Annotated in this window: 74 protein-coding genes, 1 tRNA gene and 1 pseudogene (1 of these 76 only partly in view); 33 read left to right on the top strand and 43 right to left on the bottom strand. The window is 55.4% G+C overall.

What is annotated here, in order from left to right; genetic code table 11:
• Positions 1 to 467: pseudogene (locus BQ7483_RS14610) on the top strand (hypothetical protein); the annotation flags it as partial.
• 75 nt (positions 468 to 542) lie between these two features.
• Here the strand turns inward: BQ7483_RS14610 and ybeY are convergent.
• The 3 genes from ybeY to BQ7483_RS14595 are packed head-to-tail and all read right to left on the bottom strand — an operon-like array spanning position 543 to position 3,212.
• Positions 543 to 971 carry an rRNA maturation RNase YbeY gene (gene ybeY / locus BQ7483_RS14605; RefSeq protein ID WP_072546389.1) on the bottom strand — a complete coding sequence of 143 codons (429 nt, stop codon included), beginning with the start codon at positions 969 to 971 and terminating at the stop codon, positions 543 to 545.
• A 9-nt stretch (positions 972 to 980) separates the two neighbouring features.
• The gene (locus tag BQ7483_RS14600; protein ID WP_022021562.1) at positions 981 to 2,210 is read right to left on the bottom strand and encodes a nucleoside recognition domain-containing protein; all 1,230 of its coding nucleotides are present in this window, start codon (positions 2,208 to 2,210) and stop codon (positions 981 to 983) included.
• Between the two features lie 9 nt (positions 2,211 to 2,219).
• Entirely contained in the window at positions 2,220 to 3,212 is a 993-nt protein-coding gene (locus tag BQ7483_RS14595) for a M28 family metallopeptidase (RefSeq protein ID WP_407657232.1), read from the bottom strand.
• Positions 3,213 to 3,339: 127 nt separating this feature from the next.
• Here BQ7483_RS14595 and BQ7483_RS14590 point away from each other — a divergent pair, with 127 nt between their 5' ends.
• From BQ7483_RS14590 to BQ7483_RS14570, 5 genes are all read left to right on the top strand, one after another.
• Positions 3,340 to 4,044, top strand: coding sequence for a DNA alkylation repair protein (locus BQ7483_RS14590; RefSeq protein ID WP_072546387.1), 705 nt, complete (start codon positions 3,340 to 3,342; stop codon positions 4,042 to 4,044).
• 89 nt (positions 4,045 to 4,133) lie between these two features.
• Entirely contained in the window at positions 4,134 to 5,168 is a 1,035-nt protein-coding gene (gene ruvB, locus BQ7483_RS14585) for a Holliday junction branch migration DNA helicase RuvB (protein ID WP_072546386.1), read from the top strand.
• 11 nt (positions 5,169 to 5,179) lie between these two features.
• Entirely contained in the window at positions 5,180 to 5,557 is a 378-nt protein-coding gene (locus tag BQ7483_RS14580; RefSeq protein ID WP_072546385.1) for an endonuclease domain-containing protein, read from the top strand.
• 207 nt (positions 5,558 to 5,764) lie between these two features.
• Positions 5,765 to 7,213 (top strand): lipopolysaccharide biosynthesis protein, encoded by a 1,449-nt coding sequence (locus BQ7483_RS14575; protein WP_072546384.1) that lies wholly within the window; start codon positions 5,765 to 5,767, stop codon positions 7,211 to 7,213.
• 27 nt (positions 7,214 to 7,240) lie between these two features.
• A complete protein-coding gene (locus BQ7483_RS14570; RefSeq protein ID WP_072546751.1) occupies positions 7,241 to 9,382 on the top strand; it encodes a S46 family peptidase in 2,142 nt (713 codons plus the stop codon).
• A 130-nt stretch (positions 9,383 to 9,512) separates the two neighbouring features.
• Here the strand turns inward: BQ7483_RS14570 and BQ7483_RS14565 are convergent, their stop codons facing one another.
• The 5 genes from BQ7483_RS14565 to BQ7483_RS14545 form a co-directional block, all read right to left on the bottom strand.
• Positions 9,513 to 10,439: a hydrogen peroxide-inducible genes activator gene (locus BQ7483_RS14565; protein WP_022021568.1), complete on the bottom strand. Its 927-nt coding sequence runs from the start codon at positions 10,437 to 10,439 to the stop codon at positions 9,513 to 9,515.
• Positions 10,440 to 10,466: 27 nt separating this feature from the next.
• Positions 10,467 to 12,368: a DEAD/DEAH box helicase gene (locus BQ7483_RS14560; RefSeq protein ID WP_022021569.1), complete on the bottom strand. Its 1,902-nt coding sequence runs from the start codon at positions 12,366 to 12,368 to the stop codon at positions 10,467 to 10,469.
• A 186-nt stretch (positions 12,369 to 12,554) separates the two neighbouring features.
• On the bottom strand, positions 12,555 to 13,619 hold the full coding sequence (locus BQ7483_RS14555) for a tyrosine-protein phosphatase (RefSeq protein WP_072546383.1): 1,065 nt from the start codon (positions 13,617 to 13,619) through the stop codon (positions 12,555 to 12,557).
• Positions 13,620 to 13,745: 126 nt separating this feature from the next.
• Positions 13,746 to 14,681: a carbohydrate kinase family protein gene (locus BQ7483_RS14550; RefSeq protein ID WP_022021571.1), complete on the bottom strand. Its 936-nt coding sequence runs from the start codon at positions 14,679 to 14,681 to the stop codon at positions 13,746 to 13,748.
• Positions 14,669 to 15,274 (bottom strand): SIS domain-containing protein, encoded by a 606-nt coding sequence (locus BQ7483_RS14545; RefSeq protein ID WP_022021572.1) that lies wholly within the window; start codon positions 15,272 to 15,274, stop codon positions 14,669 to 14,671. The genes BQ7483_RS14550 and BQ7483_RS14545 overlap by 13 nt, the downstream gene beginning before the upstream one ends.
• Positions 15,275 to 15,409: 135 nt before the next feature.
• Between BQ7483_RS14545 and BQ7483_RS14540 the strand changes: the two genes are divergently transcribed.
• Both BQ7483_RS14540 and BQ7483_RS14535 read left to right on the top strand, forming a co-directional pair.
• Complete coding sequence (locus BQ7483_RS14540; protein ID WP_072546382.1) at positions 15,410 to 16,657, top strand: M16 family metallopeptidase; 1,248 nt, start codon at positions 15,410 to 15,412, stop codon at positions 16,655 to 16,657.
• A 90-nt stretch (positions 16,658 to 16,747) separates the two neighbouring features.
• The gene (locus tag BQ7483_RS14535) at positions 16,748 to 17,233 is read left to right on the top strand and encodes a porin family protein (RefSeq protein ID WP_022021574.1); all 486 of its coding nucleotides are present in this window, start codon (positions 16,748 to 16,750) and stop codon (positions 17,231 to 17,233) included.
• Between the two features lie 95 nt (positions 17,234 to 17,328).
• On the opposite strand, the gene BQ7483_RS14530 is transcribed toward BQ7483_RS14535, so the two are convergent.
• On the bottom strand, positions 17,329 to 17,916 hold the full coding sequence (locus tag BQ7483_RS14530; RefSeq protein WP_022021575.1) for an epoxyqueuosine reductase QueH: 588 nt from the start codon (positions 17,914 to 17,916) through the stop codon (positions 17,329 to 17,331).
• 160 nt (positions 17,917 to 18,076) lie between these two features.
• Between BQ7483_RS14530 and BQ7483_RS14525 the strand changes: the two genes are divergently transcribed.
• The 3 genes from BQ7483_RS14525 to BQ7483_RS14515 all read left to right on the top strand — a co-directional run bounded on the left by BQ7483_RS14525 (position 18,077) and on the right by BQ7483_RS14515 (position 23,372).
• Positions 18,077 to 19,657, top strand: coding sequence for a DUF6377 domain-containing protein (locus BQ7483_RS14525; RefSeq protein WP_072546381.1), 1,581 nt, complete (start codon positions 18,077 to 18,079; stop codon positions 19,655 to 19,657).
• A gap of 182 nt (positions 19,658 to 19,839) precedes the next feature.
• A complete protein-coding gene (locus BQ7483_RS14520; RefSeq protein ID WP_022021577.1) occupies positions 19,840 to 21,099 on the top strand; it encodes a glycoside hydrolase family 5 protein in 1,260 nt (419 codons plus the stop codon).
• A 47-nt stretch (positions 21,100 to 21,146) separates the two neighbouring features.
• Positions 21,147 to 23,372 (top strand): glycoside hydrolase family 3 C-terminal domain-containing protein, encoded by a 2,226-nt coding sequence (locus BQ7483_RS14515; RefSeq protein ID WP_072546380.1) that lies wholly within the window; start codon positions 21,147 to 21,149, stop codon positions 23,370 to 23,372.
• A 117-nt stretch (positions 23,373 to 23,489) separates the two neighbouring features.
• Here BQ7483_RS14515 and uxuA read toward each other — a convergent pair whose 3' ends face one another.
• Together uxuA and BQ7483_RS14505 are read right to left on the bottom strand one after the other, a co-directional pair.
• Positions 23,490 to 24,662 carry a mannonate dehydratase gene (gene uxuA / locus BQ7483_RS14510; protein ID WP_072546379.1) on the bottom strand — a complete coding sequence of 391 codons (1,173 nt, stop codon included), beginning with the start codon at positions 24,660 to 24,662 and terminating at the stop codon, positions 23,490 to 23,492.
• A 24-nt stretch (positions 24,663 to 24,686) separates the two neighbouring features.
• Complete coding sequence (locus BQ7483_RS14505; RefSeq protein WP_072546378.1) at positions 24,687 to 25,496, bottom strand: SDR family oxidoreductase; 810 nt, start codon at positions 25,494 to 25,496, stop codon at positions 24,687 to 24,689.
• Between the two features lie 128 nt (positions 25,497 to 25,624).
• On the opposite strand from BQ7483_RS14505, the gene BQ7483_RS14500 reads away from it, so the two are divergent.
• Positions 25,625 to 26,521 (top strand): helix-turn-helix domain-containing protein, encoded by an 897-nt coding sequence (locus BQ7483_RS14500; RefSeq protein WP_072546377.1) that lies wholly within the window; start codon positions 25,625 to 25,627, stop codon positions 26,519 to 26,521.
• Here BQ7483_RS14500 and BQ7483_RS14495 read toward each other — a convergent pair.
• The 6 genes from BQ7483_RS14495 to BQ7483_RS17770 all read right to left on the bottom strand — a co-directional run bounded on the left by BQ7483_RS14495 (position 26,513) and on the right by BQ7483_RS17770 (position 31,684).
• Positions 26,513 to 27,178 (bottom strand): WbqC family protein, encoded by a 666-nt coding sequence (locus BQ7483_RS14495; protein WP_072546376.1) that lies wholly within the window; start codon positions 27,176 to 27,178, stop codon positions 26,513 to 26,515. The two genes, BQ7483_RS14500 and BQ7483_RS14495, sit on opposite strands and share 9 nt — an antisense overlap.
• 13 nt (positions 27,179 to 27,191) lie before the next feature.
• On the bottom strand, positions 27,192 to 28,112 hold the full coding sequence (lepB, locus tag BQ7483_RS14490) for a signal peptidase I (protein ID WP_072546375.1): 921 nt from the start codon (positions 28,110 to 28,112) through the stop codon (positions 27,192 to 27,194).
• 21 nt (positions 28,113 to 28,133) lie between these two features.
• Positions 28,134 to 29,618: a S26 family signal peptidase gene (locus tag BQ7483_RS14485; RefSeq protein ID WP_072546374.1), complete on the bottom strand. Its 1,485-nt coding sequence runs from the start codon at positions 29,616 to 29,618 to the stop codon at positions 28,134 to 28,136.
• A 16-nt stretch (positions 29,619 to 29,634) separates the two neighbouring features.
• The gene (gene dapB / locus BQ7483_RS14480; RefSeq protein ID WP_072546373.1) at positions 29,635 to 30,396 is read right to left on the bottom strand and encodes a 4-hydroxy-tetrahydrodipicolinate reductase; all 762 of its coding nucleotides are present in this window, start codon (positions 30,394 to 30,396) and stop codon (positions 29,635 to 29,637) included.
• Between the two features lie 498 nt (positions 30,397 to 30,894).
• A complete protein-coding gene (locus BQ7483_RS14475) occupies positions 30,895 to 31,488 on the bottom strand; it encodes a hypothetical protein (RefSeq protein ID WP_072546372.1) in 594 nt (197 codons plus the stop codon).
• Positions 31,489 to 31,507: 19 nt separating this feature from the next.
• Complete coding sequence (locus tag BQ7483_RS17770) at positions 31,508 to 31,684, bottom strand: hypothetical protein (RefSeq protein WP_022021587.1); 177 nt, start codon at positions 31,682 to 31,684, stop codon at positions 31,508 to 31,510.
• 463 nt (positions 31,685 to 32,147) lie between these two features.
• Here BQ7483_RS17770 and BQ7483_RS14470 point away from each other — a divergent pair, with 463 nt between their 5' ends.
• From BQ7483_RS14470 to BQ7483_RS14450, 5 genes are all read left to right on the top strand, one after another.
• Positions 32,148 to 32,855, top strand: coding sequence for a sensor histidine kinase (locus BQ7483_RS14470; RefSeq protein ID WP_456085464.1), 708 nt, complete (start codon positions 32,148 to 32,150; stop codon positions 32,853 to 32,855).
• Between the two features lie 18 nt (positions 32,856 to 32,873).
• The gene (locus BQ7483_RS14465; RefSeq protein WP_072546370.1) at positions 32,874 to 34,091 is read left to right on the top strand and encodes a DUF2851 family protein; all 1,218 of its coding nucleotides are present in this window, start codon (positions 32,874 to 32,876) and stop codon (positions 34,089 to 34,091) included.
• A gap of 179 nt (positions 34,092 to 34,270) precedes the next feature.
• Positions 34,271 to 37,357, top strand: coding sequence for a chondroitinase family polysaccharide lyase (locus BQ7483_RS14460; protein ID WP_072546369.1), 3,087 nt, complete (start codon positions 34,271 to 34,273; stop codon positions 37,355 to 37,357).
• A gap of 202 nt (positions 37,358 to 37,559) precedes the next feature.
• The gene (locus BQ7483_RS14455; protein WP_072546368.1) at positions 37,560 to 39,380 is read left to right on the top strand and encodes an alpha-L-fucosidase; all 1,821 of its coding nucleotides are present in this window, start codon (positions 37,560 to 37,562) and stop codon (positions 39,378 to 39,380) included.
• Positions 39,381 to 39,405: 25 nt separating this feature from the next.
• The gene (locus BQ7483_RS14450) at positions 39,406 to 43,005 is read left to right on the top strand and encodes a glycoside hydrolase family 2 TIM barrel-domain containing protein (protein ID WP_083535754.1); all 3,600 of its coding nucleotides are present in this window, start codon (positions 39,406 to 39,408) and stop codon (positions 43,003 to 43,005) included.
• Positions 43,006 to 43,088: 83 nt separating this feature from the next.
• Here the strand turns inward: BQ7483_RS14450 and BQ7483_RS14445 are convergent, their stop codons facing one another.
• From BQ7483_RS14445 to BQ7483_RS14420, 6 genes are all read right to left on the bottom strand, one after another.
• Positions 43,089 to 44,033: a tRNA-dihydrouridine synthase family protein gene (locus tag BQ7483_RS14445; protein WP_072546367.1), complete on the bottom strand. Its 945-nt coding sequence runs from the start codon at positions 44,031 to 44,033 to the stop codon at positions 43,089 to 43,091.
• Between the two features lie 436 nt (positions 44,034 to 44,469).
• Positions 44,470 to 45,480 carry a DUF5017 domain-containing protein gene (locus BQ7483_RS14440; protein ID WP_072546366.1) on the bottom strand — a complete coding sequence of 337 codons (1,011 nt, stop codon included), beginning with the start codon at positions 45,478 to 45,480 and terminating at the stop codon, positions 44,470 to 44,472.
• Between the two features lie 38 nt (positions 45,481 to 45,518).
• Positions 45,519 to 47,267: a RagB/SusD family nutrient uptake outer membrane protein gene (locus BQ7483_RS14435; protein ID WP_072546365.1), complete on the bottom strand. Its 1,749-nt coding sequence runs from the start codon at positions 47,265 to 47,267 to the stop codon at positions 45,519 to 45,521.
• A 20-nt stretch (positions 47,268 to 47,287) separates the two neighbouring features.
• Positions 47,288 to 50,434, bottom strand: coding sequence for a SusC/RagA family TonB-linked outer membrane protein (locus BQ7483_RS14430; RefSeq protein WP_072546364.1), 3,147 nt, complete (start codon positions 50,432 to 50,434; stop codon positions 47,288 to 47,290).
• 194 nt (positions 50,435 to 50,628) lie between these two features.
• On the bottom strand, positions 50,629 to 52,176 hold the full coding sequence (locus BQ7483_RS14425) for a sulfatase family protein (protein ID WP_072546363.1): 1,548 nt from the start codon (positions 52,174 to 52,176) through the stop codon (positions 50,629 to 50,631).
• Between the two features lie 118 nt (positions 52,177 to 52,294).
• Positions 52,295 to 56,377 carry a hybrid sensor histidine kinase/response regulator transcription factor gene (locus tag BQ7483_RS14420; protein ID WP_072546362.1) on the bottom strand — a complete coding sequence of 1,361 codons (4,083 nt, stop codon included), beginning with the start codon at positions 56,375 to 56,377 and terminating at the stop codon, positions 52,295 to 52,297.
• A 160-nt stretch (positions 56,378 to 56,537) separates the two neighbouring features.
• Between BQ7483_RS14420 and BQ7483_RS14415 the strand changes: the two genes are divergently transcribed.
• Positions 56,538 to 57,617, top strand: a complete 1,080-nt coding sequence (locus BQ7483_RS14415; RefSeq protein WP_022021599.1) for a phosphotransferase enzyme family protein — start codon at positions 56,538 to 56,540, stop codon at positions 57,615 to 57,617.
• Positions 57,618 to 57,629: 12 nt separating this feature from the next.
• Positions 57,630 to 58,289, top strand: coding sequence for a carbohydrate-binding family 9-like protein (locus tag BQ7483_RS14410; RefSeq protein ID WP_072546361.1), 660 nt, complete (start codon positions 57,630 to 57,632; stop codon positions 58,287 to 58,289).
• A gap of 78 nt (positions 58,290 to 58,367) precedes the next feature.
• Here BQ7483_RS14410 and lpxA read toward each other — a convergent pair whose 3' ends face one another.
• The 4 genes from lpxA to BQ7483_RS14390 all read right to left on the bottom strand — a co-directional run bounded on the left by lpxA (position 58,368) and on the right by BQ7483_RS14390 (position 65,310).
• The gene (gene lpxA / locus BQ7483_RS14405) at positions 58,368 to 59,135 is read right to left on the bottom strand and encodes an acyl-ACP--UDP-N-acetylglucosamine O-acyltransferase (protein WP_022021601.1); all 768 of its coding nucleotides are present in this window, start codon (positions 59,133 to 59,135) and stop codon (positions 58,368 to 58,370) included.
• 17 nt (positions 59,136 to 59,152) lie between these two features.
• The gene (locus BQ7483_RS14400) at positions 59,153 to 60,541 is read right to left on the bottom strand and encodes a TolC family protein (protein ID WP_072546360.1); all 1,389 of its coding nucleotides are present in this window, start codon (positions 60,539 to 60,541) and stop codon (positions 59,153 to 59,155) included.
• A 77-nt stretch (positions 60,542 to 60,618) separates the two neighbouring features.
• Positions 60,619 to 64,035 carry an efflux RND transporter permease subunit gene (locus tag BQ7483_RS14395; protein WP_022021603.1) on the bottom strand — a complete coding sequence of 1,139 codons (3,417 nt, stop codon included), beginning with the start codon at positions 64,033 to 64,035 and terminating at the stop codon, positions 60,619 to 60,621.
• A gap of 99 nt (positions 64,036 to 64,134) precedes the next feature.
• Positions 64,135 to 65,310, bottom strand: coding sequence for an efflux RND transporter periplasmic adaptor subunit (locus tag BQ7483_RS14390; RefSeq protein WP_022021604.1), 1,176 nt, complete (start codon positions 65,308 to 65,310; stop codon positions 64,135 to 64,137).
• 316 nt (positions 65,311 to 65,626) lie between these two features.
• Here BQ7483_RS14390 and BQ7483_RS14385 point away from each other — a divergent pair, with 316 nt between their 5' ends.
• Together BQ7483_RS14385 and BQ7483_RS14380 are read left to right on the top strand one after the other, a co-directional pair.
• The gene (locus BQ7483_RS14385; RefSeq protein WP_072546359.1) at positions 65,627 to 67,600 is read left to right on the top strand and encodes an Ig-like domain-containing protein; all 1,974 of its coding nucleotides are present in this window, start codon (positions 65,627 to 65,629) and stop codon (positions 67,598 to 67,600) included.
• 49 nt (positions 67,601 to 67,649) lie between these two features.
• Complete coding sequence (locus BQ7483_RS14380; protein ID WP_139247687.1) at positions 67,650 to 68,471, top strand: DUF3108 domain-containing protein; 822 nt, start codon at positions 67,650 to 67,652, stop codon at positions 68,469 to 68,471.
• Between the two features lie 37 nt (positions 68,472 to 68,508).
• Here BQ7483_RS14380 and BQ7483_RS14375 read toward each other — a convergent pair whose 3' ends face one another.
• Positions 68,509 to 68,913 (bottom strand): PaaI family thioesterase, encoded by a 405-nt coding sequence (locus BQ7483_RS14375; protein ID WP_072546358.1) that lies wholly within the window; start codon positions 68,911 to 68,913, stop codon positions 68,509 to 68,511.
• Positions 68,914 to 69,130: 217 nt separating this feature from the next.
• Here BQ7483_RS14375 and BQ7483_RS14370 point away from each other — a divergent pair, with 217 nt between their 5' ends.
• Together BQ7483_RS14370 and BQ7483_RS14365 are read left to right on the top strand one after the other, a co-directional pair.
• Positions 69,131 to 70,333 (top strand): glycoside hydrolase family 88 protein, encoded by a 1,203-nt coding sequence (locus BQ7483_RS14370; RefSeq protein ID WP_072546357.1) that lies wholly within the window; start codon positions 69,131 to 69,133, stop codon positions 70,331 to 70,333.
• A 112-nt stretch (positions 70,334 to 70,445) separates the two neighbouring features.
• Positions 70,446 to 71,990 (top strand): sulfatase family protein, encoded by a 1,545-nt coding sequence (locus tag BQ7483_RS14365; RefSeq protein WP_072546356.1) that lies wholly within the window; start codon positions 70,446 to 70,448, stop codon positions 71,988 to 71,990.
• Between the two features lie 256 nt (positions 71,991 to 72,246).
• Here BQ7483_RS14365 and cysS read toward each other — a convergent pair whose 3' ends face one another.
• Positions 72,247 to 73,722 carry a cysteine--tRNA ligase gene (gene cysS / locus BQ7483_RS14360; protein WP_022021610.1) on the bottom strand — a complete coding sequence of 492 codons (1,476 nt, stop codon included), beginning with the start codon at positions 73,720 to 73,722 and terminating at the stop codon, positions 72,247 to 72,249.
• Positions 73,723 to 73,899: 177 nt separating this feature from the next.
• Here cysS and mnmA point away from each other — a divergent pair, with 177 nt between their 5' ends.
• Positions 73,900 to 74,940 (top strand): tRNA 2-thiouridine(34) synthase MnmA, encoded by a 1,041-nt coding sequence (mnmA, locus tag BQ7483_RS14355; RefSeq protein WP_022021611.1) that lies wholly within the window; start codon positions 73,900 to 73,902, stop codon positions 74,938 to 74,940.
• A gap of 106 nt (positions 74,941 to 75,046) precedes the next feature.
• Here mnmA and BQ7483_RS14350 read toward each other — a convergent pair whose 3' ends face one another.
• Together BQ7483_RS14350 and BQ7483_RS14345 are read right to left on the bottom strand one after the other, a co-directional pair.
• Positions 75,047 to 75,991: an outer membrane beta-barrel protein gene (locus tag BQ7483_RS14350; RefSeq protein WP_072546355.1), complete on the bottom strand. Its 945-nt coding sequence runs from the start codon at positions 75,989 to 75,991 to the stop codon at positions 75,047 to 75,049.
• 56 nt (positions 75,992 to 76,047) lie between these two features.
• Positions 76,048 to 77,559, bottom strand: a complete 1,512-nt coding sequence (locus BQ7483_RS14345; RefSeq protein WP_022021613.1) for a GH3 auxin-responsive promoter family protein — start codon at positions 77,557 to 77,559, stop codon at positions 76,048 to 76,050.
• Between the two features lie 187 nt (positions 77,560 to 77,746).
• On the opposite strand from BQ7483_RS14345, the gene BQ7483_RS14340 reads away from it, so the two are divergent.
• Positions 77,747 to 78,757 carry an ATP-dependent 6-phosphofructokinase gene (locus BQ7483_RS14340; protein ID WP_072546354.1) on the top strand — a complete coding sequence of 337 codons (1,011 nt, stop codon included), beginning with the start codon at positions 77,747 to 77,749 and terminating at the stop codon, positions 78,755 to 78,757.
• Here the strand turns inward: BQ7483_RS14340 and rnc are convergent.
• From rnc to BQ7483_RS14325, 3 genes are read right to left on the bottom strand one after another with little or no spacing between them, the layout of a single operon-like run.
• On the bottom strand, positions 78,733 to 79,719 hold the full coding sequence (gene rnc / locus BQ7483_RS14335; RefSeq protein WP_072546353.1) for a ribonuclease III: 987 nt from the start codon (positions 79,717 to 79,719) through the stop codon (positions 78,733 to 78,735). The genes BQ7483_RS14340 and rnc overlap by 25 nt on opposite strands.
• Before the next feature lie 4 nt (positions 79,720 to 79,723).
• Complete coding sequence (fabF, locus tag BQ7483_RS14330; protein ID WP_072546352.1) at positions 79,724 to 80,989, bottom strand: beta-ketoacyl-ACP synthase II; 1,266 nt, start codon at positions 80,987 to 80,989, stop codon at positions 79,724 to 79,726.
• Between the two features lie 24 nt (positions 80,990 to 81,013).
• Positions 81,014 to 81,250 carry an acyl carrier protein gene (locus BQ7483_RS14325; protein WP_021846803.1) on the bottom strand — a complete coding sequence of 79 codons (237 nt, stop codon included), beginning with the start codon at positions 81,248 to 81,250 and terminating at the stop codon, positions 81,014 to 81,016.
• Positions 81,251 to 81,349: 99 nt separating this feature from the next.
• On the opposite strand from BQ7483_RS14325, the gene purN reads away from it, so the two are divergent.
• Positions 81,350 to 81,979 (top strand): phosphoribosylglycinamide formyltransferase, encoded by a 630-nt coding sequence (gene purN / locus BQ7483_RS14320; protein ID WP_072546351.1) that lies wholly within the window; start codon positions 81,350 to 81,352, stop codon positions 81,977 to 81,979.
• Positions 81,980 to 82,247: 268 nt separating this feature from the next.
• Here purN and BQ7483_RS14315 read toward each other — a convergent pair whose 3' ends face one another.
• The gene (locus BQ7483_RS14315; protein WP_072544455.1) at positions 82,248 to 83,465 is read right to left on the bottom strand and encodes a transposase; all 1,218 of its coding nucleotides are present in this window, start codon (positions 83,463 to 83,465) and stop codon (positions 82,248 to 82,250) included.
• A gap of 355 nt (positions 83,466 to 83,820) precedes the next feature.
• On the opposite strand from BQ7483_RS14315, the gene BQ7483_RS18070 reads away from it, so the two are divergent.
• The 4 genes from BQ7483_RS18070 to BQ7483_RS14300 all read left to right on the top strand — a co-directional run bounded on the left by BQ7483_RS18070 (position 83,821) and on the right by BQ7483_RS14300 (position 90,680).
• Entirely contained in the window at positions 83,821 to 83,976 is a 156-nt protein-coding gene (locus BQ7483_RS18070) for a hypothetical protein (RefSeq protein WP_235847373.1), read from the top strand.
• Positions 83,977 to 83,985: 9 nt separating this feature from the next.
• Complete coding sequence (locus BQ7483_RS14310) at positions 83,986 to 87,051, top strand: SusC/RagA family TonB-linked outer membrane protein (RefSeq protein WP_235847397.1); 3,066 nt, start codon at positions 83,986 to 83,988, stop codon at positions 87,049 to 87,051.
• Between the two features lie 24 nt (positions 87,052 to 87,075).
• A complete protein-coding gene (locus tag BQ7483_RS14305; protein WP_072546350.1) occupies positions 87,076 to 89,025 on the top strand; it encodes a RagB/SusD family nutrient uptake outer membrane protein in 1,950 nt (649 codons plus the stop codon).
• A gap of 110 nt (positions 89,026 to 89,135) precedes the next feature.
• A complete protein-coding gene (locus tag BQ7483_RS14300; RefSeq protein WP_022020234.1) occupies positions 89,136 to 90,680 on the top strand; it encodes an arylsulfatase in 1,545 nt (514 codons plus the stop codon).
• A gap of 82 nt (positions 90,681 to 90,762) precedes the next feature.
• Here the strand turns inward: BQ7483_RS14300 and BQ7483_RS14295 are convergent, their stop codons facing one another.
• Both BQ7483_RS14295 and BQ7483_RS14290 read right to left on the bottom strand, forming a co-directional pair.
• Entirely contained in the window at positions 90,763 to 91,767 is a 1,005-nt protein-coding gene (locus BQ7483_RS14295) for a 2-oxoacid:ferredoxin oxidoreductase subunit beta (protein ID WP_072546349.1), read from the bottom strand.
• A 19-nt stretch (positions 91,768 to 91,786) separates the two neighbouring features.
• Complete coding sequence (locus BQ7483_RS14290; RefSeq protein WP_072546348.1) at positions 91,787 to 93,637, bottom strand: 2-oxoacid:acceptor oxidoreductase subunit alpha; 1,851 nt, start codon at positions 93,635 to 93,637, stop codon at positions 91,787 to 91,789.
• A gap of 160 nt (positions 93,638 to 93,797) precedes the next feature.
• Here BQ7483_RS14290 and BQ7483_RS14285 point away from each other — a divergent pair.
• Positions 93,798 to 93,869 (top strand) — tRNA-Arg (locus BQ7483_RS14285).
• 307 nt (positions 93,870 to 94,176) lie between these two features.
• On the opposite strand, the gene secDF is transcribed toward BQ7483_RS14285, so the two are convergent.
• The 4 genes from secDF to BQ7483_RS14265 form a co-directional block, all read right to left on the bottom strand.
• Positions 94,177 to 97,155: a protein translocase subunit SecDF gene (secDF, locus tag BQ7483_RS14280; RefSeq protein WP_022020237.1), complete on the bottom strand. Its 2,979-nt coding sequence runs from the start codon at positions 97,153 to 97,155 to the stop codon at positions 94,177 to 94,179.
• Between the two features lie 132 nt (positions 97,156 to 97,287).
• A complete protein-coding gene (locus BQ7483_RS14275; protein WP_022020238.1) occupies positions 97,288 to 98,385 on the bottom strand; it encodes an endonuclease/exonuclease/phosphatase family protein in 1,098 nt (365 codons plus the stop codon).
• Between the two features lie 10 nt (positions 98,386 to 98,395).
• Complete coding sequence (locus BQ7483_RS14270) at positions 98,396 to 99,286, bottom strand: rhomboid family intramembrane serine protease (protein ID WP_072546347.1); 891 nt, start codon at positions 99,284 to 99,286, stop codon at positions 98,396 to 98,398.
• On the bottom strand, positions 99,267 to 99,800 hold the full coding sequence (locus BQ7483_RS14265; RefSeq protein WP_407657231.1) for a rhomboid family intramembrane serine protease: 534 nt from the start codon (positions 99,798 to 99,800) through the stop codon (positions 99,267 to 99,269). Before BQ7483_RS14265 ends, BQ7483_RS14270 begins: the two co-directional genes overlap by 20 nt.
• Positions 99,801 to 100,320: 520 nt before the next feature.
• Between BQ7483_RS14265 and BQ7483_RS14260 the strand changes: the two genes are divergently transcribed.
• Positions 100,321 to 100,587, top strand: coding sequence for an HU family DNA-binding protein (locus tag BQ7483_RS14260; protein WP_022020241.1), 267 nt, complete (start codon positions 100,321 to 100,323; stop codon positions 100,585 to 100,587).
• A 207-nt stretch (positions 100,588 to 100,794) separates the two neighbouring features.
• Positions 100,795 to 102,615 carry an arginine--tRNA ligase gene (gene argS / locus BQ7483_RS14255; RefSeq protein ID WP_072546345.1) on the top strand — a complete coding sequence of 607 codons (1,821 nt, stop codon included), beginning with the start codon at positions 100,795 to 100,797 and terminating at the stop codon, positions 102,613 to 102,615.
• Positions 102,616 to 102,690: 75 nt separating this feature from the next.
• Here argS and BQ7483_RS14250 read toward each other — a convergent pair whose 3' ends face one another.
• Together BQ7483_RS14250 and topA are read right to left on the bottom strand one after the other, a co-directional pair.
• Positions 102,691 to 103,629 (bottom strand): hypothetical protein, encoded by a 939-nt coding sequence (locus BQ7483_RS14250; protein WP_072546344.1) that lies wholly within the window; start codon positions 103,627 to 103,629, stop codon positions 102,691 to 102,693.
• Positions 103,630 to 104,061: 432 nt separating this feature from the next.
• Positions 104,062 to 105,101, bottom strand: the final stretch of a protein-coding gene (gene topA, locus BQ7483_RS14245; protein WP_072546343.1) for a type I DNA topoisomerase. Its footprint extends 1,312 nt past the window's final position; 1,040 of the gene's 2,352 nt are visible here — the last part of the coding sequence; its start codon lies off the right edge, out of view — the gene reads right to left on this strand; its stop codon occupies positions 104,062 to 104,064.

Below are 105,101 nucleotides of genomic sequence, written 5' to 3'. Positions count from 1 at the left end.
CCGCCTTCAGCCTTGAGCAGCGGCTGAACGCCCGCCTCAGTCTGCAGGCCACGGTGGACGCCATGCGGATGAACATGGCCTACTTCAACCGCCGTTTCTCGGTGGGACTGTCGGGGGCTTTGGTCTACCGGGCGCAGGACCACCTGTGGTTCACGGCCTTCGGCTCCGCCTACAAGGGCGACTTCCTCAACATGAAATCCTATTCCTATGGCGGCACGATAGGGTTCGACATCACCGACCGCTTCAGCCTGGAGCTGGGCGTGCAGCGCTTCTACAACGACCTGACGGGCCGCTGGGAAACGATGCCCGTGGTGATGCCCGGCTACCGCTTCAGCGACAAGTTCAAGCTCCAGTTCGATGTGGGGCCATTGATTTACGAGCTCATCCGCAGCATCATCATCGACCACCGCGGCGGCAGTTCGGACGGCGGACCCACGATACGGCCGCCGGTGCCGGGGTTCAGGTAGCGGTTAGTGGCGTATATAGCGGTGAGCGGTTAGTGGTTAACGGTTAGCATCCTACCCGCATGGTATACTAACCGCTCACCGCTCACCGTTAACCGCTAATTCCAGCGCCCTGTTCTCCGCCTCCTCCATGATTTCCCGTTCGCCGGGACCCTTGTCGTTGATGCCGCAGAGGTGGAGGATGCCGTGGATGATGACGCGGTTCAGTTCGCGGCGGTAGTCGCCCCCGGCAAACTGGTCGGCGTTGGTGCGGACGGTGTCGAGGCTGATGAAGAGGTCGCCGCTCAGGCGGTTGCCCTCGCAGTAGTCGAAGGTGATGATGTCCGTATAGTAATCGTGCTGCAGGTACTGGCGGTTCACCTCCAGTATCTTCTCGTCCGAGCAGAAGATGTAGGCTATCTCGCCGATTTTCTTCCCGTAGGAAGCCGCCACGGCCTTGATCCACGCCGTGGTTTCGCGTTTCTGGATGTCGGGCATTTCCACGCCCTCAGTCTGGTAAGTTATCATATCCGATGTTTAAAAGAACCAATAGCTGACGATGATGCCCGCCACGATGCCCGAAAGGTCGGCCAGCAGGCCGCAGACGACGGCGTTGCGCGTGCGGGTGACACCCACGCTGCCGAAGTAGACGGCCAGGATGTAGAACGTCGTGTCCGACGCGCCGCGCACCACGCAGCTCATGCGGCCCACGAACGAGTCGGCGCCATACTGGTTCATCGCGTCGATCATCAGTCCGTTGGCCCCGCTGCCGCTGAGCGACTTCATCAGGGCCGTGGGCAGTGCGCCCACGAAGCTCGTGTCGATGCCGAACCAGCCTACCACTGCGCCGATGCCCTCGACCAGCAGGTCCATCGCTCCCGACGTGCGGAAGACGGCGATGCCCACCAGGAAGGCCACCAGGTAGGGAATGATGCGTACGGCCGTGGTGAAGCCCTCCTTGGCCCCCTCGATGAAGGCGTCGTAGACGTTCGTCCGCTTCCACACGCCCCACAGGATGAAGAACAGGATGATGCAGAACAGGATGACGTTGGCCGTCAGGGTGGAGTAGGCGCCCATCTGGTCACGTCCCAGGCGGACGAAGAGCCAGATGAGGGCGGTGAAGAACAGCGCGATGCCTCCCACGAGCATCAGGATGGGCTTGCACAGCAGGTTGATGCGCTGGCTGGCGGCCACCACGGCCACGCCCACGAAGGTCGACACGGTGGTGGTGAGCAGCGTCGGGATGAAGATGTCCGTGGGCTGGGCGGCCCCCATCTGCGCGCGGTACATCATGATGCTGACGGGTATCAGGATGAGCCCCGAGGTGTTGATGACCAGGAACATGATCATCGGGTTGGTGGCCGTGTCCTTGCGCGGGTTCAGCTCCTGCAGCTCCTTCATCGCCTTCAGGCCCATGGGTGTGGCGGCGTTGTCCAGCCCCAGCATGTTGGCCGAGAGGTTCATGAAGATGCTTCCCATGGCCGGATGCCCCTTGGGAATGTCGGGGAACAGGCGGCAGAATACGGGGCTGAGCCAGCGCGACAGGGCGCCTATCAGTCCGCTCTGCTCGCCTATCTTCATGAGGCCCAGCCAGAGGGCCAGGATGCCGGTCAGTCCCAGCGAAATTTCGAAGGCGTTCTTCGACGAGTCGAACGTGGCGTTCACCAGTTCCGTGAAGATTTCCATGTCGCCCAGGAAGACGAGCTTGCCCAGCGCGACGATGAAGGCGATGACGAAGAAGGCCACCCAGATGTAGTTCAGTACCATGTTATCGTGTTAATAGTTGTCTTCATTGGCCAGGTTCCACGCGTTGAGGAACGAGGCTTTGGTTATATCGACGACCTTGTCCCAGTTCAGGCGGTCGGCGTGGTCCGAGGGTTGGTGATAGTCGGGGTGCCCGTCCGTGTGGTACCAGATGACGGGGATGTCGCGCACGGCGAACGAGGCGTTGTCGCTGCCTCCCACGGGGCGGTCCCACGCGCGGTAGTCGGGCTCCAGGGCGAGGCCGTAGCGGTCGATGTCGTCCTTGAGCCACTGTCCGAAGGCCGGATGGGCGGCGGTGTAGAAGTAGACCACGTGGCGCGGACGGTCGGGCAGGTGGTTGCGCCCGATCATGTCGAAGTTCAGATACCCCTTGACTTTTCCGATGAAATCGCAGCTTTGGACGAAATGCCTGGAGCCCAGCAGCCCTTTCTCCTCACCGTCCCAGAAGGCGATGATGACGTTGCGCAGCGGTTTCTGTCCGCTGGCCTGGAAGGCGCGGGCTATCTGCAGCACGGCCGATACGCCCGAGGCGTTGTCGTCCGCTCCGTTGTAGATGGAATCGTCGGCCAGTGTTGCGTCCGTGCCCAGGTGGTCGAAGTGGGCACCCACGATGACATATTCGTCCGTCCGCTCCCCGGGGATGATGCCCAGCACGTTGGCCATGTGCAGCACGCGGTGCGTGCCCTGCTTGAGGAGGGCGATGGAGTCGGGGTGTACCTGCCAGCGCGCCCCTTTCTGCTGCCTCTCCTTGGCGCAGGCCTCGAAGGGTTGGTAGTAGCTGTCGCCATAGAGCGGACGGATGCCCGCCTCCCGCAGGTTGGCGGCCAGGTAGCGGGCGGCGATGCGCGAGCCGTGCAGGCCTGCTTCGCGCCCTTGCAGTTCGTCGTCGGCCAGGAAGCCCACGATGGCCTCGGCCGAAGCGCGGTTGATGCTGTTCAGACCCCGCTGGACGGCGGTCTGTGCGTGGATGGGAGAAAGGCTGCCGAAGCAGGCAGCCCCCATCATCAGGAGGGAAATGACTGTTCTTTTCATACGTAGCGGCAAAATTACGGATTACTTTCCACAAATTGTCGAATTTTGCCGTATTTTTGCCCTCTATACTAACCGCTAACCCTTATTCACTGACCGCTAAATGACCAAGCCCGAAGAAATACAGGCCGAACTCGAGGCCTACATCGACCCCGTGAAGCGCGAATACCTGCCCAAGTTCTTCAAGACGGGGCGGGGAGAGTATGGCGAAGGCGACCGCTTCCTGGGCGTCGTCGTGCCCAACGTACGCCTCGGGGCCCGCCGCCATAAGGACGAACCCGCCGAAGTGGCTGCCGCGCTGCTCCGGAGCCCCTGGCACGAGTGCCGCCTCTGCGCCCTGCTGATGCTGGTGGAGCGCTTCAGGAAGAGCGATGAAACGGGGCGGAAAGCCATCTTCGACTTCTACCTGACGCAGACGGCCCGCATCAACAACTGGGACCTGGTGGACCTCTCGGCCCCCTACATCGTGGGCGAATACCTGAAGGACAAGCCCCGCGACGTGCTCCGCCGCCTGGCCGCCGACCCGCTGCTGTGGAACCAGCGCATCGCCGTCGTGGCCACGATGCCGCTCATCAAAAACGGCGATTTCACCGACATCCTGACCCTCGTTCCACACTTTTTCCACACGCCCCATGACCTGATGCGGAAGGCCTGCGGATGGATGTTGCGCGAGGTGGGCAAGAAGGACAAGGCCGTGCTCGTCCGCTTCCTTGAGGAGCACTGTCAGGTGATGCCCCGCACCATGTTGCGCTACGCCATCGAGAAGTTCGCCGACGACGAGCGCCGCCGCTTCATGCAACGCCGCTGAGGGGCGGAGAGGAAAAAACTGAAAACAATGTTTTCATCTTTTGTACTTCCCTTGGTTTGCACTATCTTTGTCTCGTATAAACACACACTATGGAACAAGAAAACTTTGACATACGCAACCAGCAGCCGATGAACAGCCGCGAGCGCGACTTCGAGAACGTGCTCCGCCCGCTGGCCTTCGAGGACTTCAGCGGTCAGGACAAGGTGGTGGACAACCTCCGCATCTTCGTCAAGGCGGCTCGTCTGCGCGGCGAGGCGTTGGACCATACGCTGCTCCACGGCCCTCCCGGCCTGGGCAAGACCACGCTGAGCAACATCATCGCCAACGAGCTGGGCGTGGGCTTCAAGATTACCTCCGGCCCCGTGCTCGACAAGCCGGGCGACCTGGCGGGCATCCTGACCAGCCTCGAGCCCAATGACGTCCTTTTCATCGACGAAATCCACCGCCTCAGCCCCGTGGTGGAGGAGTATCTCTACTCGGCCATGGAGGACTACCGCATCGACATCATGATCGATAAGGGGCCCTCGGCTCGCAGCATCCAGATAGATCTGAACCCCTTCACGCTGGTGGGCGCCACCACGCGCAGCGGCCTGCTGACGGCTCCGCTCCGTGCGCGCTTCGGCATCAACCTCCATCTGGAGTACTACGACAACGACGTGCTGAGCGCCATCATCCAGCGTTCGGCGCGTATCCTCGACGTGCCCTGCTCGTCGAAGGCGGCGGCCGAGATTGCCAGCCGCAGCCGTGGTACGCCCCGTATCGCCAACGCCTTGCTGCGTCGCGTGCGCGACTTTGCGCAGGTCAAGGGTTCGGGCAGCATCGATACCGAGATAGCCCGCTACGCCCTCGAAGCGCTGAACATCGACCGCTACGGGCTCGACCAGATCGACAACAAGATCCTGACGACCATCATCGACAAGTTTAAGGGCGGTCCTGTGGGCCTCACGACCATCGCCACCGCCTTGGGCGAGGATCCCGGCACCATCGAGGAAGTCTACGAACCGTTCCTCATCAAGGAAGGCTTCATCAAGCGTACCCCCCGCGGCCGCGAAGTGACGGAGCTGGCCTACAGGCACCTGGGGCGGAACTTGTATAACGGAGGGCAACCGTCGTTGTTTGACTGAGCAGAGGAGGTATGACTGATCGGATGAATCGGGCAGAGTGGTTGGAACGGCGTCGGGAACTTCGGCAGGCATTGACTCCGGCAGAAGCCGTCCTTTGGCGGTTGCTGAAAGGGCGTCAGCTGGAAGGGTTGAAATTCAGACGGCAGCATAGTGTGGGACCTTATATTCTGGATTTCTATTGTCCGGCCTTGAAGCTGGCGATAGAGCTGGATGGAGCGTCGCACGCCTGTCGGGAAGAGTATGACGGACAGCGTACAAGCTATCTGTCGGAAAAGGCAGGCATCACGGTATTGCGTTTTGAGAACCGTGTGGTGTTCGAAAACCCCGAACAGATATTTCGGGAGGTAAAGGAACTGATGGATGCCTGTAAAGGCAGACAAGAAAAATGAATGCAAAAGTATCTTGAACTCTCCTCCTTCTGGAAGGAGGAGTACCCGTAAGGGGGAGGTGGTAGGTGGATACATATATTGTGCCATAAGGTGTCGGATTAACCTACCACCCCGCCCGTTGGGCACCCCTCCTTCTAGAAGGAGGGGAGTTGTGACGGTATTATAAACGTTGATTATAACGAACAAGTAAGAAAGAACTACAATAGAATGGCAAATCTGAAATCGCTTGCTAAAGACACCGCCATCTACGGCCTGAGCAGCATCGTAGGGCGATTCTTGAATTATCTGCTGGTGCCCGTCTATACGATGGCCATGTCGGCCGAGTCGGGAGGCTATGGCGTGGTGACGAACGTCTACGCCTGGGTGGCACTGGTGCTGGTGCTGCTCACCTTCGGCATGGAGACGGGCTTCTTCCGCTTCGCCAACAACGGCAAGGACGACCCCATGCGTGTCTACTCCACCACGCTGATGGGGGTGGGCGGCGTGTCGCTCACGTTCCTCGTTCTGGGACTGGTGTTCCTGCAGCCCATCGCCGGCCTGCTGGGCTACGCAGCCCATCCCGAATACGTGGGCATGATGATGGCCGTGGTGGCCATGGACGCCATCCAGAGCATCCCCTTTGCTTACCTGCGCTACAAGAAGCGCCCCATCAAGTTCGCCGCGCTGAAGCTCTTGTTCATCTTCCTGAACATCGCGCTGAACCTCGTCTACTACGTGGCGATGAAGGGCAGCGACGTGGGCTATGCCTTCCTGTTCAACCTGGTCTGCACCTTCACCGTCATGCTCTGCATGATACCCGAGCTGCGCGGCTTCCGCTACGTGCTCGACCGCGCCCTGCTGCGCCGCATGCTGTCCTACAGCCTGCCCCTGCTGGTGCTTGGCCTGGCAGGCATCCTGAACCAGGTAGCCGACAAGATTATCTTCCCCTACGTCTATCCCGATGCTGCCGAGGCCAAGGTGCAGCTGGGCATCTACGGTGCGGCCAGCAAGATAGCCATGATCATGGCCATGCTGACGCAGGCCTTCCGCTATGCCTACGAACCTTTTGTCTTTGGCAAGAGTCGCGACAAGGATAATCGTGAGGTCTATGCCGCCGCCATGAAGTATTTCATCATCTTCACCCTGCTGGCCTTCTTGGCCGTGATGTTCTACCTCGACCTGCTGAAGTTCATCATCGGACGCGACTACTGGGCCGGCCTGCGTGTGGTGCCCATCGTGATGGCGGCCGAAATCTTCATGGGCGTGTACTTCAACCTGTCGTTCTGGTACAAGCTGATCGACGAGACGCGCTGGGGCGCCTACTTCTCGCTGACGGGCTGCGCCGTGCTGGTGCTCATCAATGTGCTGTTTATCCCGCGCTACAGCTACATGGCCTGCGCCTGGGCGGGCTTTGCGGGCTACGGAACGGCCATGCTTCTGTCCTACTTCGTGGGACAGAAGAAGTACCCCATCCGCTACGATCTGAAGGCCATCGGACGCTACGTGCTGCTGGCCGCCGTGCTCTACCTGGCTGCCGAGTACGTGCCCATCGACAACCTGTGGCTGCGCCTGGCTTGGCGCACGGTGCTGCTGCTGGTGTTTGTTGCCTATATCTTGAAACATGACCTGCCTCTGAGTCGCATCCCCTTGCTGAACCGGCTGGTGGCGAAGAAATAATCTGTGAACAAAACGAAGAAAACGATGATGAGAGACCTGAAATACCTGCTGCTGGCTGCCGTCTGCCTGCTGGCAAGCGTGGCCGCCCTGGCCGACGAAGGCATGTGGATGCCGGGCAACCTGGACAAACCGACCGCCCGCACCCTGAAGAAAATGGGACTGGAACTGAAGCCCAGCGAACTGTACAGCCCCCGCAAGGCTTCGCTGAAGGACGCCGTAGTGAGCTTCGGCGGCTTCTGCTCGGGCGTGGTGGTGTCCGAGGACGGACTGGTGCTCACCAACCACCATTGCGGCTTCGGCAGCGTGCAGGAGCACTCCAGCCTGGAGCACGACTACCTGAAGGACGGTTTCGTGGCCCGCACGCGTGAGGAGGAGCTGCCCAACCCCGCGCTCTACGTCCGCTTCCTCCTGCGGCAGGAGAATGTGACGAAGCGCGTGCTCTCCGCCGTGCGTCCCGGGATGGACGAGTCGGACCGCGCCAATGCCGTCGACTCGGTGATGCTGGTCGTCGGGGCCGAAGTGTCGCAGAAGGACTCCACGCTGACGGGCGTGGTCGATGCCTACTACGGCGGCAATGAATTCTGGCTCTCCGTCTACCAGGACTTCAACGACGTCCGGCTGGTGTTTGCCCCGCCCTCGTCCGTGGGCAAGTTCGGCTGGGACCAGGACAACTGGATGTGGCCGCGCCACACGGGCGACTTCTGCGTCTTCCGCATCTACGCCGACCGCAAGAACCGCCCCGCCGACTACTCGCCCGACAACGTGCCCTACCATCCCCGCTACGCAGCCCCCATCTCCCTGGAAGGCTACCGCGAGGGCGACTTCTGCATGACGATGGGCTATCCCGGCACGACGGAACGCTACCTCTCGTCGTTCGGCATCGAGGAGGCCATGAACGGCATCAACCAGGCCCAGGCCGACATCCGCGGCGTGAAGCAGGCCATCTGGAAGCGGGCCATGGATGCCAGTGACGACATCCGCATCAAGTATGCCTCCAAGTACGACGAAAGCTCCAACTACTGGAAGAACAGCATTGGCACGAACCGCTCCATCCGCCGCCTGCACGTGCTCGAGAAGAAGCGGGCCCTGGAGCGTGACCTGCAGGACTGGATACGCCGCACCCCTGCCGAACGCGACAGCCTGCTCCACCTGCTCACCGACCTCGAGCTGGCCTATAAGGATCGGCGGGCGGCCAACCGGGCGCAGGCCTACCTGCTGGAGAGCTTCCTCAACGGTCCCGAGCTGGTGCAGCTGGCCCTCAGCATCCTGAACTTCGACTTCGGCGCCGACCCGAAGGTGGTCGAGGCCAATCTGCAGGACATCGTGGACAAGTATGCCAACCTCGACTTGAACATCGACAAGGACGTCTTTACGGCCCTTCTGAAGGAATATCCCCGCCACGTGGAGGCCGAGTACCTGCCGCCCCTTTACGATTCCATCGCCACCGTCTATGGCGGCAATGAGCGGGCCTACGTGGACAGCCTCTATGCCCGTACGGCCATCGCTACGCCCCGCGGGCTGCAACGCTTCCTGGAGAACGACACCACGCTGAACCTCTTCAACGACCCGGCCATCAGCCTGGGCATCGACCTCATCACCCAGCTTTTCGACATGAACCTGCAGATGCAGGCCTCCAATGTGGCCGTGGACCGCGGCGAGCGGCTGTTCAACGCCGCCGTGCGCCGGTATTACCACGACCGCCGCTTCTATCCCGATGCCAACTCGACCATGCGCCTCAGCTTCGGCACGGTGCGGGGCTACGACCCGGCCGACGGGACGCATTACCGCTACTTCACCACCGTACGCGGCATTCTGGAAAAGGCCCGCGAACATCGTGGCGAGCCCGACTTCGCCCTACAGCCCGAGCTGGTGAGCCTGCTGGAGGGCGGTGACTACGGCCGCTATGCCGACCGCAGCAGCGGGGAGATGAAGGTGTGCTTCATCTCGGACAACGACATTACGGGTGGCAACTCGGGCAGCGCCATGTTCAACGCGCGCGGCCAGCTGCTTGGCCTGGCCTTCGACGGCAACTGGGAGGCCATGAGCAGCGACTACCTCTACGAGCCCCGCCTGCAGCGCTGCATCGGGGTGGACATCCGCTACGTGCTGTTCATCATCGAGAAATATGGCAAGGCGGGCCGGCTGATAGAAGAATTGAAAATCGGATAAAGGGCGTATTCATCGAAAAAGAAAAGCAATGTTTCCTGGTGGAATATTGCTTTTTTTATGCGGAAACATTGCTTCCTGCCGTGGCAAACATTGCCGCCTCCTGCCGGAGGGAAGCGGCCTGACTCTTGGCTTATATCAGCTGCTGGGTGGGCTGGGGAGAAAGCATGTCGGACGGGACGGCTTCCTGTATGGCCTGCCGGAGGGTGTCGAGCAGGGTGTGGCGGATGAAGTGGCGCGATGTGAGCATCACGATCTGCCGCGTGGGGCGGGGCACGGCGAAGGAACGTACCAGCTGGCGCTGCGCCTCGCCCAGCTGGAGCACGGCCAGGCCCGGGATGAAGGTCACGCCCTTGCCTCCCTCCACCATGCGCATGAAGGTTTCCATGCTGCCCAGGTGGTAGGTGAGCTGGCTGGCGCGGGCGTTCTTCAGCTGGCAGAAGCGGACGAGCTGGTCGCGGAAGCAGTGGCCTTCGTCCAGCAGCCAGAGCTGTGTGCCGGCGAGGTCGGACGTGCGGATGGTGTCGCGGGCGAAGAGCTCGTCCTCGCGGGCCACGTAGGCGTAGAACGATTCGTAGAAGAGCGGGGTCTGCACGAAGTTGTCCATGCCGTCGAGGGCGGCCACGATGCCTGCGTCAATCTCTCCCTCGGCCAGCGCCTGGCTGATGGCGGCCGTCTTCATCTCCGTGACGCGGATGTCGAGCTGCGGATGCCGCTTCACGAGCTGGGGGAAGAAGCGGGGCAGCAGGTAGGGGGCGATGGTGGGCAGGATACCCAGGTTGAAGGTGCCCGTCAGCGTCTGCTTCTCTTCGGCCACGATGTCCTTGAGGCGGGCGGCTTCGGCCAGTACGTGCCGGGCCTGCTCCAGGATGAGCCGTCCGGCGGGCGTAGGCTCCACCGACTGGCGGGTGCGGTCGAAGAGGCGGGTGTCTAGCTCCTCTTCCAGCTTCTGGATGAGGGCGCTCAGGGTGGGCTGCGTCACGCCGCATTGTTCGGCGGCCTTGCCGAAGTGGCGGTGCTGCTCCAGCGCGAGGATGTATTCCAGTTGTTGCAGGGTCATGGTATCGGTTGTTCAGGGTTCTGCGGTTTATTCCTTTTTCTTCTTCGACGGCTTGGCCCATCCTTCTTCGCTGAAGTCGGGTTCGGCTCCCTTGAGGTCGTTGTTGTGCTGGAAGAACTGCTTCCAGTCGTCCTTGCGGCCGCGGGGCTTGGTGTAGCCCCGTTCTTCTCGGCTGGGCTTGGTGCGCTTGGGTTCCTTGGCCGGCTTCTCGGCACGGGGCTTTGCGGCCTTCTTCGTTTCGGGCTTGCCGCCTTCGCTGCGTCCGTCCTTCTTTTTCTTCTTTCCGTCCTTTTCATCGGCTTCGCCGGCCCGTTCGACGGATACTTTCCGTCCGTTCCAGCGGGTGCGGTTCAGGGCCTTGATGACCGTGTCGGCTTCGGTTTCGTCCACCTCGAAGAACGAGAAGTTGCGCATCAGGTCGATGCGTCCCAGGTCTACGCGTCCTTTCGTGTTGCTGTTGATGAGTCCGATGAGGTCGTTGGGGAAGAAGTTGTCCGTCTTGCCGATGTTGATGAAGAGGCGTGTGAAGCCCTCTTCGGCCTTGCGGCTGCCGCTCTTCTTGCCTTTGCCGTCCTTGGCCGCCTTCTTCTCTTCCTTGAGGCTGACGGTCTCGATCTCTTCGCGGTCGCGGTAGTACTCGGCGAAGCGGTTGAACTCGTGCGACACCATGCGCTTGATAAGGTCTTCCTTGGACAGCCAGTCCAGCTTACGGCAGACGTCGGGCATGAAGTCGGCGATTTCTTCCTCGTTCACCTTGACCTTCTCCAGGTCGTCGATGACCTTAAGGAGCTGTTTCTCGCAGATCTGCTTGGCGGTGGGCATGACGCCGGGTTCGAACTTCTTGCCGATGATGCGTTCTATCTCGCGCATCCTGCCCTTCTCGCGCAGGTTGATGATGGCGATGGAGGTACCCGTCTTGCCGGCGCGACCGGTACGTCCGCTGCGGTGGGTGTAGCTTTCGGTGTCGTCGGGCAGGCCGTAGTTGATGACGTGTGTCAGGTCGTCCACGTCCAGTCCGCGGGCGGCCACGTCGGTGGCCACGAGCAGTTGCAGGTTGCGGATGCGGAACTTCTGCATCACGGCGTCGCGCTGTGCCTGCGACAGTTCGCCGTGCAGGGCGTCGGCGTTGTAGCCCTCCTGCATCAGCTTGTCGGCTATCTCCTGTGTCTCCTTGCGGGTGCGGCAGAAGATGATGCCGTATATCTGCGGATAGTAGTCAACGATGCGTTTCAGCGTCTCGTACTTGTCTTTGGCGTGTACGGCATAGACGATGTGCTTCACGTTGGCCGTCCCTTCGTTCTTGCGTCCGATGGTGATTTCCTTGGCGTCGTGCAGGTAGTTCTTGGCGATGCGGGCTATTTCGGGGCTCATGGTGGCCGAGAAGAGCAGGGTGTTGCGTTCCTTGGGCACGTCGGCCAGGATGGCGTTGATGCTGTCGGTGAAGCCCATGTTGAGCATTTCGTCGGCCTCGTCCATCACCACGTTCTGGATGGTGGCCAGGGAGACGGTCTTGCGCTCCATGAGGTCGAGCAGGCGGCCGGGCGTGGCCACGATGATGTGTACGCCGCGTTTCAGGGCCTTGATCTGGCTCTCGATGGACGAACCGCCGTAGACAGGCAGTACGCGCAGGCCGTCGATGTATTTGCTGTAGTCGTTCAGGTCGCCCGCTATCTGGAGGCAGAGCTCCCTCGTGGGGCAGAGCACGAGCGACTGGGGAATGTTTTCCTTTACGTTGATTTTCTGTATGAGCGGCAGGCCGAAGGCCGCCGTCTTTCCGGTGCCTGTCTGTGCCAGGGCCACCACGTCGTTGTTTTCACCCAGGAGGTAGGGGATTACTTCTTCTTGTACCGGCATGGGCTGCTCGTAGCCCATCTCTTCGATGGCGCGGCGTATCTCCGGCGACACACCGAGCTCTTCAAATGTCTTCATTAAATCTTTGTATTTCTTTGATTTCGGGTGCAAAGATAGTGCAAACCGAGTGAAGTACAAAAGCGGAAACGTAGTTTTCGGCTTTTTACTTCCGAGGTGCCGCCTGTCTTATGGAAAGATAGTGCAAACCGAGTGAAGTACAAAAGCGGAAACGCAGTTTTCGGCTTTTTGCTTCCTGCTTTGCGGTTACTTGGTCAGCAGGATGCTTCTCAGCTGCTTCAGTTCCTGCTTGCTGAGGCCGATGCCGTCGCGCAGGTACGTCGGGATGTCCCCGTAGAGTCGTTCAGCCTCTTCCTTGGCTGCGTTCAGGAAGTCCTCGCGGGCGGAGAAGATGGTGGTGATGGCCTCCTGCGAGCGGGCAGGCAGGTTGTAGGCATAACGGGTGGCCTTGGGGATGTTGAAGTAGTCGTTGCTCAGGCGGTAGTCTTCCATGATTTTCTCTTCGTTGACGTCGAGGGCCGAAAGGACGAGGGCCGACACGACTCCCGTGCGTCCCTTGCCCGAGGAACAGTGGATGACGATGGGATAGTTCTCCTTGTCGAGCAGCAGGTCGAACACCTGGCGGTACTGGGATGTGTATTTCGTGATGAGTTCGCGGTTCATGCGTTCCACGATGCGGTAGACCGTGTCGCTCCGGATGCTGCGGTCCTGTACGCCGTCCACGATGCCCTTCATGTTGCCGGTGGCGATGGGGATGGATACGAGGTGGAAGTTCTTGCGCAGGCAGGGGTCGGTGGCCGTGCCTTCTTCGGGCGAGCGGAGGTCGATGATGGTGCGGATGCCCAGGTTCTTCAGCTCCTTCAGCGAGCCGCATCCCAGGCTGTCTATCTCGCCGGAGCGGTAGAGCATGCCCCAGCGTACCGATTTGCGCTGCGGATAGGACGGATAGCCGCCCAGGTCGCGGAAATTCTGTACACCGGGAATGTTGACGTTGCGCGTGGCTACCTTTATCTTGTACTTGTCGCCGAACACCAGCTGGTAGTAGTAGCGGCGGGTGGGGTCGGAGGTGATGATGGTCAGGTGCTGGTCGGAGATGGGGGCGCTGGCTACCAGTTTGCCTTCCGTCTGCTGGTCGGGGTCGGTCGAGGCATAGACCTTGACGTCGCCGGGGATTTCGGGGATGATTTCCCACTTGACGATGCTGTTGCCCACGTTGTTTTCCTCGCACACGACGGAGATACGGGGACGCGTGTTGCTGCACGAAGGCAGCAGCAGGGTCAGCACAAACAGGAAGTACAAGTCTTTACACATAGCTGCAAACTCTCTTTAGGGGGTGAACAATCGCCCGCCTCTGCCGGCAGGGAGCTCCTCCCTGCGGAAGCGGTTATCACAAATATATGCAATTTGCATTCAAGAGAGTCGTTGCCGCCAAGGCTTTTATACTTCTTTTTCTATCTTTAAAGTTTCTGCAAACTCTCGGGAGACGCTGTTGTTGAGGCTGCGGCACGACTCGGCGGCAAAGGCGATGCCATAGTTCACCACGCGGTCCCAGCGCGCTTCGTCCAGTTCGTAGAGCGTGTCGTAGCGGATGTCCTCCTTCAGCAGGCCGTAGATGACGCCGGCGTTGAAGTTGTCGCCCGCACCGACGGTGCTCACCGTCTCGACGGTGGGGATGGGGTAACTTTTGCAGACATGGTTCGTGCGCAGGGCAATCTCCTTGTGTCCGGCCGTGCAGATGAAGTTGGGGCAGTAGAACTTGATCTTGTCCTTGTAAATCTTGTCTACATCCTGCAGGTTGTACATGTACAGGAAGTCGTCGGCCGAGCCGCGTACGATGTCGGCATATTCCAGGTTTTCGATGATGGTCGGTGCCAGCTTGATGGCTTCCTCCTTGTGCGAGGAGCGGAAGTTGGGGTCGTAGTACACGATGGCTTTCCTGGAACGGGCCATGTCCAGCAGCTCCAGTATCTTGTCGCGCAGCACGGGGTTCAGGGCGTAGTAGGAGCCGAGGACAACGATGTCGTCTTCCTCCACGTCGGGCCATACCACGTCGAGTCGCTGGCGGGGATAGTCTTTGTAGAAGATGTATTCGGCGTCGTTCTGCTCGTTGAGGAAGGCGAGCGAAACGGGCGACTTGCCGTCGGGGAAGACGTTGACGTGTTCCGTGGGCATGCCGTTGTCGCGCATGAACTGAAGGATGATGTTGCCTACCCGGTCGTTGCCCGTCTCGCTGATGAAGCGGATGGGGACGCCGGCGCGGCTCAACGACACAAGGCCGTTGAATACCGATCCGCCCGGTACGGCCGCCGTGGGCTGTCCGTCACGGAAGAGAATGTCGAGAATGGTTTCTCCGATACCGATTACTTTTCGCATAGTGAACGTGATTTTTCACCCAAGTAGCCGCCGTGGTGGCGCTTGGAATATTCTTCGATGGTGAAATGTGTTTGCTTCATGGTCTGCACCACGAGTATGTCGCCGATGACGGTCATGACGGTGGTCGAAGTCGTGGGAGTCATGCCCAGCACGCAGACTTCCTTGGGGCTTCCGGTGTGGAGGCAGACGGTGGCTTCCTGCGCCAGCGGACTGTCGGGGTTGCCGGTGATGACGATGAATTTCAGTGCGGGGTTCAGGTTATGGGCCAGCCGGGTGAGTTCCACAATCTCACGCGTCTTGCCCGAGTTGGAGATGAGCAGGAGCAGGTCGTTCTCCTGCAGGATGCCCAGGTCGCCGTGCTGTGCTTCGCTGGGGTGCAGGAAGACGGAAGGAATGCCCGTCGAGCAGAAGGTGGTGGCGATGTTCATGGCTATCTGTCCGGCCTTTCCCATGCCCGAGGTCACCAGTTTCCCCTTGCGGCGGTGTACGTGTTCTACGATGAGGCCGACAGCCTTTTCATATGCGTCCGTCACGGGGATGTTGAGCACAGCCTGTGCTTCTTTCTGCAAAAGCTCTTTAATGGAGTCTATCATGATTTTCTTCGTTTTTTGTTCTTCCGGCGTCCTGAGGGGACTCGGAACATACCGAATGCAAATATCTGCAATTTTCCATAAACGGCAATAGGTTTTATTGTATTTTTGCGGGCAGAAAACGTTAGAAAGCCGATAATGAAGAAGTTTGAAACCAGAGAACCGGAATATCACGTGCACACGCTGTCCAACGGCCTGCGCATCATCCACGAACCCCTGCGCTCGCGGGTGGCTTATTGTGGCTTTGCCGTCGACGCCGGCACGCGCGACGAGGGCGAGGACGAGCAGGGCATGGCCCACTTTGTGGAACACCTCCTCTTCAAGGGCACGCAGAAGCGGCGGGCCTGGCACATCCTGAACCGCATGGAGAACGTGGGCGGCGACCTCAATGCCTATACCAACAAGGAGGAGACGGTGGTTTACTCGGCCTTCCTGGCGGAGCACTTTGCCCGTGCCTTCGAGCTGCTGGCCGATATCGTGTTCCATTCCACCTTTCCGCAGCGCGAGATCGAGAAGGAGACGGAGGTCATCATCGACGAAATACAGTCGTACGAGGACAATCCGGCCGAGCTGATATTCGATGACTTCGAGGACCTGATTTTCCGCGGCCATCCGCTGGGGCGCAACATCCTGGGCTGTCCCGAGCGGCTGCGCACGTTCCGCACGGAGGATGCCGCGGCCTTCACCCGCCGTTACTACCGGCCGGATAACATGGTCTTCTTCGTGCTGGGCGACGTGGATTTCCGGCGGGTGGTTCGCCTGGCCGAGAAACTGGTGGGCGACCTGCCCGGCGGTCCTCCGTCCGCCGGACGGAGGACACCTCCTCCGCTCTACGTGCCCGACCGTGTGACGCTGGACAAGGGCACCAACCAGGCACACGTCATGTTGGGCGGCCGCGGCTACAACGCCTACGACTCCCGTCGCACGGCCCTCTACCTGCTGAACAACCTCCTGGGCGGGCCGGGCATGAACAGTCGCCTGAACGTGTCGTTGCGCGAGCGCCGCGGACTGGTCTATACCGTCGAGTCCAACCTGACGGCCTATACCGACACGGGTACGTTCTGCATCTACTTCGGCTGCGACCCCGACGACGTGGACCTCTGCCTCCGCCTGGTCCGCAAGGAGCTGAAGCGTCTGCGCGACCATCGGCTGACCGCCTCGCAGCTGGCCGCCGCCCAGAAGCAGCTGATCGGTCAGATAGGCGTGGCCTCGGACAACAACGAGAACAACGCCCTGGGCATGGCGAAGACCTTCCTCCACTACAACCGCTACGAGTCGCAGGAAGCCGTCTGCCGCCGCGTCAGCGCACTGACGGCCGACGAACTGCTGGCCGTGGCGAACGAGATGCTGGCCGAGGAGTATTTGTCCGAATTGGTGTATCTTTAGTCAGCGGCTTTTCCACTTTGTGGAAGATTCATTTGTTTCTTTAAATTTGTTTTCTTAAATTTGAGCCATTAACCCATAAATTGATGGCTTATGAAAAAGATTTTAGTATTCTTGGTTGCCGTGATTGCATGCTGCACGGTTTCGCAGGCACAGCAGGGACAGTCTGCTGTCGGTGTTTATCTGAACTATGGCAATGAAACAAATGTGGGTCTGGGGTTGAAGTACCGTTACAGCTTCAATGACAATTGGCGTATCGAGCCGGCCTTCGACTATTATTTCAAGCACGATTATGTTTCTTTTTGGGATTTGGGTGCCAATGTGCATTATGTTTTCCACCCGACGGAGGTTGTTCATATTTATCCCTTGGCCGGTTTGCACTATGCGAATGCGACGGCTCATATGAAGGATGTAGGGCTGGGTGATAATGTGTCTGACGGTAAGTTTGGCATTAATTTGGGTGCTGGTGTCGATTTCAAGGTAGCCGCTGCTTTGACGGTGGGCATTGAAGCGAAATATCAGATTGTGAATGATTTCAATCAGCTGGTAGTCAGTGCGGGCATCACTTATTGCTTCTGACGGATACTTGTGGGGCTACGGCTTCCAATGATTGGATATAAATTACCCGCTGTCAAAATGCTCGGTTGGCTTTGGCAGCGGGTATTCTTTTGCTGTTATTTATCGGTAGGAGGCGATAACCGCCGCATGCTGAACTCGCAGCCGCAGTACAGCTGGTTGTAGAAGTTGTATTCGCGGAGCAGCTGGTTGCGCCGTTCCTGCAGTCCGCCCTTCCGCCAGTTCTGTTCCCAGAACAGGGTGCCGGGGTAGCGGGCGGCGGCGCGTCGTCCTGCCTCGTTGATTTGCTCCAGGCTTTTCCAGCGCGACGAGGCCAGGGTGGTGGTGAACAGCGTGAAGCCGTGTTCCGAGGCATAGCGGGCAGTTTCTGTCAGCCGCAGGGTGAAGCAGCGCAGGCAGCGGGGACCGCGTTCGGGCTCGTCTTCCAGTCCCGTCATCTGAGCTTTCCAGTGGGCATAGTCGTAGTCGGCATCGATGAAATCGAGGTTTTTCGACGTGACGAAGCGGATGGCTTCGTTCTTCCGTATCTCGTATTCCTCCTGCGGATAGATGTTGGGATTGCAGTAGAACACGGTGGGGCGTATGCCGTTGGCCAGCATACATTCGATGATGGCCGACGAGCAGGGAGCGCAGCACGAGTGGAGCAGCACGCGGTTGTCGCCGTTGGGAGTTTGGAGTTGGAGCATGATTTTTCGTCGGGAAGCAGGGAATGGTCCGGATGTCTGCTTCCTCCGCCGGCAAAGGTACGGAGAAAAGTCTTTGCTTTGTCTTTCTTTGGAAGAAAAACTGTCATCTTTGGGCAAATGCTTTTTTCTTATTTCAGGATGAATCATTACTTTTGCTGTCATGAAACGCTGTCTGTTGTTATTTCTGTGGTGTGCCTGGGGCATCAGTCTGCTTGCCTCTGCATGGTCCGGCCGGTTTCCTTCCCTGGAGCCTTTGCTGCGTTCTATCGATGCGGCGATGGAGGAGCATACCCGATATGTGGATATACGCGAACAGCGCATCCGGGGACTGAAACTCCGGGAGCAGGTGCGTCCGGTTTCTTCCCGAAGCTATTTTTCCGGACTGGACAGCATCTACCTGGAATACAGGGCTTATAACTGTGACTCGGCTCTGTTGTACCTTCGTCGGGGCCTGCAGTGGGCGGAGGAATATGGTACGGCCGGAGATTGCCTGTCAGTTCGGCTGAAGCAAGTCTATCACATGGCGTCTGCCGGCATGTATCGGGAATCTTCGGATGTTTTGAGGGAGAAGGTGCCGCGTGAGGCAGTTCCTGCTGCCCTGTTGCCGGACTTTTATTACAGTTGCTACAAGCTTTACGATGAAATGGTGCGCTATACGCAGGATGAAGATTTTCGCCGACTGTATGCAGCTCGGGCGGTCTGCTATTCCGATTCTCTGCAGCGAGTGCTGGATGCCTCGTCTCCTTTGGGGCTGGAGCGGAAGGAACATGCGTTGCGCTTGGCGGGCAGATGGGGTGAGGCACTGGCGGTGAACGACCGTCGGCTGGTCGGCCTGACTTCCGGAATGCCTGAGTATGCTTTGGTCGCTTACCAGCGGGCGTTGATCTACGGAAGCATGGGCAACCGGGCAGAAGAAAAACGCTTTCTGGCACTTTCTGCCCTGACGGATATCCGGCTGGCCATTGCCGACCATGCTTCATTGTGGGACTTGGCTCATCGGCTATATGAAGAGGGCGATGTGGAGCGGGCTTATCGATACATCCGTTTTTCGTGGCAGGAGACCAGCCGTTACAATGCACGCTCCCGTTACTTGCAGACGTCGGGAATCCTGTCTTTGATAGACCAGGCCTACCAGACGATACAGGACCGTCAGGCTCTCCGCCTGAAGTGGTCGTTGGTTTCGATTAGCGTGCTGGTTGTCCTGCTAGGTGTAGCCCTCTCCTTCATTTACCGTCAGATGCGTCGGCTGTCGGCAGCTCGCAGCAGTTTGGAGTATGCCAATGGACAATTGCGGTTGTCCAATCGGATAAAGGAAGAATATATCGGCCGTTTTCTGAATCTCTGTTCCACGTATATCGACCGCTTGAACACCTGTCGCCGGAGCGCTGTCCGCAGTGGCGGGCGGCAGGACATCTGGGTGGCAGACCACACCCGGGAAGAGGAACTGAAGGAACTGTACGCCAACTTTGATGAGGCTTTTCTGAAGATTTTTCCCGATTTCATCGAACAATTCAATGACTTGCTCACTCCTGAAGAACGCATTGTCCCTAAGTCTGGCGAACTGCTGAATACGGAGTTGCGTATCTTTGCATTGATCCGTTTGGGCATTGACGACAGTGCGACCATTGCCAAATTTTTGGACTATTCGGTGAACACCATCTATAATTACCGGGCCAAGGTAAAGAACAAAGCCTGTTGTCCGCGCGAGTCTTTTGAGGCTTATGTCAAAGCCATACAGTAGGATTGAATCCACTTTTTTATTTTGTCAAAAGAACACAACTATTTGTGTTTCAGCTATCTGTTTGTAATCAGAGTGATATGTAGTCCACTTGTTGCCCAGCGCTGGTTGCGAAGTTGTTTTTTCTCGTCTAATTTTACCATCAAACCGTTTGCAGAAATCCTTGTCAAATGAAAAACAATATCATGAAAAATTTATTATGTGTCAGTTTGCCGCTCATGTTGTTTATGGCGGCTTTGGTGGGCTGCTCGGGCCGTCAGGCAGAAAAGAGCGTACCGGAAGTATCAGAAAACAAGTTTGTAACCATCCAAGGCGAGAATCTGTTGGAGCCGAACGGTTCGGTGCTGTTCATCCAAGGTACGAATTTGGGGAATTGGCTGAATCCGGAAGGGTACATGTTCGGATTCGGAAAGACCAATTCGGCCCATTTCATCAACGAAATGTTCTGTCAGTTGGTCGGTCCCGATTTTACGGCCGATTTCTGGAAAAAGTTCAAGGACGTCTATGTCACTCGCGAAGACATCCGCTTCATCAAGAGTACGGGAGCCAATACCATCCGCCTGCCCTTTCATTACAAGATTTTCACGGATGAAGATTACATGGGGCTGACGGCTGCCCAAGACGGCTTTGCCCGGGTGGACAGCCTGGTGGAGTGGTGCCGCGAGTCGGGCCTCTACCTTATATTGGACATGCACGATGCTCCCGGCGGGCAGACAGGCGACAACATTGACGACAGCTACGGCTATCCGTGGCTGTTCGAAAGCGAAGCCAGCCAGCAACTGTATGCCGACATTTGGAAACGCATAGCCGACCGTTACAAGGACGAGCCGGTCATCCTGGGATATGAACTGCTGAACGAACCGATAGCCCCTTATTTCGACAATATGGACGGATTGAATGCCACGCTGGAAGCCGTTTACAAACGGGGTGTAGCTGCCATTCGTGAGGTAGACCGCAACCATATCATTCTGCTGGGCGGCGCACAGTGGAACGGCAATTTCAAACCCTTCAAGGACAGCCGCTTCGACGACAAGCTGATGTACACCTGCCACCGCTATGGCGGCAAACCCACACGCGAAGCCATCCGTTCCATCATTGCCTTCAGAGACAGTGTGGGGCTTCCGATGTACATGGGTGAGATCGGGCATAATACCTATGAATGGCAGGCTGCCTTCTGCCGGGTGATGAAAGACGCCAATATCGGCTATACGTTCTGGCCCTACAAGAAGATAGACGGGTCGTCGTTTGTCGGAATCACTCCTCCGGACGGCTGGGAGGAAGTGGTCCGTTTCTCGGAAGCGCCCCGGACGACGTACAAGGAAATCAGGGAAGCCCGTTCCGACCAGGCTGTGGCGCGGAAGGCGATGACGGATTTCCTGGAAGCTGCCAAATGGAAAAATTGTAAGATTCAGGAAGACTATATCCGTTCGCTGGATATGCAGTAGTCCGGAGAGCTCGGAATCGGAAGTTTTACTAAATAAATCATCGTATCATGAAAAAAATGTTGTCTGTTTGTTTGCTGGCTCTGGTCTTGCCCTTGGGGGCACAGCAGAAGCCGGTGTATTTGGACGAAACGAAAGGGTTGGAAGAAAGGGTGGAAGATGCCCTCGGTCGTCTCACGTTGGAAGAGAAGGTGGCGTTGCTGCATGCCCAGTCCAAATTCAGCAGCGCAGGGGTTGCCCGTCTCGGCATTCCTGAAATATGGACCACCGACGGGCCTCATGGCATCCGTCCCGAAGTGTTGTGGGACAAATGGGAGCAGGCGGGCTGGACCAATGATTCCTGTGTCGCTTTCCCGGCGCTGACCTGCCTGGCGGCCACGTGGAATCCTGACATGGCGCAACTCTATGGCCGGAGCATCGGCGAGGAGGCCCGCTATCGCAACAAGGCCGTGCTGCTGGGGCCCGGAGTGAACATTTATCGTACTCCCCTGAATGGGCGCAACTTCGAATATATGGGCGAGGATCCTTATCTGGCTTCACGGATGGTTGTTCCCTATGTACAAGGCGTGCAGCAGAACGGCGTGGCGGCCTGCGTCAAGCACTTTGCGCTGAACAATCAGGAAATCAATCGCTCTACATTGGATGTCGTGGTGGACGACCGTGCCCTGTATGAAATCTATTTGCCGGCCTTCAAGGCCGCTGTGCAGGAGGGCAAGGCATGGGCCATCATGGGCTCGTACAACCTGTACAAGGGCCAGCACTGCTGCCACAACAAATATCTCCTGAAGGACATCCTGAAAGGAGAGTGGGGCTTCGACGGTGTGGTCATTTCGGACTGGGGCGGCACGCACGACACGGAGCAGGCCATTGCCAACGGGCTCGACTTGGAGTTCGGTACGTGGACCAACGGGCTTTCCTCGGGTGCACGCAATGCGTACGACAATTATTACTTGGCCCAGCCCTATCTGCAGCGTCTGAAAGACGGACGGGCAAGCATGGATGAACTCGACGACAAGGTGAGACGTGTGTTGCGTCTGGCCTTCCGAACTGTGATGAATACCGGCAGACCCTGGGGCTCGATGCGTTCGCCCGAACACTATGCGGCTGCCCGCCAGATTGGTGAAGAGGGCATTGTGCTGTTGCAGAACAAGCACAGCGTGCTGCCCGTTGACCTTACTCGGATTCGGAAGATTGCCGTTATCGGCGAGAATGCCCTGAAGATGATGACCGTGGGCGGAGGCAGCTCTTCGCTGAAAGCCCAGCATGAGATTTCTCCTTTGGAAGGCATCCGCAGGCGGGTAGGCGACAAGGCCGAGGTAATCTATGCCCGTGGCTATGTGGGTGACGAAACCGGCGAATATAACGGTGTGGTGACGGGGCAGAACCTGAAGGAAACCCGTTCGGCTGCCGAACTGAAGGCAGAAGCCGTGAAGGTTGCTTCCGAAGCCGATTGCGTCATCTTTATCGGCGGACTGAACAAGAGTGATGGACAGGACTGCGAAAACACCGACCGCAAGGACCTGTCGCTTCCTTATGGTCAGGATGAACTGATTGAAGCCTTGGCCGGGGCAAACGCCAACCTGATTGTCGTAAACATCTCGGGCAACGCCGTGGCAATGCCCTGGGCCGGAAAGGTGGCTGCCATCGTGCAGGGCTGGTATCTGGGTTCGGAAGCGGGCACATCGTTGGCAGCTGTGCTGATGGGCGACGTGAATCCCAGCGGCAAACTGCCTTTCACGTTTCCGGCACGGCTGGAGGACGTACCAGCCCACAGCCTGGGCCAGTACAGCGCTGTCCGCAGCAAGGATGTGACGACAGTACAATATAACGAAGGCATCTTCGTAGGTTACCGTTGGACCGACAGACAGAAAAAAGTCCAACCGCTCTTCTCCTTCGGGCATGGCCTGAGCTATACGACGTTCGAGTATGGGAAGCCGGTAGTTGACAAACGGGAAATGAAGGCCGATGAGCAGCTTACGGTCACGGTTCCCGTAAAGAATACGGGCAGCCGCGAGGGCAAGGAAGTTGTGCAGCTCTACATCCGCGACAAGAAGTCGTCCGTAGAGCGTCCGGTCAAGGAACTGAAAGGGTTCTGCAAAGTCAGCCTGAAGCCGGGTGAGGAGAAGGAAGTATCCTTTACGATAGACCGTTCTGCATTGAGTTATTTCGATGCCGGTAGCCATCAGTGGATGGCCGAGCCGGGTGCATTCGAGGCCATTGTCGCCGCATCGGCCACCGACATCCGGGGACGGGTGGAGTTCAAGCTGACGGAGTAAGTTTGCAAGAAATATTGGAATAAAGAGATTCCCCCTGTTCCCGGATCTTCCTTCCGATGGGGAAGGAAGCGGGGACAGGGGGAATTTTTCTATGATTCAGGTTTCACTCAGTGTGCATCACTTGTACAGCGACTTCGCGATACCCATCTCCAGTCCGCGCAGTTCGGCCAGTCCGCGCAGGCGGCCGATGCACGAGTAACCGGGGTTGGTCTTCTTGCGCAGGTCGTCCACCATCTGGTGTCCGTGGTCGGGGCGCATGGGGATGGATACGCCACGGCGCTGCTGCAGTTCGAGGAAGGCCTTCATTACACCGTACATGTCGACGTCGCCTTCCAGGTGGTTGGCTTCGTAGAAGTTGCCTTCGGCGTCGCGCTTGGTGGAGCGCAGGTGTACGAAGTTGATGCGGTCGCCGAAGCGGGTCATCATGGCGGCACAGTCGTTGGCGCTGCTGACGCCCAGCGAACCGGTACACAGGCAGAGACCGTTGCTGGGGTTGGGCACGGCGTCAATGAGTGCCTGGAAGTCTTCGGCACAGCTCATGATGCGCGGCAGGCCCAGGATGGACATGGGCGGGTCGTCGGGGTGGATGACCAGCTTGACGCCCACTTCATCGGCCACGGGGCAGATTTCGCTCAGGAAGTAGATGAGGTTCTGGCGCAGACGTTCGGGCGTGATGTCCTTGTAGCGGTCCAGTTCGTGCTGGAACTGCTCCAGCGTGAAGCTCTCTTCCGAGCCGGGCAGGCCGGCTATCATGTTGCGGACGAGTTTCTGCTTGTCTTCATCGGTCATCTGTTCGAAGCGGGCCTTGGCCTTGGCCTTTTCTTCATCGGTATAGTCGGCTTCGGCGCCGGGGCGCTTCAGCAGGAAGAGGTCGAAGGCGATGAAGGCGGCACGTTCGAAGCGCAGGGCACGGCTGCCGTCGGGCAGTTCGTAGGCCAGGTCGGTACGCGTCCAGTCGAGCACGGGCATGAAGTTGTAGGTGACGATGTTCACGCCGCATTTGGCCAGGTTGCGCAGGCTTTCCTTGTAGTTGTCGATGTACTTCTGGAAGTCGCCCGTCTGCGTCTTGATGTGCTCATGCACGGGCACGCTTTCAACAACGGACCACGTGAGGCCCACTTCCTCGATCATCTGCTTGCGCTTCATAATCTCTTCTACGGTCCACACCTCGCCGTTGGGGATGTGGTGCAGGGCATTGACGATGCCGGTGGCTCCGGCCTGCTTGATGTCCCACAGGCTGACGGGGTCGTTCGGCCCGTACCAGCGCCAGGTTTGTTCACAAAGTATCATAGTCGATGCTGGGTTTTGAGGTTATTAGATGGAGAATGCGTCAAATCCGCCGTCCACTACAGACAGGGCACCGGTGACGAAGCTCGAAGCGTCGCTGATGAGGTAGTGGATGGTACCGAAGAGCTCTTCCGGCTCGGCAAAGCGTCCGGCAGGCGTATGGGCGATGATGGCGCGGGCACGGTCGGTATAGGAACCGTCGGGGTTGGTCAGCAGCGTGCGGTTCTGGTTGGTCAGCAGGAAGCCGGGCACGATGGCGTTGACACGCAGTTTGGGGCTGAACTTGGTGGCCAATTCAGTAGCCATGTAGCGGGTATAGTTGGCGATGGCAGCCTTGGCCGAGCCGTAGCCTACGACACGGGTCAGCGGGCGCAGGGCCGATTCGGAGCAGAAGTTCACGATGGCTCCCTTCTTGTTCTTGGCCAGGACGTCCACGAAGACCATCGTCGGCAGGATGGTGCCGAAGAGGTTCAGGTCTACCACCTTCTTGAAGGCGTCCACATCCAGGTCGAGTACTGTCTTGTCCGGAGCGATGGTGGCGCCGGGCATGTTGCCGCCGGCAGCGTTGAGCAGCACATTGATGGTGCCGAAGCGTGCGAGGATGTCTTTCTTGTTCTCCTCCAGCACTTCCTTGTTCAGTACGTCCGTCTTCAGGAAGAGGGCTTCGGTCTTTTGGTTCAGTTCGGCTTCCAGCTCCTTGCCGACCTCTTCGGCACGGTCCAGAATGACGATTTTTGCACCTTGTTCTGCCAGATAGTTGGCGATGTTCTTGCCCAGGATACCGCAACCGCCGGTGATGACGATTACCTGGTCTTTGATGTCAAATAAGTTTTTCATAATCTTATACTTGTTTATTGGAATGTTCGTGATGCAAAAATAGGCAGAAAAGAAACATTGTTATAGGCTGAATTTTGCAGGAAATATTCGTATTTTTGCAATATCTCTGTTTTTAAAGGATATTTGCGATGAAAAAGATAGTAAACGAACAGTTGCACATCTCGAACAGCAACCCCGTGCGTACCCGGTTCTACCGTTACAAAACCTTTACCTATCCGTGGCATTTCCATGGGGAATACGAACTGATGTATGTGGAGAAGGGGCAGGGGCAATGCCTGATAGGCGACAGCATCGCGGAGTATTCGGACCGCTGCCTGCTCTTCTTCGGTTCGGAGCTGCCCCACTGCATGCAGAATTTCGCCGCACCGTCGGGCGCGGATGAGGCCGGGGGAGTGAGCGGGGTGATTGTCCAGTTCGAGAAAGACTTCATGCACTATTCCTTTTCCAACTACGTTCAGTTTCTCCCCATCCGCAACATGCTGGCTCAGGCGGGGCGGGGGATTGTCTACCGCCTGGCCGACCGTCCCGACCTTTGCGAGATGATCCGCAGCCTGCCCCGCTCCGAGGGCTTCGACCAGATACTTTCCCTGCTCAGGCTGCTGCATGCGTTGTCGCTTCTTCCGCAGAAGGAACTGGTGGCGTCGCCCAACTACAATCCGCTGTCGGCCGACTTCAAGGACAAGAAGATAGAGAAGATCATCGCCTTCCTGAACAAGCGCTATACGCAGCGCATCAGTCTGAACGAGATAGCTTCCTATACGGCCATGAATCCGGCTTCCTTCTGCCGCTACTTCAAGGAGAACACGGGCAAGACGCTCAAGGAATACATCCTGGACATGCGCATCGGCTATGCTTGCAAGCTGCTGGCCGTCGACCGGCTGAACATTTCGCAGATCAGTCTGGAGTGCGGGTTCGAGACCATCACACACTTCAACCGCAGCTTCAAGCGGATTACGGGCATCACGCCGACGGAATACAAGCGGCGGACGCTGTACACGGGTGGGGAGGAACGTCCGTCAGCGTGAGGCGGCCGTTCGGGCGGGCCGGTGGCTGGCCTGCAATACCAGCAGACTTTCGGGACCCATGTTGAACAGCAGGTCCGCGATGCTCAGGTTGGGCAGGAAGCCCAGCCGTTCCTGGAACACCTGGTAATAGGGTTGGGGGTAGAAGTCGGGGTCCTCCGTGCGGAATTCCTTCTTGGGGTGGATGCGTTCGCGGAAGTCGTCTTCGCCGGGAGCGAAGGTGGTCTTGTAGTCCGTGGTGCGTTCCATCTGCGGTTCCAGCCCGATGAGCGAGCAGACCAGGCGGCACAGGGCTTCGTTGAAGTCGGCCAGGAACTCGTACTTTTGTTCGTAGAAGGGGCGGAAGTCGTCCTTGTAGTATTCGAAGAAGGGCGTGTGGTTGTAGGCCGACTCCAGGGCGTTCCAGTGCAGGTGGCGCCAGTTGCCGTGGTCGGAGATGCGGATATCCTTCATGGGGCACTTCAGCGTGTCGGGCTTGATGATGGGCACCGAGAGCGCCAGCGGGCCGTCCGGCGCGGCGATGGTGCAGCGGTTGCGGTAGGTCTGCTTCAGGTAGTGGTCGCAGTCTTCCACACAGACGTGGCTGTAGGCCAGCAGCTTGGTGTAGTATTCCACCGGGGCCAGGTAGGCCGAAGAGAGGTATATCGTTTCCTTTTCCATTGCTTTCTTGTTGTTATCGCACCGCCTTGCCGATCCTGTCCCAGCGCATGCCGCTTTCCTTGTCGCGCGAGAACCAGATGACGGAAGCCCTCCCGATAAGGTGGTCTTCGGGCACGAAGCCGAAGAGGCGCGAATCCGACACGTTGGCCGCGTTGTTCGAGGCCACCCAGTAGTAGTCTTTTGTGAAGACACAGTGCTGCACGGGGCGGCCGTCCACGTAGAGGGTGTCGTTTTGTATCTTGGCGTTGCGGTGCTCGTGCAGCACCAGCGTGTTGCACAGCAGCACGCGGTTCCACGGATAGACGCGCACGGCGCGGCCCTTTTTCGGCACGATGAGGGCGCGGGCCTCCTGCAGGGAGTCGGGGCGAGCGGCAGGCTGTATCCAGCAGTGTCCGTAGAGGGCTTGCTCCAGCAGGTAGTATTCGTAGCGGCTGAAGCTGCGCAGGTAGTGGAGCGAGTCTTCGCCCATCCGCTCGGCGTGGCGGATGGAGAGCGTGGCCAGCAGCGTGTCCAGCTGGCGTTCCTTGGCCTTGGGGTAGGCGTAGACGAACTTCTGGTCGGGGGCATACTGCTCGCAGGGCAGGGCGGTGAAGAAGGAATCGACCAGCAGCGTGTCGCCCGGCAGGCCGATGCAGCGGCTGATGAAGACTTCACGTCGGCGGATGTCTGCCAGCCGGTTGGCTGGGTTGTTGAAGACGAGGATGTCTTCCTTGCCGACGTCGCAATCTCCCCAACGGTGGTAGCCCCACAGGTTCATGAAGGGCAGGCGCAGCCCGTAGCTCCACTTGTTCACCAGGATGCGTTCGCCCTGGTAGAGCGAGTTCTCCATGCCGGCCGAAGGAATCAGGTAGGAGGTAGCCACACACGAGCGGAGCAGCACCACGATGAGCGCTACTCCTGCTATAGTCAGTATGATTCTTCCCGCCTTCTTCATGGGGTCTGTTCTCCGTTCAGCTTAGCCTACCCACTTGAACAGGCGGCTCCAGCGTATCTTGCCGTCCAGCCAGCCGCGGTCCTTGTCCAGCGAGAGCCATACGACGAGCGGTTTGCCCACCACGTGGTCCTCGGGCACGAAGCCCCAGTAGCGCGAGTCGGCCGAGTTGTGGCGGTTGTCACCCATCATCCAGTAGTAGTCCATCTGGAAGGTATAGGTGTCGGTCTTCTGGCCGTTGATGTAGAGGCCGTCGGGGCGGCGTTCCAGCTTGTTGCCCTCGTAGGCCGTGATGCAGCGCTCGTAGATGGGCAGGTTGTCGTCCGTCAGGGTGATGGTGGCTCCCTTGGCGGGTATCCAGATGGGGCCGTAGTTGTTGCGGTCCCACTTCGTATAGAGGTTCTGCGGATACATCTGTCCGGCAAAGCTCTCGGGTTCCATGGCGACGCGGCTGATGAGCTTCTTGTTGCCTTCGAGGGCTTGGCGCATGGCCTGCGTCAGCGGCAGGTGATAGACGGGAGCCAGACGGCCCTGTGCGTCGCGGCGGTCGAAGCCCATGGCCTCCAGTTTGGCCTCCCAGCCCGGATCGTTGTTCATCAGCCACTGGTCGTCCTTGCTGATGCCCAGCTCGCGGAAGAGGTTTTCGGGGATGAGCGGGCCGGTGGTCTGCACGAAGTAGTTGAACTGCAGTCCTTCGGGGTTCTCGATGGCCTGGCCGTCGATATATACCTGTCCCTCCTTGATCTGGAGCGTGTCGCCCGGCAGGCCCACGCAGCGCTTCACGTAGTTCTCGCGGCGGTCAACGGGGCGGGTGATGACCTTGCCATACATCTGCGGGTTGGACAGGATGAGGTTGCGTCCTGCCGCATAGTAGAGGTCATAGACGGCCCGCTGCTGCTGGCGCGTCAGGCTGTCCATGTTGACCTGCTTCGGATAGACGCGCTGCCCTTCGCTGTAGGCCAGGCTGTAGAAGTCGGTCTGCTGGAAGTTGGTGGCCACGGTGTCACCTGCGGGGAAGTTGAACACCACGATGTCGTTCAGCTTCACCCGTCCGAAGCCCGGCACGCGCTTGTATTTCCACTGCGGCCACTCGATGTACGACTTGCAGTTGAACACGGGCAGTGTGTGCTGGGCCAGCGGCATGGAGAGCGGCGTGTTGGGCACGCGCGGTCCGTAGCTCACCTTGCTCACATAGAGGAAGTCGCCCACAAGCAGCGATTTCTCCAGGGACGACGACGGTATCTGATAGTTCTGGAAGAGGTAGATGTTGACGAAATAGACGGCCACCAGGGCGAACACGATGGCGTCCACCCAGCTCATGACGCCGCGCACGGCAGCGTTCTCGGACTTCCTCCACCAGCTCCAGGGTATCTTCTTGGTGATGTAGATGTCATAGATGAAAGGTACGACCACCAGTCCCCACCAGCTCCTGACCCACAGGAGGAAGAGCAGGTAGAGTAGCGTGACGATGCCGAACTTGATCCATTGTTTGCGTGATACTTGTTTCATGGCTTGCTATGCTTGTTTATTTCAGAAACGGGAATAAGTCGCCCATCCCCAGGAAGCCTTCGTGCGTGGCTGTATATTCGGCGGCCAGCACGGCGCCCAGGGCAAAGCCGCTGCGGTTCTTGGCGTCGTGGGTGATGGTGATGCTGTCGGCCTCGGAGTCGTAGCGGATGCTGTGGATGCCCGGCACTTCGCCCAGGCGGATGGAGCTGACAGGCAGTTCGTCGGCGGCGCAGGCGGTGGTGCCCGTCACGGTGCCGTCGGGCGCCTGGAGCGTGCCCTTCACCCAACGCGACTTGCGGTCGAGGTTCTCGAGGATGCCTTCGGCCAGGGTGATGGCGGTGCCGCTCGGTGCGTCCAGCTTGTGGATGTGGTGCGTCTCGCTCATGCTGACGTCGTAGCCGGGGAACTGGTTCATAATCTTGGCCAGGTACTTGTTGACGGCCGAGAAGATGGCCACGCCCAGGCTGAAGTTGCTCGACCAGAACAGCGTCCGTCCGCCTTCGGTGCAGAGGCGGCGCACTTCCTCGCCGTGCTCTTCCGTCCAGCCCGTGCTGCCCGACACGAGCTTCACGCCCGCCTCGAACGTCTTCATGTAGTTGCCGTAGGCAGCCTTGGGGTTGGTGAACTCAATGGCCACATCGGCCGAGCGGAAGGCTTCGGACTGGAAGTCTTCCTGGTTGTCGATGTCGATGATGCAGACAATTTCGTGTCCGCGGCTACGGGCAATGCGTTCTATTTCCTTGCCCATCTTGCCATAACCGATCAGTGCTATTTTCATTGTTCTCTGTTTTCTTATTATATTAATGTGTGCAAATATAGTGCAAACCGAGAGAAGTACAAAAGCGAAAACGTAGTTTTCAGCTTTTTACTTCCGAGGTGCCGCCTATCTTATTCAAAGATAGGACTTTTCTGACGCAAACAGCCTTCATTATCGACTTGTTAACAATAACGGGGTGGGAGCGTGTCTGCCGTTATGCTCCTTTCTTGCTGAATATTCCTGACAAACGGAGGCTTCATCCGAAGGAAGAAAGGCTTGCCGGCGTCGAGCTGTGCCTTTTCTGTCGAAAACGACTAATCTACTGATAATCAGTATCCGATTTTTCAGGTGCTATTCCTGAAAAACCTGAATACATTTCAGGTCCGTACCTGAAGACCTTTCAGTCCCTACCTGAAGACCCTTCAGGTACTACCTGAAAGCCTTTCAGGTAGTACCTGAAAAACACCTGAAAACGGGGCTTCGGAAAGCTTGGTTGCCTTTCTTGACAAACAGGCAGCTCTATTTCGTGTAGTTGCGTCGGATGACGGTGCCTTGGGACGTGTTTTTCCCCGGTCGGAACAAATCCTCGTCGTCGAAGGGGCGCAGCTTGTACCACATCATGAAGTCGGACGAGCAGCACAGCAGGCTTATGATGCCGAAGATGTAGGCCGTGGCATTGCCGGTGCAGAAGCCGTGCAGCACGGGCAGCAGGCCCATCAGGATGCCGGGCAGGAGCAACAACAGGCGGTAATGCTTCAAGGGAACGGGACGGGTGGGGGCGAGGCCGATGGATTTCCAGTCGCAGGCCCAGCGGAGGCCTTTCAGGCTGCGTCCGTTGATGAAGTATCCCAGCAGGCTGTATAGCAGGATGTAAAGACCGACTACGGGAAGAATCAGCCAGAAGATGCTTCTTCCCCAGTGCAGCCCGATGTAGTGGCCCAGGTTGTAAAGGGAGAATTCTTCCCAAATGTAGATGTAGAGGGCCGAGCTGGCGAACATGACCAGCAGGTAGGACACGACGACGTAAACGGTGATTCGTCCCGGGTTGATTTTGACTTCCATGCCGTCCGGTTGCGAGGCGGGGTTCTGATTGGGTTGTGCAGTTGTTTCCATAAAGCGTGAATGATAGGATTCAATAAAAGATGGCCATATATTTTCCGATATAGTAGCCCGCTGCGAAGCAGACGATGAAGCTTGCCAGCCCGACGGCTGCCAGGACGAGGATTTTTTTGACGGGGTCGTTACCCGTCAGCGACTCCGTTTCTTTCGCGAGGAAGCGGGTCATGCGGTTCTTGAAAGTTGTTTCCATTGTGACATTTGTTTTCTGGTTGACGTTGCAAAGATAAGTCCTCTCAGGTAAACGGAAGGTTAACGTTACGTTATCTTTACGTTAACGGAGTTGGAGGGAAAGGGAAAAGAAGTTACTTTTGTAGCGGTAAGCGGTGAGTGGTTAGCGGTTGGTACCTGCACTCACCGCTAACCGTTANCGCTTCCGGCTGGACACGGTGCAGCTGGCGGGCGACTCGGCCGTGGTGCTCCGCTCCGCCCTGCGCTACTTCGACGACTACGAACGGGAGCTGGAGCATCGGCGCACGTTCGTCATCCCGCTGGACAGCCTGCAAGGCGTGCGGGCCCGCCTTCTCAACCTTCGTGCCGAAACCGTCGGGTCGCAGCTCTACTACCTGCTGGGCACGGTGGCAGGCTTCTTCCTGTTGGCTTTCGGCATCTTCAAGCAGGTGGACATCATCCAGCGGCAAGATAAATTGTCGCAGATGCGTGAGGACTTCTCCTACGCCATGGTGCACGACATGAAGACACCCATCAGCACCCTGCTGATGGCGGCGAGGAACCTGCGCAGTGGCCGCCTGGACAACAAGCCCGAACGCAAGCGCGAGCACTTCGACCTGCTGGAGCGGGAGAGCCTGCATCTGCTGGACCTGACCAACCGGGTGCTCACCCTCTCGAAGATGGAGCATCACCAGCTGCTGCTCACCAAGGACTGGCATCCCCTGCGTCCCGCCGTGGACGACCTGATACAGGTGTTCGAGGCAAAGGCCACGAAGCCCGTCACCTTCCATACCGACCTGCAGGCGGGGGAAGTCTATGCCGACATGGAATTCCTGAAGGAAGCCCTCTCCAACCTGATAGACAACGCCCTGAAATACTCCAAGGACACGGTGGAGGTGCGCATCGCCTCGTGTCAGGAGGGTGATTTCATCCGCATCAGTGTCCGCGACAACGGCATCGGCATCCCTCTTTCGGCCCAGCGCACCATCTTCGACAAGTTCGAACGTGTGCTGCCCCGCGACGACGGCAGCGGGCAGAAGAAGGTTTCCGGCTTCGGCCTCGGCCTGAACTACGTGATGAACGTGGCTCGCGAGCACGGTGGTTACGTCAGCGTAGAGAGCGTGCAGGGGCGTTTCAGCGAGTTCACCCTATCGCTGCCTCTCCCGCAGGACCCACTCATCACTCACCGCTAACCACTAACCGCTACAGATATGGAACACCTTTTACATTACCTTTGGAAACACAAGATTTTCCCCTTGCAGGAACTGCGCACTACCGACGGCCAGCAGGTGGAGGTCATTGACCCCGGCCTGCCCAACACCGATGCGGGCCCCGACTTCTTCAACGCCAAGCTGAAGTTGAACGGCATCCTGTGGGTGGGCAACGTGGAGCTGCACGACCGCTNCGGGCCCCCCTCCCCCTTCTCCCCCCGCCACGCCCACCCCCCCCCCCGGCCCGCCCTGCCCTCCCCCGCCGACGTGGCCCGCCGCTACGACGAACTGCGCCGTTCGGAGATTCATCCGCCCTGCTACTCCATCCTGTCCTCCCTGCCCAAGCTGACGGTACACTCCTGGCTCTCGGCCCTGCAGGTGGAGCGCTTCGAACGGAAGGCGCGCGACATCCGTGCCCGTCTCGACGCCTACGGCAACCATTGGGAAGACGTGTTCTTCGTCACCCTGGCCCGCAACTACGGCTTCGGGCTGAACAGCGACGCTTTCGAGGCCTGGGCGCGGCTCGTCCCCTTCCGTGCCGTGGACAAGCACCGCGACAACCTCTTTCAGGTGGAAGCCTTCTTCCTCGGCATGGCCGGCCTGCTGGACGAGGAGCGGCCCGACTATGGTGATTATTACCTCCGCCTCCAGAAGGAGTATCGCTACCTGCGGCAGAAGTTCAGCCTGCCCGCTCCGCTGGACCCTTCGCGCTGGAGGCTCCTGCGCCAGCGTCCCGGCGGCTTCCCCTATGTACGCCTGGCCCAGCTGGCCGACCTCTACCATCGCGGGCAGACGCTATTCTCGCGGGTGATGGAGGCCCGCACGGCCGACGAGCTGCGCCAACTGCTGGCCGTGGGCACCTCTTCCTATTGGGAGGAGCATTTCACCTTCGGCAAGACTTCCGTCCGTCAGCCCAAGCAGATGGGCCGCGGTGCGCTCGACCTGGTCATCATCAACACCGTCGTTCCCTTCCTCTATGCCTACGGGCAGCACCGGCAGGAAGAAAGCCTCTGCGAGCGGGCCACAGCCCTGCTGGAAACCCTGAAGGCCGAGAACAACTACATCACGCGGATGTGGAGCGGGGCCGGCCTGCCCGTCTCGACCGCTGCCGACTCGCAGGCCATCATCCAGCTCCAGAAGGAGTATTGCGACCGCAAGGACTGCCTCCGCTGCCGCTTCGGCTACGAGTACCTGAAGCGGAAGGGAGGAAAAGGATAGCGGTTAGTGGTTAGTGGTTAGTGATGAGCTGTAAGCATCTTTATGATACTAACCGCTCACCACTAACCACTATTTTGTCATTGTTTTGTACGATTTTGCCTGTCGGTTTGCCGGGAATGTCGTTTCTTCGTGACCGAATGAAGACGACATTGCAACAACCTTAAATAAACCAACAGAATATGACGCATTTCAACAAATGGACCCGCGGCGCGGCTGCGCTTCTGGGACTTTTTCTGGCCTCGCAGGCAGAGGCACAGGTCGTGAAGAACGAGCGTCTGCTCTCCTTTGAAGACGGAGCAGTACCGGCATACATGGTGGTGGATGGCGGCTCCCGTCTGGCCATCAACGACGAGCACTATAAGGACGGCCTTCACAGCCTCGGCTGGGAGTATGGACCGGGCGACGTACTCAGCGTGAAGAAAGACCTGATGTTCGAGAAGAAAGACCCTACGGGCAAGGACACTTATCTGTCTGCCTTCATCGTGTGGGTATACAACGAGCAGGCTCAGGACAAGCAGATACGCTTTGAATTCCTGAAGGACGGCAAACTTTGCACTTCCTTCCCCTTTGGTATCAACTTCACAGGCTGGCGTGCCGCGTGGGTGTGCTACGAACGCGACATGCAGGGCGTGCCCGAAGAAGGCATGAACGAACTGCGCATCGTGGCCCCCGACGTCCGGGGCAAGCTCTGCTTCGACCACATCGTCACGGCCAGCAAGGTGGATGCCCGCCAGCAGACGGCCGACGTGCAGGTGCCTTTCGTCAACAAGGGCACGACGAACCACTGGCTCGTCATCTACGAGCACTCCCTCTGGAAGCCCGAAATCGCCCTGACGCCTCTCGACGACCGGCAGAAGGCCGACATCAAGCGGATGGAAACCCGCTTCCGCGACATGCTCTACACGCCCGGCAAGCTGACCGACAAGGAGATGCAGGCCATCCGCCAGGCGTATGACTTCTATCAGGTTACCTACAAGAACGGCAAGGTGAGCGGTCTGCCCATCTTCATGGTGCGTCAGGCCGAGGCCTACGAACGCATGATACCCGGCTGGGACAAGGACATGTTTACCAAGCTGGGCATGGAGATGAACAATTATTTCAACCTGATGAAGCGCATCGCCACTGCCTATCTGAACGCCAAGGACGACACGCTGCGCGACGAGTTGCGGCAGAAGTTCCTGGCCATGTACGACCACATCACCGACCAGGGCGTGGCTTACGGCAGCTGCTGGGGCAACATCCACCACTACGGTTACAGCATGCGCGGCCTCTACGTGGCCTACTTCCTGATGAAGGACGTGCTGCGCGAGGCGGGCAAACTGTCCGAGGCCGAACGTACGCTGCGCTGGTATGCCATCACCAACGAAGTTTACCCCATGCCTAAAGTGAACGGCATCGACATCGACTCCTTCAACACCCAGACACAGGGACGCATGGCCAGCATCCTCATCATGGAAGACTCGCCCGAGAAGGTGCAGTACCTGCGTTCCTTCTCCCGCTGGCTCGACTACGGCTGCCGTCCGGCCGACGGGCTGATGGGCTCCTTCAAGAGCGACGGCGCCTGCTTCCACCATTGCAACAACTATCCTGCCTATGCAGTGGGAGGCCTGGACGGTGCCACCAACATGATTTACCTGCTGAGCGGCACGCAGTTCCGGGTATCCGAACTGGCTCACCAGACGGTGAAGAAGGCCCTGCTCACCATGCGCTTCTATTGCAACACCCGCCAGTGGTCGCTCTCCATGTCGGGTCGCCATCCCAACGGCAAAGGGCAGCTCATCCCCGTACAGTATGCCACAATGGCCCTTGCCGGTACCCCCGACGGTCGTCAGCCCTACGACGCCGACATGGCTGCCGCCTACCTCCGCCTGATGGAGTATACCGGCCGGGTGAACGAAAACGATCCCGACTACCTGCCCCGCACATCGAGCAAAAAGGAACAGCGGCTGAAACAGGAACTGGAGGCGCAGGGTTTCCGTCCCGAAACCGATCCGCAGGGCAACCTGGCCTTGGGCTACGGATGCGTCAGCGTGCAGCGTCGCGACAACTGGGCGGCCGTGGTACGCGGCCATTCGCGCTACCTCTGGGCGGCCGAACACTACCTGGACGCCAACTTCTACGGCCGCTACCTGGCCCACGGCAGCATGCAGATTCTGACGGGAAAGCCCGATGAAATGGTAACTTTCACCACCAGCGGCTGGCAGGAAGCCGGCTTCGACTGGAACCGCATACCGGGTGTCACCAGCATCCACCTGCCTTTCGACCAGTTGCGTGCCAACGTCCTGAACGTAGACATCTATTCGGGCATGGAAGAGATGCTCTATTCCGACGAAGCCTTTGCCGGCGGACTCTCGCAGAGCGGTGAAAACGGCAATTTCGGCATGAAGCTGCACGAGCACGACAAGTACAACGGCTCCCTGCGTGCCCGCAAGTCCTACCACTTCCTGGACGGCACCATCGTCTGCCTCGGCTCGGACATCGAAAACACGAACGCCGACTATCCGACAGAAACCACCGTCTTCCAGCTGGCGGCCACTACGCCCGAGTTCCGCAACTATTGGGAGGCCTATCAGGACAACGGCACCACCTATCTCGACCCCAACGGCGTGGGCTATTATCTGCCGAAGACAACGATGAAATCGGCCAAATTTGAAAAGAACTTCCCGCAGACCACCGTGGGCGAACGCAGTGTGAAGCCCACGACGGGCGACTGGGTATCGCTCATCCTGCAGCACGGCAAAGCCCCGAAAGGCGCGTCCTACGAATATGTTGTCCTGCCCCGTACCGATGCCGGCGCGCTGAAGCAGTTTGCCCGCAAGCCCGGCTATCAGGTGCTCCAGCAGGACCGCAACGCCCACATCGTGCGTACGGCCGACGGCAGGCTGACTTCCTACGTGCTCTTCGAGACACCCCGGTCTCTGCCCAAGGACGGACTGGTGCAGGCCGCCGATACCTCCTGCCTGGTGATGGTACGGCAGGAAGGCGATCACGTTTGTCTCACCGTGGCCCAGCCCGACCTGGCCCTCTACAGCGGCCCCAGCGATGAGGCTTTCGACGAGCAGGGCAAGCGTAAGGAACGCAGCATCTACTCCCGCCCGTGGATTGGCAACAAAAGTCAGGAAATCCCCTTGACCTTGACCTTGAAAGGCCGCTGGCAGGTGGACGAAACGCCGTTCTGTCAAGTCGTTTCCATTGACAAGAAACGGACCGTCCTCCGCTTCGCCTGCAAGGATGCCGCCAGCTTCGACGTGAAGCTGAAGCGTTAAGCACCGCTGGATTGGATTTTTTTACTTTATAAAAGCCTGCATGATGATTCGTCCTTTTAAGGAAAATCGTGCAGGCTTTTCTTGTTTTTGTCGCTTGAGGAGGTATTTCATGACAATTTAATTGTAAAACAATGCCTTTTCTTTTGTCTCTCCGCTCAGCTTTCATTATATTTGTCGCAAATAATGTTTAACCCCGAGTCTTATGAAATTAAAATCATTTCTTGTGACGTGTCTGTTGGGTGTGTTTCCGCTGTGGGGACAGGCCCAGCAGGATGCGGAAGTGTATGTGAAGCATGTACAATTTCCTGAGCATGCGACGTTGGAACAAAAAGTGTCAATGGCTGCCCGGTTGGTTCCCTCTCCCCAGCAGTTGGAGTGGCAGCAGATGGAGCTGACGGCTTTCCTGCATTTTGGAATCAATACGTTTACCGACAGGGAATGGGGCGACGGAAAGGAAGATCCCGCCCTGTTCAATCCTACCGACCTGGATGCTGAACAATGGGTGCGTACCCTGAAGGAAGCCGGCTTCAAGATGGTGCTGCTCACGGCCAAGCATCACGACGGTTTCTGCCTGTGGCCCACCAAGACCACGAAACATTCGGTTGCCTCTTCTCCCTGGAAGGACGGAAAGGGTGACGTGGTGAAGGAACTGCGCGACGCCTGTACGAAGTATGACATGAAGTTCGGTGTGTACCTCTCTCCCTGGGACCGCAATGCCGAGTGCTATGGCGATTCTCCCCGCTACAACGAATTTTTTATCGAACAGCTGACCGAGCTGCTGACCAACTATGGCGAAGTGCACGAAGTGTGGTTTGACGGTGCCAATGGCGAAGGCCCCAACGGAAAGAAGCAGGTGTACGACTGGGATGCCTTCTACAAGACCATCCAGCGCCTGCAACCCAAGGCCGTGATGGCCATCATGGGCGACGACGTCCGCTGGGTAGGCAACGAACGGGGCCTGGGTCGTGAAACGGAGTGGAGCGCCACCGTATTGGCTCCCGGCATCTATGCCCGCTCCGAAGCGAGCAACAAGCGGCTGGGCGTTTATAGTCAGGCAAAGGACCTGGGCAGCCGCGAGATGCTGAAGAATGCCACCGAGCTGTTCTGGTATCCTTCGGAGGTCGACGTTTCCATCCGTCCGGGCTGGTTCTGGCATGAGAGTGAAAACGGCAAGGTGAAGAGTCTGAAGCACCTGGCCGACATCTATTTCCAGTCGGTGGGCTATAACTCCGTGCTGTTGCTGAACATCCCGCCCGACCGTCGCGGCCACATTCATGAGGCCGACGTGGCCCGCTTGAAAGAGTTTGCGGCCTATCGTCAGCAGGCGTTTGCCGACAATCGGGTGAAGAAGGGACAGAAGATGTGGGATGCCGCATCGGGCGACCAGCGAGTGTACAAGCTGAAGCCTTCGTCGAAGATCAATGTAGTCCTGCTGCAGGAAGACATCGCACGCGGACAGCGCGTGGAGAGCTTCCGCGTGGAGGGTCGCGTAGGCGGGCAGTGGCAACTGCTGGGCGAAGGTACGACGGTGGGCTACAAGCGCATGCTCCGCTTCCCCGAGGTAGAGGCCGAGGCACTGCGCATCACGATTGGAAGCAGCCGTCTCGAAGCGCACATCAGCAACGTGGCTGCCTACTATGCTCCCGATGTGGAAGAGCAGCAGGCATCGTCGCAATGGAACGACCTGTCCCGCGACTCGTGGAAGAAAGTGTCTGCCCAGCCGCTTGTCATTGACCTGGGCAAGGACGTGACCTTGAAGGGCTTTACCTATGCGCCCCTCAACGAGCAGGCCAAGCCGACCATGGCCTACCGCTACAAGTTCTATGTCAGCATGGACGGAAAGGCGTGGACCGAAGTATCGGCCAACGGCGAGTTCAGCAACATCATGCACAACCCGTTGCCGCAGACCGTCAAGTTTGCCCAGCCGCAGAAGGCCCGTTTCATCAAGCTCGACGCCACGACTCCCGATGCCGCTCCGGCCGTAGTAGAGCTGGAAGAGGTCGGTGTATCTTTAGTGAAATAGAAATGACAGTCAGTAAATAAATACAATGAAAAAAATCTTAGTAAGTTTAGCATGTATCTTCGTATGGGCCCTCAGCGTGGCCGGTGCGCAGATTGACTTTGCCAAGGACAAGCTGTACAACATAGCGCCGGCCGGGCAAAAAGGAAAAGTGATCGGTTATAAGGCAGGTGGCGGAGAAGCCCTGCTGGTGAAGCAGCGTGCGGCCGACCAGCTGCAGCAATGGGTCCTCAGCAACTTGTCGGGCAGTTTCCGCATCCTCAACCCCTTCGAGAACAAGGCCTTTCACAACAAGGCCGGACAGGCGGTGGGCATCACGGAGAACAACGGTTCGGACGAGTCGCAGTTGTGGATCGTCCGCGAGAACGGAAAGTTTGTACAGATATTCCCCTCCAACAGCCCCGACCTGATTATGGTTTGCAACAAGTCCGGCCAGCTGGCTCTGGCAGCCAAGGACGGGCTGAAGGACGAGAAGGAAACACTCTTCTCCATCGAGGTCAGCCCGATGCCGATGCCCGAAGGCATGGCCGAGCAGGTGGTGCAGCGTTCGCGCACCTATTGGGAAGACGAAACCCGCTTTGAGGAGAACAAGGAAGTGGGTCACGCCACCTACCTGCCCTATGCCAGCGAAGCCGAGATGACGGCCGATGCCGAGTATTACCGCACGCCGTGGGTCGACAGCCACAGCTCGCGCTACCTGCTGCTGAACGGTGACTGGGCGTTCCACTTTGTGCCCGAGCCCTCGCAGCGTCCGTTGAACTTCTACAAGGAAGACTACGACGTGTCGGGCTGGGAAACCATCCCCGTGCCTTCCAACTGGGAGATGCAGGGCTACGACCGCCCCATCTATGCCAACGTGGAATATCCCCATGCCAATACGCCTCCCTACATCGACGCCCGCAAGGGATTCAACGACGGGGGCAAGAACTATGGTATCAACCCCGTGGGTTCCTACGTGCGCTTCTTCGACCTGCCCGCAGGCTGGGAGAACCGTCGCACCTTCATCCACTTCGGAGGTATCTACAGCGCCGCGCTGGTTTATCTGAACGGTAAATACGTGGGCTATACACAGGGGGCCAACAACGTGGCCGAATTCGACCTGACTCCATACCTGCGTACGGGCCGCAACCGTCTGGCCGTACAGGTGTTCCGCTGGAGCGACGGCTCCTATCTGGAGTGTCAGGACATGTTCCGCATGAGCGGTATCTTCCGCGACGTCTGTCTGTACAGCACTCCGAAGGTCAGCGTACGCGACCATTACATCACCTCCCGCCTCGATGCGCAGGCCGGATATAAGGCCGGTGAGCTCTCTGTTGCCCTGAAACTCGACAATCGCGACGGGCTGAACGGCAAGAAAGACATAGCCCTCCGCCTGCTGGCTCCCGACGGCTCATTGGTAGCCGAAAAGGAACTCACTGTTTCGTTCACTGAAAAAGACCGCGAAGTGGAGGCGAAAGCACTGTTTTCTTCGTTGAAGGACTTGCAGCTTTGGACGGCCGAGACGCCGAACCTCTACACGCTGCACGTTGTCCAGCGCGAGGGAGGCAAGGACGAGATGGCCTTCTCCACCAAGTATGGCTTCAGAGACATCGAAATACGCGGTTCGCTGGTGTACATCAACGGCCAGCGCGTGTTCTTCAAGGGAACCAACCGCCACGACACGCATCCCGTCTATGGCCGTGCCGTGCCTGTGGAGTCGATGCTGCGCGACGTGCTGCTGATGAAGCAGAACAACATCAATACCATCCGTACGTCCCACTATCCGAACGCGGCCAAGATGTACGCCATGTTCGACTACTTCGGACTCTATACCATGGATGAGGCCGACCTTGAGAATCATGCCAACCAGTCCATCAGCGACATGCCGTCGTGGATTCCCTCCTTTGTGGACCGCATTGACCGCATGGTGCTGCGCGACCGCAACCATCCGTCTGTCATCTTCTGGAGCTTGGGTAACGAGGCCGGAGGCGGCAGCAATTTCCAGGCCTGCTACGATGCAGCCCGCCGTCTGGACAATCGTCCCATCCACTACGAAGGAACGCGCGACGGAAAGGATTTCGGTGGCAACCGTTTCAGCGACCTCTATTCGAAAATGTATCCGGGCATGCGGTGGATGGACAAGTATGTCAACTCCTTCGACAAGCCGATGTTCATCTGCGAATATGCCCACGCCATGGGTAATGCCATCGGTAACTTGAAGGAATACTGGCAGAGCATCGAAAGCAGTTCGTCCACCATCGGCGGTGCCATTTGGGATTGGGTGGACCAGGCCATCTACGAGCCTCACGAAATGAAGAAGGGCATCTACCGCCTGCACACGGGTTATGACTTCCCCGGCCCCCATCAGGGCAACTTCTGCTCCAACGGCATCATCCCCGCCACGCGCGACGAGTCGCCGAAGCTGAAGGAGGTGAAGGCAGCGTACCAGTACGTGCACTTCGGCCTCCTGAAAGTGGATGTACCGAAGGATGAAGTCAGCGTGCTGCTGAAGAACACCTACGACTTCCTGCCGCTCGACGGTTTCTACCTGCGCTGGCAGGCCGTGAAGGACGGCGTGGCACTGACGGCCGACAGCATGATGCTGGACCGCGTGATGCCCGACGACTCGCTGGCCGTCACGCTGAAGCTGAACACCCTCAAGCTGCGCCAGGTACAGAAGGCGGGCGAGGAAGTGATGCTCAACCTCCAGGTATGCAAGAAGGAAGCCGTTTCCTGGGCACCGGCAGGTCATGTAGTGGCACAGCAGCAATACACGTTGCTGGAGCGCGGTCCGCTGCCCGAACTCTCGACCAAGGGCGGCCGCAAGCTGGCCTTGCAGGTGGAAGAGACGGAAAGCACCGTCCGCGTAAAGAACGCCAACGTGGAGGCTGTCTTCAATCGCAAGAACGGTCAGATGACGTCGCTGGTGATGAACGGCCAAGCCGTTGTCAGCGAAGGTCAGGGCTTTGTCTACGACAACCATCGCTGGATAGAGAACGACAAGTTTACCCGTACGGAGAACGGGCTTGAGGCCGAAGGCGAATGCACGGTGACGAAGGACGGTGCGAAAGTCGTGGTGAAGACCGTCCGTAAGGGTTCGCTCTGCGACACGCAGATTACCTACACCTTTGCCCCCGACGGTACGATGGATCTGGACGCCGTGTTCCAGCCCCATACGGCCGATCTGCGCCGTTGCGGCCTGGTGTGCGGCATCAATCCTTCGCTGAGCCAGGTGGACTACTACGCCTACGGTCCGTGGGAGAACTACAACGACCGCAAGGACGGCTGCATGGTGGGCCGCTATACGACGACCGTGGACGATATGGCCGAGAAGTATGTCAAGCCGCAGTCCATGGGCAACCGTGAAGGCCTGCGCGAACTGAAGCTGACCGACGCTTCGGGCAAGGGTGTCTGCATCCGCACGGAAGGCAACGTTTCCTTCTCGGCTCTGCGCTATACCGACGAGGACCTGATGAAGGGACAGCACATGTGGGAACTGACAGCCCGTCCGTACATCGTGCTCCATCTGGATGCCGTTATGCGCGGTGTGGGTAACGCCAGCTGCGGCAGCGATGTCGACACGCTCCCCATCTATCGTGTATCTCAGGAGGAACATTCCTACAAGCTGAGATTCATTCCTTGTCTGTAAGGATATAATAAACGTTCAGGCACGGACTGCATGGCCCTTTGAGGCTGTGCACTCCGTGCCTGAATGTTGTCTACAACCTGTGTTCAGGACCTCAACAAGCTGTTGACAGCTTGTTGATAAGCTTCCAGACGCGTCGCCTTGTGGATGGCTTTGCGGGCCTTGCGGTCGGCGTCGGGTAGCAGATATTCCCAGAAGCTCTTCATCTTCATCAGCAGTTGCTGGTCGCCGCCTTCCAGCCGGTCGGCGTAGCGACAGAACACGTCGGTGTGCATCTGTCTGATCCGTTCCCTTTTCTCTTCTTCCGTCAGGGACTTCCCCTGCGCATATTCCAGTGCCAGCGCCGGATTGGCCAGCAGTCCGCGGCCGATGACCACGCCTGCCAGCCGCGGAAACTCGTGGCGGATGCGGTCGATGTCGTCCGTCGTCAGCAAGTCGCCGTTGTAGAAGAGCGGCTTCTCACAGCCTTCGTAGAACGTTCTGAATCCCTTCATATCCACCATACCCTTGTATTGCTGCTTGCCCAGGCGGGGATGCAGGATGATGTCTGCCAGCGGCAGACGGTTGAGCAGCGGAAGCAGAGCCAGACATTCGTCGGGCCGTTCCCAACCCAGGCGCAGCTTGACGGACAGACGCATCTGCGGAAACTTTTCGCAGAGGGTTGTCAGCAGCTGTTCCACCTCGTCGGGATGGGGCAGCATGCCCGCTCCGTTGTGCCGTTTGGCCAGTACGGGGAAGGGACAGCCCAGGTTGACGTCGGCTTCCTGCCAGCCCTTGTCGGCAAAGAGCGACAGGATGCGTTCCCCTTTTTCTGTGTCGGAGGCAATGAGCTGGGGGACGAGCCGCAGGCCCCGGTTGTTGTCGGGCTCCACGTCGCGCACGTCCTTCCGTCGGATTTCACCGTGCTCCACCCGCACAAAGGGGGAGTAGTAGCATTCCACGCCGCCGAAGCAGCGGGCGTGTGCCTGGCGGTAGACGTCGTCGGTATACCCCTGCAAGGGGGAGAAACGGAGGTTGAAAGAGTCTTGCATACGTTCTTGTTTTCTGCAAATGTAGGGATATTCCCGGGGTTTTGCAAGCCGGGTGGTGGCGGCGTTGCCGCTTCCCGATATTCCGTCGTCCGTTTGCCCGGCTTAAAGCGATTGTCCAAGCTGGGCAAAGCGACGGTTTAAGCTGGGTAAACCGTCCGTTTAAGCAGGGCAAACGGACGCTTTGGGCCGGGCAAATCGGCAGCCGGGAATGTACCCCTGCAAAAGCGGGCATGTTTTCGCCTGAAAGAAGCAATGTTTTGCTGTGGAAGAAGCAATGCTTTCCAGGAAAGAAAGCAATGGTTTGCGGGGGAAGGAGCGGCGTGAAGAAAAAAACGGGAGGAGCTTCGTGAGGCTCCTCCCGTTGGGATAAGTAGGGTGCGAATACGTTTTTATGTCAATGTCTTGAGGTTAGAAGTCTTGTGTCATAGAGATTCTTTTATTCCGTAACCTTGACGGTGAATTCGCGTGTGATTCGCTTCTGCTGGTCGTAGTTGCCGTTTGTTGCGACAAACGTAGCCGTGTAGGTACCAGCCTCCGTGTAGGTGTAGGTATAGCTGTCGAGGCTCTGTGAGATGTTCTTCAGCGGCGTACCGGCATCGGGGGTGCAGGCGTTGACCATGAAGAGGTTGGACGTCAGCCAGCTGTACTTCAGCGGAGACCCGCCGCCCGAGCTGTGGATGAAGAAGCTGCTCATGTTGGACATGTTCCAGATGCCGCTCGTGTTGTTGCTGACGGTGCCGTAGGGGCGGTTGGACGTCATGGACTTCTGGTCGCTCAGGTTATGCTTGTACATCATGTTCAGCGGGGTGAAGCCCAGGGAGGAAGCAGCCAGTGAGGACGATGTGCCGTCGGTCATCTGGTTGACAATCTGGAGGTTCTGGATGTAGACCTTGGGCTGGGTTTGTGAGTTGTCCACGCCTTTGTAGACGAAGGCCAGCGCGACGCGCTCTCCCAGATAGGGGAGCATGTCCAGTTCGTAGCTCTTGGTGCTGGTCGGGTTGGGCAGGTCTGCGGTGGACAGGAGGGTCTGCCATCCGTCGTGCTGTTCCACCAGGATGGAGTCGGCTTCGAAGTTACTCTTGTTCAGTCCTTCGAAGGTCTTCGAGATGAGCACCTTGAAGTCTATCATGTCCAGTTTGCCGTATTCGGTCTTGATGTCCAGTGTCAGCTTGGAGCTTTCAATCTGGTCGGTCGCTACCTGTGCACGGTCTTTGTATTCATACTTGCTTCCGGCTTCCCCGCTGAAGAACGTGAGGAAGTCGTTTTCGCCGCCCAGCTGGAATGTGATGGGCGTTCCTTTCTGTACGGTGATGGTCTGTCCGTCGTAGTTTACGCCGTCGCCTGTGGCCACAACGTCGAGTTCGGGGTCCTGCTTCATCTCGTTCTCGCACGACGTGAAGGCCAGGCCCGTTATGGCAGTCAATATGAGGAGTTTATTCAGTTTCATAATCTTTTATGCGTTTAATGGTTTGTCGGATGATGTGATTACCAGCCGGGATTCTGCGTGATCTTCTTGTTGACGGAGATTTCGCTATCGGGGATGGGGAAGTAGTTGTATGCGTCGCTGATCTGGAAGTAGGTCCATACACTGTACTTGTCGCCGCCGTTCCAGTTGCTTCCGTCGCCCTGCTGGGCCAGCGGAGCCAGTTCGTTCATATTCTTGATGTATTCTCCCCAGCGGATCAGGTCGAAGCGGCGGGTGTATTCGAAGCAGAGCTCCATGGCGCGTTCGTCCTTGACGGCCTGGCGGAAGGCATCCTTGCTCAGCGAACCTTCAGCATAGGCATCGACACCGGCGCGGGTTCTGACTGCGTTCAGGCATTGGTAGGCCAGCGTGGTGGGGGCGTCGTTCACTTCGTTCTCCGATTCGGCAAGCATCAGCAGAACGTCCGAATAGCGCAGCAGGGGGAAGTTGATGGACGTATAGTTCTTGTTCTTTTTCTCGTTCTGGCACTCGTATTCCCGGCGGAACTTGCCGCAGGCGCGCGATTTGTTGAGCTTCGTTCCGTCTTCGTAGTCGCCGGTCTTGTTGGCTACATCGCCTTCTCCGTACGTGTACGACTTGTCCCACCAGCCTTGGGCACGTGCGTTCTCCAGTTCGTCTTTCTCGAACTTGCGTCCCGTCACGCCTTTGCCTTTGGTCTTCTCGACGTATTCGAACGGAGCCAGGTTCCAGTAGAAGCGTTCCTGGTCGTTGTTGTTCACATACAGGTCATAGAGCTTCGGAGTGGACCAATAGTAGGCGTAGCCGTAGCCGGGGTCCTGCTTTCCGATGATGGACTGTTCGTTGGACACGTCCGGGCATTTGATGCCGAGCAGGTTGCCGATACGGCCTTCTGCACGTACCTCGTCGGTATAGTTACCGGCAAATTCCACTTCCCAGATGCTTTCGTTGGCGGTCGTGTTGTAGTTGTTGGAGCACATGTCGATGAATACGTCCCAGTAGTTGACGGCCAGTGCATGTCCTTCGTTCATGACCTTCTGGGCATAGACGCCTGCCTGCTTGAAGTATTCCTTGATCTGTTCGGCGTTTCCGCTTTCGTTGTCGCGGTAGTGTTCACCGGCACGGAACAGGTATACGCGGGCCAGGATGCCCCAGGCTGCGGAGCGGGAGATGCGTCCGGGCTTGTATCCCAGTTCGGCAGCTGTCTTCAGATTGCCGGCACATTCGGACATCTCTGTCACGATGAAGTCGTAGATGGTCTCCTTGTTGGTGCGTTCGATGTCGAGGCCTGCGACGCTGTTGGTCGACGTGGTCCGGAAGGGAACGTCTCCCCAGCACTCTACCAGCGTGAAGTAGTAGAAGGCACGCAGGAAGCGGGCTTCGGAGCGGTATTGCTCGCGGGTGGCGTCACTGATTTCGGGTGTCTGGTCGATGTGCTCCAGGAAGGTGCAGGCACGGTCGATGCCCGAATACAGGGTGATCCACAGACGGCTGAAGTAAGGGGAACTGGAGTTGGCGTTGTTGCAGGCGATGGCACCGCTGGTCGACGGGTTGCGTCCGCCGCCGAAGTGGGAAAGGTCGTCGCCGGCTACCAGATCCATGTAGGAGTTTCCGTAATAGTTCTGCGATGCCAGAGGGGCATAGATGGAAGTCAGGAACGAGGTGGCTTCCGACTCGTTGTTGAAGTAGACCTCGGGGGTCAGTTTGGTAGGTTCCTTGTCCAGAAAATCACAGGAACCCATGGCCAATGTCGTAAGGAGGAATAATATGGTTGTTTTAATCGCTTTCATATAGAATAATATTTATGATATTAGAAACCTAAGTTAAGACCGAAGCTGACGGACATGGCTCTCGGGTAGGAAGAGAAGTCCAGACCCGGAGTCAGGGCTCCTTCACGGATGGAAACTTCGGGGTCGTAGCCGGAGTAGCCGGTCAGTGTCCACAAGTTGGATGCAGCCACATAGATGCGTGCATTGTCAATCTTGTACTTGCTCAGGAATGTCTTCGGAAGGGTATAGCCCAGCGTCACGGTCTTCAGACGCAGGAACGAACCGTCTTCGATGACACGGGACGAAATGACGAGGTTGGAGCTGGAGTTGGTGGCAGCAGGGATGTTGCTTTCAGGGTTCTCCGGTGTCCAGCGGTCGGCATAGCTGGCATATTGGTTCAAGTCTTTCTTCTTCTGGAAGCCGCTTTCGAAGAACAGGCGGTTGGCGTTCAGGATGTCGTTGCCGTAGGACCATTGGAAGAATACGCTCAGGTCGAAGTCCTTGTAGCGGAAGTTGTTGGTGAAACCTCCCGTGTGGATGGGCAGGCCACGGCCGATCATGGTACGGTCGTTCGTGTCGATGACACCGTCGCCGTTCAGGTCGGCATACTTGGGCATACCGGGCTGTGTGTTGCTCTCGCTGGTGTAGTGCGGGATGTTGCTCTTCAGTGTATAAGTACTTCCCGACTTGTCGAAGTCTTCGTACTTGTAGGTTCCTTCATAGATGTAGCCGTACATCATGCCCATCGGGTAGCCCACCTTGGCGATGTAGTTGGGCTGGCTGTTGAAGTTCTGGTCGAAGGTGGCCGTGCTCAGCAGGCTGGTCTGGCCTTCGGTCAGTTCCAGTACTTCGTTCTTGTTGAATGCGATGTTGAAGTTGGTGGTCCATTCGAAGTTCTTGTTGCGGATGTTGACGGTGTTCAGCGTCAGCTCGATACCGTCGTTGCGCACCTTACCGATGTTTTTCATCGCGCTGGGATAGCCGGACGAGTAGGGCAGGGTGGCATCCAGCAGCAGGTCGCGGGTCGTCTTGCGGTACAGGTCGACGGTCAATCCGACGCGTTCGTCAAAGAAGCCCAAGTCGACACCCAGGTTCCATTGTTCGGTTGTCTCCCATTTCAGGTCCTCGTTGGGGAGGGAAATCGGGGCCACACCCACGTTGCTGTTGTTGCCGTCGAAGGGATATATGGTATTGGGGATGTCTTCGATGGATACGTGCGATTTGATCATGTCCAGCAGGGCGAAACGGTCGTATTCGCCGATACGGTTGTTACCGGTCAGACCCCAGCTCAAACGCAGTTTACCGCTGGACAGCACCGGCTTGATGTTCTGGAGGAATTCCTCTTCGGAGAAGCTCCAGGCCAGTGATCCGGAAGGGAAGTAACCGTAGCGGTTCTTCTTGCTGAACTTGGAGGAACCATCGGCACGGAAGGAGGCCGTTGCGTAATACTTGGACATGTAGTTGTAGTTGACACGTGCCAGATAGGAGAGCATGGCCCAGGAGGACTTGAGCGAAGAGGATTTGTCGAAGGTACCCTGGCTCATACCTGCCATACCCAAGGATTCGTTGGGAATCTGCTTGGTACGGAGCGAATAGTATTCGTAGTCGGAGTTCTGCAGTGTCACACCGGCCATCGCGTTCAGGAAGTGCTTGTTCTTGAAGTTGGTCTGGTAGGTGAGGATGTTTTCGTTCAGCCACGTGAGGCGTTGCTGGCGGATGATTTCGGCGTTCACCTTGTCGGTCGATGTCGGGCCGCCGTAGCGTGTCTGGGAGTTGTTGAAGGTATCGCTGTGACGGCTGTCGTAGGTGTAGCCGCCGGATACTTTCAGCTTCAGTCCCTTGATGAATTCATATTCGGCATAACCGTTGATCTGCAGGTTGTTCGTGTAATACTTCTTATAGGCGTTCTTCAGGTCCAGGATGGGGTTGAAACGGTAGTCGTTGGAGGCATCCAGGTCATCGTCCATCAGGTTGTTGAGCAGGTCGTTCAGCGTGCCGTCCGGATAGTTGACGGGACGGTAACCCCATACACTGTAGAAGAGGTTGTTCATACCGGAGTAAGATGTTTCGGAAGGAGAGCTTCCGCTCTTGATGGAGCGCGAATAGTTGGTGTTGAAGTTGACGGTCAGCTTGCCCCGTTTGATCAAAGTGTTCATACGTGCCTGCAGACGTTCGTAGTCGGAGTTGAGCAGGATACCTTCCTGGTCGTAGTAGGATACGGATGCGTTGTAGCGGACCGTTTCGGAACCTCCGTTCACGCGGACGTTGTGGCTCTGTTGCCAGGCAGTGCGGAATATTTCGTCCTGATAGTTGTTCTGCGGAACGTTCCGGTAGTCTTCCAGCGAATACTTCTTGCCGTTGTAGTCCATGAAGTAAGTGCTTTCGATGCCGGTCGGATCGATTTCGGCCTGCAGTTTCACGAAGTCGTAAGCATCCATCATGTCCAAGGTCTTTGTCACCTGGGAGATGCCGAAGCTGCCGTCGTAGGAAATCTGTGTCTTGCCGATTTTTCCTTGTTTGGTGGTAATGATGACAACGCCGTTCGCACCACGTGCACCATAGATGGCTGTGGCCGAGGCATCCTTCAGGATGTCAATGGACTCGATATCCGAGGGGTTGATGGTGCTTCCTGCTTCAGCATCTTCTACGGGGAAGCCGTCGATGACGTAAAGCGGAGAGTTGTCCTGCGTCAGAGAGTTGTTACCACGGATGGTGATGTTCATGGTGGCACCGGGCTGGCCTTCACCCGAGCTTACGTTGACACCGGCGATACGTCCGCCCAGCGCCTGGTCGAATGTAGCGACCGGAGTGGACAGAATGTCTTTCATGTTGGCCTTGGCGACAGAACCCGTCAGGTCTTTTTTGCGTACTTCCTGGTAACCTACAACGACCACTTCATCCAATGTCTCGGAATCTTCTTCCATCGTTACGTTGAATGTCTTTTGGTTACCAACTTTGATTTCTTGAGTTTTGTAGCCGATGAAGGAGAATTGTAAGACATCGTCGGGCTTCACACCGCTCAACTTGAATTCACCGTTGAGGTCGGTGCTGATACCGTTAGTCGTTCCTTTCACAACGACGCTCACACCGGGAAGTTCACCCATTGCGTCGACTACTTTACCTGTAATCTCACCTCCTGTCTGTGCCTTCAGATTCTGGAAGCAGCATAGGAGGCCTGCAAGTAACATCAAAATGAGTTTTCGTCTCATCATAAATATTAAATTAGTTAGTTAATAATAAAGGTTGTTTCGCGGCACATATTGCTATGCGGTACAAGATTGCCGCAAAAATATGGATTGCGGGAAAATACCTATTTAATGAATAGTTCACAAATAGTGTAATTTCGTACATAATGTATCTTAGGACACCTGTTGTACAGGCTTTATCGGGCCTTTCCCTTCACACTTTCCAGCAACCGGGCCAGTTTTTCGGCTGTTTCGGGATTTGCTTCGAAAACATTCTTTTTTTCGGAAGGGTCTTCCGCCAGGTTGTACAGCTGGGGTTGGGGGGCGTTGCCCAGTTCCATTTTTGTCCAGTATTCGATGGCCGGCTGGTCGCTTGGTTCGATGTATTTCCAGTTTCCTTGGATGATGGAAAGGGTGTTGTTCAGGTTTTGCTGGACGACGTATTCACAACCGGTGGTATCTTTGCCCAGAAAGGTCGCAAGCTGGTCGCGGCTGTCGGGAGCGGCTCCGGCAGGCAGCTGGTGGTTCAGCAGACTGGCCAGCGAGGCGTAGACATCGATCATGGAGAACAGGGCCTGTTGTTTGCCGGGCTGGATGACGGCCGGCCAGCGCACGATGAACGGTATGCGCGTTCCGGCCTCGTAGGCGCTGTATTTGCCGCCGCGGTAGTGCTTCATCGGTGTATGTCCGTTCAGCAGTTCGCGGGCCTGGTCCTGATAGCCATCGTCGATGACGGGTCCGTTGTCGCTGCAGAACACGAAGAGGGTGTTGTCGGCAATGCCCAGGCTGTCGAGGGTATGCATGATTTCGCCTACGGTCCAGTCCAGCTGGAGAATGACATCGCCGCGGGTACCCAGCCCGCTCTTTCCGGCGAAGCGCGGATGAGGAACACGAGGCACGTGGATGTCTTGTGTACCCATATAGAGGAAGAAGGGGCGGTCCTTGTGCGCGATGATGAAGTCCTTGGCCTTGCCGGTGATGACGTCGGCAATGTCTTCGTCTACCCACAGAGCCGACTTTCCCCCAGTCATCCATCCGATGCGGGGGATACCGTTGATGATGGTATTGTTATGTCCCTGGCTGGGTTTCAGTTTCACCAGTTCGGGATTTTCCTCGCCCGTAGGCCAGTTGCCTACCTTGTGCTCATAGCTCACGGTGATGGGGTCGTTGGGATCAAGTCCGTCCACACGGCCGTTTTCCACAAAGACGCAGGGCACACGGTCTACGGTAGCCGGGATAATGTATTCGTATCCGAAGCCGATGTCCTGGGTGTTGGGCTTGATGAGGCCGTTGAAATTGGTTCCGCCTTTGGGACCGAGTCCCAGGTGCCATTTGCCGATGGCGGCGGTGGCATATCCTTCCTGTTGGAACATGTCGGCCATGGTGATGCAGGCCGTGTCGATGATGAGTTCCGAATTGCCGGGAGCGATGCCTGTATTCTGCTGCCTCCAGGGATACATGCCGGTCAGCAGTCCGAAGCGGGAAGGTGTGCTGGTCGACGAAGTGGCGTAGGCGTTGGTGAACTGCAGTCCCTGGCCGGCGAGGCGGTCGAGGTTGGGCGTACTGATTTTGGTAGCTCCGTAGCAACTCAGGTCGCCGATGCCCAGATCGTCGGAAATGAGGTAGATGACGTTGGGCTTCTTGGAGTCCTGTGTATCTTTGGAATGTTTGGCAGCGTTGCCGCATGCCGTCAGTAGGGCGGCTCCGACAGGAAGCATGATTTGAAAGGTGGCTGAGGTCCTCATAGCTCTTGACTTTTAAAGTTTCGGGAGCAAAAGTAGAACCTTTGGGATGAAAGTATTGTGGGAAACCGTCCAAAGAATGGTGAAAAACGTACATATTTCACCCCTTTCTGGTGATATCTTACGTTTCGTCTTCTTTTTCTGATTTTCCTTCCGTGTCGTTTCCGGCATCCGTTTCCTTCCGGTAGGCGAGGGGGCTGATGTGGTAGACGTCCTTGAAGCACTTGGCGAAATAGCGGGGCGAACTGAAGCCGATGCGGTCGGATATTTCTGTGATGTTCAGTTCGGGATTGTTTCGGAGCAGGTAGGCACCCTTCTTGAGGCGGATGGTCAGGATGAATTCGTTCGGTGTCTGGCCGGTGATGCCTTTCAACTTGGTGAACAGGTTGGTGCGGGCCATGGCCATTTCACGGGCGAAGGTGTTGACATTGAAGTCGGCATCGTCCAGGTGTTTCTCGATGACGGTCATCGCGCGGTCCAGAATGTCTTTGTCTATGGGGTTGGTGGCCAGTTGCTGGACGGTGGTTTGCGGCTGTTTGCTGAATTTCTCCTGTAGCAGGATGCGCGAATTGACCAGGTTGTTGCATCGTGAGATGAGCAGACTGGTGTTGAAAGGTTTGGTGATGTAGTCGTCGGCACCGATGCGGAGGCCTTCGATGTTTTGCTCGATGGCTGTGCGGGCGGTGAGCAGCACGACGGGGATGTGGCAGGTGTTGAAGTCCGACTTGATTCGCTTGCACAGTTCGGTTCCCGACATGCGGGGCATGACGACGTCGCTCACGACGATGTTGGGTTGTTCCTTGCCAATCTGTTCCCATGCCTCTTCACCGTCGGCGGCCGTTGTCACCTGGTAGAAGGGAGCGAAAATTTCGGCCAGCATCTGCCGGATGGATTCATTGTCTTCCACGACCAGCATTTTGTTGGAACCGGCCTGGGGTTTGGAGGGTTGGTCAGCATCCATTTCACCTTTCAGCAGGATGTCCATTTCCGGTTTGTCGATGTCGATTTGCTGGATCACATGGTCCCGACGGTCTATTTCTTCCTCCTTGAACTGACTGTTTCCCAGCGGGAGGGTGACGATGAAGCAGGTTCCCTTGCCCAAGGTGCTTTCCACCCGGATGGTTCCGTGATGCAGTTCTACAATGCCTTTGGTCAGGGCCAGGCCGATGCCGGTGCCCGTTGATTGCCGGGTGTCGTCCGAGGAGATGGAGTCCACCTGGTAGAAACGTTCGAATATTTTGTCCAGCTCTTTGGCGTCCATACCTTCGCCCGTATCGCTGACACGGATGACGGCATTTCCGTTCTCACAGCCTACAGACAGGGTGATAGTGTCGGCCGGGCGAGTGTGCTTGAGGGCGTTGGACAACAGGTTGTTGACCACTTTCTGCATCTGCTTCTGGTCGTACCATACCTCCAGAATATCGGTTCCTTTCTGGAAAATCAGGTTTACCTGCCGGGTGTGAGCATACTCCAGGAACAGCAGATAGTTCTCATACAGAAAGTCTATGAGGTTGTGACGGCTGACCTTGATTTTCATGTGTCCTTGTTCTTGTTTGCGGAAATCGAGCAGCTCGTTGATTAGTTCGCGTAGCTGGATGCTGTTCTTGTACATGCTCAATACCTTATTGTACAGGGCAGGGGTGAAATTTTGGACCTGAAGCAGCGTTTCAATCTGTGAGATGATGATGGTGAGCGGTGTGCGGAACTCATGGGAGATGTTGGTAAAGAAACGGAGTTTCGACTGGTTGAGCAGTTCAATGTCCTGGGCATGTTTCTTCTCGTATTTGAGCGATTCTCTCAGCTTGATGCGCATCTTGTAGGTGCGTATGAGATACCATGACAGGCTACCAATGGCCAGTATGTAGAAAAGGTAGGCCCATATGGTCTTATAGAACGGGGGAAGAATGTGGATGGTCAGCCGGACGGGCGGGCAGATTTCTGCCGGTTGCGTTTGAGGCTTGATGACCAGGGTGTAGGTTCCAGCATTGAGGTTCGTATAGGTGATGGCGTTGTTGTGGGCATCGGTCCATTTGTCGGAGAAGCCTTTCAGCTGATAGATGATGCGGTCCTTGTTGGCAGGCACATAGTTTGAAGTAGCGAATTCGATGGTGAACATCGACTGATCGGCTTTAAGCGTAATTTCAGGCGTATAGCAGAGCGATTGGGGCAGAATGCCGCTTTCGTCTCCGGTTTCTATTTCTTTCCCGTTGACATAGAGCTTTGACAGGGTGATGTTGTAAGGCTTGGGAGGGAGATTCAGTTCCATTTCATGAAAGGAAATCATCCCTTGGGTGCTGCCCAGAAAGATTTCGCCGTCGCTGGTGACGCACAGGGCATTTTCGTTGATGGTCGAGAAAGGGAAGCCGTTGCTTCGGTTGTAGTTTTTAGCTTGGTGCGTGTGGCGGTTGAAGATGGAGAACCCCTGGTTGGTGATGAGCAGCAGGTTGCCGCTGACGGGCGATTCCTGGGCTTCGTAGATGCAGTCGCCCACAAGACCGTTGTGCGCCTGGTCAAAATTCTCGAAGCTGTCGCTTTGAGGGTGGTAGAGGTCGAGTCCGCTGCCCGATGTCGAAAACCAAAGACGGCCTTGCTTGTCACACAGAATGCTGTAAACATTGTTGTTGCTCAGCGTATTGGCTACGTCGTGCTGGTGACGGTAGCTTTTGAGTCGGTGTGTCTGGAAGCTATATCGGAATACTCCTTCTCCGGTGGCGGCTATCCATAAGTCGCCATTTTTGTCGAACTCGATGTCGGCTACCATCTTGATGCTGCGTCCTTCTTTGGTGTCCTGGAAAAGTCGTCGGCATTTACCGCTTGCCTTGTCTATCATGCAGACACCGTTTTGTGTGGCTACAATCAAACTGTCCTTTCCGTAGGGCTCAAGGTCGCGGATGATGTTGGAGGGAAGGCTATTCGGATTGCCTTCCTCCATGCGGTGATGGGTGAAGTGGAGATTATGCAGGTTCAGCCGGTCGAGACCGCCCATGTGGGTGCCAATCCAGATTTCCTGATGCTCTTTGTCATAATATAGAGCCTTGACATTGTCGTGGGCAATGCTGTTGGGATTGTTCTTGTCGGTGCGGTACCAGCGGAATTCGTTTTTGCGTCGGTCGAGGAAATTCAGTCCTCCTCCTTCGGTGGCAATCCATAGGTTGCCGTCCTTGTCTTCTACGATACGCCCCACTACCGGATTGCTCAGTCCCTTTTTTTCTACAGATGAATAATGGTAGGCTGTGTAGATGTTGTATTCGGGATTGAAGTAGTTGACTCCGCCGAAATATGTCCCCAGCCAGAGGGTGCCTTGGCGGTCCTTGACGATGCACCAGATGGAAGAATGGGTCAGTCCGTCGCCTTTGGCGTCGTGGGTCGTATGGTTTTGGAAGAGGCCGTTGCTCTTGTCGTATCGGTTCAGCCCGTTGAAAGTTCCTATCCAGATGTTGCCCAGGTTGTCTTCACAGCAGGCTCTGGCAAAATTGGAAGAGATGCTGTGGGGATTGTTGGCATCGTGACGGAAGTTGACAATCGTACCGTCGGTCTTGACACGATACAGGCCGTCTTCCCAGCTGCCTATCCATAATTCTTTTTCACTGTCTTCGTAAATGCTGGTGATGTTGCCTGTTTCGATGGGGTGGGTCAGTTCCTGGTTGTCCTGTTTCAGGCGGTATACCCCTTCACTGGTGGTGCCTATCCACAGATAACGGCCGTCGGAGTGGAGGCTGTAGATTTCGGGATTTTTTCCCGGAAGTTGGTAGCAGAGATCAAAGTTCCCGGTCTTTTCATTGTAAAGGTATATTTCGTTTTTCTTGGCAATGTAGAGACCGTCGTGGTAATAGATGCTCTGAATGTGGTCTACCAGAAGTGTCTTGAATTGGAGGGTGCGGAGGTCCAGTTGGGCCACTCCGTCGTTGCAGAGCAGATAAATATGTCCGTTCTGGTCGCCGGTGATGCGCGTGACGGTGTTGCTGAAGAGACTGTGCGGGTTGTCTTTCTCCAGTTTATAGGTCTGTATATCCGTTCCGTTGTATCGGTTCAGGCCTTCCCGGGTGCCAATCCAAAGCATACCGTTCTCATCTATGTAAAGGCTGTTGACCGAGAATTGTGACAGGCCGTCTTCGGTAGTCAGATTACCGAAGGTGACATTCTGTGCCTGCAGTTGCACGGCAAATATGCAAATGATTCCCAAAAGTAATGAACGGACAGTCATTTTCCTTTACGCCAAAATAGTGTTTTTTGAAGATTCGATGACAAATATAGAAAGTTTTTATACAATCTAACATGTTTTTCTTCCTGTTTTTTTCGTTTATGTCTGTCTAAATGCCTATTTTTGGCCATTCATATCGAATCACTAATTTAAAATTTCAATCATGAAAGACCTTTTATCTATTGTATCTCATTTTCAATTGGCGGATACAGTTCGTGAAATCAATCCGTTAGGTTCGGGACTAATCAATGATACCTACAAGGTAGTAACGACGAACAGCAATCCGGATTATGTACTGCAACGCATCAATCATGCCATTTTTCAGAATGTGGATATGCTGCAGTCCAACATCGAAGCCGTGACCCGGCACATCCGTAAAAAATTGGAAGAAAAAGGCGAAAAGGAGATTGACCGCAAAGTACTCCACTTTCTCCCGGCCGACAATGGCAAGACTTATTGGTTTGACGGCGAGAATTATTGGCGTATCATGGTGTTCATTCCCCGTGCGAAGACGTATGAAACTGTCAATCCGGAATATTCGGGTTATGCGGGACAGGCATTCGGTAATTTCCAGGCGATGCTGGCCGATATACCTGATCAACTGGGTGAAACCATTCCCGATTTCCACAACATGGAATTCCGTCTGAAGCAGTTGCACGATGCCGTAGCAGCCGATGCGGCAGGACGTGTGAAGGAAGTGCAGTATTATTTGGATGAGATAGAGCGCAGAGCTGAAGAAATGTGTAAGGCAGAGCGCTTGTATCGGGAAGGAAAGCTGCCCAAGCGTGTGTGCCACTGCGACACGAAGGTGAACAACATGATGTTCGACGAAGACGGTTCGGTACTTTGTGTCATCGACCTCGATACGGTGATGCCTTCGTTTATTTTCTCCGACTATGGAGATTTCCTGCGTTCGGCTGCCAATACGGGACTGGAGGATGACAAGAACCTGGATCATGTAAACTTCAACATGGATATCTTCAAGGCCTTCACTAAAGGATATCTGGAGTCGGCCAAGTCATTCCTGCTTCCCATCGAAATAGAGAATCTGCCCTATGCGGCCGCTCTGTTCCCTTACATGCAGTGTGTGCGTTTCCTGGCTGATTACATCAATGGAGATACCTATTATAAGATCCAATATCCGGAACATAATCTGGTACGTACCAAAGCTCAGTTCAAGCTGCTGCAGAGTGTGGAAGAGCATACGCCGGCTATGAAAGAATTCATTGCTTCCTGTTTTTAAAACCATAGATTTATGACTCCGAAAGAATTGTATGTGAAGAAGCTGGCCCTGGCCGTTCCGCAGGCGGCAGAGATACCTGCCGTTTTGGCCAAAGCCCAGGTCGTTTACCAGCCGATAGCTTGTGTGGATTGGGAAGAGGCCTATCCTTACGCGCCGCAAGTAGAATTTGCGATGGCTTATACCGATGAGGCATTATTGTTGCACTATCGGGTGACCGAGGCTTCGGTCCGTGCGATGGCGGGACGTGACAATGGGCCGGTGTGGGAAGATACGTGCGTGGAGTTCTTTTCAATGCCCGGTGACGATGATGCGTATTACAACATTGAGTGTAACTGTACCGGAACGCTGTTAATAGGAGCCGGCTCGGCACGGTCGAATCGCCAGCATGCCTCTCAGGTTATTCTGGATCAGGTGTCTCGTTGGGCTTCTTTGGGCCGCGAGGGCTTTGACGAACGTGTGGGTGAGTGTAGTTGGGAGGTAGCTCTGGTGGTGCCTTTTTCTGTATTCTTCTTGCACGACCTTCATTCGATGGACGGGAAATCGGTACGGGCCAATTTCTATAAGTGTGGTGACAAACTGCAGACCCCTCATTTTTTGTCCTGGAGCCCGATTGAATTGCCGAAGCCCGATTTCCATTGTCCGGCTTTCTTCGGAACATTACATTTTGAGTAAGTCTGGATAGAGACTTGATATAAAAAGAGGCCGGGACATGATGCCCCGGCCTCTTTCGTAGGTCTATGACTGAATGCCTTATTTGACAATGCCTGGAGACTTGCTGATGAAATTAATGATGTTGTGTATCTCATCGCTCATCGGCACCTGGTCTTCAATTTTCTGCAGGGCATCTTGTACACTGAAATTTCCTTGATAGACCAGTCGATAGGCATTCATGATGTGACGTAAGATACGTTCTGTCACTTGATTTTTGTGTTGCAACACCATGGCATTTACGCCGTGATATTCTGCCGGATTTCCGGCCATGATGATATAGGGCGGAACATCTTTGGGAATTCGGCATCCGCTCTGTACCAACGACCAGCTACCGATGTGGCAGTTCTGTTGCAACAGAACATTGCTGCTCAAGATGACGCAGTTGTCTATGCGACATTCACCGGCAACGGTCGTCTTGATACCCAATACGCAATGGTCGGCAATCTGTACGTCGTGGCACAGGTGTACACCATCCATCAGATAGTTTTCATTGCCGATTTTGGTGCATTGCCCTTCGTGTGTTCCGCGGCTGATAACCACATTCTCCCGGATGTCATTCTGGTCGCCGATAATGAGTAACGTGTGCTCACCGGTATAGTGAAAATCTTGGGGCTCGGTGCCCAACACTGCACCATGATGTATCTTGTTGCCTTTACCCATTCGGGTTCCGTTCAAGATTCTTGCACCAGACATGATGATGCAGTCATCACCGATTTCCACATCTCCTTCGATATAGGCAAACGGTTGTACTGTTACGTTCTTGCCGAGTTTGGCGGCTGGGTCTACATAAGCTAATGGACTAATCATGATATGTGAATTAAAGGTTATTCTCTTCCTCCACCCAATGCTTGGTACAGGCTGATGACGGCCTGCATGCGGCTGAAGGTATCACTTACTTCGGAAAGCTGTGCGCTGAGGTACGATTGCTCGGCTGATAATACTTCCAGGTAAGTTGACGTCCCTAAGTTAAACAATTCTTTTGTATAATCGGCAGCATTCTTTGAAGAATTTACTTCCATGGTGCGTGCTTCTACCTTTTGGGAGCAGGCTTGGTACAGGTCAAGTGCATTGCTGACCTCGTTTCCTGCGTTCAGCAACGCTGTTTGGAACTGAATCTTGGCTTCTTCCTGCTGTGCCTTGGCTATTCTAAGATTAGCGATGTTGGCGCCGTTCTGGAACAACGGTTGGGTCAGAGAGGCAATGGCGCTGGCCAGCAGTTTGCCGGGATTGACAATGGAGGCACCGGCACTGTTGGTCCATCCGGCCGAACCGCTGAGCGTGATGCGCGGATAGAAGTTGGCACGGGCTGTGTTGGTGTTATAATAAGCTACAGCCAATGCTTGTTCGGCAGCTTTGACATCCGGACGGTTGGACAGCAGTTGCAACGGTATACCTGCTGAGAATTCCGTCGGGAGTTGCTGGCCTTCCAGTATGCCGCGTTCAATGCTGTGGGCCGGTTCGCCCAGCAGGAGGCAGAGTGAGTTTTCTACTTCGCGGATGTTGGCACGTATGTCAGGCAGAGAAGCCAGAATCTGTGCATAGGCAGCACGGCTCTGCTCTACGGCTGCTTCGGTCGTACCATAGATGCCGGCATCTTTCATGGCCTGCATGGTTTCGGTATTTTTCTTCATGATGTCGGCCGTACCTTCTGTGATTTCCAGCTGACGGTCCAGCATCAGCAGTGTATAATACAGATTGGCCGTATTGGCAATCAGCTGTACCCGGGTGTTCTGCTCGTATGCCTTGGTTTGTTCCAACGTTGCTTTGGCCATACGCTTGGGATTCAGCAACTGGCCGAAGAGGTCAATCTGCCAGCTGGCGGTTACAGGCAGGGAATAGGTTTGTGTGGCTTTTCCTTTGTCCCAGCTGGTGACAGTACCTTGTGGTGAAAGGGTCAGGGCAGGAATAAAGGCCAGCTTGGCAGCAAGAAGCGGTGCCTGGGCTTCCTGTACTTTCAGCGCAGCAGTACGGATATCAGGACTGGAAGTCAGTGCCTGTTCTATGTAACCCTGCAGCTGGGGGTCCGTGAATACCTCCCGCCAGGGCATGTTGCCGAAGTTGGCCGTATCCGAAGCCAGCGTATCGTTCACGGCAGTCGTGTCGCGATACAGGCCTTCGGTCGTGATATCTTCCGGGCGGTCGTATGCTTTATAGATGTGGCAGCTGCTCAATAGGGCTGAGGCGCACATCAGAGTGATGATTTTTCCTTTCATACTTATATATCTCTTCGTTTAGGAGGAAGAACGGATGAAGCGGAGGCTTCACCGTCCTTCTTCCTTAGTTCTTCAAATTATTTACTGTATTGCTCAATTTCGGCGGTAGCGTCGGAGTTGTCTACGTCTTCCCATTCCATGGGTTTGAATTTCTCCTGCAGGTACTGGAAGGCAACAAACAATGCGGGTACGATAAAGATTTGCAGAATCATACCAATCAACATACCGCCGATGGCCGATGTTCCCAATGTGCGGTTACCATTGGCACCTGCACCCGAAGCAAACATCAGCGGAAGCAGACCGACGATCATGGCCATTGATGTCATCAGGATAGGACGCAGACGGGCGGCGGCACCTAAAACGGCGGCCCAGGTTATACTCATACCCATCTTGCGACGGTCGAGGGCGAACTCAACAATCAAGATGGCATTCTTGGCCAACAGACCCATCAACATGATCAAGGCAATCTGCATGTAGATATCGTTGGACATGGAGCCGATAATCATTTTCAAAGCCGGAATGCTTCCGATGGCACTCGCTCCGTTGACGAAGAGGAAGCTACCCAGCAATCCGAACGGAATGGACAGCAATACAGCCAACGGCAGAATGTAGCTTTCGTATTGGGCACTCAGCAAGAGGTAAACGAATACGAAGCACAGTACGAAGATAAGTCCTGTCGTGCTGCCGCTTGTTTCGGCCTCCTCACGTGCCATACCACCCAGTTCGTAGCCGAAGCCGGTCGGCAGATTTTGTTGGGCCACTTCGGCGATGGCCTGCAGGGCCTGTCCGGAAGTATAACCGGAGGCCGGAGCCACCATCACTTTCATGGATGTGTATAGGTTGAAACGGTTGATGATATCCGGTCCGTACACTTTCTCAATGGATACAAATTGGGTAATCGGTGCCATGTCATTACCGTTGCGTACCTTGATGCTTTGGAGCGATTCCAGGTTCTTGGTGGCATCGGGCTCTGCCTGTACCATGACACGGTACATCTTACCGAAACTGTTGAAGTTGGAGGCATACAAACCACCGTAATATCCCTGCAAGGTTGTAAGAATGTCACTCGGACTGATACCGGCCTTCTTACATGCGGCAGCGTCAATGTTCAACAGGTATTGTGGGAAGTTCGGGTTAAAGCTGGTACGTGCCGAGTTGATCTCAGGACGTTTTTCCAGTTCGGCCGTATATGCGTTTACGACATCGAAGAAGTGGTTCAGGTCACCACCGGTCTTGTCCTGCATGTTAAGCTCGATATCGCTGGATGCTGAATAACCAGGGATCATAGGAGGAGCAAAGAACAATACCTGGGCTTCCTTGATGACCTTTTGGGCACGCATGAAGAGGGTTGCATACACAATGTTCGAATTTTGCATGGTCGAACGCTCTTCCCAGTTCTTCAGCTTGATGATGACCGAACCGTAGGACGGTCCCTGACCGCCAATGAAGCTGAAGCCTGAGATAATGGTTCTGGACTGTACGGCGGGGTCGGAAGCAACCAGGCTGTCTACTCGATTGAGGATTTCCTGGGCACGTTCCTGTGAGGTGCCGGGCGGTAACGTTACGGCACCCATGATGGTACCCGTATCTTCGTTGGGCACCATACCAGTCGGAGTAATCTGCATGAAGACAACCAGCAGGATGATTGAGGCAGTGACGATACTGCCAGACAGCCATCTCTTCTGAATGAACTTGAGCACTTGTTTCTTGTATTTGCCTAAGATGGAGTTGTAAGACTCGTTGAAATCATCCTTGAACTTATCGGTTGTCATACCGGCCAATGCCAGGATACTGATGATAATCATCAGGATGCAGATTACCGGATGGCTATCAAAGTTGAAGAGTCCGAAGATCATACCGATGATGGCAATGATTGTAAACAGCAGGGTGATGCCAGGACGCATGAGGCGGCCGATGGAATCTGCATAGCGGGCAATAAATATCTTTCTGGCTTCCTTGGTGGCTGTACCTACCCGTTCTTTCAGAGGAGCATCGGTCTTGTGAGGTTTCAGGAAGATGGCACACAGGGCCGGACTCAGTGTCAAGGCGTTCAAGGCGGAGAAACCGATGGCGATGGCCATGGTCAGACCGAACTGCCGGTAGAATGTACCGGCCGTACCCCCCATGAAACTTACGGGGATAAACACGGACATCATGACCAATGTAATGGAAACGATGGCACCGCCCAGTTCGTGCATGGCGTCGATGGAAGCGGCCCGGGCCGATTTGTATCCCTGGTCGAGCTTGGCATGGACACCCTCGACGACGACGATGGCATCGTCGACCACAATGGCAATGGCAAGCACCATGGCCGAAAGAGTCAGCAGGTTAAGGCTGAATCCGATAAGTTTCAGAACGAAGAATGTAGCAATCAAGGCTACCGGAATGGCGATGGCGGGAATCAGCGTGGAGCGCATATCCTGCAGGAAGATGTAAACCACGATGAACACCAGGATGAAGGCCTCGATCAACGTCTTTACTACCTCATGGATGGAGGCAAAGAGGAAGTCGTTGGCGCTTTGGGCCACGTTTATTTTCAAGCCGGCAGGCAGTTTGGTTGAGTATTCTTCAAGCAGGGCTTCAATGTCGCTGATGGTTTGGGTAGCATTGGTACCGGCCATCTGGTAAACGATACAGCTGACGGCCTTATGACCATTTACCGTATTGTTGAAGTTGTAGGTCATACGTCCCAGCTCGATGCGGGCTATGTCTTTCAGGCGGAGCAACTCGCCATCCTCCATGGCCTTGATGACGATATTCTCGAATTCTGAAGTCTGTTGCAGACGTCCTTTGTAGCGCAAGGTGTATTGGAAAGTTTGGTGACCACGTTCGCCCAGCTGGCCCGGGGCGGCTTCGATGTTCTGTTCGCTCAGGGCGGCTACTACATCATTGGGCACGAGTTTGTATTGCGCCATAATGTCCGGCTTGAGCCAGATACGCATGGAGTAGTCCACACCCATCACATTGGCATCACCTACACCGGTGACACGCTTTACTTCAGGAATCAGGTTGATGTTGGCATAGTTTTCGATGAACTCGGTGGTATACTGGTCTTTCTCATCATAAATAGAGAAGATCATCAGCATAGAGGTCTGTCTCTTCTGTGTGGTTACTCCGACCTTGGTTACTTCGGCAGGCAGCAGGCCCTGTGCCATGGACACACGGTTCTGTACGTTTACGGCTGCCATATCGGGGTCGGTTCCTTGGTTGAAGTAGATGGAGATATCAGCCGAGCCGGTGTTGGAGGCACTCGAACTCATGTACATCATGTTTTCCACACCGTTGATCTGGTCTTCCAGGGGGGCGATGACCGAGTTCAGCACGGTTTGTGCGTTGGCACCGGTATAGGTGGCACGTACAGATACCGTAGGTGGTGCGATGTCCGGATATTGCGTGATAGGCAATGTGGCCAGACCGATAAAGCCCAAGATGACTATCAGGATGGAGATTACCGTTGATAGTACCGGGCGGTTTATGAATCTATCTAATTTCATTGTTTCTTCCTTTTAAATTTGGTTGTCGAAAGAGCTTCAAGTTGGGGCGGTGAGCGTTTTCTGTCTTTTTGTTTTCACCCTGTCAACTTGTTCACTTGATTATTTGAATGCTGTCTGTATGTTGCCTTCCTGCTGGTCCTTCAGAGCCTTCTGGTATTCGGCTTCTTTCTCGGCAGGTGTAATCGGAGTGATGGTTTGTCCGTCTTTCAACGATTGTACGCCTTCGATGACAATCTTGTCTCCTTTCTTGAGGCCTTCGGTTACATAGAAATACTTGCCGTCGTCCAGGGTGAAGACCTTGACTTCGGTATTCTTCAGGGTGTTGTCCGGCTGGAGTACCAGCACGAAGCGCTTGTCCTGAATTTCAGTTGTAGCCGACTGAGGAATCATGATGACGTCGTGGAGCGGGTTGTGGAAGATGACATTGCCTGTACCGCCGCTGCGCAGGATGTTGTGCTTGTTGGGGAAGAGGGCACGCATGTTGACCGAACCGGTGGTCTGGTCGATGACGCCGCTGATCGTTTCTACGCGTCCGCTGTCCGGATAGATGGAGCCGTCAACGAGGCTGAGCTGAACATCCGGCAGCCTGTCAAGAATTTCTTTCATGGTACCTCCTTCGCGTATCATGCCCAATAACTGGCGTTCGGTCATGGAGAAGTAGGCATACATTTCGGAGATGTCGGCCACGGTGGTCAACGGGGTGGCGATGGAGGCGCTGACCAGACTACCTACACGGTAGGGAATGGTTCCTACGACACCGTCACTCGGGCTGGTCACCTGGGTATACGACAGGTTGTTCTTGGCATTGATGAGTTGGGCTTGTGCCTGTGCCAGCGTTGCTTTGGCCTGTGCCAGCTGGTTTTCGGACATCTTCAGGTCGTAGTCACTGACAATCTGTTTCTTGTTCAGCTCCCGTTTGTTGGCAGTAGTCAGTTCTTGCGTGCTCAAGGCTGCTTTGGCTGTTTCTACGGTAGCTTGGGCAGTCTGGACGGCGGCCTGGTACTGTACGGGGTCGATGGTAAACAGTACCTGTCCTTTGTGTACGACGGCACCTTCGTCCACATGCAGCTTGGTGATGAAACCGCTTACCATGGGGCGGATTTCTACATCTTGTTTACCTTTGATGGTAGCCGGGTAACTGTTTGTCAGGTTCGCAGTGGTGGTGCTTACCTCCATGACTGCAATTTCGGGGGCGCTGCCCGCGTTGTTGTTGCCTTGTCCGCAGCTGCTGAGCAGTGCTGCGCAACATGCCAGTAATACTAATCTACTCTTCATACTTATTTATCTCTGTGTCTAATTATGTAATGTCAACCTCTATGTTTTACTGAAAACTTGAACTGCTGTTTAAGTTTTCGGCCTTGCAAAAGTACCGATTTTTGGTATATATAGGTTTGTATAGGTAGTGTTTTTTAACTATGTTTCAGAGAATTCTACCTGTATTCAAGAAAGACATCTGCTTTTATGGGGAAACCGCCTCAGAAGCCGGGTTCTCCGTTGTGATAAAAAGCAAAAAAAAGGTCTCTTTGTGCGTTGGGTATAGATAGATATTGTATCTTTGCGTCAATATCTTTTGGATAAAGCTTCGAATGGCATGAATAAATTGAAGAAACTTTTATATAGCAAACGGGATACGTTGTCGGTGCGGCGTCTGCCGGTTTTTCTGGTTTTGGGCGTCCTGCTGTACTCGTGTGCCAGTATCGGACGTATTGAGGGCGGCCCGATTGACGAGACCCCTCCGCGTTTCCTGCAAAGTACGCCGGAGCCGGGACAGCTGAACTATAAGCGCAACCGTGTCACCATTGCTTTCGATGAATACATCAAACTGGACAATCCGAGCGAGAAGATTGTGATATCGCCTCCCCAGATACAGCAGCCTGAAATCAAGACGAACGGAAAGAAAGTCGTCATCAATTTTCAGGATACGATGAAGGCGGATGTCACTTATACCATCGACTTTGGTGATGCCATCCAGGACAACAACGAGGGCAATCCGCTGGAACAGTTTACCTTTACCTTCTCGACGGGCGAACGGTTGGATACGATGGCCGCATCGGGTACGGTGCTCAATGCCTCCAATCTGGAACCGGTCAAAGGCATGCTAGTGGGCCTGCAGTCCAATTTGGCCGACTCGGCCTTTACTTCCTTGCCGTTCGAGCGGGTGGGGCGTACGGACAGCCGTGGCCAGTTCTCCATTCGTGGCGTGGCTCCCGGTACCTATCGCATCTATGCCTTGCAGGATGCCGACCAGAACTTCTATTTTTCCCAGCCGGCCGAGCAGTTGGCCTGGTCCGACTCGCTGATTATCCCCCGTTACGAATACCGCATGCGGCAGGATACCACCTGGATAGACTCATTGACTATCGATACGATTGTCGAGCGTCAGTATACCCACTTCCTGCCGGACAATATTCTGCTGCGCAGTTTCAAGGAAATCCGTTACAACCTGCGTCTGGCCAAGACCGAGCGCCTGACGCCGCAGAAGTTTTCCCTCTACTTCACGGCTCCGGCCGACAGCCTCCCGCTGTTGAAGGGACTCAACTTCGACGAGCACGATGCGTTTGTCATCGAGCAGACCACCGGCCGCAACGATACCATTCATTATTGGATCAAGGATTCCCTTGTGTACAAGCAGGATACATTGAAAATGGAGCTGACCTATCTGGCAACGGATACCTTGGGACAGCTGAGCGAGCGGAAAGACACCGTACGCCTGCTGGCGAAGCTGACGTATGCCAAGCAGCTGAAGCAAAAACAGGAGCAGGAAGAAAAACAGTTGGAAGAGTTGAGGAAAGCAGCCAAAAAGAAGAAGAAACGCGATGCGGAAGGCAACGAGATAGAGCCGGAAGAGCCGACCCTGCCTACGGAGTTCCTGCCGGTCGATGTATACGCTCCGTCGTCGATGGACGTGTACGACTATCTGACGCTGACCTTCCAGGAACCGTTGAGCCGGATTGATACGGCGGCTTTCCATCTGCAGCAGAAGGTAGATACGTTGTGGAACGATGTCCCGTTCGACTTTCAGCGCGATTCGCTCGACCTGAAGGTCTATAACATCTTTGCCGACTGGAAGCCGGGTGAAAGCTATCAGTTTGCGGTGGATTCGACAGCCATTGTAGGACTGTACGGCCTCTTTACCGACAAAATAAAGAAGGAGTTCAAGGTAAAGACCATCGAGGAATATGGTACCATTCTGTTTGACATTACAGGGGCCGATTCGACTTCCTTCGTCGAGTTGGTCGATGCGCAGGATGCCGTGATACGTACCGTTCCGGTTGTCGATGGAAAGGCTGATTTTTATTACCTGACGCCAGGAAAATATGGGGCTCGTCTGGTAGCGGACAAGAACCGTAACGGAATATGGGATACGGGAGATTACGAGAAGCACATACAACCGGAAATGGTATATTATTATTATCAGGTGCTGGAGCTGAAGGCCAACTTTGAATTGCAGCAGACGTGGAATCTGTTTGACCGGCCTTTGGACATGCAGAAACCGTTGGAACTTAAAAAACAGAAGCCGGATGAAAAGAAAAACAACAAACGAAGCAATACCGGCAGCCGATAACAGGCTGTCTCGGAAAGGAAAGGCATGGCAGCGCATCGCCTGGAGTTGGATGGCCGTGCTGTTATTGGTATGTACTTTATGCGCCGCTCCGCTGACACCGGCGATGGCGCAGTGTACGGCCGAAAACAAGGCGTTCAAGTCGGGCGAGCATGTGATGTACGACTTGTATTTCAACTGGAAGTTTATCTGGGTCAAGGCCGGACTGGCCAGTCTGACGACCAACGCCACGACCTATCACCAGAAACCGGCCTACCGCTTCAATCTGCTGTCGGTAAGCAGCAAGCGGGTGGACTTCTTCTTCAAGATGCGCGATACGCTGACCTGCTACGTCGGTAAGGAGCTGGAACCCCGCTATTTCCGCAAGGGAGCCGAGGAGGGCAAACGCTATACGGTGGACGAAGCATGGTTCGACTACAAGGACGGCGTTTCCTACGTGAAGCAGCGCCGCACGTGGCGGGGAGGACGTGTGGATACCATGTCCTATAGCGACAGCCGTTGCATCTTCGACATGCTGAGCATTCTGGCCCAGGCGCGTTCGTGGGATCCGACGGACTACAAGGTGGGGCAGAAAATCAATTTTCCCATGGCTACCGGCCGCAAGGTAGAGGAACAGACCCTCATCTACAGAGGCATGGAAAATGTTGAGGCCAACAATGATACAACCTACCGTTGCCTGGTTTTCTCGTTTGTGGAATATGTGCAGGACGGGAACAAGAAGAAGGAGAAGGAAGTCATCACCTTCTTCATCTCCGATGACAAGAACCATTTGCCTGTCCGGCTGGACCTGTATCTCAACTTCGGTTCGGCCAAAGCCTTCCTGACGAGTGTGCGGGGCAACCGCTATCCGCTGACGTCTGTGGTCGAGGACTGACCTTGTCGTGTCGGCAGGGATGGCCTGCAGGCGGAGGTCACAGTTGGAAGGGCAGCAGGTCGTTCTTGCGGAATACGCTCGACTCGAAGCTGGCCACGAGGTCGCCGTGCTGGTTGGTGATGGTCACCTGATAGTAGCCGGTGCTTCTGCCGATGTAGCATTCACGGGCTTCGGCGGTCAGTGTGTCGCCGGGACCGCTGCTGCGCAGAAAGGTGATGTGGGAAGACAGCGAAAGTGCCAGCGTGCCGTGTGAGTTGGCTGCGGCGGCCAGGGCCAGATCGGCCAGCGTGAAGAGTACACCGCCTTGCGTGCGTTTGCCTGCGTTGAGGTGGACATCTGTCACGGTCAGCTGTGCCTTGCTGTAGCCTTCTTTCACTTCTGTCAGTTCGATGCCGACTTTGCCGGCGAAATGGTCGTTCTTGAAAAATTCATGTGGTGTCATGGTCTGTCTTTTTTTAACGGGTGACAATCATCCGTTTGTCGGAGCCTGCAGGCCGTTGGGGAGGCCTGTGCGTACAGAAAAAACGGGTGATCGGCTGCAAATGTAACAATTTTACCCGTTAACTGTATGATTTGGGCAGGTATATCTTGCCGGGCAGGCGTATCTTTGTCTCTGTGAAAATAGCATCAAACTATACATTAATTTATAATCCTTTGTTATGAGAACAACACTGATGACCTTGGGAGTGTCTCTCCTGATTTTTGCAAGTTGCGCAGGCCAGAAGAAGGCTGAAAGCGACTTCATCCAAGACAACATCGACAATGCAGTGGCCCAATTTACATTGCAGACCGACATTATCGAGAAGTCCGGCAAGATCTTGAATCCGCGTACGATTGAAAAAGACGGCAGCATCCATTATGTGCCCATTGACGACTGGTGCTCGGGCTTCTTTCCCGGCTGCATGTGGCTCACCTATGAACTGACCGGTGACCAGAAGTGGGAGAAGCTGGCCGAGAAATATACCGAGGACCTGGATTCCGTCAAAAACCTGAAGTGGCATCACGATGTGGGCTTCATGATCGGTTGCAGTTACCTGAACGGATACCGTCTGGCCGGCAAGACCAACTATAAGGACGTCATTGTCGAGGCTGCCAAGTCGTTGTCCACCCGCTTCCGTCCGGGGGCCGGTGTCATCCAGTCGTGGGATGCCGACCGTGGCTGGCAGGGAACGCGCGGCTGGAAGTGTCCCGTTATCATCGACAATATGATGAACCTTGAGCTGCTGTTCGAAGCGACCCGCCTGTCCGGCGACTCCACGTTCTATGACATCGCCGTGAAACATGCCGATACGACGCTGGCCCATCACTTCCGTGACGATAACAGCTGCTACCATGTCGTAGACTATGATCCCGAGACCGGCGAGGTGCGCAGCCGTCAGACGGCGCAGGGATATGCCGACGAGTCGGCTTGGGCGCGCGGCCAGGCTTGGGCACTGTACGGATACACCACCTGCTACCGCTATACACACGACAAGAAGTATCTGGACCAGGCCGAGAAGGTGTACAACTTCATCTTCAACAACAAGAACCTGCCTGCCGACCTTGTTCCTTACTGGGACTACGATGCGCCCAACATCCCCAACGAGCCGCGCGACGCTTCGGCGGCCGCCTGTACGGCTTCCGCTCTCTATGAGCTGAGCACGTATGTTCCTGACAAGAACTACAAGGAAATGGCCGACCGCATCATGAAGAGCCTGGGTTCTCCGGCCTACCGTGCCGAAGTGGGAACAAACGGAAACTTCATCCTGATGCACTCGGTGGGCAGCATTCCCCACAACCAGGAAATCGACGTGCCCCTGAACTATGCCGACTATTACTTCCTCGAGGCCTTGATGCGCAAGCGCGACCTGGAGCAAAAATAATTTGCCGCGGAACAACGGCTGTGGGCTGCAAGCGGCAGATGCAAAGCCCCTTGTGTGGGTATCTGCGGCTTGCAGCCCGCAGTGTCTGGTCCCGGTTCCTAAATGACGAACCATGAAACATTCCTTGAACCTTTTATGGGGCAGTGTCGGCCTGCTGGCTTTGGCCGGATGCAAGGCACAGCAACCCGAAATGCCCCGACAGCCCAATGTCATCTACGTTTTTCCCGACCAGTACCGCAACCAGGCTATGGAGTTCTGGGGGCAGGAGGGCTTCCGCGAACATGTCAATTTCCGCAACGATCCGGTGCATACTCCCCGTTTGAACCGTTTCGCCCGCGAGTCGGTGGTGCTGACCTCGGCGCAGAGCAACTGCCCCCTGAGCAGTCCGCACCGCGGCATCCTGCTGACGGGCATGTATCCCAACAAGAGTGGGGTGCCCTTGAACTGCAACGCCGACCGTCCCATCAGTTCCCTGCGGGCGGATGCCGAATGCGTCAGCGACGTCTTCAGCAAGGCGGGGTATGACTGTGCCTACTTCGGCAAGCTGCACGTCGATTGTCCCACGCCCAATGACCCCGCCCGCCCGGGACATTATGTGGAAGACCAGGTGCCGGCCTGGGACGCCTATACGCCGAAGGAGCGCCGCCACGGCTTCAACTACTGGTATTCCTACGGGACGTACGACGTGCACAAGAATCCCCATTACTGGGATACGGAAGGCCGCCGGCACGAACCCAAGGAGTGGTCGCCCCTGCACGAGGCCCGGATGGTGGTCAGCTATCTGAAGAACGAAGGCCACGTGCGCGACCCGCGGAAACCGTTCTTCATCATGGTGGGCATGAATCCGCCCCACAGCCCCTACCGTTCGCTGGACGATTGCATGGAGGAGGACTTCAACCTTTACAAGGACGTGCCGCTGGACAGCCTGCTGGTGCGTCCCAATGCCGACGCCACGATGAAGAAGGCAGCCTGCGCACCCTATTACTTTGCCTCGGTGACCGGTGTGGACCGTGCCTTCGGACAGATACTCGACGCGCTGGCGGAGCTGGGGCTGGACAAGAACACCATCGTCGTGTTCTCGTCGGACCACGGTGAAACGATGTGCAGCCAGCGCACCGACGACCCCAAGAACTCGCCCTACGCCGAGTCGATGAACGTGCCCTTCCTGGTGCGATACCCCGGTCGGCTGACGCCGCGCGTGGACGACCTGATGCTTTCGTCGCCCGACATCATGCCCACGCTGCTGGGGCTGGCCGGACTGGCCGACTCCATTCCCGCCGAGGTGCAGGGACGCAACTATGCCCCGCTGTTTTTCGATGAAAAGGCCGATATGGTGCGTCCGGCGGGTGCGCTCTACCTCCAGAACCTGGACGGCGAAAAGGATGCCGACGGCAAGGTGCAGACCTATTTCCCCTCGGCCCGTGGCTTCAAGTCGGCCCGCTATACGCTGGCACTCTACATCGACCGCCAGACCCGCCGGCTGAAAAAGTCGCTCCTCTTCGACGATGCGAACGACCCGTATCAGCTGAACAACCTGCCGCTGGACGAGCACCCCGAGGTGGTAAAAGAACTTTGTGCCGAGATGGGCCGCGTGCTGAAGGAGATAGACGACCCCTGGTATCGGGAGCGGATTCTGGAGGATATGATACCTTATTGAAGCCGTTTTTTCTTATTCTTGACAGAAATATTCCCTTGCAAGCTGACGCAGTGCTTCGTGAGGGTGTGATGCAGTGCTTCGTCACCCGCTCATGCAGTGCTTCGTGACAACCTCACGAAGCACTGTGTCGGGCCGCCACGAAGCACTGTGTGGCAATGCCTGCCTGCGTATGCTGGAGGCATGATACAAACGAGGCTGCATCTCGCCTGAAGCGGGTGCAGCCTCGTCTGCTGTTATCGGGAAATGGTGTTCCGTCTTATTTGTTCAGCTTCCATTCCGTTCCGTCCTTGCCGTCCTTGATTTCGAAGCCGAGGGCGGTCAGTTCGTTGCGGATCTTGTCGCTCGTAGCCCAGTCCTTGTTGGCCTTGGCCTTGGCGCGCTCTTCCAGCAGCATGTCCACTACGTGGCCGAAGGCCTCTTCGCGGGCGGCGTTCGAGGCGTTTTCAGCCTTCAGACCCAGGATGTCGAAGCAGAAGAGGCGGAAGGTCTCTTTCAGTTCGTCGAGGTCGGCGGCGGTGATGGTGTCGTTGCCGGCCAGGATGTTGTTCACCATCTTGGCTCCGTCGAACAGATGGGCGATGACGATGGGTGTGTTCAGGTCGTCGTCCATGGCCTCGTAGCACTTCTCGCGCAGCGTCTTTACATCGACTGTCGATGCCTGTGCGGGCATAATCCGTTCCAGTCCGCTGACGGCGTCCATCAGTCGGGCCAGTCCCTTCTCGGCAGCCTTCAGGGCTTCGTTACCGAAGTCCACCGTGCTGCGGTAGTGGGCCTGCAGAGTGAAGAAGCGGATGGTCATCGGCGTGTAGGCCTGCTCCAGCAGCGGATGTGTGCCGGTGAAGAGCTGTTCCAGTGTGATGAAGTTGTTGTAGCTCTTGCCCATCTTCTGTCCGTTGACGGTCAGCATGTTGTTGTGCATCCAGTAATGTACCATGTCGTCGCCCTGGCTGGCCACGCTTTGTGCGATTTCGCATTCGTGGTGGGGGAAGATGAGGTCCATACCGCCTCCGTGGATGTCGAAGTGTTCGCCCAGGTACTTGCGCCCCATGGCCGTACACTCGCAGTGCCAACCGGGGAAACCGTTACCCCAGGGTGAGGGCCAACGCATGATGTGTTCGGGCTGGGCGTTCTTCCACAGGGCAAAGTCAGCAGGGTTGCGCTTCTCGTCCTGTCCGTCCAGCTCGCGAGTGGTGTTGAGCACGTCGTCCAGGTTACGGCCCGAAAGCTTGCCGTAGTGGTGGTCGTGATTGTATTTGGCCACATCGAAGTATACGGAACCCTTGCTTTCGTAGGCATATCCGTTCTTCAGGATTTCCTTTACCAGTTCAATCTGCTCGATGATGTGTCCCGATGCCTGCGGCTCGATGCTGGGACGCAGCACGCCCAGTGCATCCATAGCCTCGTGGTAACGGTTGGCATAGTATTGTGCCACTTCCATCGGCTCCAGCTGTTCCAGGCGGGCCTTCTTGGCTATCTTGTCCTCGCCTTCATCGGCGTCGTGTTCCAGGTGGCCCACGTCGGTGATGTTGCGCACGTAGCGCACCTTATATCCCAGGTGCTTGAGGTAGCGGAAGAGGATATCGAAGGTGATGGCCGGACGGGCGTGTCCCAGGTGCGGGTCGCCGTACACGGTGGGGCCGCAGACATACATGCCCACGTGCGGGGCGTGCAGCGGCTTGAAAACTTCCTTCCTTCGGGTCAGCGTGTTGTAAATCGTCAGTTGATGTTCCATATCGTTAGGGTTTTGTTCTCGATTGAAAGCACAAAGTTACTGTTTTTCGGATAAGTAGCTTCATGCTGGTCGTTTTTTTTGTTGCATCGTGTCCGGGAGGGGGCGTGAGAGGCCGGCATTTGGGGTATTCTTTCTTTTGCCTTATCTTTGTGCCCGTAACACTTGACAGACTGAACGATGGAGAAACGTGTATTGCTGGGCATGAGCGGAGGGATCGACAGCTCCGTGGCGGCCATGAAGTTGCAGGAAGCCGGATACGAGGTGACGGGTGTCACCCTCCGCCTGCACGACGACGGAGGACGGGGTGCCGAAGAGGCTGCCCGTCTGGCTGACCGGCTGGGCATCGCCCACTTCGAATACGACGCCCGCGAGGCTTTCGAAGCGCAGGTGGTCCGCTATTTCACCGAAGAATATCTGGCGGGCCGCACGCCCGTGCCCTGCACCGTGTGCAACAATCGGCTGAAGTGGCCGCTTCTGGCCCGCCTGGCCGATGAAAGGGGCATCCGCAGCATCGCCACGGGGCACTACGTGCGCAAGGTGTGCCACGACGGGCGGTGGTACATCGCTCCTGCTGCCGATGCCGACAAGGACCAGTCGTTCTTCCTTTGGGGACTGAAGCAGGATATACTGGAGCGAATGCTTCTGCCCATGGGCGACCTGACCAAGGTAGAGGCTCGTGCCTATGCTGCCCGTCGGGGATTCCAGCGTGTGGCCGAGAAGAAGGATAGTCTTGGCGTGTGCTTCTGCCCGATGGATTACCGCACCTTCCTGCGCCGGGCGGTTCCGGCCGACCGTCTGCCCGGACGGGGAGCCTTTCTTTATGAAAACGGTGCTTTTCTGGGGTGGCACGAAGGCTATCCCTTCTACACCGTAGGGCAGCGGCGCGGACTGGGCATCCACCTGAACCGTGCGGTCTATGTGAAGAATACATGCTGCGAACGGAATGAGGTAGTACTGGCGCCGCTCGCCTCCCTCTATCGGACGGAGATGTGGCTGAAGGACTGGAACCTTGTGGACGAGGCCCGAGTCTTGGGCAGCGGGACGGTCATCGTGAAGATACGCTACCGCAAGCAGGCCAACCGCTGCCTCGTTTCGCGCACGGACGACGACCGCCTTCACGTGCGCCTGCTCGACCCGCTCGAGGCCGTGGCTTCGGGGCAGGCTGCTGCGTTCTATGATGCCGAAGGACTGCTGCTCGGCGGCGGAATTATCTTATAATGTTTTAAGCTAAAACATACGACCTTTTGCTCCGGAAGCGGCAATGTTTCGGGGCAAAAGGTCGTATGATTTGGAGAGGGGCGAAGCCTGCTCTTTTTACAGGAAATCAGAAATGGTAGCGGATACCGACATTGAGATGCAGGCGAAAGATGCCGGAAGAACTGTCGTCGGACTGCGTGGCGCCATCCTGTTCGGGCAGCGAACCGGCGATATAGCCGATGTTGGCTCCGACGCCGATATGCTTGGCTACGTTGTACTCCGTACCTATGAGGAAGTTGTATCCTACACCGGCCGTTGAAGCACTCCCGAGGTCCGATGATTCCTTGTAGTTGAAATAGCCGATGCCGGCTTTTTCCTCGAAAGCCCAACGCCCGGCCTGCTGTTTCATGACAAACTGCGGGGCGACGTAGGTAAGCCCTACCTTGAAATCTGTTTGACTGTATGTATAGGAAGAACGGTAGCCCGAGTACATCAGTCCGGCACCGAATCCTGTTTTCGATACCCAGTCATAGCCCAGCTGCCAGTCCAGACCGTTCTTGGGATGTCCCGTGGCACCTTGCGGCAGGTAGAACTTGCTGGTCATGAAGGCGTAGCCGATGTTGGCGTAGAACGTATGATGCTGGAGGGCGGATGGAGCTTCGCATGGGCAGTCGTCCTGAGCCGGTGTGGTCGACGTGCTTCTTGCAGACAGCGGTTCAGCCTTTGCCCCGTCTATCCAGAGCATGTTGCCCGTAATCTGATGACAGCTGCTCCATAGCGAAGGCTGTTTGTGTCGGGTCAGTGCCAGTGCATTGCCTCCGCTTTTGGCGGTTTCCTCTTTGGCGAGGGCCACCACCTGCTCGTAGCTGCATCGGGTAGTCATCCCCCGGTCAACGACCTTTACCTGGCCTATCTGCTGTGCGGTTTGCGGGACGGAGTCGCCCACTTCGTACAGTCGTACCTCGTCGGCGGTGGCGAGGGGCGGATAAGAGCGGGTAATGTCTGTAATTACCTTCGGAGCGCAACTGTCCAGCAGGATGGGCAGCAGGAACAACAGCTTTTTCATCTTCATATATAGCGTTTTAGTTTTTTGACTTGTGCCGTAAAGCAGGCCCTCTGCCGGTCTGCCTATCGGTTCAGCTTCAGCATCTCCTCGATATATTCGCGCGTATTGCTCAGGCGGGGAATCTTGTGTTGGCCACCCAGCTTGCCTTTCTGGTCGAGCCAGTCGTGGAAGAGGCCGGGGCGTGCCACGATGACTTCCAGCGGTTGCAGGGCCAGGTTGTTCTGGCGTTTGGCCTCGTAGTCGGAGTTGACCTCCTTCAGCGTGTCGTCCAGGATGCGGGCGAACTTGCCGAGGTCGTCGGGCATCCGGGCAAATTCGATCAGCCACTGATGGCGGCACTTGGCATGCTCATCCATGAAGACGGGAGCGGCGGAGTAGTCCGTTATCTGGGCGCCCGTCTCGGCGCAGGCCTTGGCCAGTCCCTTCTCGGCATTGTCTACGATGAGCTCCTCGCCGAAGGCGTTGATGAAGTGCTTGGTGCGCCCCGTGATGACGAACTTGTAGGGACGGTTGTTGGTGAACTTCACCGTGTCGCCGATGATGTATCGCCAGAGGCCGGCCGAAGTGGAGATGACCATGGCGTAGTTCTTGTTCAGTTCCACGTCTTCAAGGCTGCAGATGCGCGGGTTATCCTTGCCGATATCCTCCAGCGGGATGAATTCGTAGAAGATGCCGTAGTCGATCATCAGCAGCATGGAGCGGTCGGCAGGGTCGCTCTGCGTGCCGAAGTAGCCTTCGGAGGCATTGTAGGTTTCCACGTAGTGCATCTTGCTGCTGTGGATCACCTGCTTGTATTGTTCGCGGTAGGGTGTGAAGGCTACACCGCCGTGGAAGAAGACTTCCAGATTGGGCCACACTTCCTCCAGGCTCTGCTTGCCGGTCTTCTCCAGGATGTGCTTGATGAGCACCAGCATCCACGACGGTACGCCCGACAGGTTGGTGACGTTGGCATGGATGGTTTCGCGGGCAATGGCTTCCATCTTCGGTTCGAAGTGCTCCATCAGAGCCGTCTGCTTGCTCGGCACGCGGATGAAGTTGACCAGCGGGTTGAGGTTTTCCATCAGGATGGCCGACAGGTCGCCTACCAGGCTGTGGTTCGTGTTCAGGTTGGGAGCGTGGCTTCCGCCCAGAATCAGTCCCTTGCCCGAGAAGAAGCGGCTTTCGGGGTTCTGCCGCAGGTAGAGGGCTACGGCGTCCTGACCGCCGCGGTAGTGCGTGTCGTGCAGCGATTCCTTGCTGACGGGCAGGAACTTGCTCTTGTCGTTCGTCGTACCCGACGACTTGGCAAACCAGCGTATCTCCGACGGCCACAACAGGTTCTGCTCTCCGGCCCGCAGGCGGGCTACGTAGGGCTTTATCTCTTCATAAGTCTGTATCGGCAGGCGGTTCTTGAAGTCTTCATAGGTGCGGATGGTGCTGAAGTCGTATTTCCGTCCCCATTCCGTCCGGGCGGCTTTGCCTACAAGGTGCATCAGTACCCGTTGCTGTATCTCTCCGGCATGTCCGGCATACTGCTCTATTTCCTTCACGCGGGAGTTGAAATAGATGTTGTTGAGGAATCGCGTTATATTCATCTTTCTTATTGAAATCAGATTCTGTACGCAAAAGTAATCTTATTTCCGCTCTTCTCTATCTTTTTTCTGTTTTTTTTCTATCTTTACGGCTGCATTCGGTGAGCAAGTTGACTTGTTGACCACTTTATGCGACAGAATGATAAGGATTTCTTCAGTACAGGAAGAAAGCAAGAACGGAGGTAAATGTATGAGAATAGGAATTTTGACTTCAGGAGGCGATTGTCCGGGCATCAATGCGACAATCCGGGGGGTGTGCAAGACGGCCATCCGTCATTATGGCATGGAAGTGATTGGTATTCACAGCGGTTTTCAGGGGCTGCTGACCAAGGATGTGGAAACGTTTACGGAGAATTCCCTGTCGGGCCTGCTGACAATGGGCGGCACGGTGCTGGGCACCTCGCGCGAGAAGCCCTTCAAGCGGGGCGGCCTGATGGACGGAGTGGACAAGCCTGCGCTCATTATGCAGAATATCAAGGAACTGGGGCTGGACTGCCTGGTGTGCATCGGAGGAAACGGCACGCAGAAGACGGCCGCCCGTTTTGCCTCCATGGGGGTGAATGTTGTCTCCGTGCCGAAGACCATTGACAACGACATCTGGGGGACGGATTTCTCCTTCGGCTTCGATACGGCGGTGAGCATTGCGACCGATGCCATCGACCGCCTGCACTCTACGGCCAGCTCGCACAAGCGGGTAATGGTTATCGAGGTGATGGGCCACAAGGCCGGCTGGATAGCCCTCTATTCGGGCATGGCAGGCGGCGGCGACGTGATTCTGGTACCCGAGATTCCTTATAACATCCATCATATCGGCGAAGTCATCCTGGAGCGTCTGCGCAAGGGACGTCCGTACTCCATCGTGGTGGTGGCCGAAGGCATCACGACCGACGGCCGGAAACGGGCCGGTGAGTACATCGCTCAGGAGATAGAATACGAAACGGGCATCGAGACGCGCGAGACGGTGCTGGGCTACATCCAGCGCGGCGGTTCGCCTACGCCGTTCGACCGCAACCTCTCGACCCTCATGGGCGGGCATGCCACGGAGCTGATAGCCGGCAGGCAGTTCGGGCGCATGGTGGCCTTGCAGGGCAATCAGATTTCATCCCTGCCGCTCGATGAAGTGGCCGGGAAACTGAAGCAGGTGACCGAAGATCATGATTTGGTAGTGCAGGGACGTCAGATGGGCGTCTGCTTCGGGTAGGAGGAATCTTCCGGGGCAGGGGAGGGAATCTTGTCGGTTTCCTGTTCCAGGATGCTGTCTTCAAGAATTTCTTCGGAAGTGGCTTCCATCTCGACCATTATCGGTGACGGTTCCAATCCGAATGTTTCGTCGGCAGCCGTTTCGTCGGTGGGGAGCGGTTCGTCCGCATGGGCCGTATCGGCAGGGTGGCGGTGGGCAGCTTTCAGCTGCTCAATGTGCTCCCTGAAGGCGTCGTTCGACTTGATTTTCTTGAGTGCCATCTGTGCGGCGTTCTGTTGGGATTCCTTTTTGGAGTAGCCCGTACCTGTTCCTGCGGGAAGTCCTTCTATCTGTACCTCCGTCTGGAACATGGGATTGTTTTCGTGGTCGATGAACTGTTCGATGAGTTCGAACGATACTTCCACCTTGTGCTTCTGGCTCCATTCGATGAGCTTCGATTTGAAGTTCACCTCCTTGCGCGACATTTTCTCCAGATCGATGTAGTGCTTGAATATCTTCTTCTCCATGAACTGCTTGCATCGGTCGTACCCCTGGTCGAGGTAGATGGCACCGATGAAGGCCTCGAACGCGTTGCCGTACATGTAGCTGTTGTGCGAGGAAGAGCGGGCGGCATACTTCACGAGCTTGTCCAGCCCGATTTCCACGGCCAGCTTGTTGAGCGTTTCGCGTTGTACAATCTTGGAGCGGGTGTTGGTCAGGAAGCCTTCGCGCTTGCCTTCGAAGTGCTGGAAGACGATGTCGCCCACGATGGCATCGAGGATGGCGTCGCCCAGGAACTCCAGGCGTTCGTTGTTCAGCGGTCTCCCCTCTTCCGAGCGGAGCGAGGTAGACTTGTGGAGCAGGGCCTGCTGGTAGACTTTCAGGTTGCGGGGAAAGAAGCCCAGGATGCGGTAGAAACAAAAATAAGACTCCCGTTCCTTGTGGAACAAGAGCCTTATTCTGTCTATTTGGTTACGTAACACGACCTTACTTTGCGTATTTCTTGAAGATTACACAAGCGTTGTGACCGCCAAAACCAAAGGTATTGGACAAGGCAGCGTTGATTTCGCGCTTCTGGGCCTTGTTGAACGTGAAGTTCAGGTCGTAGTCGATGTTCTCGTCGTTGTCGCCTTCCGTATGGTTGATAGTCGGAGGTACGATGCCGTTCTGGATGGCCAGGATGCTGGCAATGGCTTCAACGGCGCCGGCTGCACCCAGCAAGTGACCCGTCATGGACTTGGTCGAGCTGATGTTCAGTTCGTAGGCGTGCTTGCCGAATACTTCCTGAATGGCTTTTACTTCCGAAATGTCGCCCACCGGAGTCGAAGTGCCGTGAACGTTGATGTAGTCAATGTCTTCGGGCTGCATCTCTGCATCCTCCAGAGCGTTTCTCATCACGAGTTTGGCTCCCAGTCCTTCGGGATGTGAGGCCGTCAGGTGATAAGCGTCGGCCGACATGCCCACACCGGCTACTTCGGCATAAATCTTGGCACCGCGGGCCTTGGCATGTTCCAGTTCCTCCAATACGAGGCAACCGCCACCTTCGCCCATCACGAAGCCGTCGCGGCTGGCGCTGAACGGACGTGAAGCTGTCTCAGGTGAGTCGTTGCGGGTGGAGAGGGCGTGCATGGCGTTGAATCCGCCTACGCCGCAAGCGGCGATGGCAGCTTCCGAACCGCCGGTCACGATGGCGTTGGCCTTGCCCAGACGGATCAGGTTGAATGCGTCTGCAATGGCGTTGGTCGAAGTGGCACAAGCCGAGCAGGTGGCATAGTTGGGACCATGGAAACCATACAGGATGGAAATCTGTCCGGCAGCAATGTCCGAAATCATCTTGGGGATGAAGAACGGATTGAACTTGGGACCTACGGTCTTGCCGTTCAGGGCATAGTTGCCTGCTTCTTCTTCGAACGTGCGGATACCGCCAATGCCGGCACCGAATATAACACCGATTCTGTTCAAATCCTCATTCTCGACATCAAGACCGGAGTCGCCTACCGCTTGCTTGGCCACGGCGATGGCATATTGGGTATACAAGTCCATCTTGCGGGCTTCCTTGCGGTCGATGTATTGGTTGGCATCGAAGTTCTTCACTTCGCATGCGAATTGGGTCTTGAATAATGATGCGTCGAAATGAGTAATAGGTCCCGCCCCACTAACTCCATTGACAAGGTTTTCCCAGAATTCCTGGACGTTGTTGCCAATGGGGGTAATGGCGCCGAGACCTGTTACTACAACTCTTTTTAATTCCATGTTCTAAAAACTGATGGATAAAAATTACTTAGCGTGCTCTTCGATGTAAGATACGGCGTCGCCTACGGTAGCAATCTTCTCAGCTTGGTCGTCGGGGATAGAAATGCCGAATTCCTTCTCGAATTCCATGATAAGTTCTACAGTGTCAAGAGAATCAGCTCCCAGGTCGTTAGTGAAGCTTGCTTCGTTAGTAACTTCTGATTCTTCTACGCCTAATTTATCGACGATAATCGCTTTCACTCTTGATGCAATTTCAGACATAACTTTAAGTTTTTAGTTAATAAATTGAGTTTATTTCTTTATTTTTGCGTTGCAAAGGAATGAATATTTATTGTTCTGAGCAAATATTTGAGGAATTAAATGCAATTTTTTGCACAAAAAACAGGCTTTTGTGCAATAAAAGGAGGTTTTATGGGGAAAAATATCGCAATTTTAGCATCCGGCAACGGCACAAATGCCGAAAATATCATCCGTTATTTCCAGAAGAAGGAGGGCGGCGACTCGGTGGTCCTCGTAGTGGCTAACCGTCAGAATGTGAATGTCTTCAAACGGGCGGAGAATTTGCATGTACCTTGTATATATATGGGCAAGGAAGAATGGGTGACGGGCGAGGGGGTATTAAAGCTGCTGGCCGACTATCGGGTGGACTTCATCGTCCTGGCCGGCTTTCTGGCAAAGGTGCCCGATGCGCTGTTGCATGCTTATCCACAAAGAATCATAAATATTCATCCGTCCCTGTTGCCCAAGTTTGGCGGGAAGGGTATGTATGGCGACCGTGTCCATCAGGCGGTCGTGGAGGCGGGCGAACGCGAAAGCGGCATCAGCATCCAGTACATCAACGAGCACTATGACGAGGGAAGCATCATTGCCCAGTTCCGTTGCCCCGTCTATCCAGAGGACACGCCTCAGGAGGTGGCTGCGCGGGTGCATGCGCTGGAGTACGAACACTATCCGCAGGTGATAGAAAGGCTGCTGGCTGAAATGGAATAAGGGACAGACTAATGGAGGGGAAAGCATTGCTTTCTTCAGGAGAAAAGAGGCTGTCTCAAAATAGAAATTCAAAAGTAATAATCTTACAGATTGAAACTTAGTAATAAAAAGCCTCCTGCTTTAGCCCTTATTTATTGCAATTATAGGACTAAAAGCAGGAGGTTTTTATGTTGTAGCTTATAAATTGTAAGTAAACTTATCTCTGTTTTTAATTTTGAGACAGCCTCTTTTCCTTTTTATACAATAGTTCGTTAACCATTAGCCTAGCCTAAGCGGCTTTGGCAGTAAATAAAATGAGTTCTTTGAAAAGTCTGTCAATTAAATGCGTGTCTGGTTCAATCCCAGACACGTGAATAAATCGTTCAAGCATGTAAGCATTGTGTATGACTGACTTGCATGATGATATGGAATATTTTATTCCCATCCTCTTACAGGCAGCCTTGGCAAGGTTTATCGCTGCAAGTGATGCATTAAAGTGAAATGCCAGTTTCCTGAAGTCTGTAGACTGACAGTTTGTTATTCCGGCATATTGCTTGGCATCACGAAAGCAAAATTCGAGTTGGAAACGTGTCCTGTAAAAGTCCAGAACATCCTGTGCGTTCTGTGTTTCGTCCGTAGAGAAATACAGCTGCCATTTGTCCGTTCTTCCATCCATAGGATACCATACAGCCAGGCTCACAAAGCGTTTGAGCGCTTTGGAGTATGCTTTCAGTCCGTAAAGTTTACCCTTGTTCACTTTGTACTCGGTACATCTTGTGATGTCCAGATTTTCAAAGTCAATTTTCTCGTCATGTAATTTTGGACGTCCGCGTTTTCCTGTCCTATTTTCTAAGGTGGGATAAAACAATACGGCATCATTCCTGAAACGGCTTATTACGTGGAAACCGTTATCGTACAATGGTTTGATGAAAGTTGCCTTTGAAAAGAACGCATCACATACGACTGTGCCAGAAATACGTTTCAGCTGTTCCTGTATGCTGATAAGGTAAGAGCTGTACCAGTCAACAAGATTCTTCTCACAGCTTTCCAGCGTTGCGTTGTCAGGTGTCTGTACAGAACCCAAAGTCATACATTCATGGTTGTCAACGTCTATAACTCCAATACCGGTTATTTCCAGTCCGCGTTTGTATTCACCGGCACAACCGGACCAGAAATAGCCAATCCATGGCGTTTTGCTGCCTGATTTTGGAATGAAAGACGGATCAACGGCTATCGCCTTACGACCACCTTTAAGGTGTTCTCTAATGATGGCTTCATTGAAGGAAAACCAGTCAAAGCCATCATTCTCAAAATTGTTTCGGTATGTCTGTTCTGAGAAACATCCATATCGTCCCATTTGTAGGAAATTGATGCGGTCAGGTATGGCCATGAACAATTTTATTGCATCCATGAATACTTTCTGGAAAGATTTGCTTATATTTACAACTGATTCGAGAGCATTCCTGCACTCGGATTGGTATTGCATAAGGAGTGATTCTTTGGTCATAATTAAAAGTGGTGAGATACTTCTAATTTACTAATAATCAACAAATTATGCAATACTTTCATGCTTTATTTTCAGCTATTTATCATATATTTTTCATCACTTTTCTTACCCCTTAACGATTCATTCTTGACAGTATTTCAATGATCTCTTTAATAATATTGAACTGGCTAACACCGATTCTATTATTTAATTAAATTTATCGGTAAAAATTTACCGAAGTATTGTTTATAATTTAAATCTTATTTATACTTTTGCAAAAGCTAAGCAGTGGTTGACCTTGATAATATTGTATAGCCTTAAATAGTCAATATAATTGTAAAAAGTGAAGTTTTGTTAATCTTTTAAATTAATTGGTATGAACAAAATCTTGAAAAAGATGCAGCCGGTAGGGTTTCTCCTTTTGTTCTCGGCTGTCCCCTCAGGAATGGTTTTTGCAGATGTGTCCATGACGGACAATGCAATCGTTCAACAAAATGGCGATTGTAAGGGTGTGGTTAAGGATGCCAATTGAGAAACTGTTATTGGTGCTTCGGTCGTGGTCAAAGGGACCGGTACAGGTACTATTACCGATATTGACGGTAATTTCTCTATTCCGAATGTAGCCCGTGGGGCAACTTTGGAAATCAGCTTCGTAGGTTATCAGTCAGTCACCGTAACTTGGAACGGACAACCGCTGAGTGTCGTTTTGAAAGAAGATGCCCAAGCTTTGGACGAAGTGGTGGTCGTAGGTTTCGGTTCCCAGAAGAAGGCCAACCTGACGGGTGCCGTCACTACCGTCAAGATGGATGAAGTGATGGGCGAACGTCCCTTGACAAAGGCTGCCGACGCCCTGCAGGGTGCTGTCCCTGGCCTGTTTGTGGGCAACAACGGTAACTCTCCCGGCGAGAGCCGCTCGTTCCAGATTCGTGGAGCTTATTCTATCGGTTCGGGTTCTACCATCGCTCCGCTGGTCCTGATAGACAACGTGGAGGGTGATATCGATATGCTGAATCCCGACGACATCGAGTCTATTACGGTGATGAAGGATGCCGCTTCGTCGGCCATCTACGGTGCGCGTGCTGCCGGTGGTGTTATTCTGGTTACGACCAAGCGTCCCAAGTCGGAACAGCGCTTCCAGTTGAACTACAACAATAACTTTGCATTTGCCAATGCCATCAACCTGCCCAAGCAAGTGCCTCTGGAAACCTATCTGCATGCCTATCAGGAGGCTTCCGGCAACGATTATTGGTCGTTGGGCGCTCCCAAGGTAGACCGTTGGCTGGAGTTGCTGGCCCAGTACAAGCAGAATCCTTCGTCCATCGAAACCAAGGGCGACGGTATTTATAAGGATGCAGACGGCGCTTTGTATTTCCTGAACGAGAAGGATCTGATGAAGAACATGATGGAGACCAGCTTCCAGCAGACCCATAACCTCTCCGTGAGTGGCGGTACGGAGCGTCTGCGCTACCGCCTTTCGGCCGGTCTGGTGGAGACGGACGGTGTGCTCTACTCCGACAAGGATAAGTTCAGCCGTATGAACGTGAGCGGCTTTGTGTCTGCCGACATCACCAAGTGGTTCACTCAGGAAGCCACGTTGAGCTATGCCCATAGCAAGCGCAACATGATTGTATCGCAGGGTGGCGGTCTGTTCAGTACCCGCCTTCCGTCCTTCTATCCGGAAGGTGCGATGCCCGAAGGTTACGGCTTGGGCAACGATGACAATCTGCTCTTCTTTACGTCGCGCAATCAGATTGAGACGGCCCAGCCCTACAAGAACATCAACGACAATCCGCGTATCTTCCTGAAGTCTATCCTGAAGCCTTTGAAGGGATTGGAAATCGCTTTCGAGTATACCTATGACAAGAATATATACGACTATCACTGGTACACGGGCAAGGTGAACATGACGTCCATCCAGGGCGGTAGCGACACGACTCCCAGCAACGACTACCTGCGCAAGTACAAGCAGTATACCGATTACAATGCCATCAACCTCTATGGTACATACAGCTTTGACGTGGCAGACAACCATCATTTCAAGGCGATGGCCGGTTTCAACCAAGAGTCCAGCTACCAGGAAACCGTCGATGTCTATTCATACATGCAGGCCGTAGTGGAAGTGCCTTCGCTTGGTGGTGGTACGAGTACTTTGTCTGCCAAGGACTATTACTCTGAATATGCAGTTCGTGGTGGATTCTTCCGCGTGAACTATGATTATATGGGCAAGTATCTGTTGGAGGTGAACGGACGTTACGACGGTTCCTCCAAGTTCCCGAAGGACTCCCGCTTCGGTTTCTTCCCCTCTGTTTCCGTAGGTTGGAACATTGCTCAGGAGAAGTTTATGGAACCGGCTGCCGGTTGGCTGAGCCAGTTGAAGGTGCGTGGTTCGTATGGTGTCATCGGTAACCAGAACATCTCCCCTTATGCTTTCGTTTCGTCCATGACCCTGAACAACAAGTACACGGGCTGGCTGATTAACGGTGCGCCTATAACGGCCGTTACTTCCCTGCCGGCTCTGGTAAGCTCGACCTTTACATGGGAGAAAGTGGGTACAACGAACGTCGGCTTGGACTTTGCCCTGTTTGACGGACGTCTGAGTGGTTTGTTCGAATGGTATCAGAGAGATACGCGCGGCATGCTCGCTCCGGGTATGCAGCTTCCGGCAGTTGTAGGTGCTACCGCCCCGACTCAGAATACGGCCGACATGCGCACCCGTGGTTGGGAACTGAACATGAACTGGCGCGACCGCATCGGTAAGGTGTCCTACCGGGTAGGCTTTAACCTGTCTGACTCGAAGAGCGTAATTACGAAATACGACAGCAACGAGTCCAAGCTGCTGAGCACTTATTATGAAGGTATGGAGTTGGGTGAAATCTGGGGTTATCTGTACGACGGATTCTATACGGTCGACGACTTCGAAGATACGAAGACGTGGAGACTGAAGGAGGGCGTTGTGGCCATCAACGGTTACAATCCGCGTCCCGGTGATGTGAAGTTCAAGAACCTCCGTGACGACGACCAGGGCGAGAACCTGATCTATTCCGGCGACGGGACATTGGAGAATCCGGGCGACCGTGTACGCGTGGGCAACAACCTCCCCCGTTATCTGTATGGCATCAACCTGGGCGCTTCCTACGAAGGTTTCGACCTGAGTATCTTCCTGCAAGGTACCGGCAAGCGTGACGCCTGGTTGGCCAGTGTGCTGACTTTCCCGATGTACAGCGACTTCAAGTTCATTCCCTTATACGAAGGAACAGAAAATTATTGGCGGCCGGTCGATGCGGCAGGCGGCGACTATACCTGTGCCAATCCGGATGCGGAATTCCCGCGTATTTATGACGGATATGGAAACATGGGTTCTAACTATCGTACGTCCGACAGATATCTGTCCGATGCTTCCTACCTGCGCATCAAGAACGTGACTCTTTCTTATTCGTTCCCCAAACGGTGGATTGACAAGATTTCCTTGTCTCAGCTGAAGGCCTTTGTCAGCATTGAAAATCTGGCTACATTCTCTTCTTTGAACAAAGGTATCGACCCGGAAACCCTTTCGTGGAACTATCCGGCTTTCCGTACTGTATCATTTGGCTTGAATGTAACGTTGTAAATTTTACCTATAAAACGATATCGTATGAAAAAAGTTATTATATATGCAGCCTTATTGGCCGGCCTGACTTTTACCGGATGTAATGACAGCTTCTTGGAGAAATATCCTGTAACGGACTTGACGGAGGAAAACGCCTTCAAGTCGTACGACAATTTCAAGTCGTTTATGTGGCCCTGTTATGAAATGTTTGTCAATACCACCATCCGTACTTCGACTGCCAGCAATGGTTGGGGGACGAGTGGACAATACGGTGGTGATGTGGATGCTAATTATCTGAACAAACGTAGTCCGAGCGGCTTCAACCAGTTTGCCTATCAGACGAAGGGAAGTACAGCCTCAGGCAACGGATGGGACTTCAGCAGCTATATCCGCCGTATCAATATCATGCTTTCGCATGTCGAGGAGTCGGACATGACTCAGGCTGAGAAGGACCACTGGACTTCCGTGGGATACTTTTTCCACTCGTTCTGGTATATGGAACTGATTGACCGTTTCGGCGATATTCCTTGGGTGGACAAGGTCTTGACAGAGAGTTCCCCTGAAGTCTACGAAGGACGCCGTCCCCGTAAGGAAGTCGCAGCCTTGGTTTTGCAGCGTTTGCAATGGGCTGAAGAGCATATTGGTGATTTTACGAGCCAGGATGGTGAGAATACCATCAATCAAGATTGTGTGCTGGCCGCCATATCCCGTTTCACACTTCGCGAAGGTACGTGGCGTAAGTATCATGAATTGGGCGATGCCGACACCTATCTGAATGAATGTATCCGTGCTTCCAAGATTCTGATGGACCGCTATCCCACCTTGTATCAGGGTACGGACGGACAGCCGGGTGCCGGATATGGTGAGATGTGGACGACGGACGACCTGTCTACAGTTCCGGGTATCATTCTGTACAAGTCGTATGTGAAGGATATCAACCCGGTGCAGGGTGGCTGCTATTTGGAACATACCTCATCGCAGGATGTGGAGATGAACCAGAATACGGTTGACCTCTATCTGATGAAGAACGGCAAGCCTATTCACAATCCTGAGTCCAACTATCACGGTGACCGTACGATGTATAATACGTTCAGAGACAGAGATCCACGTATGTACCACACCATCATGCCTCCCTATAAGGTGATTGCTGCCGGTGCCAACAAGCCGGCTCTGAATCCGAATGCATCCTGGGGGTATACAGGTGTTGAAGCCGATCAGGAGTACATCGACATCATGGGTGAGAACTATACATGCAGCAATCCGGGTGTGGGTATGAAGCGCCTGCCGGCACAGAACTGGTCTGCTTCTTTGGTTCCGCAGATTCCGAACATCGGTACCAGCGCCTTTGTACAATGCCGTTCGGGCTATTATGTATGGAAGCTGTATTGCGGTTGGGAACAGAACTTCAACAATGGAGCCTTGAATGTGTCGGACAAACCGATTTTTAAGATTGAAGAAGTGTTGCTCAACTATGCCGAGGCCAAGGCCGAGTTGGGGCAGTTCACTCAGGACGTGGCCGACATTACCATCAATAAGTTGAGAGACCGTGCTGGTGTAGCCAGAATGGCTGTAGCCGAAATTAACGACTCGTTTGATCCGGACCGTCCTTATTACTATCCTCAGGGTAACGCTGCCGGTATTCGGGTGCCTGCTTTGCTGTGGGAGGTACGTCGGGAACGTATTATTGAGTTGATGGGCGAAGGCTTTGGCTTCTACGATGTACGCCGTTGGCGCATGGCTCCCTGGTTCCTGAACCGTGCTCCGAAAGGCATTTGGGTGTCAAAGGAATTTGCGCTCTCCAAAGGTATGACTTTGTATAACGAAACGACAGGACTTTCAGACGGACAGAACGGAACAATGACAGAAGGATACATGTTCCTGTTCAATGACCCGAAGGCTGAAGGAAAGGGTTGGGACGATAAATATTATCTGTATCAGGTTCCGACCGATGAATTTGTCTTGAATCCGGATTTGACTCAAAATCCTGGATGGTAATATTTGTTAATTAGCGAGATGTCGCCACGGGAAGTATAGGCTATGCAAGATTTATGGCTTACCTTCGTGGCGATATCTTTTATATGTAGGATGCAGTAAATTTAATGCTTATGAAATTATCCTTTCCCCTTTTGTGCTCGACGACCTTGCTGGCGGGTGCATGGCCTGCCGTCACGACAGCTGCCCAGAAACAGGCTTCTTCGGACAAGCCGAACATCATTTTTATCCTGTGCGACGATATGGGTTACGGCGACCTGGCCTGCTATGGCCAGAAGTACATCCAGACGCCCAATCTGGACCGTATGGCCGCCGAAGGAATGCTCTTCACGCAGGCCTATGCCGGCAGTCCGGTCAGTGCGCCTTCGCGTGCCTCGCTCATGACGGGACAGCATTCGGGCCACGGACATGTGCGCGGCAACAAGGAATATTGGACCAACGTCCCCCTGATGAAGTATGGCAACAACGACGAATATACTGTCGTGGGACAGGAACCTTATGATCCCGGTCACATCATCCTGCCCGAGATTATGAAGAAGAACGGCTATACCACCGGCATGTTCGGCAAGTGGGCCGGCGGCTACGAAGGTTCATGCTCCACGCCCGACAAGCGCGGCATTGACGAGTATTACGGCTTCATCTGCCAGTTCCAGGCCCATCTGTACTATCCCAACTTCCTGAACCGTTACAGCAAGTCGAAGGGTGACACGGCTACCGTCCGTATCACGATGGACGAGAATATCCTGTATCCGATGTATGGTGACGATTACAAGAAGCGTTCACAGTATTCGGCCGACCTGATTCATCAGGAAGCATTGGCGTGGCTTGACAAGCAGGACGGCAAACAGCCATTCTATGGTTTCTTTACCTATACACTGCCCCATGCCGAACTGGCCCAGCCCAATGATTCTATCCTGAAGGGTTACAAGAAGAAATTCTTTGTAGACAAGACTTGGGGTGGCAGTGAAGGCTCGCGCTACAACGCCGTGGAGCATACGCATGCCGAATTTGCGGCCATGATTACCCGTCTGGATGCCTACGTAGGCGAAATTTTTGCCAAGCTGAAGGAGAAGGGACTGGACGAGAATACGCTGGTTATCTTCAGTAGCGACAATGGCCCCCACGAGGAAGGCGGTGCCGATCCGGCATTCTTCGGACGCGACGGCAAGCTGCGCGGACTGAAGCGCCAGTGCTACGAAGGTGGTATTCGAATTCCTTTTATCGTCCGTTGGCCGGGACACGTGCCTGCCGGTACGGTGAACGATCATCAGTTGGCCTTCTACGATGTGATGCCTACCTTCTGCGAACTGATAGGCGACAAGAAGTTCCCCAAGAAGTATTTGAACAAGAAGCTCGAAGGCGACTGCTTCGACGGCATTTCGTTCGCTCCCACGATGCTGGGACAGGACGACCGTCAGGCGAAGCACGACTTCCTGTACTGGGAGTTCCATGAAACGGACCAGATTGGCGTGCGTATGGGCGACTGGAAGCTGGTGGTGAAGCAGGGTAAGCCTCACCTGTACGACTTGGCAACCGATATCCATGAGGATCATGACGTGGCTGCCCAGCATCCCGATGTAGTCAAGCAAATGGTGGAAATCATCCATCGCGAGCATCGTCCGAGCGAACTGTTCAAGGTGACGCTCCCCGCGGAGTAAGGTCATTGTGTATATAGAAATCCCCCGACCGTCTGTGTGTACAGGTGGTCGGGGGATTTCAATTTATATGATAGAAGGATTGTTACTTCACCTCCCAGGTATCGTTGGTCATCAGCAGTTCTTCGAAGTTATGATAGTTCTTCTTGGCACTGACCTCTTCGATCTGGGCATGTACGGCTTCGTCATAGGTAGGTTCGTCCACGTCGCGGATCACGCCGAGGGCGATGGGGAAGTCGGGGCCTTCCATCAGCGCGAGCTTCAGCTGCAGGGTGTTGTCCATGCAGTGGGCGTCGTGCACCAGGATGTCTTTCACGGTGATGCCGTTTTCGCCCAGCTTCACGACTTTCAGACCGAAGCCTTCCTGCATGAGGCCGTACTCGCGGTTCTCGCCGAAAATCATCGGTTGGCCGTGCTCCAGATAGATGGCGTTCTTGGCACGGCCTTCCTTGTTGTAGACGGAGTCATGCGTACCGTTGTTGAAGATGACACAGTTCTGGAGGATCTCGCAGACGGCGGCTCCCTTGTGGTTATAGGCTGCTTTCAGAATCTCTACCGTACCGGCAGCATCCGTAGCCACGGCGCGGGCGAAGAAGCGTCCGCGGGCACCGAAGCACAGCTCGGCGGGGTGGAAGGGATCTTCCACGGTGCCGTAGGGCGACGACTTGCTGACGAAGCCGCGGGGCGACGTCGGCGAGTATTGTCCTTTGGTCAGACCGTAGATGCGGTTGTTCAGCAGAATCATGTTCAGGTCGATGTTGCGGCGCACGGCGTGGATGAAGTGGTTTCCGCCGATGGCCAGTCCGTCGCCGTCGCCCGAAATCTGCCAGATAGCCAGGTTGGGATTAACCACCTTGGCACCCGTAGAGATGGCGGCCGCACGGCCGTGGATGGTCTGCATAGCGTAGGTATTCATGTAGTAGGGCAGGCGGCTGGAGCAGCCGATACCGGAGATGACGGCCGTTTCCCAGGGAGCCTTGCCGATTTCGGCCATGGCCTTGTGCAGGGAGGCCAGGAAGAAGTGGTCGCCGCAGCCCGGACACCAGCGGGGTTGTCCTTTCTTGAAGTCTTTTGCTGTATATTCGTTCATAAATGTGTCCTCCTCGATTTTATTGGTTAATGATTTCGTTGAATGCCTTGACCAGTTCGGCTACGACGAAGGGCTGTCCCTTCACTTCGTTGTACTGGTAGGGAGTGAAGTTGTCCACCTTCATGCGCAGGTAGGCGGCAAACTGTCCCAGGTTCTGCTCGGCCACGACCACCTTCTTGTAGCGCTTCAGCACTTCCGCCGTGTTCTTGGGCAGCGGGTTCAGGTAGCTGAAGTGGGCCAGGGCCACTTTCTTGCCGGCTTTGATCATTTCGTCCATGGCCGAGTAGAGGTGTCCGTATGTACCTCCGAATCCCACGATGAGCAGGTCGGCATCGTCGGCGCAGCCCTGTACCTGAACGTCGGGTACGGGTATCTTGGCAACCTTCTCGGCGCGCAGGTGGCACATCAGGTTATGGTTCTCCGGGTCGGTGGAGATGGCACCCGTCCAGCTGTCTTTCTCCAGTCCGCCCAGGATGTGCATGTAGCCTTCGCGTCCGGGGATGGCCCAGTAGCGTACACCGGTTTCGGGGTTGCGGCGGTAGGGTGCATAGTTGTCCTTCATTTCGGCGGGGGCATAAGGCGGGTTGATGGCGGGATATTCGGCCAGCTTGGGCAGCTTCCAGGCACCCGAGCCGTTGGCCACGTAGCCGTCGGTCAGCAGTACGACGGGCGTCATGTGCTCCAGAGCAATCTTGCTGGCCATATAGGCTGCGTCGAAGCAGTTGGTGGGCGATGTGGCGGCAATGACCGGCATGGGGCTTTCGCCGTTGCGGCCGAAGAGGGCCTGCAGCAGGTCGGTCTGTTCCGACTTGGTAGGCAGACCGGTAGAGGGGCCGCCGCGCTGTACGTCGAGTACGACAAGGGGCAGCTCGGTGATGACGGCCAGGTTCATGGCTTCGGACTTCAGGCAGACGCCGGGGCCCGAGGTGGAGGTTACGGCCAGTGCACCGGCAAACGAAGCGCCGATGGCGGTGGCGCAACCTGAAATTTCGTCTTCGCACTGTACGGTCATCACGCCCAGTGACTTGTGCTTGGACAGCTCGTGGAGCACGTCCGTGGCCGGAGTGATGGGGTAGGAGCCGAGGAACAGCTTCAGTCCGGCTTTCTCAGCAGCGGCGATGAAACCATAGGCCGTAGCCTTGTTGCCGGTGATGTCCATGTAGCGTCCGGGCACCTTCACCTTGCTCTCGATGCGGCAGGTGGCGTGTGCGATGGAGGCGTGTGTATTGTGTCCGTAGTCCCATCCGGCGTGGATGACCTTGATGTTGGCTTCGGCCACTTCGGGCTTCTTGCCGAACTTCTCGCGGATGAAGTCTTCGGCTATCTTGAGGTCGCGGTCGAAGAGCCAGCACACCAGACCGACGGCAAACATGTTGCGGCATTTCAGGATGGACTTGTTGTCCATGCCCGTCGGGGCCAGGCAGTCTTTCACCATCGTGGTGATGGAGGCAGCGATGACTTCCTGCTTGATGCCCATCTCTTCGATGGGGTTCTCTGTCTGGAAGGCGGCCTTCTCCAGGTCGGACTTCTGGAAAGCATCGGTGTCGATGATAATGGTACCGTTGGGCTTGACGAATTTATATTGCGTTTTCAGTGCGGCTGCGTTCATAGCCACCAGTACGTCACACTGGTCGCCCGGTGTATATACTTTCTGTGCACCGATATGCACCTGGAAACCGGAGACGCCCGTCAGTGAACCTTGCGGGGCGCGGATGTCTGCCGGATAGTCGGGAAAGGTGCTGATGTCGTTTCCCACCGTAGCCGAAACTGTTGAAAAGATGTTGCCGGCGAGCTGCATTCCGTCGCCGGAGTCGCCGGAGAAGCGTACTACCACTTCGTCCAGGTCTTTGACCATCATGTCGTTTGCCATAACTTACGATTTTCTTAGGTTAATTTTATGGATATGCGTACAACGCAGTTCGCAAATGTCGGAAAGTTAATCGGATTAACAAAACTTTTTTCGGAAAATCGACAGAAAGTGTTATCTTTGTGGCCTGTTCCTGCATCCCGATGCAGGATTTTCGTTAAAAGGCCTTGTAGTTCAACGGATAGAATAGAAGTTTCCTAAACTTTAGATAGGGGTTCGATTCCCCTCGGGGCTACGATAGAAGGATGCCGGTCTGTACCGGTGTCCTTTTATTGTTTCTGGCGGTTCCGGTTCGGACGGGGGCCGACGGAGCACTTCCTTGGCTTCTGACGAAGTGCTGCGTCACCCTCTGACGAAGCACTTCCTTACCCCCTCATGAAGCACTTCCTGAGCCCCTGACGAAGCACTTCGTCAGACCCTCATGCAGCACTGCATGGGAAGGGCTGCCGCTCCTGTCTTCCAAGGAGCCCGTCATGGGCATAAAAAACGGGGGCGTCCTTGTGGAACGTCCCCGTCGTGCTCTATAGGTTATCAGTCTCTGATTACTTCTTGGTTTCTTCAGCCGGTTCTACGGCATTCTTCTTGAACAGCGAGTAAGCGATGGGAGAAGCGACGAACAGTGAAGACAAGGTTCCGAATACTACACCCAAAATCATGGCGAACGAGAAGCTGCGGATGCTCTCTCCACCCAAGATAAAGATTACAACCAGCACAATCAACGTAGACGAACCGGTGAACAACGTACGGGTCAACGTGGAATTCAGTGAGTCGTTGAACAACTGGAACGTACTGCGCTTGGGATAGAGGTGGAAGTATTCGCGTACACGGTCGAAGATTACCACCTTATCGTTGATGGAGTAACCGATAGCGGTCAGGATGGCGCCGATAAAGGTTTGGTCTATCTCCATGGAGAACGGAAGAATGTTCCAGAACATGGAGTACACGCCCAATATCAGGATGGTATCGAATGTCAATGCGGCGATAGAACCTACACTATAAGCGATGTTGCGGAAACGGAAGAGAATGTAGAGACCGATGCCCAGCACGGCAAAGATAACGGCCCATACGGCTGCCACCTTGAGGTCGTCAGCAATGCTCGGACCTACCTTCTGCGAACTGATGATGCTACCGCCTGTGTGGTTATCACGGTCGATAAAGGTTTCCAACGAGATATTCTTCGTAAGCAACGGTTTCAACACCTCGTACAGTTTGGCTTCGATTTCAGAGTCTACGTTATTGCCTTCTTCGTTGATGCGGTAGTTGGTGCTGATACGAACTGTCTTGCCGTCTGTACCGATGGCGATAACCGTCACGTTGGCATCCTCAAACTGTCCTTCCATCAATTCACGCACTTGTTCGGGTTCGATAGACTGTTCAAAACGTACCTGATAGTTGCGGCCGCCGGTGAAGTCAATACTTTGGCTCAATCCTCGAATAAAGAGGAAGCCTACGCAAATCAAAACGATGATTAATCCGCTAGAAAGCCATGTTTTATTGTACTTCATGAAGTTATATTTCGTATCTTGTAGTACGCCTTTAGACAGACGGGTCTCAAACGTAAGGTTCAACCACTTGTCTTTGTTCATGAAGTGCTCGAATACGAGGCGCGTCATAAACACGGCGGTAAAGAACGAAATGGCGATACCGATAATCAGCGTCGTTGCAAATCCACGAATAGGTCCTGTACCGAAGTAGAACAGAATGACGCCGGTGATGATAGACGTAAAGTTAGAGTCGAAGATGGCGGAGAAGGCATTGGAATAACCGTCTTTCAAGGCATCTTTTACTTTCTTACCTAGTCGAAGTTCTTCTTTGGTACGCTCGAAAATCAACACGTTGGCATCCACCGCCATACCCAGTGACAATACCAAACCGGCGATACCGGACATGGTCAATGCAGCCTGGAAGGAAGAAAGGATACCGAGAGTGAAGAAGAAGTTGAGCAACAGGGCGCCGTTGGCAACCATACCGGCCGTGAAGCCATACATGGAGCAAACATACACCATCAGCAGGATGAAGGCGACGATACAAGAAATGATACCGGCCTCAATGGATTCTTGTCCCAGCGAAGGTCCTACAATGTCTTCCTGTACAATGTGTGCTGGAGCGGGCATCTTACCGGATTTCAGTACGTTGGCCAAGTCCTTGGCTTCTTCCGGAGTAAAATGGCCGGTGATTTGTGAGTTACCGCCTGTGATTTCTGTCTGTACATTCGGTGCGGAGTATACATAGCCATCCAGTACAATGGCAATGCTTTTGCCGATATTCTGTTTGGTCAACAAGGCCCAACGGCGTGCACCGTCCGTATTCATAGACATACTAACGGAGGGTTTGCCATATTGGTCGAAATCGTCCTTGGCGTCTACGATTACGTCGCCTTCCAGCGGTGCCCGGCCGTTACGCTCGGTAGAGCGGATGGCATACAGTTCATAGGTCTGTTTCTTCGGGTCGAAGGAAGCAGCGGCCACGCCCCACTTCAAAAGCAGGTCTTTGGGGAACTCGCTCTTCACCTGGCTCATGGACAGGTATTGGTTGATTTCGGCAGTATCTTTAGCCAGGGCGTATGCCACTACAGGACCTTCGCCGGGGTTCACCTGCATGATGGCGAGCAGCGGATGGTCTTTCTTGTACTGGGCTATTTCGGCATTCTGTGTGGCGGCAGTCTCACCCTTCAGGGCGGCGGCCAGGCTGTCGGTTGTGCTGGTGGCAGCCGGTGCGGCGGCAGGAGCGGCTACAGAGTCGGTATCAGCGGCTTTCAGACTGCGTACCTTGGCATCGGCCGACTGCATGTAGGGAGCAATCTCCTTGGCGTTGTATGTTTCCCAGAATTCCAGATTGGCAGAACCTTGTAACAATTTTCTTACACGTTCGGGTTCCTTGATACCCGGAAGTTCCACCATGATGCGGCCCATTTTGTCTTCCAGACTCTGGATGTTGGGCTGAACCACGCCGAAGCGGTCGATACGTGTACGGAGTACGTTGTAAGAGTTGTCGACAGCGGCCTTCACCTCTTCGCGCAGCACTTTCTCGACTTCTGCGTCGGTTGATTTCTGGTTGACTTTATCTTTCAGTTGTTGCGTGGCGAAGAGCTGTGCCAGCGGGGCGTTCGGAGCCAGGCGGTGATACTCGCGGACAAACAGTGTGATGACGTCATCCTGGCTGGTAGTGGCCTGCTGGGCAGCTGTAGCCAGTGCCTTGTTGAAGTTTTCGTCCGGTTTGTTGTCGGCCAAAACTTTGATGACATCGGGAACGGACACTTCGAGGATGACGTTCATACCACCCTTCAGGTCCAGACCCAAACTGATTTCCATTTCTCTACAATCTTTCAGGCTCCAGTTCCATAACCATACCTTCTCATTGGCGAGCGAATCCAGGTAGTTCTGCTCCACTTTCGGATCTCCGTTGGCAATCTCCCGTGCTTTGTTGGTATAATGGCGGGTAACGAAAGAGAACGACAAGTAGAACACGCACACCAGGGTGAGCAGGATGGCAAAAGCCTTTACAAATCCTTTGTTTTGCATGTTACTTTTAGTTTATTATGATTACTTTATTAATTAATTTCTACGCATTTACAAGGCTGCAAATATAGTTCTTTTTTCACAATATATTACTTTATGGCATTATTTTTTTGAAATCGGTTGCCTATCGTCCGTTTATTTCCCCTGCATCGTGACGTAACACCAGACGGGGTAGTGGTCAGAATCTTTGATTGTTTTGTCCACGGTGCAGTTGTATGTTTTCATGTTCCGGCTGACCAGGATGTGGTCGATGCGGAAATAGAACCGGTTCTGGTTGTACGAGATGCCGAAGCCTTGTCCCGACTGGGTGAAGGCATCGTCCAGCTCTTGGGCGGCAACGCGGTGGGCATACGAGATGGGGGTGTCGTTGAAGTCGCCGCAGACGATGATGTAGGGGTGGGCCGTTTCGCGTACGGCTTGGGCAATGGCGTCGGCTTGCGGGGCGCGGATGGCCGAGGCTTCGGCCAGCTTGCCCAGCAGCAGGCGTGCCCCGCTCTTCACCTTGTCGCGCTCGGGTGCGGACAGCATGCTCTCATAGACCACCTTGTCTTCCTTGGTCAGTTTGTTGGACTCCAGGTGGTTGTTGATGAGGGTCAGGGTGTCCTGCCCGATTTTCAGTTCGTAGGCCACCGAGCCGTTGTAGCTGCTCTTGTAGTCCAGCTTGCGGGCGGAAAGGATGGGAAACTTGGAGTAGACGGCCATGCGGTTGGACTGGGCGCTGCCCAACTTGTCGATGCGGTGGTAGGGATAGGCCTTCAGCCCCCGCTCGATGTCGCGTTGCGACAGGTGTCGGGACGACTCCGACGTGGCATATTCCTGCAGGCAGAGGATGTCGGCCCCGCTCTCCTGTAGGTAGGTGAGGATGGGGTTCTTCCCGTCTTCCTTGACGCAGCCGTCGAAGCCCATGACGTTGTACGAGAGTATCTTCAGACTGCCTTCGGGCACCTGGTCGGTGTGGAAGTTGAAGGGCAGGTAGGTGCGCACCTGCGGATAGGCCAGCAGGATGCCGGCCAAGGGCAGCAGGGCGAACTTGTAGCGTTGTACGATCAGCCAGAAAAACAGGAAGCCCACGTTGACGAACAGGAAGATGGGGAAGGCCAGGCCCAGGCACGAACGCAGGGGATGCTCTACCGGCTGTATGTAGGGGCTGTAGGCTGTGAGCAGGAAGAGGGCGGTAAAGACGGCGTTGATGGCCCCTACGGTGAATGCTGCGACGTTTCGGAGGAGTTTCATGGGGCGGGTCTTATCGTTTGCTGGCGTCGAACAGCGTTTTCTTCTCCTCGGCGGTCAGGCTTTCGTAGCCCGACTGCTTCAGCTTGTCCAGGATGCGGTCTATCTCGTCCGACTGGCTTTTCTTGCGGGCGTTGTATTCGTAGTCCTTTTGGCGGTTGCCGCCATAGCTTACTTTCATCTTGGGCTTGCGCGGACGGGGACTGAAGAGGCCGGCCACGGCATCGATGACGCGGTTGATCCAGGCTGTGATGTCTCTGCCCTTGCTCAGCGCGGCGGCAAACCACAGGCCGGCCAGCGCGCCGCCCAGGTGGGAGATGTGTCCGCCGGCATTGCTGGAAGTCAGGAAGAGTAGGTCCAGGCCGATGACGACCAGTGCCAGATACTTCAGCCGCAGGGTACCGAACAGGAAGAGGCGTATCGGGTAGTTGGGTTCCCGATAGGCGGTGGCGGCTACGATGGCCAGCGCCGAGGCCGAGGCACCCAGCAGGAAAGAGCCCTCGATCATGTACTGGAAGTAGGGGAAGACGTTGTAGGCCACCATGTAGAGCAGGCCGCCGCAGATGCCTCCCAGCAGGTAGACACCGCGCAGGTGCTTGGCCGAGAAGAATTGCAGGAACATTGTCCCGAACCAGTAGAGCCAGAGCATGTTGAACAGGATGTGCATCAGCCCGGAGTGCATGAACATGTACGTCAGCAATGTCCACGGCTGTACAACAAAACGGCTGAAGGAGGCCGGCAGTTCCAGCCAACTGAGCCATCCGGCCGGCGTGAGATTGAACAATTGCAGGATGACTCCGCAGACCGTCACCAATAGGAAGACGGCCACATTGATATATATCAGTTGCAGGCAAATGTTGCCTTTGCGGTATTTGTCTTTCAGATCAGTTATAATAGTAGCCATTTCCTCTGTTCTTTTTTCTCCAGTACATTATCAGGATGAATCCGAAAATCATGCCGCCCAGGTGGGCAAAGTGGGCCACGTTGTCGCCGGCACTGTTGGCCAGGCCCGAATAGAGCTCAATCAGGGCGTAGCCCATGACGAAATACTTGGCCTTGATGGGTACCGGCAGGGGGAAGATGAACATCTGCTGGTTGGGGAACAGCATGCCGAAGCCCAGCAGGATGGCATATACGGCTCCCGAAGCTCCCACGGTGGACGAGTTCAGTACCAGGTTCAGACTGGCCATCGCCGGATCCACGAAGTTCATGTTCGATTGCAGGGCTTTGGAGCCTTGGTCGATGACGGCCTGGATGGCTTCCGGACTCATGCCCGACTCCAGTGTCAGGTAGCGGACGGCCGTTACGCCTTCCTGTATCAGTCCGGCACCGATGCCGCAGATCAGGTAATAGGTCAAGAAGCGCTTGGGACCCCACACCTGCTCCAGGATGCGTCCGAACATCCAGACGGCAAACATGTTGAAGAACACGTGGGTGAAACCGGCGTGCATGAACATGTAGGTGATGAGCTGGGCGGCGTTGAAGCGGTCGGAAAGTATGAAGTGCAGTCCCAGGTAGTTGCCCAGGTCGATGCCGCGATTCTGTGCCACGAGGGTGGCCAGAAACATCAGCACGTTGATTATCAGCAGGTTTTTAGTAACTGTCGGAATATTGTTCATATCAGATTGTTTGATGCATTTGGTCGCAAATGTAGTGAAAGGTGAGCGCATAGGCAAATGAAAACGGAGTTTTGTGCCGTCCGCTTCCTTTTTTGTTCAGAAATACGGATAAATGGCCGGATGCGGCGGGAAAAATCCTTCGGCTGGTCCTTTTTTATGGTTTGGTAATATTTTTCTTTTCACTTTATTTGATAATTAGAATAATTGCCATATTTTTGCGCATGTAGATTTTTAGAGATAAATGCCTTGGAATGGGCCATGCACTAATAGACCTGTTCTGTCAGTTGGGCAATAACTGTAAACTTAGTAAGTAAAAGGTATGAATAAAGCTGAATTGATTAGTGCCATGGCTGCCGGAGCCGATATGACGAAGGCAGACGCAACGAAGGCTTTGAACGCATTCCTGGATGTAGTGATGGATGCGTTGAAAAAAGGTGAAAAGGTGACTTTGGTAGGATTTGGTACATTGTCGGTGGCCGAAAGGGCGGCGCGTACAGGTATCAATCCGGCGACCAAGGAAACCATTGAGATTCCGGCCCGCAAGGTTGTCAAGTTCAAGCCGAGTACCGAGCTGTGGTTCGAGTAACCGGTGAAGGACGGCTCCGGCCGGAAATCGTTGTTGAGGAAAATACGGGCTACAGGTCTGTTTGCAGCATCTTTTCTGCAAGGAGTCCTGTAACCCGTATTCGTTTTGTGGGGCTGCACCACGGAACCGAAAGTCTGAAAACTTTGTTTTCCGCTTTGTGCTTCTCTCGGTTTGCACTATCTTTGCAGCAGGAAATAATTAGAAACTATGGATATACAAGAAAAACTGGTAGCGTCCGTCGTCAGCGGACTGAAAGCACTCTACGGACAGGACGTGCCTGCCGCACAGGTGCAGTTGCAGAAAACCAAGAAAGAATTTGAAGGACATCTGACGCTGGTCGTATTCCCCTTCCTCCGCATGTCGAAGAAGGGACCCGAGCAGACGGCGCAGGAAATCGGCGAATACCTGCTGCCCCATGAGCCTTCGCTCGTGGCTAAGTTCAACGTCATCAAGGGCTTCCTGAACCTCACCATCGCTTCGTCGGCGTGGATCGAACTGCTCAACGACATCCAGGCCAACCCGCATTACGGACTGACCGAGGCTACGGACCAGTCGCCGCTGGTGATGATCGAGTATTCGTCGCCCAACACCAACAAGCCTCTCCACCTGGGACATGTGCGCAACAACCTGCTGGGCAACGCCCTGGCCAACATCATCGCCGCCAACGGCAACCGCGTGGTGAAGACCAACATCGTGAACGACCGCGGCATCCACATCTGCAAGTCCATGCTGGCCTGGCTGAAGTATGGCAACGGCGAGACGCCCGAGTCGAGCGGCAAGAAGGGCGACCACCTCATCGGCGACTATTACGTGGCTTTCGACAAACACTTCAAGGCCGAGGTAAAGGAGCTGATGGCCAAGTACATGGCCGAAGGCATGAACGAGGAAGAGGCCAAGGCCAAGGCCGAAGCCGAATCGCCCCTGATGAAGGAAGCCCGCGAGATGCTCGTGAAGTGGGAGGCAGGCGACCCCGAAGTGCGTGCCCTGTGGAAGAAGATGAACGACTGGGTATATGCCGGTTTCGACGAGACATACAAGATGATGGGCGTAACCTTCGACAAGATATACTACGAATCGAACACCTATCTGGAAGGCAAGAAGAAGGTGCTCGAAGGACTGGAGAAGGGCCTCTTCTACCGCAAGGAAGACGGTTCCGTGTGGGCCGACCTCACGGGCGAAGGCCTCGACCACAAGCTGCTGCTCCGTGCCGACGGTACGTCTGTTTATATGACGCAGGACATCGGTACGGCTGAACAGCGTTTCTCCGACTATCCCATCGACAAGATGATTTACGTGGTGGGTAACGAGCAGAACTATCACTTCCAGGTGCTGTCCATCCTCCTCGATCGTCTGGGCTTTGAGTGGGGCAAGAGCTTGGTACACTTCTCCTACGGTATGGTGGAACTGCCCGAAGGCAAGATGAAGAGCCGCGAGGGTACGGTAGTCGATGCCGACGACCTGATGGAAGAGATGATCAACACTGCCAAGGAAACCAGCGGCGAGCTGGGCAAGCTGGACGGCCTGACGCAGGCCGAGGCCGACGACATCGCCCGCATCGTGGGCCTGGGCGCGCTGAAGTACTTCATCCTGAAGGTGGATGCCCGCAAGAACATGACGTTCAACCCCAAGGAATCCATTGACTTCAACGGCAACACCGGTCCTTTCATCCAATATACCTACGCCCGCATCCAGTCCGTTTTGCGCAAGGCGGCCGAGGCAGGCATCGTCATCCCCGAGCAGCTCCATCCGGGCATCGAACTGAGCACAAAGGAAGAAGGCCTGATCCAGATGCTGGCCGACTTTGCCGGCGTGGTGAAGCAGGCGGGCGAGGACTACAGTCCCTCCGTCATTGCCAACTACTGCTACGACCTGGTGAAGGAATACAACCAGTTCTACCACGACTACAGCATCCTGCGCGAGGAAAATGCCGGCGTCAAGGTGTTCCGTCTCGCCCTGTCGCGCGAGGTTGGCAAGGTAGTCCGTCTGGGCATGGGCCTGCTGGGCATCGAAGTTCCCGAACGTATGTAAGCCGTAGTGCTTATTTGATATAGTTTTCAGCAGGGGAGCGCATCGTGTGGGTGCGCTCCTTTTTTATTGTTTCTGTCAGATACCTTCTATGATATAGTCTTGTTCTTGGGAGAAGGGTTTCAGCGTATGTGTCCATTCCTTCCCGTCGGAAGATACCAGTCGCAGGGTCCGGATGTTTTCCTTTTTGTTGGCCTTGAACATGAGGAGGCCGTCCTTGTCCGTTGTTCCTCTGTATTGCCGGTTGGCATAGATCTTGATGTTTCCCGTTTCGGGATGGGAAGGGCTGGTTTTGACCATCAGGATGAAGCCTTTTTCATTGTCTTCCAGTTCGAGCCAGCTGACCTCTTGCCGGGTTGTACAGGTGTCCGTAGGTTGGCTTTGGAAAGCAGAGAGGGCGGAGAGGGATGCATCTGTTATGGTGGAGGTAAACGTGAATTCCCCGTTTCTGATTTGTACGTTCTCGGGAGCAATGCCGAGTGTTTGTAGCAAGGAGTCACGCTTGGCTTTGGGAAGCATGGGGAGAAAGATGCGTTTTCCGTTGGTGAACTCGGCGCTTTGGCTGCCGAAGGGTTGCGCCTTTCGTTGGTTGGCGTGGATTCTATCCACATAAATCAGATATTCGTAGTTCAGGATATGGCCCTTGCGGTAGTATTCGGTTACGAACGGCAGGTATTTGAGTTGAGTGGGGGAATCGGCATGTTGCAGCACCATGAAACAGGCTCTCCAACTGTTGTCCGACAGGCCTTCAAGCCGGCCGTTGATGATGGAGTCGACGATGGGCAGGACTATCGACTGGTTGATGGAGTCGGTTCGGTCCCATTGGCGCAAATAGGCCTCCTTTTCTTTCGGGTCATGGCTTTGATTGTAATTGTGTCTCACTTTCTGGTCGTTGTGCAGAACCACTTTGAGCAGCGAGTCGATTGTGGCTGCATTCCTTTGTTCTTGTGCCGTGGCCGTGCGGGGGCAAAAGGCAAGAACGCCCAACAGGAGCAAGATGTGTATGGATTGTTTCATGGCAGAATGTTTTTTTTCTTTTTTACAAATGTATGGAGAAAAGAGGAAACCTGCAAGGTCTTGGTGTGCTTTATGTTCCTTGTCGGCATGATTTTGCCGACTTTTCCTTTTCCAGTTTTCGGCATTGTTTTCCTGTAAAACATTGCTTTCTCTGGTGCAAAACATTCTTTCTTTTTGGGAAAAACATTGCTTTCTTTGGGAGGGAAGGACGGAGGCTGTAGGGGCCTCTTCCTTTGCCCAGCCTAAAGGTTCCGTTTAAGCTGGGCAAACGGTCCGTTTAAGCTGGATAAACCGTTCGTTCAAGCTGGGCAAACGCTTGCTTTAGGCTGGGCAAACGGAACAAAAAATACGGACGGCGCAGAAGAGATGTGTAGGGAACGGTGTCCCTTCCTTCTTCTTCCGCGCCGTCCGTATTTTATAGGGCTGTCGGCTTTACGCCTTCTTGCGGGTGGTCTTGCCGCGGCGTGCCTTGGGCCTGTCGGGGTCGCTCTGCAGCTTGATGAGGTCCATGCAGGCCTGCAGGTTGAGGTCCTGGGGCGTGATGCCTTCGGGTATCTTGTAGTTGCTGCCCTTGTAGGCGATGTAGGGGCCGTAGCGGCCGTTCATGATTTCGAGATCGGGCTCTTCGGCAAACTTCTTGATGTGGCGCTTGGCTTCGGCTTCCTGCTTTTCCTTGATGAGGGTCACGGCTTCGTCGAGGGTCACGGTCAGCGGGTCGGTGCCTTGGGGCAGGGAGGCGAATATCGTCTTCCACTGGGCGTAGGGACCGTAGCGGCCGCTGCTCACCTTGATTTCAGCTCCTTCGTATTCGCCCAGCGTGCGGGGCAGGCGGAAGAGCTTCAGGGCTTCGTCCAGCGTGATGGTCTCGATGGACATGCCTTTCTCCAGGCGGGAGAAGCGGGGCTTCTCGCCGTCGTCGGCGCTGCCTATCTGCACCACGGGGCCGAAACGGCCGATCTTCACCGATACGGGCTTGCCGCTGGCGGGGTCAGTGCCCAGCAGACGTTCGCCGGCCTTGTGCTCGTTCTTGGCGGCGAGAGTCTTCTCGACTGACGGGTGGAACTTGCGGTAGAAGCGGTCGAGCACGGTGGTCCACTTCGTCTCGCCTTCGGCAATCTCGTCAAACTGCTTCTCGACGGTGGCCGTGAAGTTGTAGTCGAGGATGTCGGGGAAGTACTCGGTGAGGAAGTCGTTCACCACCATGCCGATGTCGGTCGGCAGTAGTTTGGACTTCTCGGCACCGGTCAGTTCCGTGCGGGTATCTTCGGTGATGTCTTTTCCTTTTTCCAGTGTCAGTACGTCGTACTTGCGCTCCTTGCCCGGCTTCTCGCCCTTGACCACGTATTCGCGCTGCTGGATGGTGGAGATGGTGGGCGCGTAGGTAGACGGACGGCCGATGCCCAGTTCCTCGAGCTTGCGCACCAGGCTGGCTTCGGTGTAGCGGGGCGGCTGGAGGGTGAAGCGTTCGGTGG

The sequence above is a fragment of the Mediterranea massiliensis genome, assembly GCF_900128475.1.
GTDB classification, from domain to species: domain Bacteria; phylum Bacteroidota; class Bacteroidia; order Bacteroidales; family Bacteroidaceae; genus Bacteroides; species Bacteroides massiliensis_E.
Note: the sequence above shows the minus strand (reverse complement) of the source record. Positions and strands in the feature narration are given on the sequence as shown.

Coding starts and splice junctions, on each gene's coding strand:
- BQ7483_RS14570 (WP_072546751.1), top strand. CDS start 7,241: ATGAGAGACCTGAAATACCTGCTGCTGGCTGCCGTCTGCCTGCTGGCA.
- BQ7483_RS14270 (WP_072546347.1), bottom strand. CDS start 99,286: ATGGCTACTATTATAACTGATCTGAAAGACAAATACCGCAAAGGCAAC.
- BQ7483_RS14500 (WP_072546377.1), top strand. CDS start 25,625: ATGAAAAAGATAGTAAACGAACAGTTGCACATCTCGAACAGCAACCCC.
- BQ7483_RS14265 (WP_407657231.1), bottom strand. CDS start 99,800: ATGTTTGCCGTCTGGATGTTCGGACGCATCCTGGAGCAGGTGTGGGGT.
- BQ7483_RS14345 (WP_022021613.1), bottom strand. CDS start 77,559: ATGAATATAACGCGATTCCTCAACAACATCTATTTCAACTCCCGCGTG.
- BQ7483_RS14400 (WP_072546360.1), bottom strand. CDS start 60,541: ATGAAAGGAAAAATCATCACTCTGATGTGCGCCTCAGCCCTATTGAGC.
- BQ7483_RS18070 (WP_235847373.1), top strand. CDS start 83,821: ATGAACAAAATCTTGAAAAAGATGCAGCCGGTAGGGTTTCTCCTTTTG.
- lpxA (WP_022021601.1), bottom strand. CDS start 59,135: ATGATTAGTCCATTAGCTTATGTAGACCCAGCCGCCAAACTCGGCAAG.
- BQ7483_RS14305 (WP_072546350.1), top strand. CDS start 87,076: ATGAAAAAAGTTATTATATATGCAGCCTTATTGGCCGGCCTGACTTTT.
- dapB (WP_072546373.1), bottom strand. CDS start 30,396: ATGAAAATAGCACTGATCGGTTATGGCAAGATGGGCAAGGAAATAGAA.
- BQ7483_RS14565 (WP_022021568.1), bottom strand. CDS start 10,439: ATGACCCTGCAACAACTGGAATACATCCTCGCGCTGGAGCAGCACCGC.
- BQ7483_RS14555 (WP_072546383.1), bottom strand. CDS start 13,619: ATGTGTAAAGACTTGTACTTCCTGTTTGTGCTGACCCTGCTGCTGCCT.
- BQ7483_RS14560 (WP_022021569.1), bottom strand. CDS start 12,368: ATGAAGACATTTGAAGAGCTCGGTGTGTCGCCGGAGATACGCCGCGCC.
- BQ7483_RS17770 (WP_022021587.1), bottom strand. CDS start 31,684: ATGGAAACAACTTTCAAGAACCGCATGACCCGCTTCCTCGCGAAAGAA.
- BQ7483_RS14420 (WP_072546362.1), bottom strand. CDS start 56,377: ATGACTGTCCGTTCATTACTTTTGGGAATCATTTGCATATTTGCCGTG.
- BQ7483_RS14540 (WP_072546382.1), top strand. CDS start 15,410: ATGAAGAAGTTTGAAACCAGAGAACCGGAATATCACGTGCACACGCTG.
- BQ7483_RS14395 (WP_022021603.1), bottom strand. CDS start 64,035: ATGAAATTAGATAGATTCATAAACCGCCCGGTACTATCAACGGTAATC.
- BQ7483_RS14600 (WP_022021562.1), bottom strand. CDS start 2,210: ATGGTACTGAACTACATCTGGGTGGCCTTCTTCGTCATCGCCTTCATC.
- BQ7483_RS14275 (WP_022020238.1), bottom strand. CDS start 98,385: ATGAAACTCCTCCGAAACGTCGCAGCATTCACCGTAGGGGCCATCAAC.
- BQ7483_RS14325 (WP_021846803.1), bottom strand. CDS start 81,250: ATGTCTGAAATTGCATCAAGAGTGAAAGCGATTATCGTCGATAAATTA.
- BQ7483_RS14425 (WP_072546363.1), bottom strand. CDS start 52,176: ATGAGGACCTCAGCCACCTTTCAAATCATGCTTCCTGTCGGAGCCGCC.
- BQ7483_RS14390 (WP_022021604.1), bottom strand. CDS start 65,310: ATGAAGAGTAGATTAGTATTACTGGCATGTTGCGCAGCACTGCTCAGC.
- purN (WP_072546351.1), top strand. CDS start 81,350: ATGCAATTTTTTGCACAAAAAACAGGCTTTTGTGCAATAAAAGGAGGT.
- BQ7483_RS14505 (WP_072546378.1), bottom strand. CDS start 25,496: ATGAAAAACTTATTTGACATCAAAGACCAGGTAATCGTCATCACCGGC.
- BQ7483_RS14520 (WP_022021577.1), top strand. CDS start 19,840: ATGAAAAATTTATTATGTGTCAGTTTGCCGCTCATGTTGTTTATGGCG.
- cysS (WP_022021610.1), bottom strand. CDS start 73,722: ATGGAACATCAACTGACGATTTACAACACGCTGACCCGAAGGAAGGAA.
- BQ7483_RS14495 (WP_072546376.1), bottom strand. CDS start 27,178: ATGGAAAAGGAAACGATATACCTCTCTTCGGCCTACCTGGCCCCGGTG.
- BQ7483_RS14315 (WP_072544455.1), bottom strand. CDS start 83,465: ATGACCAAAGAATCACTCCTTATGCAATACCAATCCGAGTGCAGGAAT.
- BQ7483_RS14370 (WP_072546357.1), top strand. CDS start 69,131: ATGAGAACAACACTGATGACCTTGGGAGTGTCTCTCCTGATTTTTGCA.
- BQ7483_RS14380 (WP_139247687.1), top strand. CDS start 67,650: ATGGCCGTGCTGTTATTGGTATGTACTTTATGCGCCGCTCCGCTGACA.
- BQ7483_RS14385 (WP_072546359.1), top strand. CDS start 65,627: ATGAATAAATTGAAGAAACTTTTATATAGCAAACGGGATACGTTGTCG.
- BQ7483_RS14455 (WP_072546368.1), top strand. CDS start 37,560: ATGAAATTAAAATCATTTCTTGTGACGTGTCTGTTGGGTGTGTTTCCG.
- BQ7483_RS14350 (WP_072546355.1), bottom strand. CDS start 75,991: ATGAAGATGAAAAAGCTGTTGTTCCTGCTGCCCATCCTGCTGGACAGT.
- BQ7483_RS14365 (WP_072546356.1), top strand. CDS start 70,446: ATGAAACATTCCTTGAACCTTTTATGGGGCAGTGTCGGCCTGCTGGCT.
- BQ7483_RS14595 (WP_407657232.1), bottom strand. CDS start 3,212: ATGATGGGGGCTGCCTGCTTCGGCAGCCTTTCTCCCATCCACGCACAG.
- BQ7483_RS14460 (WP_072546369.1), top strand. CDS start 34,271: ATGACGCATTTCAACAAATGGACCCGCGGCGCGGCTGCGCTTCTGGGA.
- uxuA (WP_072546379.1), bottom strand. CDS start 24,662: ATGATACTTTGTGAACAAACCTGGCGCTGGTACGGGCCGAACGACCCC.
- BQ7483_RS14515 (WP_072546380.1), top strand. CDS start 21,147: ATGAAAAAAATGTTGTCTGTTTGTTTGCTGGCTCTGGTCTTGCCCTTG.
- BQ7483_RS14260 (WP_022020241.1), top strand. CDS start 100,321: ATGAATAAAGCTGAATTGATTAGTGCCATGGCTGCCGGAGCCGATATG.
- BQ7483_RS14290 (WP_072546348.1), bottom strand. CDS start 93,637: ATGGCAAACGACATGATGGTCAAAGACCTGGACGAAGTGGTAGTACGC.
- BQ7483_RS14530 (WP_022021575.1), bottom strand. CDS start 17,916: ATGCTCCAACTCCAAACTCCCAACGGCGACAACCGCGTGCTGCTCCAC.
- BQ7483_RS14525 (WP_072546381.1), top strand. CDS start 18,077: ATGAAACGCTGTCTGTTGTTATTTCTGTGGTGTGCCTGGGGCATCAGT.
- BQ7483_RS14430 (WP_072546364.1), bottom strand. CDS start 50,434: ATGTTACTTGCAGGCCTCCTATGCTGCTTCCAGAATCTGAAGGCACAG.
- ruvB (WP_072546386.1), top strand. CDS start 4,134: ATGGAACAAGAAAACTTTGACATACGCAACCAGCAGCCGATGAACAGC.
- BQ7483_RS14475 (WP_072546372.1), bottom strand. CDS start 31,488: ATGGAAACAACTGCACAACCCAATCAGAACCCCGCCTCGCAACCGGAC.
- mnmA (WP_022021611.1), top strand. CDS start 73,900: ATGGAGAAACGTGTATTGCTGGGCATGAGCGGAGGGATCGACAGCTCC.
- BQ7483_RS14445 (WP_072546367.1), bottom strand. CDS start 44,033: ATGCAAGACTCTTTCAACCTCCGTTTCTCCCCCTTGCAGGGGTATACC.
- BQ7483_RS14590 (WP_072546387.1), top strand. CDS start 3,340: ATGACCAAGCCCGAAGAAATACAGGCCGAACTCGAGGCCTACATCGAC.
- BQ7483_RS14295 (WP_072546349.1), bottom strand. CDS start 91,767: ATGAACGAATATACAGCAAAAGACTTCAAGAAAGGACAACCCCGCTGG.
- BQ7483_RS14575 (WP_072546384.1), top strand. CDS start 5,765: ATGGCAAATCTGAAATCGCTTGCTAAAGACACCGCCATCTACGGCCTG.
- BQ7483_RS14535 (WP_022021574.1), top strand. CDS start 16,748: ATGAAAAAGATTTTAGTATTCTTGGTTGCCGTGATTGCATGCTGCACG.
- BQ7483_RS14550 (WP_022021571.1), bottom strand. CDS start 14,681: ATGCGAAAAGTAATCGGTATCGGAGAAACCATTCTCGACATTCTCTTC.
- lepB (WP_072546375.1), bottom strand. CDS start 28,112: ATGAAGAAGGCGGGAAGAATCATACTGACTATAGCAGGAGTAGCGCTC.
- BQ7483_RS14410 (WP_072546361.1), top strand. CDS start 57,630: ATGACTCCGAAAGAATTGTATGTGAAGAAGCTGGCCCTGGCCGTTCCG.
- BQ7483_RS14250 (WP_072546344.1), bottom strand. CDS start 103,629: ATGAAACAATCCATACACATCTTGCTCCTGTTGGGCGTTCTTGCCTTT.
- BQ7483_RS14580 (WP_072546385.1), top strand. CDS start 5,180: ATGACTGATCGGATGAATCGGGCAGAGTGGTTGGAACGGCGTCGGGAA.
- argS (WP_072546345.1), top strand. CDS start 100,795: ATGGATATACAAGAAAAACTGGTAGCGTCCGTCGTCAGCGGACTGAAA.
- fabF (WP_072546352.1), bottom strand. CDS start 80,989: ATGGAATTAAAAAGAGTTGTAGTAACAGGTCTCGGCGCCATTACCCCC.
- secDF (WP_022020237.1), bottom strand. CDS start 97,155: ATGCAAAACAAAGGATTTGTAAAGGCTTTTGCCATCCTGCTCACCCTG.
- ybeY (WP_072546389.1), bottom strand. CDS start 971: ATGATAACTTACCAGACTGAGGGCGTGGAAATGCCCGACATCCAGAAA.
- BQ7483_RS14300 (WP_022020234.1), top strand. CDS start 89,136: ATGAAATTATCCTTTCCCCTTTTGTGCTCGACGACCTTGCTGGCGGGT.
- BQ7483_RS14545 (WP_022021572.1), bottom strand. CDS start 15,274: ATGATAGACTCCATTAAAGAGCTTTTGCAGAAAGAAGCACAGGCTGTG.
- BQ7483_RS14485 (WP_072546374.1), bottom strand. CDS start 29,618: ATGAAACAAGTATCACGCAAACAATGGATCAAGTTCGGCATCGTCACG.
- BQ7483_RS14440 (WP_072546366.1), bottom strand. CDS start 45,480: ATGAAACTGAATAAACTCCTCATATTGACTGCCATAACGGGCCTGGCC.
- BQ7483_RS14435 (WP_072546365.1), bottom strand. CDS start 47,267: ATGAAAGCGATTAAAACAACCATATTATTCCTCCTTACGACATTGGCC.
- BQ7483_RS14450 (WP_083535754.1), top strand. CDS start 39,406: ATGAAAAAAATCTTAGTAAGTTTAGCATGTATCTTCGTATGGGCCCTC.
- BQ7483_RS14375 (WP_072546358.1), bottom strand. CDS start 68,913: ATGACACCACATGAATTTTTCAAGAACGACCATTTCGCCGGCAAAGTC.
- BQ7483_RS14415 (WP_022021599.1), top strand. CDS start 56,538: ATGAAAGACCTTTTATCTATTGTATCTCATTTTCAATTGGCGGATACA.
- BQ7483_RS14470 (WP_456085464.1), top strand. CDS start 32,148: ATGCGTGAGGACTTCTCCTACGCCATGGTGCACGACATGAAGACACCC.
- BQ7483_RS14340 (WP_072546354.1), top strand. CDS start 77,747: ATGAGAATAGGAATTTTGACTTCAGGAGGCGATTGTCCGGGCATCAAT.